This window comes from Pseudomonas viciae, assembly GCF_004786035.1.
Classification (GTDB): domain Bacteria; phylum Pseudomonadota; class Gammaproteobacteria; order Pseudomonadales; family Pseudomonadaceae; genus Aquipseudomonas; species Aquipseudomonas viciae.
In genome coordinates, this window is the sequence record NZ_CP035088.1 from 380687 (window position 1) to 496029 (window position 115343).

The following is a 115343-nucleotide window of genomic DNA, read 5'->3' on the forward strand; positions in this document are numbered from 1 at the left end:
TTGCTGGCGGCACGCGATGACATGGTGCGCAACGACGTCCGATTGCTGCGCGGGTTGTCAGTGGTGTTGCTGGCCGGGTTGGTGCTGATCAACCTCGCTGTGCTGTTCGTCCTGCCTTGGCAAACAGCGAGCGGTGTGTGGGCGGCCAGCGGTCTGCTGATCATCTGGTTGAGCCTGTACCTGAAGCAGCGCGTGAGCTTTGTCTTCGGCCTGCTGTTGCAACTGTTGGGCGGTGCGGCGTTCCTCACGGCGGGGCCGGCGCTGCTGGGGCCGCTCAATGCCGAGGATCTGCGGCCCCTGGCCCACAGCGGGTTCTGGACGCCGCTGGTGCTGGGGCTGGCGGCGTTGGTGGGCGCATGGCGATTGCAGCGCGGCCATTCGGCGGCGGTATTTGAAGCCATGAGCTTGCAGCGCCTGTCCGAGATGTTGTTGATCTGGGGAGCCGGTTGGTGGGCGTTGGCGTGGGTCAGCGAAGTGCTGCGCTTTGCCCCGGTGAACCTGCAGGGCAGCTTGCTGCTGCTCGTCGCGGCGATCAGTGTGGCGCTGTGGACTGTCTTGGCACTGCGTTTGAACTGGCCGGCGCTGGGGCTGCTGTGCACCTTGTTGATTCCGGCGGCGGGTTGCGTGCTGGTGGCGACGGGGCACAGCTACTATCACCCGGCCGCGGATTTCGGCTGGCTGGCCTGGCTGGCGGTATTTGGCGTGCACTTCCTCTCCCTCAAGCGCCTGGCACCGATGCTGCCGGCCCAGGCGCGCAGTACCGCCCATGTGCTCGGTTGCTGGTTGCTGATGGCGGTGTTGATGCTGGAGTTGCGTTACGGCCTGCTGTTGTTGTCCGAGCAGTACAACGCCTGGCGCTGGTTGGGCTGGGCGATTCTGCCGAGCCTGTACCTGGTGTTGATGGCCGCGCCGCGTGCCTGGCCATGGCCGATCTCGGCCCAGTCGCGCGAATACCGAGTCTATGCGGCGGCGCCCATGGCGCTGTTGATGCTCGGCTGGTTCTGGCTGACCAACACCTTCAGCGATGGCACCGCGGAGCCACTGCCCTATGTGCCGCTGCTCAATCCCTTGGAGCTGGGCCTGCTGTTCGCCTTGTTCGGTGTCTATGTGTGGGCCCGCAACGCCGTGGCGCAATCGACGAACCGTTGGAGTCGCGTCGGACACATCGCCCAGTTGGTCGCCGGCGTGTCGCTGTTCGCGTTCTTCACCGCCCTGGTGATGCGCAGCGCCCACCAGTGGATGGGGGTGCCGTTCGAGCTGGATGCGTTGCTTGAGTCCATGTTCGTGCAGGCCGGGTTGTCCATCGTCTGGACCCTGATCGCCCTGGGCCTGATGATTGGTGGTCATCTTCGCCATCGCCGTGAAGTGTGGCTGATCGGCGCGGCGTTGATTGCGCTGGTCGTGGCCAAGCTGTTCTTTGTTGAATTGAGTAACCGTGGCGGTCTGGCGCGGATCGTGTCGTTTATCGGCGTGGGTGTACTGTTGCTGGTGGTGGGCTACTTCGCGCCGCTGCCGCCAAAACGCCCGGAAACGGTCGCGCAGCCCGAACCGCCAATGCCTGTCAGTGAGGGAGTGTCATCTTGAGTCGCACGTTGAATCGGATCGGGCTGGGTGTGGTCGGGCTGTGGGTGGCATTGTCGGCAACGGCCCAGGAGCAACCGGCGGACTTTGCCCATCAGGTGCCACTGGCCTTGAGCGGCGAGGGACCGTGGTATCGCCTGCCGTTACCTCTGGACGTACAGCTGCAAGCGCGGCAAACCGACTTGAGCGACCTGCGGGTCTTTAACGCGGCCGGTCAGGCCCAAGCCTACGCGCTGGTTCGTGAGTCGGCGCAGAGCCGGGAAAACCGCACCCTCACCGACGTGAAGTGGTTCCCGCTGTACAACGCCGCCGACGACAGCGAGCGCGCGCCCAGCGTGCGCGTGCAATCGAACGCCAATGGCACGCTGGTGGAAGTCCAGCCGTCCAGTCGGCTTGAGGCGGGAGAGGAGGAACTGCGTGGCTGGTTGCTCGATGCCAGCGCGATCAAGGCGCCGTTGCAGCAGTTGATTCTTGACTGGACCAGCGAACGTGACGGCTTCCAGCGCTTTACCATCGAGGCCAGTGACGACTTACAGCAATGGCAGTCATGGGGCGAAGGCCAGGTGGCGCGCCTGACCTTTGCCGACGAGCGGGTCGAGCAGCATGAAGTGAGCCTGCCGGGGCAACCGGCGCGCTATCTGCGGTTATTGTGGGATTCGCCGTCCTCTGCGCCGGTGCTGACCTCGGCCCAGCTGCAAAGCGCCAGCCGCGAAAGCTTGCCGTTGCCGTTGGTCTGGTCAAAGCCTTTGGCTGGCAGCACCACGAAGGCCGGGGAATACACCTGGCAGCTGCCCATGGGGCTGAATATCGAGCAGGTGCAGGTGGACCTGAGCCAAGCCAACAGCCTGGCGCCGGTGACCTTGGCTGGGCGGCGGGAAAGCAGCCAGCCGTGGCAGCCGCTGGGCAGTGGCTTGTTGTATCGCCTGACCCAGAACGGCCAGGATGTGTTGCAAAACCAACTGCAGCTGTCCGGCCAAACCATTCAGCAATTGAAGCTGACGGTGGACGAGCGGGGCGGCGGCCTGGGTCCAGAAGCCCCGGCCCTGCGCTTTGCCGTGCGCGCGACTCAGGTGGTGTTCCTCGCACGTGGCGACGGGCCCTACAGTCTGGCGCTGGGCAGCGCGACGGTGAAAACCGCCAGTTTGCCCTTGACGACGCTGGTGCCCGATTACAAACCGTCACGCCTGGCGGCGCTGGGTACGGCGACGGTGAATGGGGTGGCAACTGCGACACCGGTTACCGCAACCACACCTGCGACCGTCGAGACCAACTGGAAAAAAATCGGTTTGTGGGCGGTGCTGCTGCTCAGTGTGCTGTTCCTCGCGGCGATGGCGTTCAGCTTGTTGCGCAAGCCGCCAGTCAAATCCTGAAAGTGGGGCACACCGATAAACCGAGTTGCCTATTTCGCGAGCAAGCCCGCTCCCACATTGGAATGCGTACTCCTGTGGGAGCGGGCTTGCTCGCGAAAGCGATCTCCCTGGCGCCCAAAATCCACAAGCAACCACCACTGCGTGAACTCAATCCCCTATATCCCGTCTCATAGGAGGAATTAAGTCCCGACTCGCGCTAAACTGCGCTGGTTTTTCCGCCCCCTATTCTTCGGAGCCGTCCATGTCCCGCGTTACCTTGAGTCGCTATTTGATTGAGCAGACCCGTAGCAACAACACCCCTGCCGATCTGCGCTTTTTGATCGAAGTGGTGGCGCGTGCGTGCAAGGAGATCAGCCACGCCGTCTCCAAAGGCGCACTGGGTGGTGTCCTGGGCAGCATGGGCACTGAAAACGTGCAGGGCGAAGTGCAGAAGAAGCTCGACGTGCTTTCCAACGAAATCCTGCTCGAAGCCAACGAGTGGGGCGGTCACCTGGCCGGCATGGCCTCCGAGGAAATGGACAACGCCTACCAGATCCCGGGCAAATACCCCAAGGGTGCCTACCTGCTGGTGTTCGATCCACTGGACGGTTCGTCGAACATCGATATCAACGCGCCGGTCGGCACCATCTTCTCGGTACTGCGTTGCCCGAACGAATACCTGAGCCAGAACGAAGCCTTGAATGAAAAGGCTTTCCTGCAGCCAGGCACCGAGCAGGTAGCCGCCGGTTATGCCATCTACGGTCCTCAGACCATGCTGGTGCTGACCCTGGGCGACGGCGTCAAAGGCTTCACCCTGGACCGTGAGATGGGCAGCTTCGTACTGACCCACGAAGACATCACCATTCCTGAAACCACCCAGGAATTCGCCATCAACATGTCCAACCAGCGGCACTGGGAAGCTCCGGTACAGCGCTACGTCGCCGAGCTGCTGGCAGGTGAAGAAGGCCCGCTGAAAAAGAACTACAACATGCGTTGGGTCGCCGCGATGGTCGCGGACGTGCACCGCATCCTGACCCGTGGCGGTTTGTTCATGTACCCGCGCGATAGCCGCGAACCGTCCAAGCCGGGCAAGCTGCGCCTGATGTACGAAGCCAACCCGATGTCGTTCCTGGTGGAGCAGGCGGGTGGCGCGTCCACTGACGGTCACCAGCGCATTCTCGACATCCAGCCTGAAGGCCTGCATCAGCGCGTGGCCGTGTTCCTCGGTTCGAAGGAAGAAGTCGCCCGCGCGACGGCCTATCACAAGGAATAAACCATGGCGCAGCCTTGGCAGCCGTTGCTCGATTGGTGGTTTGGTTCAGCCGACACGCCAGACGAAATAGCCGCTGACAAGGGCAAGCTGTGGTTTGGCAAACGCCATGATCGCCAGGCGCAGGAGCGCTTCGGCGATCAGGTTGAGCAAGCACGGGCCGGCGGATTGACCGACTGGGCGCAACGCCCAGAAGGTTGGCTGGCCCTGGTGCTGCTGCTTGATCAACTCCCGCGAATGATCTTTCGCGACACGCCCAAGGCCTTTTCCGGTGACCTGCGAGCGCAAGCGCTGGTGGCCCAGGGCATGGCGGCGGGTTTCGACCGGCAACTCAAACCGATCCAGCGTGTATTCATCTACCTGGTGCTCGAGCACTGCGAAAACCTGGCGGTGCAGAACGAGGCCGTGTCGCGGTTCATCGACTTGGTTCGCGAGCAGCCTGAAGCGGATCGAGCGGTGTTTGAAGACAACCTGGATTATGCCGAGCGGCATCAGAAGATCATTGCGCGGTTTGGGCGCTTTCCCCACCGCAATGCGGTGTTGGGGCGCGAGTCTACGGCTGAGGAAATCGAGTTCTTGAACAGGCCTGGGTCCAGGTTCTGAATTTTCTGCGAGGCTGATGCCGTCTTCGCGAGCAAGCCCGCTCCCACAGTCGATCGTGTTTCCCTGACGGGGCTCGGTCAACTGTGGGAGCGGGCTTGCTCGCGAAAGGGCCCTTGAGAGCGTTAGATCCGGAAGCTACCCACCAACTGCTTCAAGCGCGCCGCCTGCTGTTCAAGGTCGGCACAGGCGCGCAATGTCGCTTGCAGGTTTTCCACGCCTTCCTGGTTCAGGGTATTGATCTCGGTGATGTCGACGTTGATCGATTCCACCACGGCGGTCTGCTCTTCGGTGGCGGTGGCCACGGACTGGTTCATGCCGTCGATTTCGCCGATGCGCTGGGTCACGCTGCCCAGGCGTTCGCCGGCCTGGTTGGCGATGCCGACGCTGCTTTCGCTCTGGCGCTGGCTGTCGGTCATGGTCAGCACCGCTTCCCGGGCACCGACTTGCAGCTCTTCGATCATCTTCTGCACTTGCTGCGCCGAATCCTGGGTGCGGTGGGCGAGGTTGCGCACTTCATCGGCTACCACCGCGAAGCCGCGTCCGGCTTCACCGGCCCGGGCGGCCTCGATGGCGGCGTTCAGGGCGAGGAGGTTGGTCTGCTGGGAAATGCTGGTGATCACCTCCAGGATCTGACCGATGTTCACCGTGTTGCTGTTCAGGGTTTCGACGTTGCCGCACGAATCGCTGATCTTGGCCGACAGCTGCTGCATGGCGGCGATGGTTTTATCCACCACTTGCTGACCGTCTTCGGCCAGGCTGCGGGCATCGCTGGAGTGCTGGGAGGCAAGGGCGGCGTTCTGGGCGATTTCCTGGGCGGCGGCGCCGAGTTGGTTGATGGCCGCGGCCACGCTGCTGGTGCGCGACGCTTGCTGGTCGGAGTTGTACATCGACGAGTTGGACGCACTGACCACGCGCAGGGCAACTTCGTTGACCTGGCCGGTGGCCGAGGCCACTTCACGAATCGAGGTATGGATACGCTCGACAAAGCGGTTGAAGGAAGTGCCCAGGGCACCGAATTCGTCGTGGCCGTGAATGACCAGGCGCCGGGTCAGGTCGCCTTCGCCTTCGGCGATGTCATGCATGGCGCGACCCATGGTCAGCAGCGGTTGCATCAGCACGCGGATCAGCATGCCCAGCAGGGCAATGATGAACACCACGGCAATGGTCATGGCGATCAGTGCCGAGGTACGGAACTCGCTGAGCATCGCCAGGGCGGTGTCCTTGTCGAGCACCAGCGCCACGTACCAATCGGCGCCCGGCACGCCGTTGACGCGGGTGAAGGAGATGAATTGGGTCTTGCCGTCGAGATCGACTTCCTTCACGCCCGGGCTGATTTGCGGTGCGCCGTTGGGGTAGGCCTCGGCCAGGGTTTTGAGCACGCGCTTGCTGTCAGGGTGGATCAGGATCTTGCCGTCGGCGCTGACGATGAACGCATGGCCGTGGCCACCGAAGTTCAGCGAGTTGATGATGGCGCTGACGCTCGACAGGTCGATGTCCGCACCGGCCACGCCGATCATTTGGTTCTGGTGTTGTACCGGCGTGGCGACGGTGATCACCAGTTTGCCCGACGAGGCGGCAATGTAGGGTTCGGTCACGATGGCTTGCTGTGCGCTGTTGGCGGCCTTGTACCAGCCACGGGCACGCGGGTCGTAATCGGCGGCGCGATTGCCGGCTGGTACCGAGAACATCACGCCATCGGTGCCACCGAAATAGCTGAGCTGAAAGTTGCTGGTGTACACCGGCAGGCCCACGGCGCGTTTGAGGCTGTCGGCACTGCTACCGTCTACGGCGATCTGCTGGGCCAGCGATTGCAGCAGTTGGATACGGCCTTCGACCCACGTCTGAATGTTACGGCTGGTCAGGCTGCCGAGCTCCTGCATGGAGGTCTCGGTGCTGGCGTGCAGGCTCTGGCGCTGACGGTAGTCGTTGAACAGGATGAAACAGGCGAATGCAACGGCCACCACAAGAGCGGCAGCCAGGAGGATTTTGTGGCTGAATTTCATGTTTCTGGTCATTAAGAGCGCTACCGCACAGGAGCTGGTCAGGAAGGGGGGGCAATTTGCCATAACGCAGGGCTTTGCGCTGTTCTTTTTATCGGCCTGGAAGTGCCAGAGATCAGCGATCGGCGGGGTAATCCCGACGAAATGCACGACGCCGTCACAAACTGATTGATTTACCGACGAAAGACCGTCCTGGGGCCCAATAAATACTAGGGCTGTCGGGGAACCAGATAGGGGTTTTCTCTTCTAAGCTTCTGGTTGGCACCCAGCCACCCCCTTCCGTTCCAGGAGTTACACCATGTCGCTGCGATCTATTGCCTTGTTGTGTGTGTGCGTCGTGTTGACTGCATGCAGCAAGGTTAACCAGGAAAACTATTCGAAGCTGTCAGCCGGGATGCCCAAGGCAGAAGTCGAAACGTTACTGGGTAAACCGACCGATTGTTCGGGCGCGCTCGGCATGTCCAGTTGCACCTGGGGCGACCAGAAAAGCTTTATCAGCGTGCAGTACGCCGGTGACAAAGTGTTGATGTTTTCCGGCCAAGGCCTGAAGTAAACCGGGGCCAAGCGCCCGCGGGAGAAAAATAATGATGCGGTTAGTGTTAGTGCTTTTAGCTGGCCTGGTTTTGGCTGGCTGTGCCACTTCTGGCGAAGATCCGTTGGCACCCAAGACGGTCAGCAGCGTCAACCTCAAGCGTTACCAAGGGACCTGGTACGAGTTGGCCCGCCTGCCCATGTATTTCCAGCGCAACTGCGCGCAATCCGAAGCTCATTACACCCTCAAGCCTGACGGCGACGTGGGTGTCCTCAATCGCTGCCTGACTTCGGACTGGCAGTGGGAAGAGGCCCGCGGTACCGCTACGCCACAAGTACCGGGCAAGACCGACAAGCTCTGGGTCGAGTTCGACAACTGGTTTTCGCGGATCGTGCCGGGTGTGGCAAAAGGGCAATACTGGGTGCTGTACGTCAGCGACGACTACAAGACCGCCATTGTCGGCGACCCGAGCCGCCGCTACATGTGGTTGCTGTCCCGCACACCGACCGTCAATAGCGTCGTGCGCGAAGAACTGCTGAGCATGGCGCGTCAGCAGGGCTATGACACGACACGCTTGATCTGGCGAGCGTCGGATCGGCAGATGGCCAAGACTTCGGACTGACTGTCTGCAAATACTCAATGTGGGAGCGGGATTGCTCGCGAAGGCGGTGTATCAGCCGACATAATCGTTAGCTGAAAAACCGCCTTCGCGAGCAAGCCCGCTCCCACACTTTTTTATCTGCGTCAGCCTAAGAGCTCGCGCAAGACCTGGGTAAACGCTCGGGCGCTTTCTTCTTCCCCGGCATGGCGTCCATCGCGCACCACCCACCGTCCGCCGACCATCACGTCGCGCACCTGGCGATCCCCGCCGGCAAACAGCCAGCGATTGAGGATCCCGTCGCCCTGGGCCGTGGCCAGGTACGGATCGTTGCCATCGAGCACCAGCCAGTCGGCGCGCTTGCCGATCTCGAGGGCGCCGACCGGTTGCCCCAGAGCTTGGGCGCCACCCTCCAAAGCAGCATCAAACAAGGTGCGACCGACCATCGGCTGATCCGCCCGATACATGCGGTTGCGCCGTTGATCCCGCAGGCGCTGGCCGTACTCCAACCAGCGCAACTCTTCGACCACGCTCAACGACACATGACTGTCGGAGCCGATCCCCAGGCGCCCGCCCTGGGCGAGGAAATCCACGGCCGGGAAAATCCCGTCGCCCAGGTTGGCTTCGGTGGTCAGGCACAGGCCGGCGATTGCCCGGCTCTTGGCCATGAGGCTGACTTCCTGGGCGTTGGCGTGGGTGGCGTGGACCAGGCACCAGCGCTGATCCACTTCGGTGTTTTCGTACAGCCATTGCAGCGGACGAGCGCCGCTCCAGCTCAGGCAGTCGTCGACTTCCTTCTGCTGCTCGGCAATGTGGATGTGCACCGGGCAGTGACGGTCGCTCGCGGCCAGCACTTCCTGGATCTGGCCAGGTGTCACGGCGCGCAGCGAGTGAAAACACAAACCCAGTGCCTGAGCCGGTTGTTTGGCCAGGATCGGCTGCAGGCGCGCTTGAAGTTTCAGGTAGTTTTCGCTGCTGTTGATGAAGCGACGCTGCCCGTCATTGGGCGCCTGGCCGCCAAAACCGGAATGACTGTAGAGCACCGGCAGCAGCGTCAGGCCGATGCCGGCGGCGCTGGCGGCGTGGCTGATGCGCAAGGCCAGTTCCGCCGGGTCGGCATAAGGCGCGCCGTCGATGTCATGGTGCACATAGTGGAATTCGGCAACCGAGGTGTAACCGGTCTTGAGCATTTCAATGTAGAGCTGTCGGGCGATGATGCCGAGTTGATCGGGGCTGATTTTTCCGACGAGGCGATACATCAAGTCGCGCCAGGTCCAGAAACTGTCGTTGGGATTTCCCGCCACTTCCGCCAACCCGGCCATGGCCCGTTGGAAGGCGTGGGAGTGCAGGTTCGGCATGCCCGGCAGCAGCGGACCGCCCAGCCGTTCGGCGCCGTCTGCGTGAGCGTCGGCCTGGAGATGGGTCAGGACGCCCTCGGCGTTGACCTCAAGACGTACATCATTGGCCCATCCACTAGGCAGCAGCGCGCGTTCGGCAAAGAAGGCGGACATGGTTCAACCTCATCGTGCGTAATTTGTATATACATATACAGACGTTTGCCTGGCCGGTAAACTCCGGCAAGCTAGCACCTTCATTTGCAGAACAAGGAACCGCCGTGCCGACTCCGCCTGCCAAACCGCCGCTGGCCGCAAACATGGGTGACAGTCCGGCGCCCTTGTACGCCCGCGTCAAACAGATGATTACCCAGCAGATCGACAGTGGAAACTGGCCGCCGCATTACCGCGTGCCGTCGGAAAGCGAGCTGGTCAGCCAACTGGGCTTCAGCCGCATGACCATCAACCGTGCCCTGCGGGAAATGACCGCTGATGGCCTGTTGGTGCGCATGCAGGGCGTCGGCACGTTCGTGGCCGAACCCAAGAGCCAGTCGGCATTGTTCGAAGTGCATAACATCGCCGACGAGATCGCCTCCCGTGGCCATCGCCACACTTGCCAGGTCATTACCCTGGAAGAAGAGGCCGCCGGTTCCGAGCGCGCCCTGGCCCTGGACATGCGCGAAGGGCAGAAGGTGTTCCACTCGTTGATCGTGCATTTTGAAAACGATATCCCCGTGCAAATCGAGGACCGTTTTGTCAACGCAATGGTGGCGCCTGAATACCTCAAGCAAGATTTCACCCTGCAAACCCCCTACGCCTATTTGAACCAGGTCGCGCCGCTGACCGAAGGCGAGCATGTGGTCGAAGCGATCCTTGCCGAACCGAGCGAGTGCAAGCTGCTGCAGATCGAACGGGGCGAGCCGTGCCTGTTGATCCGTCGCCGCACCTGGTCCGGGCGCCAGCCGGTGACTGCCGCGCGCCTGATTCACCCGGGTTCGCGTCATAGTCTGGAAGGGCGGTTTCATAAATGATGAGTCAGATCAAAGTCCTCCGTGCCGCAGACTATCCCCGCATGCCTTGGAAGAATGGCGGCGGCAGCACCGAGGAAATCACCCGTGATGCCGGCACTGGCCTGGAAGGTTTCGGCTGGCGCCTGTCGATTGCCGATATCGCTGAGTCGGGTGGATTTTCCACCTTCGCCGGTTACGAGCGGATCATCAGCGTCCTGCAAGGTGATGGCATGACGTTGAGCGTCGATGGCCAGGCCACGCGACCTTTGCATCCGCTGGACCCCTTTGCGTTCAGCGGTGAGAGCCATGTCCATTGCACGCTGCTGGGCGGGCCGATTCGCGACTTCAATCTGATCTATGCGCCGCAGCGTTACCGCGCGCGGTTGCAATGGATGACTGGCGAGCAGCGGTTTTTCAGCGAGGCGGGGACGGTGCTGGTGTTCAGCGCGGACCCAGGATTGGCGATCAAGATTGGCGAGTCCATCGCCGACTTGGGTCTCTACGACTGTTTGCAACTGAGCGGTAACACCGGGTTGCTGGACGTCTCTATCCACGGGCAATGCTGTGTGATCGAGCTGACTGCCCGCTAAGGCGCCCTGCGATAGCGCTTTTTGTGGCGAGGGAGCTTGCTCCCTCGCCACAACAAGCGTGTTCATTGTTCCTTCGATGTGCACCAACTTGTTACCGAATGCCCCAGCGTGGCGCAATACCACGCTTTTGTGCCCTCCGATTTTCCCCTGAAAAACCCTCTTCAAAAATTTCATGCAGCTCGGCAGCCCTTAAATCACAAGGCGTTCAGCCAAATCCCCAACCGTTCCTAAACATCGATTTCAATAAGTTGGCCGCTTGATTGCATATGCTTGTACATACAAGTAAAGACGTATGCGTATGAGTCACCGATATTCAACGCAACGTTCGCTGAATCGCTGCCCACTGCCCGGGCTGGTCTGGATTGATCGCTGAGGAGTTTTTGCTGTGACCGACGCTACCCGCAAACCTGAAAAGTACCGTGACGTTGAAATCCGCGCCCCCCGCGGTAACACGCTGACCGCCAAGAGCTGGCTGACCGAAGCGCCGCTGCGCATGTTGATGAACAATCTCGACCCGGAAGTGGCGGAGAACCCAAAGGAGCTGGTGGTCTACGGCGGCATCGGTCGCGCGGCGCGTAACTGGGAGTGCTACGACAAGATCGTCGAAGGCCTGACCAATCTGAATGACGACGAAACCTTGCTGGTGCAATCCGGCAAGCCGGTAGGCGTGTTCAAGACCCACAGCAACGCGCCTCGCGTACTGATCGCCAACTCCAACCTGGTGCCGCACTGGGCCACTTGGGAACACTTCAACGAACTCGACGCCAAGGGTCTGGCCATGTACGGCCAGATGACCGCCGGCAGCTGGATCTACATCGGCAGCCAGGGCATCGTGCAAGGCACTTATGAAACCTTCGTCGAGGCCGGTCGCCAGCACTACAACGATGACCTGAAAGGCAAGTGGGTCCTGACCGCCGGCCTGGGTGGCATGGGCGGTGCGCAACCGTTGGCCGCGACCCTGGCCGGTGCTTGCTCGCTGAACATCGAGTGCCAGCAGGTGAGTATCGATTTCCGTCTCAAGACCCGCTACGTCGATGAGCAGGCCACTGACCTGGACGATGCCCTGGTCCGTATTGCGAAATACACCGCAGAAGGCAAGGCGATTTCCATCGCGCTGTGTGGGAACGCTGCCGAAATCCTGCCGGAAATGGTCCGTCGCGGTGTGCGTCCAGACATGGTCACCGACCAGACCAGCGCCCACGATCCCCTCAACGGTTACCTGCCGGCCGGTTGGACCTGGGACCAATACCGTGCCCGCGCCAAGACCGAGCCGGCTGCCGTGGTCAAGGCCGCCAAGCAATCAATGGCCGTCCACGTGAAGGCCATGTTGGACTTCCAGAAAATGGGCGTGCCGACTTTTGACTATGGCAACAACATCCGCCAGATGGCCCAGGAAGAGGGTGTCGAAAATGCCTTCGATTTCCCTGGCTTCGTTCCAGCCTACATCCGTCCGCTGTTCTGCCGTGGTATCGGCCCGTTCCGCTGGGCCGCGCTGTCGGGTGATCCGCAGGACATCTACAAGACCGACGCCAAGGTCAAGGAACTGATCCCCGACGACGCCCACCTGCACAACTGGCTGGACATGGCGCGCGAGCGCATCAGCTTCCAGGGCCTGCCGGCACGTATCTGCTGGGTCGGCCTGGGCCAGCGCGCCAAGCTGGGCTTGGCGTTCAACGAAATGGTGCGCAGCGGCGAATTGTCCGCCCCGATCGTGATCGGCCGCGACCACTTGGATTCCGGTTCCGTGGCCAGCCCCAACCGTGAAACCGAATCCATGCAGGACGGTTCCGATGCGGTCTCTGACTGGCCGCTGCTCAACGCCTTGCTCAATACCGCCAGCGGCGCGACCTGGGTGTCGCTGCACCACGGTGGCGGCGTCGGCATGGGCTTCTCCCAGCACTCGGGCATGGTGATTGTCTGCGACGGCACCGATGAAGCGGCTGAGCGTATCGCCCGCGTGCTGCACAACGACCCAGGCACTGGCGTGATGCGCCATGCCGATGCGGGTTACCAGATCGCGATTGATTGCGCCAAGGAGCAGGGGCTGAATCTGCCGATGATCACCGGCAAGTAACCCCGGAGCCCATGTGGGAGCGAGCTTGCTCGCGATGAGGGCGTGTCAGTCGACGGAACGGGTGCTGACCCTCCGCCATCGCGAGCAAGCTCGCTCCCACAGGGAAGCGGCGCAAATAAATTCCAGGACAATCCACAGAGGTTGAACCATGGCTGTCAGTAGCACACGCGCAAGCAGCAAGCCGTTGATCGAGAAACGTTCGATCGACTACATCCCGGAAGCGGAGAGGCACGGCCGATTGTTGAGCCAGTTCACCCTCTGGATGGGGGCCAACCTGCAAATCACGGCAATTGTCACGGGTGCATTGGCGGTGGTGCTTGGCGGTGATGTGTTCTGGTCGTTGATCGGCTTGCTGATCGGCCAACTGCTCGGCGGTGGCGTCATGGCGTTGCATGCCGCGCAAGGACCCAAGCTCGGCCTGCCGCAGATGATCTCCAGCCGGGTGCAGTTTGGTGTGTATGGCGCGGCCATTCCGATCGTGCTGGTGTGCCTGATGTACCTGGGTTTCACCGCAACAGGCACCGTGCTTTCCGGCCAGGCGCTGGGCCAGCTGTTTGGCGTCAGTGACAGTGTCGGCATCCTCATTTTCGCCAGTGTCATCGTGCTGGTCACGGTGCTCGGCTATCGGGTGATTCACTTCATTGGCCGTGTCGCCAGCATCATTGGTGTGATTGCCTTTGTTTACCTGTTCGCTCGCCTGATGAGCCAGACGGACGTCGGCGCACTCCTGCAAATCCGCCATTTCAGCTGGAGCAGCTTCCTGCTGGCGGTGTCGCTCGCGGCATCCTGGCAGATCGCTTTCGGCCCCTACGTGGCTGACTATTCGCGTTACCTGCCGAGCAAGACTTCCTCGGTGAAAACCTTTTTTGCCGCAGGCGCCGGTTCAGTCATCGGCGCACAAGTGGCGATGATCCTCGGCGTGTTTGCCGCCGCCTCGGCCAACGGGCAATTCGCAGGTCACGAAGTGGCCTACATCGTTGGCCTGGGAGGGACCGGCGCCACCGCCGCGCTGCTGTACTTCAGCATCGCGTTTGGCAAGGTGACCATTTCCACGCTGAACTCCTACGGCAGCTTCATGTGCATTGCCACCATCATCAGCGGCTTCCGTGGGCACCTGAACGTAACGCGCTTGCAGCGCCTGGTCTTCGTGCTGGTCATCGTCGGTGCCGCGACCCTGATCGCGCTGCTCGGCCAGCACTCGTTTCTCGGTGCATTCAAGTCCTTCATCCTGTTCTTGCTGGCGTTCTTTACGCCTTGGAGCGCGATCAACCTGGTGGACTACTACTGCATCACTCGCGAGCGCTATGACGTGCCGGCACTGGCTGACCCGAACGGTCGCTACGGGCGTTGGAACGCCCTGGGTATCAGCGTCTATGTATTGGGTGTACTGGTTCAATTGCCGTTCATCGCCACCAAGTTCTATACCGGTCCGCTGGTGGAAGCGATGGGGGGCGTGGATATCTCCTGGATCATCGGCCTGGTGGTGCCGGCGGGGCTGTATTACGTCGCCGCCAGAAAGTGGCATAGCGCCGTACCCGACCAATTGATCCTGCCGGTCGAGCAGGACGCGGTTGACGCACAACCGAGTAGGGCGGGCCGCCTCCAAGCGGCCTGATGGGACGTTGACAGGGCTGGATGCCTCTTGACTGCCGTAAGCCAATTCAATGATTAGGAGCGTCACACAATGAAATCGAACAAGACCCTGCTGACCACATTGCTTTCCATGGGCCTGCTGGCCAGCGCCGGCGCCACGCAAGCGGCGGGTTGGTGCGAGTCGGGCAAACCGGTGAAGTTCGCCGGCCTGAACTGGGAAAGCGGCATGCTGCTGACCGACGTCCTGCAAGTGGTGCTGGAAAAAGGCTACGGCTGCAAGACCGACAGCCTGCCAGGCAACTCCATCACCATGGAGAACGCCCTGAGCAGCAACGACATCCAGGTATTTGCCGAAGAGTGGGTCGGCCGCAGTGAAGTCTGGAACAAGGCCGAGAAGGCCGGCAAAGTGGTCGGCGTCGGTGCGCCGGTGGTGGGTGCCATTGAAGGCTGGTACGTGCCGCGCTACGTGATCGAAGGTGACGCCAAACGCAAGCTCGAGCCTAAGGCTCCGGGCCTGAAGAACATCGCTGACCTGGGCCAGTACGCCGCCGTGTTCAAGGATCAGGAGGAGCCGTCCAAAGGCCGTTTCTATAACTGCCCGGCCGGTTGGACCTGCGAGCTGGACAACAGCGAAATGCTGAAAAGTTATGGCCTGGAAAAAACCTACACCAACTTCCGTCCAGGCACCGGCCCGGCCTTGGATGCGGCGGTGCTGTCGAGCTACAAGCGTGGCGAGCCGATCCTGTTCTACTACTGGTCGCCAACACCGCTGATGGGCCAGGTGGACCTGGTGAAACTGGAAGAAAAACCGGGCGTGGATAAAAGCGTGAGTATCAAGGTCGGCCTGTCCAAGACCTTCCACGACGAAGCCCCGGAACTGGTGGCGGTGCTGGAAAAGGTCAACCTGCCCATCGATATCCTGAACCAGAACCTCGGCCGTATGGCCAAGGAGCGGATCGAGTCGCCGAAACTGGCGAAGATCTTCCTGAAGGAACATCCTGAAGTCTGGCACGCCTGGGTCAGTGAAGACGCGGCCAAGAAAATCGACGCGGCTCTGTAGGTCGAATACCCCCGGCCAACCCTAGGGCTGGCCGGGACGTTCACTGCATCCATTTGATCGAGAGTCTCTTATGTTTCCCGAAAGCTTTACCTTCTCTATTGCCGACTGGGTCAACGGTTGGGTCGACTCCCTGGTGACCAACTATGGCGATGTGTTCCGGCACATCTCCGACACCTTGCTGTGGGCCATCGTCAACCTCGAAGGCCTGCTGCGCATGGCGCCCTGGTGGCTGATGCTGGCCATCGTCGGCGGCGTTGCCTGGCACGCCACCCGCAAAGTCGTGGCCACGGCAGTGATCGTCGGGCTGCTGTTTCTGGTGGGCGCGGTGGGCCTGTGGGACAAACTGATGCAGACCCTCGCCCTGATGCTGGTGGCGACGCTGATCTCGGTGTTGATCGGCATTCCGCTGGGCATCCTCTCGGCGCGCAGCAATCGCCTGCGTTCGGTGCTGATGCCGTTGCTGGACATCATGCAGACCATGCCGAGCTTCGTGTACCTGATTCCGGTGTTGATGCTGTTTGGCCTGGGCAAGGTCCCGGCGATTTTCGCCACGGTGATCTACGCCGCGCCGCCACTGATTCGCCTGACCGACCTGGGCATTCGCCAGGTAGACGGCGAAGTGATGGAAGCCATCAACGCCTTCGGCGCCAACCGCTGGCAGCAGCTGTTCGGCGTGCAACTGCCCCTGGCCCTGCCGAGCATCATGGCCGGGATCAACCAGACCACCATGATGGCCTTGTCGATGGTCGTCATCGCTTCGATGATCGGCGCCCGAGGCCTGGGTGAAGACGTACTGGTGGGCATCCAGACCCTCAACGTCGGACGCGGCCTGGAAGCCGGGCTGGCGATCGTGATTCTCGCCGTGGTCATCGACCGCATTACCCAGGCCTATGGTCGTCCTCGGCATGAGGTGAGCAAATGAACAACGCAACCGTCAGCAAAATCGAAGTCAAAAACGTCTTCAAGATTTTCGGCAATCGCTCCAAGGAAGCCCTGGAACTGATCCGCCAGAACAAGACCAAGGATCAGGTGCTGGCCGATACCGGTTGCGTCGTCGGTGTGAACGACCTGTCATTGAGCATCGGCACGGGGGAGATCTTCGTGATCATGGGCCTGTCGGGTTCCGGCAAGTCCACCCTGGTGCGGCACTTCAATCGACTGATCGATCCTACCAGCGGCGCGATCCTGGTGGACGGCGAAGACATCCTGCAACTGGACATGGACGCCCTGCGCGAATTTCGTCGGCACAAGATCAGCATGGTGTTCCAGAGCTTCGGCCTGTTGCCCCACAAGAGCGTGCTGGACAACGTCGCCTACGGTTTGAAAGTGCGCGGCGAGAGCAAACAAGTGTGCGCCGAACGGGCGCTGCACTGGATCAACACCGTGGGCCTGAAGGGCTACGAGAACAAATACCCGCACCAGCTCTCCGGCGGCATGCGCCAGCGCGTGGGCCTGGCCCGAGCCTTGGCGGCGGACACCGACATCATCCTGATGGACGAAGCCTTCAGCGCCCTCGACCCGCTGATCCGTGCGGAAATGCAGGACCAGTTGCTGGAACTGCAAAAGACCCTGCACAAGACCATCGTGTTCATCACCCACGACCTCGACGAGGCCGTGCGCATCGGCAACCGCATCGCGATCCTCAAGGACGGCAAGCTGATCCAGGTCGGCACGCCCCGGGAGATCCTGCACTCGCCGGCGGATGAGTATGTCGATCGGTTTGTGCAGCGGCGTGCGGCGGTGGTTTGAGGAATTTGTGGTGGCTGGGCTGGCCCCATCGCGAGCAAGCTCGCTCCCACATCGGAATGCGTACCCCTGTGGGAGCGAGCTTGCTCGCGATAGGGCCGGCAAAGCTGGATCAATGTTCAAGTTGTAAGCACGAGGTTGAAGATGTCCCAGGCTGAAAAAATCGTAATCGCCGACGCTCCGTTGCGTTGGCAGGATGTGGTCGCCGTCGCCCGTTTCGGCGCGCCCCTGGAACTGTCGACCCAGGCTTGGGCACGGATCGACAATGCCCAGGCCATCGTCCAGCGCATCGTCGAAAGCGGCGAGCGCGCCTATGGCGTCAACACTGGCCTGGGAGCCTTGTGCAACGTTTCGCTCAAGGACGAACAACTCAGCCAACTGTCACGCAACACCTTGCTCAGCCATGCCTGTGGCGTGGGCGCGCCGCTTTCCGATGAGCAGACCCGGGCGATTCTCTGTGCCGCCATTCTCAACTACAGCCACGGCAAATCCGGCATTCACCGCCGGGTGGTCGAAGCGTTGCTGGCGCTGCTCAATCGCGGCATCACGCCCCAGGTGCCGTCCCAGGGGTCGGTGGGCTACCTGACCCACATGGCCCACATCAGCATCGCGCTGCTGGGCGTTGGCAATGTCAGCTATCGCGGGCAAATCGTTTCGGCGCAACAGGCCCTGGCTGCAGAAGGCTTGCAACCGGTGCAACTGGGGGCCAAGGACGGTTTGTGCCTGGTCAACGGCACGCCGTGCATGACCGGTCTGAGCTGCCTGGCCCTGGCCGATGCGACGCGGTTGGTGCAATGGGCCGACGTGATCGGTGCCATGAGCTTCGAAGCCTTGCGCGGACAGATCGCGGCGTTCGATGCAGAGATCATCGCGCTCAAGCCGCACCCGGGTATGCAGCAGGTCGGGGTCAACTTGCGTACCCTGCTCGATGGCAGCGAAGTCATCGCCTCGAGCCTGGGCATTCGCACCCAGGACGCCTTGAGCATCCGTTCGATTCCCCAAGTACACGGTGCCGCTCGCGATCAGTTGGAGCATGCTCGCAAACAGATCGAAACCGAACTCAACGCCACCACCGATAACCCGTTGTTGCTGGGCACGCCGGAAAACTTCCGAGTGATGTCCCAGGCCAATCCCCATGGTCAGTCGGTGGCGCTGGCGGCTGATCTGCTGGCGATCGCCATGGCTGAGATCGGCTCCATCGCCGAGCGCCGTCTCGATCGTCTGATCAACCCCCACGTCAGTGGCCTGCCGGCTTTTTTGGTGGCCAATCCCGGGGTGAATTCGGGGATGATGATCGTGCAGTATGTCGCCGCTTCGCTGTGCGCGGAAAATCGCCAACTGGCGCAACCGGCGGTGCTCGACAACTTCGTCACTTCAGGGCTGCAAGAGGACCACTTGAGCATGGGCACCAACGCTGCCCTGAAGCTGCATCGAGCGTTGGAAAACTGCACACAGATCCTCGCCATCGAATACCTGCTGGCGGCCCAAGCCTTTGAATTTCTCAAGACACAACGCTTCGGTGCCGGCACCGGCGTTGCCTGGAAACTGCTGCGCGAGCATGTCCCGGCCTACGACCAGGACCGCTGGCTGGCGCCGGACATCGCCAGCGCCGCCGCGCTGCTTAAAACCCCGAGCGTGCTGCACGACGCTTTACCGAATTTGAATTGATCAAAAAACCGCCAGCGTGCCAAGGCACCTATTGCCCATAAAGCATCGCCCAAAAAGCGAAGGTGACGGATAACGGAACATTCCGGAGCGATTGGCGGGTGAATAAAAAACTCTCAAAAGGAGCATGAAATGAAAGCTTTGAACCTGATCCCCGGCCAACTGAGCCTGGCTCAATTGCGTGATATCTATCAGCAGCCTGTGACCCTGAGTCTCGACGCCAGCGCCTCGGCGCAGATCGAGGCCAGCGTCGCCTGCGTGGAACAGATCCTCGCCGAGAATCGCACCGCCTACGGTATCAACACCGGTTTCGGCCTGCTGGCCTCGACCCGCATCGCCAGTGAAGACCTGGAAAACCTGCAGCGCTCCCTGGTGCTGTCCCATGCCGCCGGTGTGGGCGAGCCGATCAGCGACGCGCTGGTTCGGCTGGTCATGGTGCTCAAGGTCAACAGCCTGAGCCGGGGTTTTTCCGGTATCCGCCGGCAAGTGATCGATGCGCTGATCGCGCTGATCAATGCCGAGGTCTATCCGCACATTCCGCTTAAAGGTTCGGTCGGCGCCTCTGGTGACCTGGCGCCGCTGGCCCACATGTCCCTGGTGTTGCTGGGCGAAGGCAAGGCTCGTTACAAAGGCGAATGGCTGCCGGCCGTCGAGGCATTGAAAGTGGCCGGTCTCGCGCCGCTGACCCTGGCCGCGAAGGAAGGCCTGGCGCTGCTCAATGGCACCCAGGTGTCCACCGCGTTTGCCCTGCGTGGCCTGTTTGAAGGTGAAGACCTGTTCGCCGGCGCCCTGGCTCTGGGCAGCCTCACCGTAGAAGCCGTGCTCGGTTCGCGTTCGCCGTTCGATGCGCGCATCCATGCCGCTCGCGGCCAGAAAGGCCAGATCGATGCCGCCGCCGCTTACCGTGATCTGCTGGGCGAGCGCAGCGAAGTCTCCGATTCGCACCAGAACTGCGACAAGGTTCAGGACCCGTACTCCCTGCGTTGCCAACCGCAAGTGATGGGTGCCTGCCTGACCCAGTTCCGCCAGGCCGCCGAGGTGTTGGTGATCGAGGCCAACGCGGTGTCGGATAACCCGTTGGTATTCGCCGCCGAGGGCGACGTGATTTCCGGTGGCAACTTCCACGCTGAACCGGTGGCAATGGCTGCCGACAACATGGCCCTGGCGATTGCCGAGATCGGCTCCCTGAGCGAGCGCCGTATTTCGTTGATGATGGACAAGCACATGTCGCAATTGCCGCCGTTCCTGGTGGCCAATGGCGGGGTGAACTCCGGCTTCATGATCGCCCAGGTCACCGCGGCCGCCCTGGCCAGCGAAAACAAGGCGCTGTCCCATCCCCATTCGGTGGACAGCCTGCCGACTTCGGCCAACCAGGAAGACCATGTGTCCATGGCCCCGGCGGCTGGCAAGCGCCTGTGGGAAATGGCTGAGAACACCCGCGGAATCCTCGCGGTGGAGTGGCTGGCGGCTTGCCAGGGGTTGGACCTGCGCGGTGGCTTGAAGACCTCCGCGAAGCTGGAACAGGCCCGTGCGCTCTTGCGTGCAGACGTACCGTTTTATGAGAAGGATCGGTTCTTTGCGCCGGACATCAATGCGGCGAGCGAGTTGTTGGCGAGCCGTTGCCTGAATGAGCTGGTGATGGCGCAGTTGTTGCCGAGCCTGTAAGGGCCTTACCGCAGGCAGGCACACATGATGTTTGATCAGCCTCGATACCTGTGGGAGCGGGCTTGCTCGCGAAAGCGGAGGGTCAGCTTGTATCAATGTCGAATGTGCCGCCGTCTTCGCGAGCAAGCCCGCTCCCACAGGTTCTGCGCGGTCCTTGTGGGAGCGAGCTTGCTCGCGATCCGATTTTGAATGAGACGAGGAGACTCGGGATGAAAACCCTCTGGCAAAACTGCCACGCCGCCACCATGGCCCAGGGCGTCTACTCGATCATCGAAGACGCCGCCATCGTTACCTTGGGCGAGCACATTCATTGGATCGGCCCGCGGGCCGAACTGCCGGCCGGTGACTATCCGGCGGTCAACGATCTCAGGGGCGCGTGGGTTACGCCGGGGCTGATCGACTGTCACACCCACACGGTGTTCGGCGGCAACCGCAGCGGTGAATTCGAGCAGCGCCTGCAAGGCGTCAGCTACGCCGAGATCGCCGCGGCTGGCGGTGGCATCGCCAGCACCGTGCGCGCCACCCGGGCCGCCAGTGAAGACGAGCTGTTCGCCAGCGCTGCCAAGCGCCTGCAAAGCCTGATGCGCGACGGCGTGACCACGGTGGAAATCAAGTCTGGCTACGGCCTGGACCTGGCGAGCGAACGCAAGATCCTGCGCGTCATCCGTCGCCTTGGCGCCGAACTGCCGGTCAGCGTACGCAGCACCTGTCTGGCGGCCCACGCCTTGCCACCGGAATACAAAGATCGCGCCGATGACTACATCGAGCATATCTGTAGCGAGATGCTGCCGGCCTTGGCGGCCGAGGGGCTGGTGGATGCGGTGGATGCCTTTTGCGAATACCTGGCGTTTTCCCCGGCGCAAGTCGAGCGGGTGTTTATCACTGCGCAACGGCTGGGGCTGCCGGTGAAGCTGCACGCCGAGCAATTGTCGTCCCTGCACGGCTCAAGCCTGGCGGCCCGTTACCAGGCGCTGTCGGCCGATCACCTGGAGTTCATGACCGAGGACGATGCCAAGGCCATGGCCGAGTCCGGGACGGTGGCCGTGTTGCTGCCAGGGGCGTTTTATTTCCTGCGCGAAACCCAGCTGCCGCCCATGGATGCCCTGCGCAAGCACGGCGTGAAGATCGCCGTGGCCAGCGACCTCAACCCCGGTACCTCGCCGGCGCTGTCGCTGCGCTTGATGTTGAACATGGCCTGCACGTGCTTTCGGATGACCCCGGAAGAAGCCTTGGCCGGGGCGACTATACATGCGGCCCAGGCCTTGGGCATGGCTGACACCCACGGTTCGCTGGAGGCCGGCAAAGTGGCGGATTTTGTCGCCTGGCACATCGACCGGCCGGCTGACCTGGCGTACTGGCTCGGTGGCGAACTGGAAAAACGCGTCGTGCGTCACGGCGTTGAAATCGATTGAGGAGAGCGGTTGTGGAGAAGGTCCTGAATTTCACGCAAGGGCGCGTGCCGCTGTTGATCAGCATGCCCCACGCCGGCCTGCGTCTCACCCCGGCAGTACAGGCCGGGTTGATCCCTGAGGCCCAAAGCCTGCCGGACACCGACTGGCACATTCCCCGGCTCTACGAGTTCGCCGCTGAGTTGGGCGCCAGTACCTTGGCCGCTGAGTATTCTCGGTTCGTCATCGACCTGAACCGTCCTTCCGACGACAAGCCGATGTACGTCGGTGCCACCACCGGCTTGTACCCGGCGACGCTGTTTGATGGTGTACCGTTGTTTCGCGAAGGGCTGGAGCCATCCGCCGCAGAGCGGGCGACTTATCTGCAGCAGGTCTGGATGCCGTACCACCAGGCGTTGCAACAGGAATTGGCGCGGCTCAAGGCCGAATATGGCTATGCCTTGCTGTTCGACGCCCACTCGATCCGCTCGGTGATCCCGCATCTGTTCGACGGTAAGCTGCCGGACTTCAACCTCGGCACTTTCAACGGCGCCAGCTGCGATCCGACGTTGGCCAGCCAGCTCGAAGCTATCTGCGCCCGCCATGGCGAGTTCACCCATGTGCTCAACGGGCGCTTCAAGGGTGGACACATTACCCGGCACTACGGCAATCCGGCCGAGCACATCCACGCGGTGCAACTGGAACTGTGCCAGAGCACGTACATGGAAGAGTTCGAGCCGTTCAACTACCGTGCTGACCTGGCGGAGCCGACCCAGGTGGTGCTCAAGCAATTGCTTGAAGGCTTCCTGGCGTGGGGGCGGCAGACGTACAAGAAATAAAGGCTTACGCGACTCTTCTGTGGCGAGGGGAGTCATCTGTGGGAGCAAAGCTTGCTCGCGATACAGGCGCCTCGGTTTCAGGGGGACTGCGGTGTCTTCATCGCGGGCAAGCCTTGCTCCCACAGATCCTCTCGCTACAGGTTTGTTTTGTTCTTGAGCCTCGGGCGGGAACGGTCGCCACCGTGCAAAACCGAGTCGCCACAGTTCACTTTCAGCTCCTCGGCGCTGCGTAATGTTCCGGTCACGGTGCAACAAGACACCGACCTACAATAATCCGCTGCCGCACGAGACCTTCCCGATGAAAAGACTGTTCAAACGCTGTCTGTCGATCCTCTGCGGTACCGCCCTCTTGAGCACCGGGGCGATAGCCGCCGAGCCGGCGTCCTGCCAGACCGTGCGCATGGGCGTGGTCAACTGGACCGACGTGATTGCCACCAGCGGCATGGCCGACGTATTGCTTACGGGCTTGGGTTACGACAGCAAGCAGACCAGCGCTGTACAGCAGATCATCTTCGCCGGTATCCGCGACAAGCGGCTCGATATCTTCCTGGGCTACTGGAAGCCGGCGATGGACAAGAACATCGCCCCGTTCCTGGCGGCCAATCAGGTGACGGTGTTGGACAAGCCGAGCCTGGCCGACGCCCAAGCCACGCTGGCGGTGCCGGACTACGTGGCGGCGGCGGGGCTCAAGACGTTTGCCGACATCGCCCGGTTCAAGGACCAGCTCGGCGGCAAGATCTACGGCATCGAGCCGGGCAGTGGGGCCAACACCACCATCAAGACCATGATTGAAACCAATCACTTCGGCCTCAAGGACTTCAAACTGATCGAGTCCGGCGAGGCGGGGATGCTGGCCGCGGTACAGCGGGCGGTGAATCGCAAGGAGTTCGTGGTGTTCGTTGGCTGGACCCCGCACCCGATGAACATCAACATGAACATCACCTACCTGACCGGCAGCGAAGACGTCTACGGCCCGAACGAAGGCGCCGCAACTGTTTCCACCGTGACCGCGCCGGACTATGCCCAGCGTTGCCCGAACGTGAATCGGCTGCTGGAAAACCTCACCTTCACCGCCGCCCAGGAAAGCCAGTTGATGGTGCCGATCATGGAGCGCAAGACGCCTCAGGACGTCGCCCGCCAATGGCTGCGTGATCATCCTGAAGATCTTCAGCGCTGGCTGGCCGGGGTGACCAGTTTTGATGGCAAGGATGGCGTGGCGGCGGTGCAGGCCAGTCTGAAAAATTGACCTGCCTATTTTTGTGGCGGGTGATTTATCTGTGGGAGCAAGGCTTGCCCGCGATGGCGATGCGTCAGTCGACATAAATATTGGATGTGCCACCGCTATCGCGGGCAAGCCTTGCTCCCACATAGATTCTGAGCACCAATGGTCAGTGTTTGTCCTGCTTTTTTATCGGGTGGTGTTCTTCATGGCCTCATATCCACTCTCTGAGCAGATGTCAGCCTTCATCGACAAAACCCTGAGCTTCAACACCCCGGACGCCAGCCTCGTCGGCTCGCGCCAGGCCTACAGCCAAATGTGCCGGGCGTTCACGCCGCCGTGCCCGGAGGTGCTGGCGGTCGAGGATTTCCAGTTGGCCGGCGTGGCCGTACGCGCCTATCACTCCCGGATCACAGCGCCGCCCGAAGGCTGGCCGTGCATCCTCTACCTGCATGGAGGCGGTTGGGTGGTGGGGGATCTGGACTCCCACGATTTCATCTGCATGGAGCTGGCCGCCACCCTCGGCGCGTTGGTGGTGGCGGTGGATTATCGGCTGGCCCCGGAACATCCGTTTCCGGCGGCTTTCAAAGATTGCCTCGCGGTGTGGCGTCATCTGGCGGCAGCCCCTTTTGCCATTGATCCTCACCGCCGACTGGTCGTGGGCGACAGCGCCGGGGGTAACCTCGCGGCTGCGTTATGCCTGGCCTTGCGCGACGCCGGGCAAGTGTTGCCCCGGGCTCAGGTGCTGATTTATCCCGCCCTCGGTGGCCCGGCGCATCTGCCTTCGCGGCACGAATGTGCCGATGCACCGCTGCTGAGCAGCAGCGATCTGGAGCGTTATCAGGCGCTCTATCTGAGCGGCGCTCAACCGTCTTCCCTCGCCATGCCGTTGCTCGCCGATGACCTGAGCGGCTTGCCGCCGGCGCTGATCATCGTGGCGCAATGGGACCCGCTGCGCGACGATGGCGTCCTTTATAGCGAGCGGCTGAACGCCGCAGGCGTGGACGCTGTGCTGTATGTCGGGGGAGGGTTGGTCCATGGCTGTTTGCGTGGCCGGGGCCAGGTGCCAGAGGTCGATCAGATGTATCGCACGCTGCTGGCGTACCTGACTGACACGCTTTGACTGCGCAGGGGACATGCTCATTAAGGTAATTCGGGTTTATGATGCCGGACGGCAGACTAAATAGAAGTCCCTACAGGGATGACTCGACCCCTTACGGAGCGCTCAATGCAGACTTTGTACCCGCAGATCAAACCCCATGCCCGGCACGATCTGGCTGTCGATGACACCCACACGCTCTATGTCGATGAAAGCGGTTCCCCCGAAGGTCTGCCAGTGGTGTTCATCCACGGCGGCCCGGGTGCGGGTTGCGATGCGCAGAGCCGCCGCTACTTCGATCCGAACCTCTATCGCATTGTTACCTTCGATCAGCGCGGCTGCGGTCGTTCTACGCCCCATGCCAGCCTGGAAAACAACACCACCTGGGATCTGGTCGAAGACCTGGAGCGCATCCGTAAGCACCTGGGCATCGAAAAATGGGTGCTGTTTGGCGGTTCCTGGGGCTCGACCCTGGCCCTGGCCTACGCCCAGACCCATCCGGAGCGGGTGCACGGTCTGATTCTGCGTGGGATCTTTCTCTGCCGTCCGCAGGAAATCGAGTGGTTCTATCAGGCTGGCGCCAGTCGTCTGTTTCCCGATTACTGGCAGGACTACATCGCACCGATCCCGCTGGACGAGCGCGAAGACTTGCTCAGCGCCTTCCACAAGCGCCTGACCGGCAACGACCAGATCGCCCAGATGCACGCGGCCAAGGCCTGGTCCACCTGGGAAGGTCGTACCGCGACCCTGCGCCCGAATCCGCTGGTGGTCGATCGCTTCTCCGAACCGCAGCGCGCGCTGTCGATTGCCCGGATCGAATGCCACTACTTCACCAACAACGCTTTCCTGGAGCCCAACCAGCTGATTCGCGACATGGGCAAGATCGCCCATTTGCCGGGTGTCATCGTGCACGGCCGCTACGACGTGATCTGCCCGCTGGACAATGCCTGGGAGTTGCATCAGAACTGGCCTAACAGCGAATTGCAGGTGATTCGCGACGCCGGCCACGCCGCTTCGGAGCCGGGCATCACCGATGCGCTGGTGCGCGCCGCAGCGCAAATGGCCCGGCGCCTGCTGGATCTGCCGCCCGAAGAAGCATGAAAGGTTTGTTGCAACGGGTTCGCGGCGCCCGGGTCGAAGTCGCCGGCGAGATCGTTGGCGCCGTGGACCAGGGCTTGCTGGTGCTGGTAGCGGTCGAGCCCGAGGACACCCGGGCCAGCGCTGACAGACTCCTGCATAAGCTGCTTAACTATCGGGTATTCAGTGACGCCGACGGCAAGATGAACCTGTCCCTGGCAGACGTCGGCGGCGGTTTGCTGCTGGTGTCGCAGTTCACCCTGGCGGCGGACACCAAAAGCGGTTTGCGCCCGAGCTTTTCGACGGCCGCTCCTGCGGCGCTGGGAGAAGAGTTGTTCAACTATCTGCTCAGCCAAGCGAAACAGGTGCATGGCACTGTGGCATCAGGTAGATTCGGCGCCGACATGCAGGTGCATCTGGTCAACGACGGCCCGGTAACCTTTCTGTTACAGGCCTGAAAGCGTTTGAAACACCTTTTCGGTCCTGTTTCGAGGCTAAACAGGGAGTTTTCTCGATAAATACTTTGCTATCCCTGATGCGTTGTCACGCGGCCTACTAGATAATCGCGCGCTACGGGGGATCAGCGTTCGCTGGTCCATTTGACTTAGGTAGAGACTTGTCCTGATCCATTTGGGGAATCATTTTGCCCCATAGGAGTCGGAACAATGCTCGCCAACTTGGCAAGAGTGGTCCGCAGGGTCGGTTTTTCAATGCCGATACCAGGCAGATACTTTATCTGGCCGTTGGTTTTTTGATCTGTTTTCGGCGAGGGTTGCTCGTGATTGTTAGTCCCTGTAATGCACAAAAAATGTCTGCCAAACGGTTTAGAAACGCTCTGGTAGCGGGCTCGGCCCTGTTGTGCCTGTTCGGCGCGGGCCAACTGTGGGCATTCAGCCTGGATGATGTATCGGCGAAGGCTCAAGAACTGGCCGGGCAAAAATTTGAAGCCCCGCGCAGCAATCTGCCGAACGAATTCCGCGAAATGAAATTCGCTGACTATCAAAAAATCCGTTTCCGCACCGAAAAAGCCGAATGGGCCGACCAGAAGACGCCCTTCAGGCTGTCCTTCTATCACCAGGGCATGCATTTCGACACCCCGGTGAAAATCAACGAAATCACCGCGACGACCGTCGAAGAGATCAAGTACGACCCGTCGCGCTTCGATTTCGGTGACGTGAAGTTCGATCCCAAGGCCACCGAGCAGTTGGGTTACGCGGGTTTCCGCGTGTTGTACCCGATCAACAAGGCTGACAAGCAAGACGAAATCATGACCATGCTGGGCGCGAGCTACTTCCGCGTCATCGGCAAGGGGCAGACTTACGGTTTGTCCGCTCGCGGGATGGCCATAGACACCGCGCTGCCGTCTGGCGAGGAGTTCCCGCGTTTTCGCGAGTTCTGGATCCAACGTCCGAAACCGACCGACAAGCACCTGGTGATCTTCGCCTTGCTGGATTCGCCACGGGCCACTGGCGCCTATCGCCTGACCGTGCGTCCGGGTACCGATACCATCGTTGACGTGAAGTCGCGCATGTTCCTGCGTGATCGCGTGACCAAGCTGGGCGTTGCCCCGCTGACCAGCATGTTCCTGTTCGGCGCCAACCAGCCGTCCAAAGTGCTGAACTACCGTCGCGAACTGCACGACTCCAGCGGCCTGTCGATCCATGCTGGCAACGGCGAGTGGATCTGGCGTCCGTTGAACAACCCGAAACACCTGGCCGTGAGCAACTTCTCGGTAGAAAACCCACGTGGTTTCGGCCTGCTGCAACGTGGTCGTGACTTCAGCCACTACGAAGACCTCGACGACCGCTACGAAAAACGCCCAAGCGCCTGGATCGAACCGAAAGGCGATTGGGGCAAGGGCTCTGTCGATCTGGTGGAAATTCCGACCGCCGACGAGACCAACGACAACATCGTAGCGTTCTGGAGCCCGGAAAAACTGCCGGAGCCAGGCCAGCCGCTGGACTTCTCCTACCGTCTGCACTGGACCCTCGACGAAGCCAACCTGCATTCGCCGGACAGCGCCTGGGTCAAGCAGACCCTGCGTTCCACCGGTGACGTGAAGCAATCCAACCTGATCCGCCAGCCGGACGGCAGCGTGGCCTACCTGGTGGATTTCGAAGGTCCTTCCCTGCAAGCCCTGCCTGAAAACGCCGATGTGCGCAGCCAGGTGAGCGTCGGCGACAACGCCGAGATCGTCGAGAACAGTGTGCGCTACAACCCTGAAACCAAGGGCTGGCGCCTGACGCTGCGGATGAAGATCAAAGACCCGAGCAAGGCGACCGAAATGCGCGCTGCGCTGGTCCGTCCGCTTGTTCCGGTCGAGGAGCCTGGCGCGTCGCATTCGGTGACCACCCTGGCCAAGGCCGACAAGATCGCCAAGCAGCAGAACGAGAAAGCGAAAGAAAAAGAGCAAGCAATAGAGAACGAAAAAGAAGCCAAGGCCGTCAAGGCGGCGTCCGCCGCTGTGGACGCGACCCCAACCCCGCAGGAACCGGAACAGACTGAACAAGTCCTGACCGAGACCTGGAGCTATCAGTTGCCTGCCGATGAGTAATACTCCCGTACAGCCAGAGTCTCTCAGCGAGTATCTGGCACATTTGCCAATGACCGACGAGCAGCGCGCCGAACTGGCGGGCTGCAAGTCCTTCAGCGAACTGCACGCACGCCTGTCGTCTTCGACCTTTGACGCACCTGCCGAGGCGGCACAAGCCTCGGTAGGCCGTCGCCTGACCCTGAGCACCGCTGAGGAACTCCAGGACGCCGAGATGCTGGCAGTCGATGCCAGCGGTCGCGTGTGCCTGAAGGCGACACCGCCGATTCGTCGGACCAAAGTCGTGCCGGAGCCGTGGCGTACCAATATCCTGGTGCGTGGCTGGCGGCGCCTGACCGGTCGCACCAATCCGCCGAAGCCGCCCAAGGATGAGCGGGTATTGCCCCATGCGCGCTGGCGCACCGTGGGTTCGACCCGCCGCTATATCCTGCTGATATTGATGCTCGGCCAGACCATCGTCGCCGGCTGGTACATGAAAGGCATCATGCCGTACCAGGGTTGGTCGTTCGTGGACCTGGAAGAAGTCCTGCACCAACCGCTGTTGCAGACCGCCACGCAGGTGCTGCCCTATGCGCTGCAAACCAGCATCCTGATTCTGTTCGGGATTCTGTTCTGCTGGGTGTCGGCCGGTTTCTGGACGGCGCTGATGGGCTTCCTCGAGTTGCTCACCGGCCACGACAAATACCGGATCTCCGGTGCCAGTGCCGGCAACGAGCCGATTCCCAAGGACGCCCGCACCGCGCTGGTGATGCCGATCTGTAACGAAGACGTGCCGCGGGTGTTTGCCGGTTTGCGCGCGACCTTCGAGTCGGTGGCCGCCACCGGTGACCTGGATCGCTTCGACTTCTTCGTGCTCAGCGACAGTAACGAAAGCGATATCTGCGTGGCCGAGCAACAGGCCTGGCTGGATGTCTGTCGTGAAGCCGGGGGCTTCGGCAAGATCTTCTATCGCCGCCGTCGCCGTCGCGTGAAGCGCAAGAGCGGCAACCTCGACGACTTCTGCCGTCGCTGGGGCAGCGAATACAAGTACATGGTCGTGCTCGACGCCGACAGCGTCATGAGCGGTACGTGCCTGACCAGTCTGGTGCGCCTGATGGAAGCCACGCCGGACGCTGGCATCATCCAGACCGCTCCACGTGCCTCGGGCATGGACACGCTGTATGCACGCATGCAGCAGTTCGCCACGCGGGTGTACGGTCCGTTGTTCACCGCTGGCCTGCACTTCTGGCAGTTGGGTGAGTCCCACTACTGGGGCCACAACGCGATCATCCGCATGAAGCCGTTCATCGAGCACTGCGCCCTGGCGCCGTTGCCCGGCAAAGGCGCGTTCGCCGGTGCGATCCTGTCCCACGATTTCGTCGAAGCTGCGCTGATGCGTCGTGCCGGCTGGGGCGTGTGGATTGCCTATGACCTGCCGGGCAGCTACGAAGAACTGCCGCCGAACCTGTTGGACGAGCTCAAGCGCGACCGTCGCTGGTGCCACGGCAACCTGATGAACTTCCGGCTGTTCCTGGTCAAGGGCATGCACCCGGTGCATCGTGCGGTGTTCCTGACCGGCGTGATGTCCTACCTGTCGGCACCCCTGTGGTTCTTCTTCCTGGTGCTGTCCACTGCGCTGCTGGCGGTGAACACGCTGATGGAGCCGCAGTACTTCCTCGAGCCGCGTCAGCTCTATCCGTTGTGGCCACAATGGCACCCGGAAAAAGCCATCGCCCTGTTCTCGACCACTATCGTGCTGCTGTTCCTGCCCAAGTTGCTGAGTATCGTGCTGATCTGGGCCAAGGGTGCGAAGGAGTTCGGTGGCAAGTTCAAGGTGACGCTGTCGATGCTGCTGGAGATGCTGTTCTCCATGCTGCTGGCGCCGGTGCGGATGATTTTCCACACCCGTTTCGTGCTCGCCGCTTTCCTGGGCTGGGCGGCAACCTGGAACTCGCCGCAACGTGACGACGACTCCACGCCGTGGAGCGAAGCGCTCAAGCGCCACGGTCCGCAGACTCTGCTGGGCTTCTTCTGGGCCTTGCTGGTGATCTGGCTGAACCCGAGCTTCTTGTGGTGGCTGGTGCCGATCGTTGGTTCCTTGATGCTGTCGATCCCGGTATCGGTGATTTCCAGCCGCGTGGGCCTGGGCTTGAAGTCCCGTGATGAAAGCCTGTTCCTGATCCCCGAGGAATACGCACCGCCGCAGGAACTGCTGTCGACGGACCAGTACACCCATGAAAATCGTTGGCACGCGCTGAACGACGGTTTCATCCGGGCGGTGGTCGATCCACAACAGAACGCCTTGGCGTATGCGCTGGCAACCTCACGGCACGGCCAGGCCGAGCCGATTGAATGGCTGCGGGTCGAGCGCGTTCGTCACGCGCTGAAGGCCGGTCCGGCCGGGTTGAGCAACAGCGAGCGATTGGCGCTGCTGAGCGACCCGGTGGCCTTGTCCCGCCTGCATGAGCAAGTCTGGAGCGAGGCTCATCCCGAGTGGTTGGCGGCGTGGCGCGAATCGGTCAAGGCCGATCCCCATGCACCGCTGCTACCGCTTCAGCCGGTGAGCGCACAGCCTCAAGTGGCCTGATACGCAAAAAGCCCCGCTTCTGAAAGGAAGCGGGGCTTTTTGTTGGGTGCATTTTATCTGTGGCACCGCATTGACTGTGGACCCCCGCGACACAATCACTTGGCTTTAGTCACGTATAACCGCCAGGACATAAATGTGCAGACGCCCCAGGCATGAGCATTCCGTCGACGTGGCGTAAAGGAATGAAGGGGGATCGGATGAAAATATCCAGGCGCTGACTTTCGCTCTCGTTGCTCAGGGGCATGTCCGCTGAGAAGCATTAGCTTCGTCGTATATCAATGGCCTCTGGTACCCGCGATTCGGGGGCAACCTCTCTAGCACTATACCCGTTCAAACTCCTCACTGAGAGAGGCACAGGTTCAACGGCTAAGCTAGAAACGCTTGGTCTAGGTCGGAATGACACGTCGGTGATGGGGGGAGCAGACGGCCGCCCCTTTCGAGCTACTTTATGTAGGGTCGAAGCCGCAGCGCTGAGAGTGCTAAAGGTAGAAATCGCCAGGAAACCGGTGAAGAGTTTGTCATAGAGTGATGCTTCGAAAGCGTAGGCATCATAGCGGTTCAAAGCCACATAAGCCCCTGCCGCAATAAAACCGGAAATTCTGCTAGCTATTTTAGTCACACGTCCGAATGTACGATTTCCGACTCCGGGGATCCACGTTACTGCTCGTTGGGGGATGAAAGGAACCGCGTAGGCGCCGATAATCTCCAAGAGCGCGTTAGCAAACCATCCATGTACATTCCATTTTCCTGTGGGATCCCTACGATTGACGGGATCCCCCCCACAATATGCATAGCTATTCAGGCCGCCTTCTCCAAATGGGCTCAAGCTATCGGGCCGGTTGAAACGCATGAGCACTGGGTTGAAGGCCCGGTGTCCGTTTCCCAGCAAATAGTGGCCGGTAGTCGAGTCAGCACGTTCTCCGTTGAAGCCCGTAAGGCTGGCAAAGCTCCCTGCCACAGAACGATGGCCATACGGGGTATAGACCGATCTCGCATCGAATGCCTGCAGCACCGAGCGTTGTTTATCGGTGATCAATAAGGCCGTACGTGGGATACGCCCGTTATGGCGTTCTGCAAGCAATTCGTCCTGGTATTGAAAAATCCGGTAACTAACGCCGCCTTCGATCTCCGTCACCAGAACGTCCTTTTGATAGAAGCGTCTCTGATGGGGTTGCCCTGCAGGCGTGCGGCCAACCAGGCGGTCAAGTGCATCGTAGCGATAGGCTATTAAGGCGCGATCAGATGAGCTGGGCATCACCACTTCCCCGCAGTTGGAGCATTGATCCCACATTTACCGTACTGAAAGCGGATGTCAACCTAGCAGAACTGTTAGGTTTGAGCGTTATCTCCCGGTACGGAAACTATCAAGTATTAATACATCGTAATGTTACGGAGTAGGTGGCGGGAGAAAGTTATGGCACTAAATAAACATATCAAGTGTCATGTTTGAAGTGGTAAACATCTGAAAGATAAAGAAACAATAAACTTAAAGTATCGACTTTATGGGTTGTCAGGAATGGGTTAGCCGTATTAAAGATAGACAATGGCGTTGGAGTGAAAGCGAGGGGGGTAGAAATATTCAGATAGACTAAGTCCTGCTTGTGAGCTTTACAGAGCGAATTCGGGTCGCTAAAGTTCGGCCGGCAAGTTTGGGTGTTGTCTCTTGAAAGGGTTGTAGCGCTGAATGAAATTTTTACCTGGCCATAAAAATAATAACCTGACAGAGCTGGAAGTTTTTGGCTTGTCTGCAAAGTACAATCTTGCAGATGGACATAGTTATATTTCGGCGAAGGAACATTTTGGTTCGGTGTTGTCCGAGTTACCCGAGTTATGGGGCTCTGCGGTTGAGATGCCGATTCCGGAGATGGAGGTTTTATTTAAGAACAAGTTTGCCGAGTACTTTGCCCTGGACGGGTTGAGAAGACACTCGCACTTCTCCGTTTGTCCCACTGCGTCTAACAGTATCGACATCGTCGGAGCGTGGGCAAGATCAAAGAATTACAAGGTTGGGCTCGTGGAGCCGACGTTTGATAACCTAGCCCAGTTACTACGGCGCAGAGAAGTCGCCCTCGAGGCCATTCCCGAAAAAGTCGTTGTCGATCCGGCGCTGCTGGAGGATCTTGTTCGGGATAGGCGCCTTGATGCGCTATTCCTGGTTAACCCGAATAATCCAACAGGGGTCGCACTTGATGCGATCGCGATGTCGAATGTTATCGACTTGTGTCATCGACACGATGTGATCTTGATCCTCGATACTTCTTTCCGGTTCTGCCACCAGACCAACATAGACGAATATGCGCTCCTCAGCGATAAGGGGGTGTCATTTATAGTCTTGGAGGATACCGGTAAGCAATGGCCGACACTCGACACCAAGGCCAGCCTGCTTTCCTACAGCGAGGATCTGGCGGCTGACATACGGAACATCTACGAAGAGATTTACTTGTGCTGCTCTAATTTTTCATTAAGAGTGATTGTTGCATTTATCGACGAGACCCTGAAGAAAGGGGGGCTTTCGTATATGCATTCCATCGTCATGAAAAATATCGAAATCGCCCGCTCGGAATTAGAAAACGCCCTGGTTGCCATTGAAACAGTCGGGCCAAGTTCAATAATGACTGTCATGTGGCTCAATATTGAAAAAACAGGTCTGTCGGATCTTGAACTGACTGATTATCTCGCTAAATGTGACGTGGCGGTCTTGCCGGGGAGATATTTTTATTGGAACAGTCATCAGGTTGCGGGACACAACCGTATCAGGATCGCCCTAATGAAACCTGATGGACAGTTCCTTTCTTCAATTTTGCGATTAAAACAAGCGTTAATAGAGCTTGCTTTAATTTCCGCGTGCAAAAACAAATGCCTGGCGGAGGTGCTCTAATGAGAAAGGTTCTGGTGACAGGTGACTTTGATGTTGGAGGACATTTATTTCCAGATGATGTGGAAGTTGTTCATATTCGATGCCCCGTTGATGAACAGCAGATCATGGATGTCTTGCCCTACGTGCATGACTATATTTTGGGAGGGCCGGAGTATCTATCCTCTCATCTAATGGAGGTCGCCGTTCGGCTAGAGAACGTGGTTGTGATGGGAACCAGTATCTCCAGCTTCGTGGACATGGAGTGCGCTACGAAAAAAGGTATTAAATTAGCCAATACACCCAGTATGAACGTTCAGGCAGTGACAGAGTTTACGTTGGCAATGATCACTGTTTCCTTGGCAAAAGTATTTGAGAGTGTTGAGAATGTCAAAGAGGGGGCCGGCTGGATACAGACACCTAGGCTATCATTGTCGAAATTGAGAGTAGGTTTTGTTGGAATGGGGGCGATTGCCAGTGAGATGGCACATCAACTCCATCTACGCGAATGTACAACCATGTACTACTGGTCTAGAAGCAGGAGGGTCGGGCTGGAGACGTCGTTGGGGTTACGATATGCAACCTTGGTCGAGATGGTTAACACCGTTGATATTTTATGTATTCATCTCAAAGGTTGCGCTGAAACGTACAATCTTATCGATGAATTTATATTGGCGGGCGCGTCAACAAAACTGAAAATACTGAATATGTCCAATCCGAAGATAATCTGTCCGGCTGCACTTAAAAAATATCTTCAGAATAATGCAGATGCGTTTTGTTTTATAGACGGCTATTACAATGAATGGGTGGATAATAAAGGCCAGCATAGTGATCCGTATGGCTTACTCTCCTTGCCCGCCAAAAATCTAGTAGTAACATCACATTTGGCAGGGCAGGAACAAGAGGTCGTAAACAGTATTTTTATGCAGGCCAAGCGAACTCTTGAACTTACTATTGAACGCTGAGAGACCGTCGAATGTCGGGGGCAACTCTTCATGTCTAACTTATTATTTAGCCACTAACAGTGTAAACATTAGCAGGGTGTGCGCAATTATTTAATAATTTGTCTGCTGTTTGTTTGTAAAACTCGTCCCAGTGAGTTTTATCGCGTCAGTTCTCAAAGGCCAAACCACGTCAGTTTTCGTAACGGCACCGCTAAGGGGTGCCGTACACAAAGTAAATATATTGAAACGTTTGAATCTCAAGGGATTACAGCATGCGGAGAGTAGTGCGAATGAATAAAATTCCAGAATCAATATTATTGCGAGAGCCTATTTCCAAAGGCGTTGATAGAACGTGGGAAATATATAAAATCCACTTCCAGGGTAAAACAAAATTTCAGGATATGCTGATAGCCGACACGGCCCATGGCGTTACTTTATTTTGTAATAATGAGCGACAAAGCTCTGAGTTAAGTCAATTGGCCTACCATGAAGGGCAAGTGATGCCGGCTCTCTTGAGTATGCCGACTCTGCCGAAAACTGCTCTGGTCATTGGCTCCTCCGAAGGCGTGGCTGTAAAAATACTGCAAGACGCCGGCGTGGAGCATGTAACACATGTTGATATTGATGAAGAGTGTATGGTGGCCTGCGGCGAATTTTTACCATACGGCTATACAAGCGAAGAAATAATAAAATACACGAGCGCCGGTAGCGACGATGCTTTGAAAATTATATTTGCGGATGGTAAAGAATACATAAGAAGCTTGCTCGATAAAACCACGCGGTATGATCTCATCGTAATGGATATTCCGGATGAGGGGCCTGAAACGGAGTCTCTTTATAACGAGCCGTTTTGGCATGAAGTGAAGTCGCTACTTACGCCCAGTGGCGCCTTTATTACGCAAGCAGGAAACTCAAGTTTGTGGCGATATAAGACCCTTAAAAAATCCTATGACAGAATGAAGAAAGTATTCCACCATGTGACGTATTTCGAAGTGGATGAGCAGGATTGGGTTTGGCTGGTAGGGCATGTAGGGGATGTGGAGCTATCCATCGAACAGATGCAAACGAAGTTGATCGAAAGTAAATATAATCCTCAGCACATTGATGCGGTATCACTTTCAAGATCGGTAATTGCTCCTAAGGTAATACGTACGCCGTGTTGAACGTATGGATGTGATCTGAGCAAACACAGCGATGGCGTTAATTCGCATCAGTGATCCCATTGTGAACGCCCCAAAGTAATGATTACTCACCCATTTTATAATCGATGTCGAAACTTAAAAAAGGTGAGTAATCAATAAGTGGTCTGATGTATCAGAGTTCGTTGCGATTATCAGGTTTTGAACCTAAATCCTGAGCGAAGCGGAGTAGGTAACCGTCGGGGTCTAAAACAAGAAAATTACTCTCGCCATGCAGTTGCTTGTTTTCCTTGTACCAAGCTTCTTCTACTGGTTTACGTAGTTCATGTCCCGAGGTTACTAAGGCCTTTGCCAGCGCTTTGACATCCGGACAATCAATTGAGAGATTCATCCCTCGCCCGTAGGGTTGTTGTAGAGGTTCTACTCGCCAAGGTGATTTGTGGAAATAATCTTGCTCCAGCATGAGTTGGCTCCCATGATACGAAATGAATGCAAAGCCATTTTTCGGCCTTTCGTACTCAATTTGGAATCCAATAATTTTGCAATAAAATTTTAAACTTACCTTAATGTCAGATACGATCATCTCGGGTACAAGCTTATTAAAATCAACCATGGAATTCTCTTCCTCCTTGAAGATGTTATGTGTGCTAAAGCATCATCAGTATGACGCCTTGTTCTGAGAAAACCAATTTATTTTTCAGATGCTTTAACTCGTTCTTGGTCTTGTTTGTATTTAGTTAGTGATGTTTTTGTATCTAATTATGAAGGAGGCATCTGTTGGCTTTTTTTCATGAGTCGATGTGGGTTAGAATTTTAAATTGCGTATGTCGAGAGTTAACAAATAAACGTAACTTTAAATGACAGGGGACATCCAATGAACAAATTTCATTCCTCAGAAATCATCCAAGGTTCGCAGTTGGAAAGTGTCCGCTTGACGGCGATAAAAAAGCTGGCGCAACAAGCATTTAAACCAAGAACCGATAATTATAACCTTCAAGGTGACGCTCTCGAGTCATGGTCAAAAAACGCAGACTCAATGGGGCGATTTTTAAGCCAGGAACGCGCTGAGATAAAAAAATTCCAACTCGCGAAAATTCGAAGCTTGGTTGACAACGCGTACAAAAACGTCCCGTTTTATCGGGAACTGTATGGTGCCTGCGGTTATGAGGAGGGCGGGATCTCCAGCTTTTCGGATTTTGAGCAGCTCCCGATAGTCAACAAAGGCCTCCTTAGCAGTTTTGATGCTCGTATGATTGTAAATGATCCGGAGGCTCTTGAACTCGCTAATACCTCTCGAACATCCGGCTCAAGCGGAAAGCCCTTCACCATTTATAGTGATGACGACGATATCGTTCTAGATCATTTACAAGTGATGCGTTTTTACAATTCGTGCTTGCAGCGCCCACTCCAAAAGCATGACTGGATTTATATGCTTCATCACTCCGGATTGGCGTTTTCGTCGCTTCATGGAATGTATAGAACCTTTCAGCTTCCTGATCTGCTTCCCAGCACACCCTTGGGTGAACACTTGATGCTCCTGCGCCCCAAGCTGCTTGTGACACTGCCAAGCTACTTGCCGTTAATACTTAAGCATAAGGCTGAAGTAAAAATGAGTGGCGTTGAAGCCATTTTAACTAATTCAGAAAGCAGTACACAGTTGGAGCGAAGCTACTACTCACAAGCCCTGGGCCTTCCTGTATTTGACGAATACAGTTCTGAAGAGGTCGGTTTGATAGCGACACAATGTGCTCATGGTCAATATCACGCTATTGAAGACGGCGTTTACTTGGAAATTGTGAACGCTGATGTACGGGGTTACGGTAACGTTGTCTGCACAGATCTAAATAATGAATTGATGCCGTTGATTCGATTTGATCACGGAGATGTCGCCAGGCAGAAATTAGAGCCTGAGCGGTGTGCGTGCGGTAGTGATTGTACGACGTTATACGAAATAAATGGGAGGCGTGATGATGCCTTTCGTACGCGTGAATATCACTTGGTGCCTAGCGCATCTATTCTCGCCGCGGTGGATGATATTTTGGTCACACCTGACAGAACGTTGGAAGCATTTCGGTTAACCCAAAAAAGCGCGGAAACAATAGAACTGATGACTCGTTACGTTGGCGCGCCACACAAAAAAATGGAAGAAATTTTATTGCAGTTGAAAGAGCGACTCTCTTGTTTGTTTGGTTATTCAATCGAGCTCTTACACCGGGAAGTTGATGCTCTGCCAGAGCAGAAATCGTATAAGCGGAGAAGTATTGTCAGAGAGTGGGAGTTGAATTAGTCATGTCCTTGGTGAAGCTGGAAGGCGTTTCTTTGTCTTTGAGCGGGAAAGTGCTTTTTAAGGACGTTAATTTCTCCATCCAGGCGGGAGACAAAATAGGCGTTATCGGTAATAACGGCTCTGGGAAAACTTCGTTGCTACGCAGTATTGCAAAGCATATAAATGAGCATGAAGGTATCATCGCCCATTCCAAGGGGTTGCGATGTCAATATGTAGAGCAGGGCTTTCCAGAACAATGGGATGAGTTATCTGCTTCTGGAATATTGGAAAGTTATCTATGCGATTCTGTTGATGATAGATGGAGAGTAGACTATGTGCTTGAACTATGTGGCTTTCCGAAAGACCATCGGTCGCTGCCGTTCAATCAGCTGAATGGTGGCTGGAAAAAAACGCTAATGATTGCCAAGGCAATTCTAGTAGAACCTGATCTCTTGCTGTTAGATGAGCCGACAAATCATTTGGATCAGGACCACATTGCGAACATTATACGCCTGCTTAGAGACAGTAATATCGTCCCTACATTTGTTGTGATCAGTCACAATCGTAGTTTTCTGGATTCAGTCACACAAAGTACATTAATTCTCCAGGATAGAACCATTTCCTACTTTGGTTTTTCCTTTACGCAGGCCCGGAAGCTGTTCCTGGAGCAAGAGCATGCCTCGGCGTGTTCTAGAACAGAAGTCATGAATGAGATTCAACGATTAAAGAAAAGCGCTCAGTTTCAACGTCAATTAGGGGTTAATAACTATAGTGACAAGGCGTTGCAGAAGGCTAAAAAAATAGAGAAAAGAATCAAGATTATTGAGGCTTCAGTACCCGAAAAACAAACCTCGCGTAAAGCCGGGATTACATTGGAAGTGGACGAATTCAAAGCCAGACACATTTTGCGGATCGAGGGTTTGAGGTTGTATTCAACTCCAGAGCATATGCTATTCGCCATAGAGTCCTTGGTGGTCAACAGGGGAGACCGATTGGTGATTTCTGGCGCCAATGGTTGTGGTAAGAGTACTTTGCTAAAGGCCATCATCAATGAATCGAGCCTGTCAATAAAAATGGGTCCATCGGTCAAAATTGCGGTGCTTGATCAGGAGCTTTCGTTATTACCACCCGGTGCTGAGGTGTTGGAGTTTTTTATGAATAGTTTTGAACTCGACCGACAACAGGCCATTAATAAGCTCGCGGCCTCAGGTTTTTCATATATTGAGTCTCAAAAGAAAATTGAGCAACTCAGTTACGGTGAGCGAGCACGCCTTGCGATGTTGATGCTTCGCTTAACCAACCCAAATTTTTTGATTTTAGACGAGCCAACCAATCATTTGGATATCAGCTCCCAAGAAATGCTTGAGGGTGAGATACAGCGTCTTAATGCGGCCGCATTAATAGTTTCGCATGATATTAGATTTATTGAAAATGTCGGAACTCGCTTTTTTGAGATTGCAGACGGGCGGTGTAGAGAACGTCTTTAAGACGGATCTTGGAAGGCCGCTTAAGAGTTGCGCCAGTAAGTGTCGAATTTCCGGCAGATATTCTTGGAAGAATTTTTTAACGGGTTTAGTAAGTTTGGCGAGTGTTGTTGCGATATTAACGGCATCTACAAAAAGCGATGCTACGGTATTAGGCTATAGAAGCTATGGACACCTATGGAAGCGTTGATTGATTTGCAATCAGTCTGTAAAGATTATTATTTGGCCGGTGAAACGGAAGGAATTGCTCAATGGTGTAAGCAGTTAATAAAGCCAACGTATGTGCCGTTTCAGGCTTTAAGCTCTATCGATTTCCGGGTCAAGGCCGGTGCCGCGGTAGGATTTATTGGACCTAATGGGGCGGGTAAGTCCAGTTTAATAAAAATCCTGTGTGGAATTCAAAAACCTTCCTCGGGGACTGTTAGAGTTCTCGGCTTTGATCCCAGTCGCCGCGAAAGAGCGTTTCTCAAGCAAATTGGTGTTGTGTTTGGACACAAAACTTCATTGTGGTGGGATCTGCCGGTGAAGATTAGCTTGAATACCTACAAAGAGATTTACAATATTAACGATGATGATTATCGCACGCGCCTTGTTGAACTGACCGAGGCGCTAAACCTTAGTAAGGTCCTGCATAAACCTGTGCGCAACCTCAGCCTGGGGGAGCGTGTCAAATGCGAGCTGACGTTAAATCTCCTGCATGCACCGAAGTTGATTTTTTTGGATGAGCCGACGGTTGGGCTGGATGTTACGTCTAAATATGAGATTCGTAGATATCTGAATTATAAAAGAAAGGAAGATGATCTATCAGTCTTTCTTACAAGTCACGATTTGGGCGATATCGAATCCTGCTGCGACGATGCGATTATTATTGATAAAGGGAGAATACGTTTTGATGGTTCCATGCGCGAATTAAGTGCGAATTTTAAAGCGAATATAAAGTTGACTGTCAGTACACAAGACCCCGCTTGGAGCGAGCGGGGGCTGTTGGAATTTAAGGAGATCATCGGCAGATTTTCGAATATAAGTGTTCTTAACGATGGCGCCCATCAGGCGACTTACCTTGTCCCCAAGGCCTCTTTGAGTTCGATTTTTGAGATGTTTCGAGAGGGGGTTTACGATTTGGAGGTCTCCCCTGTGGATTTTGAAAATAATGTAGTTAATCTTTTCAAGACCTGGTCGGGTGAGTGAGTTGTGAACAGTGCTGCTTATTTAAAGCTTATGCAGGCCGGTTTGCTTTCGGTGTATAGGGACCGGTCCATGTTAATTACCGACTTGGTAATCGCCACCGGGGTGCCTTTCTTTATACAGTTTGCTATCTGGCGCTTTGTTTATACAGGCGAGCGCGCCGGTGCATTGCCTGAATATACCTTGGAAGAAACCTACCTCTATTATGTTGCGGTGTTGGCTCTCAATCGATTGAACAATGCCTACGATCTGATTGTAAGAGTCTCAACCCATGTGCATGAAGGCCGGCTAGAGGGGGTGTTTATAAAGCCGATTAGTTATTTTACGTACAATTTATTTGTCTTCTTTGGTGAGAGTGTTCTCTACTATATTCCTGTTCTGATTATTTCAGTTTTTGTAATGGTTACGGGAGGGGAGTGGACAGGTGTTCTTGGATTTGTCGTGCTGAGCTTGGTTAATTTGCTCTTTTGTTTCTTGCTGGGCTTTTTGATGTCATTGTCGACGTTTTGGTTAACTCGACCCGATATGACGCTTGCTTTTCAGGTTATCTTGGCCAGCGTGATCGGTGGCACGCTATTGCCTATCGCTTATTGGCCGGATTATCTGCAGCCTTTAATGAAATATAATCCTTTTCGGCTGATAATCAGTGGTCCAGCGGAGTTTTTGTTACGCCCAAGCAATGCCTTGCTTGTGGAACTTCTGTGTCTTTATGTTTTCTGGTCGGTCGTGGTGTGGCTGGCTTGCAAAGTTACATTTAGGTACGCCACTAACAGATACTCGGGAGCCGGAGGTTAAATGCATATTCTGGCGTTGCTTGGAAATGCTGTAAAAGAAGAGGCTCGCTATAAAGTTAATTTGTTAGGTGGGGTCTTGGCGCTGCTCATGCTATACGGTTTGCAGTTCGTTTTTTTTGACGTAATAAGTTCGTTTGTGATCACTGAAGAGGTCGGTATTAACTGGTTTCTTATTTTTTTCATGACGTACGCATTAGGAGGCTTGTTGGTGAGTTTTTTCAGCTCAGCCATCGCCGGTTTTTTTCGACAGCTTACTCAGGGAAGGGTCGATGTACTTTTGGTGCGGCCTGTTAACTTGTTTGTGCTGATATTGTTTAGATGGTGTCAGGTGTATTACTTATGGGTGGCTTTGTTGTTGATCGTTTTCTTTGTTCTCTCGGGGAAAATCAACTTTGAACCTTTTTTGATGAGCGCTGTTAATACGCTTGTGTATATTGTTTGTCTGGTTGTTGGCGTGCTGGCAAGTATTGCTTTTATTTTGACCTTGAACTCGTTTTCCTTTATCACGCAGCGAGACTTGCCGGTTGATTATATACATTCATCCATTTTTACATTTGCGTTGTTACCAGCGGCTTTTTATTCGAAAGTGGTCCTGTACTTTTTTGTTGCGACTTTGCCTATGATTGTATTCGCATCCGTTGCATTGGATGGGTTATATAACGGGTTGACTCCATTTGTTTTGATTTATTTTTTTGCAGTGATAATTGCCCTGTGTTTGGCTATTAAAGTCGTCTACGGGTTATTTAATCGTTTCGATAGTGTGGGGGGATGAAATAAAGAACCAGCGACGAGATCAATAGGCCTCCTTCAAGGAGGGCGGTACTGTTCATTTAAAGGGAGGGGGATAAACTCATGGCGAGGGAGCAAGCTCCCTCGCCAGAACGTCTTCGGCTTCAGAGGCTCGGGATGCAGGTTAAACCCTGAACCGCCCCACCAACGTCTGCAAATGAACCCCCAACCGCGCCAGTTCAGCGCTCGAAGCGGCAGTCTCTTCACTGGACGACGCCGTTTGCTCCGACACATCACGTACATTCAGCACACTGCGGTTGATCTCTTCGGCCACGGCACTCTGCTGCTCGGCGGCGGCGGCGATCTGTTGGTTCATCGACTGGATCGCCGAGACGGTACGGGTGATGTTTTCCAACGAGCCTCCGGCGCGACGGGTCAGTTCGACGCTGCTGTCGGTCAAGTTGCGGCTGTTGTCCAGCGTGGTCGCGACCTGTTCGGTGCCTGATTGCAGGCCGACGATCAGTTGCTCGATTTCTTCAGTGGACTTCTGAGTGCGCTGGGCCAGGCTGCGAACCTCGTCGGCCACCACGGCGAAACCACGACCGGCTTCACCGGCCCGGGCCGCCTCGATGGCGGCGTTGAGGGCCAGCAGGTTGGTTTGCTGGGCGACGGATTTGATCACATCCAGCACACTGCCGATCTTGTCGCTTTCTCGCTTCAGATCGCCCATGGCGGTGGTGGAGTTACCGACTTCGAGTGCCAGGCGTTCGATCTGGGCAATCGCTTCTCCGACCACCTTGTCGCCTTCGCGCGCCTGGGCATCGGCAGCGGCTGCGGCCTCGGAGGCTTCTTCGGCATTGCGGGCCACTTCCTGCACCGTGGCGGTCATTTCGTGCATGGCGGTGGCGACCTGGTCGGTTTCCACTTTCTGGCTGTTGACCCCGGCGCTGGTCTGTTCGGTGACTGCAGAGAGTTGCTCGGCGGCGCTGGCGATTTGCGTGACGCCCTCGCTGATGCCGCCGATCAATTGCCGCAGGCCCACGGTCATGCTCTGCATGGCGCGCTGTAGCTGGCCCAGTTCGTCGCGGCGGTCGGAGTTGAGGTTGTGGGTCAAGTCGCCCGCCGCCACACGTTCGGCGATCTTGAGGGTCTGGCCCAGGGGGCCGACGATCTGCCGGGTGATGACCAAGGCCGCGATGACACCGAACAGCAACGCGAGCACGGCAGCCGATGCCAGGAAGGTCTTGGCCTTGGCTGCGTCGTGGTCGCGAACGGCCGTCTGGGACACTGTCAGCTTTTGGCTGGCGTCGAGCAACACGTCGCCTTGTTCTGTCATGCGCTTGAGTGCAGCGGCATTGTCGATCTGGGAGTCACGGAATTGACTGACCGCTGCGCGGTAGGCGTTGATCGAGTCGTTGGCCTGTTGCAGGTTGGCGGCGTGCTCCTCGGGTACCTGCTCCGGCAAGCGGGCGAGCAGTTTGAGGACCGTGTCGATGGCCTCGAGAGCCGGTTGCTGGGCTTCGCTTTTGCCACTGTAGGTGTAGCCGCGAACTTGATAGCGCGCTTGCTGGACCGCCTTGCTCAGGGTCACAACGCTGTTGAACTGGGCGACGCTGTCGCCTTGCAGTAGCGATTTCTCCACTTCAGCGACGCGGGCCACGGCGTTGTCGGCACTGGCGCCAAGTTTGCTGCGGGCATCTTCACGGCTCACGGTGGCGCGGGTCATCTCGGCGAAGGCGCTTTTGTACTCGGCGACGGCGGCCAATTGCTTGTCGATCAGCGCTACATCGGCTGGTTGCTCGATCAGTTGGCGAGCGGTCTGGAGCCCAGCTTCGAGTTTGCCGAGCAGGTCGTTGACTTGCTGCGGGCCGTTCTCGCCCCGTGTGGTGTAGTAGTCCATGCGGGCGAGGCGCAAGTCCTTGGTCAAATCGTTCAGGCTGGCAATGAACCCCAGTTTGTCGCCACGGCTGATCACGTTACCCAAGCCGCTCCAGCCGGTGAAGGCGATCATCACGGTCAGGAACAGCACCAGGCCGAAGCCGAAACCAAGTTTTCGATTGACGCCTACGTTACCTAGCCATCGGAACATGCCGTTACTCCCTGCAGCGTTGAGTTTATATGCTGGGAGCTATATCGACCGGTTGGAAGGGATCTGTAGTGAATAGGCGTCAGTTGCTTTGCGTCGCGAGCAAGCTGCCTCGCCACGTGTTGCCGCTTTTTCGGTGCTTAGACTTTGAAACGTCCTACCAGCGTCTGCAGATGAATCCCCAGCCGCGCCAGTTCGGCGCTGGAGGCGGCGGTTTCTTCACTGGATGCCGCGGTCTGTTCGGACACATCGCGAACATTCACGACACTGCGGTTGATCTCTTCGGCCACGGCGCTCTGTTGCTCGGCCGCGGCGGCGATCTGTTGGTTCATCGACTGGATGGCCGAGACCGTGCGGGTGATGTTTTCCAGTGACCCGCCGGCGCGGCGGGTCAGTTCGACACTGCTGTCGGTCAGGTTGCGGCTGTTGTCCAGGGTGGTCGCGACTTGTTCGGTGCCCGATTGCAGGCTGCCGATCAGCGCTTCGATTTCTTCGGTGGACTTCTGGGTACGCTGGGCCAGGCTGCGCACCTCGTCAGCCACCACCGCAAAACCACGCCCGGCTTCACCGGCACGAGCCGCCTCGATGGCCGCGTTGAGAGCCAGCAGGTTGGTTTGTTGGGCCACGGACTTGATCACGTCCAGCACGCTGCCGATCTTGTCGCTTTCGCGTTTGAGATGACCCATCGCTTCGGTGGAGTTGCCCACTTCCTTGGACAGGCGTTCGATCTGGGCGATGGCTTCGCCCACCACTTTTTCGCCTTCGCGAGCTTGTTGGTCAGCTGCGACGGCCGCTTCGGAGGCTTCCTCGGCATTACGTGCCACTTCCTGCACTGTGGCGGTCATTTCGTGCATGGCAGTGGCGACCTGGTCGGTTTCCACTTTCTGGCTGTTGACCCCGGCGCTGGTCTGTTCGGTGACGGCCGAGAGCTGTTCGGCGGCGCTGGCGATTTGCGTGACGCTTTCGCTGATGCCGCCGATCAATTGGCGCAGGCCCACGGTCATGCTCTGCATGGCACGTTGCAGTTGGCCCAGTTCGTCGCGGCGCTCGGAACTGAGGTTGTGGGTCAAGTCACCTGCCGCCACGCGTTCGGCGACCTTGAGGGTCTGCTCCAGCGGGTTGACGATCTGTCGGGTGATCGCCATGGCTGCGATCACCCCGAACAGCAGGGCCAGCGCGGCGGCCGAGATGAGGAAAATGTTGGCTTGGGTTGCATCATGGTCGCGCACGGCCGTCTGGGACAGGGTGAGGTTTCCGCTGGCCTCGCGTAGCACAACCCCCAGGTCGGACATGCGCTTGATGGCGGCAGCGTTGGCGGTCTGGGCGTCATGGAACTGGCTGACCGCAGCACGATAGGTCTTGAACGATTCGCTGGCCTGTTGCAGGTTGGCGGCGTGCTCATCGGGCAGTTGGGCCGGCAGGCTGCCGAGGGTTTTCAACGCGTTATCGATGGCATCCAGGGCCGGTTGCTCGGCCTCGGCCTTGCCGCTGTAGGTATAGCCGCGAACCTGATAGCGGGCTTGCTGGATTGCCTTGCTCAGGTTTACCACGCTGTCGAACTGAGCAACGTTGTCGCTTTGCCGAATGGCGTTTTCAACGTTGGCGACGCGGGCCACGGCGTTATCGGCGTTGGCGCCCAATTTGCTGCGCGCATCCTCACGACTGGCGGTGGCGCGGATCAATTCGGCGACGGCAACTCTGTACTCGGCGACCGCCGCCAGTTGCTTGTCGATGATCGCCACGTCGGCCGGTTGCTCGATCAATTGGCGGGCGGTCTGTAGCCCAGGCTCCAATTTACCGAGGAGATCGTTGATGTCACCTGGGCCCTTTTCGCCGCGGGTCGCGTCATAATCCATGCGCGCCGAGCGCAGGTCTTTGGTCAGGTCGTTCAGGCTGGCGATGAACCCCAGCGTGTCGCCGCGTGCAATTACATTGCTCAGGCCGGTCCATCCGGTGAAAGCGATCATCAAGGTTAGGAACAGCACCAGACCGAAGCCGAAGCCGAGTTTGCGATTAACGCCTACGTTATCTAGCCATCGGAACATGCTGATACTCCCTTGAAGGGCGGAACTGCTTTGTATAAGCACTATCGGCCCATCAGGGGGTAACTGGAGAAATGAGTTAGATGAGTTTGGAATACCGTGGCAAGCCACTGGATCAGAACAGTCGTGCGAGCAGTGCTGTAACCGCGGTCTCGACCCGCAGGATCCGATCGCCCAGTTGCACCGGCTGCAGGCCTGCCTTGGCCAGCAGGTCGATCTCGTAGGGAATCCAGCCACCCTCCGGGCCGATCGCCAAGGTGACTGGCTCCGCCAGTGCTCGGGGACAGGGCGGGTAGTTGCCGGGATGACCCACCAGGCCCAAGGTGCCATCGACGATGGCGGGGAGGCGGTCTTCGACGAAGGGTTTGAAGCGCTTCTCAATGACGATTTCCGGTAACACACTGTCCCTGGCCTGTTCCAGGCCCAGAATCAGTTGCTCGCGAATGGCTTCGGGTTCCAGGAAGGGGGTCTGCCAGAAGCTCTTTTCCACGCGGTAGCTATTGACCAGCACCACGCGGGGCACGCCCATGGTGGCGATGGTCTGGAACACCCGGCGAAGCATTTTCGGGCGAGGCAGCGCCAGCACCAGTGTGAGCGGCAGTTTGGCCGGCGGTGGCTGGTCGAGGGTCACTTGCAGTTCGGCTTCGCGGGCTTCCAGGCGCAGCACCTGGGCCGTGCCCATCAAGCCGCCAATGCGTCCGACCCGCAGGCTGTCGCCGACAGCGCTGCGATGGACTTCCTGCATGTGGGTCAATCGACGATCGCTCAGCACGACCCGGTCAGGCCCAATGAAGTCGGCCTCTTCGAGCAGCAGCAGGTTCACGCTTGGGTCGCTGGCGGCTGGTCGTTGTGATCGTCGGCCGCTGGCTCTTGCGGGTCTTCGCTGCGCTTGCGGATCAGGCCACCGAACAGGATGCCAATCTCGAACAGCAGCCACATCGGCACGGCCAGCAGGGTCTGGGAAAAGATGTCCGGCGGGGTCAGGATCATGCCGACCACGAAGCAGCCGATGATCACGTACGGACGGATTTTCTTCAGGTACGCAACGTTGACCACGCCGATCCACACTAGCAGTACCACCGCTACGGGAATTTCGAACGCCACGCCGAAGGCGAAGAACAGCGTCATGACGAAATCCAGGTAGCTGGTGATGTCGGTCATCATCTCCACGCCCGCAGGGGTGGCGGCGGCGAAGAACTTGAAGATCAGCGGAAACACGAAGAAATAGGCGAAGGCCATGCCGGTATAGAACAAAAGGATGCTGGACACCAGCAGTGGCACGGCGATGCGTTTTTCATGTTTGTACAGGCCGGGTGCGATGAACCCCCAGATCTGGTGCAGGATCACCGGGATCGCCAGGAACAGCGAGACCATCATCGTCAGCTTCAGCGGCGTCAGGAACGGCGACGACACATCGGTGGCGATCATCGTCGCGCCGACCGGCAAATACTCACGCAGAGGCGTGGAGACGAAGGTGTAGATCTGCTGGGTGAAGGCAAACAGCCCGGCGAAGATGACGAAAACCGCCGCGACACAACGCAGCAGGCGGGTGCGCAACTCGGTGAGGTGCGATACCAGCGGCATTGGCTGGTCGTTCTCTGGGATATTGCTCATGGGGCTCGCGGCGGCAATGTAGGGTCGTTAGGAACGGCTGGCGTTGCCACCGTCGGGGCTGGCTCCAGCGGTTTCGCGGGCTCGGTTGTCGCGGGTTCGGCCACCACCGGTGCCGTGGTATTCACCGGCGCCTGGGGAGCAATCGTCGGCTGCGCCGCAGGCTGGACCGGGGTCGGTTCCTCCTGGGCCGGCGTGAAGATTTTCCGCGCTTCCTGCTCCAGGGACAGGATGTGTTCGTTGTGAAGCTGCCGACGGATGTCGTCGGCACCGATTTCACGTTCAACTTCCTGTTTGATCGCATTGAAGCTGCGCTTCAGACGCCCGATCCATAGACCAGCAGTGCGCGCAGCACCCGGCAGGCGCTCGGGGCCCAGCACCAGCAAGGCGACGAGGCCGACGAGCAGCAGTTCAGTGAAGCTGATCCCAAACATTAGTCAGTGCTCACGAGTCTTTGCGGACGGGCTCTTCGACTTTTTGTGCCTGCACGTCGATGGTGTGCGGCGCATTTACAGGCTGGGCGGCCTGAGGGGGGACCGGTTGGGTCGGCTGCGCCGATTGAGCAGGAGCGGCTGTCGGATCGGTCGGTTTTTCGTCATCGTTCATGGCTTTGCGAAAGCCCTTGATCGACTCACCGACGTCGGTGCCGAGGTTTTTCAGTTTCTTGGTGCCGAACACCAGGACCACGACAACCAGAATGACGACCCAGTGTTTCCAGTCAAAAATACCCATGTGGCTATTCCTCTTGTAAGTTGATCAGGCGGACGGACGCGAGGCTTTCTCGACGTGTCCGGATAGACCGAAACGACGGTCCAGTTCATCCAGTACGGCCTGCGGGTGCTGCCCCAGTTGGGCGAGCATGACCAGGCTGTGGAACCACAGGTCGGCGGTCTCGTAGATCACGTCGCTGCAATCGCCGCTTATGGCGGCGTCCTTGGCGGCGATGATGGTCTCCACGGACTCTTCGCCGACTTTCTCCAGAATCTTGTTCAAACCCTTATGGTACAGGCTGGCGACATAGGAACTGTCGGCCGCGGCGCCCTTGCGCTCTTCCAGCACCTGGGCCAGGCGGATAAGGGTGTCACTCATGGGTATGTCCTGAATAAATGGCATGCGGGTCCTTGAGCACCGGGTCGACGGTTTTCCAGTCGCCGTTCTCGAAGACGCGATAAAAGCAGCTTTGACGGCCAGTGTGGCAGGCAATTTCACCGACTTGTTCGACCATCAGGATGATGACGTCGCCGTCGCAATCCAGGCGCATCTCGTGCAGATGCTGCACATGCCCGGACTCTTCACCTTTGCGCCACAGCTTGCCACGGGAACGTGACCAATAGATGGCGCGGTTCTCGGCGGCGGTCAGGGACAGCGCTTCGCGGTTCATCCAGGCCATCATCAGCACGCGCCCGGTCTTGTGATCCTGGGCGATGGCCGGCACCAGGCCGTCAGCGTCCCATTTGATCTCGTCCTGCCAGTTTTTCATCTTCGACTCCGACAATGGGCCGCGCACTTCAAGTCGGCGGGCCCAGCGTTGAAACAGTGTGCCAGCGCGAACCGGTGCTGGCTATCGGCGAACGACCAGATACAAACCGACGATTATCATGATACCGGCCGGCCAGTGCCCCAGTTGGCTCAACGGTCCACCAGTCGCCAATACCGCCCCGCCCCCCAGGTGAGCCGCACCCAGCAGGCGCAGGAGCCAGTCGTCCCGGCGCTTATGCCAGGGTGGCGCAGGATCGTGGGCATGCGGCTGGGACATGCGTTCGAGCAGGTCGCGGGTCATGTTGGCCAGGTGCGGGATCTGCTCGAACTGGCTCTGCACGTTGCCCAGTAAGGTGCGCGGGCTGACGCGCTCACGCATCCAGCGTTCGAGGAACGGCTGGGCGGTGTTCCACAGGTCCAGGTCCGGGTACAGCTGGCGCCCGAGGCCCTCGATGTTCAGCAGGGTTTTCTGCAGCAGCACCAGCTGTGGCTGAACCTCCATGTTGAAGCGCCGTGCGGTCTGGAATAGGCGCATCAGCACTTGGCCGAAGGAAATATCCTTTAACGGTTTTTCGAAAATCGGTTCGCATACGGTGCGGATCGCCGCTTCGAATTCGTTGAGCTTGGTCTCGGCCGGCACCCAGCCGGAGTCGATGTGCAGTTGTGCGACACGCCGGTAGTCGCGCTTGAAAAAGGCGAACAGGTTGCGCGCCAGGTAATCCTGGTCTTCGGGGGTCAGGCTGCCGACGATGCCGCAGTCAATCGCAATGTATTGCGGGCTCCACGGCTGCACGGTGCTGACGAAGATGTTGCCGGGGTGCATGTCGGCGTGAAAGAAGCTGTCGCGAAACACCTGGGTGAAAAAGATTTCCACGCCGCGCTCGGCCAGCAGTTTCATGTCGGTGCGCTGGTCGGCCAGGGTCGCCAGGTCGGTGACCTGGATGCCGTAGATGCGCTCCATCACCAACACTTTCGGGCGGCACCAGTCCCAGTAGACTTGCGGCACATAGAGCAGCGGGGAGCCTTCGAAGTTGCGGCGCAACTGGCTGGCGTTGGCGGCTTCGCGCAGCAGGTCGAGCTCGTCGTAGATGGTCTTTTCGTAATCCTGGACCACGTCCACCGGATGCAGCAACCGTGCGTCGGCCGACAGCCGCTCGGCGGCGCGGGCGAGGATGAACAGCCACGCCAGGTCCTGGGCGATGATCGGCTTGAGGCCCGGGCGGATGACCTTGACTACCACTTCTTCGCCGCTCTTGAGCTGCGCCGCGTGAACCTGGGCCACGGAGGCCGAGGCCAGGGGCTCGACGTCGAAACGGCTGAAGACCTCGCTGATCTTCTTGCCCAGTTGCTCTTCGATCAACGCCACCGATACCTTGGAATCGAACGGTGGCACGCGGTCTTGCAACTTCATCAGCTCATCGGCGATGTCTTCAGGCAACAGATCGCGCCGGGTCGAGAGGATCTGTCCGAACTTGATGAAGATCGGGCCCAGGTCCTGCAGGGCCAGGCGCAGGCGCGCGCCGCGGCTCAGCTCCAGCGTTCGGCGGGGAAACCAGCGCCACGGCAGCACGAAGCGCAGTGCCAGGAGAAACCAGGGCAGCGGCAGGGCGAACAGCAGGTCATCGAGGCGGTAGCGAATCACGACGCGCTGGATGCGCAACAAACGGCGGACGGCAAGCAGCTTCATGCGTTATCGCTTGGTTTCAAGGGTTCGGGAAAGGCGCTCGAAACGCGCCTCGAGACGTTCCAGGTCAAGTTTGATCTGGTCCAGTTCATTAAAACGGGCTTGCGCTTCGCGTTGACCTACGAGAGTACGCGATTCTTCGGCCAGGTATTCACTCAGATTCTGCCCCAGGCTGGCGAAGCCCTGGCGATACCAGCGGCTGCGGCTGCGCAGATGACCGCTTAGCAATTGTGTGGCCACCGGACCGATCCAGCGGGACACTTCGTATTCCCAATCCAGCTCCAGGTCCTGGAGAATCGCCGCCAGTTCCAGCAGCACGCCGCTGTCGCCGTCGAGCTCCACGTCGGGGCTGTGCAGCACCGCGGTCTTGTCCTTGCTCAGGGCCAGGCTCAGCAGGCTCGACGCCGGGGCGCGCAAGGTGCAGTCCGCTTCGGCTGCCCAATGCGCGGCGAGCAACAGGCCTTCGTCGCTGGGCAGGATGAACAACTGCAACGCCGGACTACGGCAGTCGAGGGCAATCACTTTGCCGCTCAAGTGCGCCAGGCGCGCTAGCGCCGTGCTGTCCAGGCGCAGCACGCGGTTGATACCGAGTTCGACGCTGGCGAGCAGGCCGGTGAGCAGCATCAGGGTTTGATACCGCGGTGCAGGGCCACGATGCCTGCGGTCATGTTGTGGTAGGTCACGCGGTCGAAACCGGCCTCGACCATCATCGATTTCAGGGTTTCCTGATTCGGGTGCATGCGGATCGATTCGGCCAGGTAACGATAGCTTTCCGAGTCGTTGGTGATCAGCTTGCCCATCAGCGGCATGAACGCGAATGAGTAGGCGTCGTAGGCCTTGGACATCAGCGCGTTGGTCGGTTTGGAGAATTCCAGCACCAACAGGCGGCCACCGGGCTTGAGCACCCGCAACATCGAACGCAGGGCGTCTTCCTTGTGGGTGACGTTGCGCAGGCCGAAAGCGATGGTCACGCAGTCGAAATGGTTGTCGGGGAACGGCAGTTTTTCAGCGTCCGCCTGGACGAACTCGACATTGCCGGCCACACCCAGGTCCAGCAGGCGGTCGCGACCGACCTTGAGCATGGACTCGTTGATGTCGGCGAGCACCACCTGGCCGGTCGGCCCGACGATGTGGGAAAACTTCTTCGTCAGGTCGCCCGTACCGCCGGCGATATCCAGCACACGATTGCCGCTGCGCACGCCCGACAGTTCAATCGCGAAACGCTTCCACAGACGGTGCATGCCGCCCGAGAGCAGGTCGTTCATCAAGTCATACTTGGCGGCTACCGAGTGGAAAACCTCAGCGACTTTTTCCGCCTTCTGGCTTTCCGGCACGTTCTTGAAGCCGAAGTGAGTGGTGGGTTCGGCATCGCTGCCTTTGCGCTGATCAGTCATATCGCGGTCACCAAAAAAGAATGCGGGACATTCTAATCCCGGTGGAGGGCTTTGTCTTGGCAAGGCTGCAGGTAAGATGAGCCATCGCCGGGACGTTTTGACGCAGCCTTGGTCTGAAACGTACAGGCAAGTCTCGATAAAACAGGAGTCATCAGATGGCCCGTATAACGGTTGAGCGTGCCCATGAGTTGGGCAAGGAAGCGGCACGTGAGAAAGCCGACAAGTTGGCGCAGAAGCTGTCCGACAGCTATGGCCTGGAGCCGCAGTGGGTGGGCGATACCTTGAAACTCAAGCGTTCCGGGGTCAAGGGCGAAGTGCATGTGGGCGAGGATTCGATCCGCGTCGATGTAGAGCTGGGCATGTTGATGTCGGCCATGAGCGGCACGATCAAGGCGGAAATCGAAAAGGCGTTGGATAAGGCGTTGGCCTGATTGGATGGAAGAGTGGGTGGATACAACGCTTAATTTCACCACCTACTCTGTGGGAGCGGGCTTGCTCGCTCCCACAGAGAAGTCATCGCCAATAGGATGTCTGTCAGTTGTTAGGGTGCCCTTTCTAAATATTCTCACTACTTTGTGCCTGAGCCCGTCCGTGTGCGGGCAGTTCCTCAAACCTGTTTTCGAGTGAGGTGCACCATGGCCAAAGTTATTCTGAAGAAAAAAACCGACGTTGAATCTTCCACGCTCAGCGACGTGAAAACGTACGCGCGCAAGATCTGGCTGGCGGGCCTGGGCGCCTACACCAAGGTCGGGCAGGAAGGTACCGAGTACTTTCAGGAGCTGGTAAAAGCTGGCGAAGTTATTGAAAAAAAAGGCAAAAAGAACATTGCCGGAAAACTTGAAGCAGCCAACAGCGAGTTGAGTGAAGTCAAGACAGACGTCAATACTTTCAAGGCCCGGGTTGAAGTGCAGCTCGATAAAGTCGAGAAGGTATTTGATGCCCGTGTTGCAAGTGCCTTGAATCGTATCGGCATTCCGTCTAAACATGACGTTGAGACACTCTCTGCTAAGCTCGATGAGCTGACAGCATTGCTCGAACGTGTCGCGCGTAAACATTAAGGAGAACGGGATGGCTGGTAAAAAAATCACCGAAAAAGAAGGCAGCTCGTGGGCTGGGAAGATTGAAAAATACTCCCGCAAAATCTGGCTTGCTGGTTTAGGCGTGTACTCGAAGATCGACACTGACGGCAGCAAGCTCTTCGAGGCCCTGGTTAAGGACGGCGAGAAGGCCGAAAAACTCACCAAGACGGCGGTCGGCAAACAAGTCGATGCGGCCAAGGACTCTGCCGAGTCCGCCAAGTCGCGAATTGGCGGCGTGAAGGATCGGGCACTGGGCAAGTGGGACGAATTGGAAGGGGCTTTCGACAAGCGCCTGAACAGTGCGATCTCGCGTCTGGGCGTGCCGAGCCGCAATGAAGTCAAGGCGCTGCACAGCAAGGTCGATACCCTGACCAAGCAGATCGAAAAACTCACTGGGGCCAAGGTCGCACCGGTAGCGACCAAGACAGCAGCAGCCAAGCCGGCCACCAAAGCGGCGGCCAAGCCACTGGTCAAGGCCGCGGCAAAAGCCGTCGCCAAACCGGCGGCAAAAGCAGTGGCCAAGCCAGCGGCTAAAACCGCTGCTGCCAAGCCTGCCGCGAAAGCTGCTGCCAAACCGGTAGCGGCCAAGCCCGCGGTCAAAGCGGCAGCCAAGCCAGCCGCTAAAACTGTGGCGGCCAAACCTGCTGCGGCCAAACCTGCAGCGAAACCAGCCGCCAAGCCTGCGGCAAAAGCGGCTGCCAAACCTGCCGTGGCGAAAAAACCGGCGGTGAAAAAACCGACCGCGCCAAAAGTAGCTGCACCGAAGGCGCCGACCGCGGCCGCCAAGCCGGTGACCCCGACGAGCACAGCGAACTCCGCCGCAGCTCCGACCCCAGTCGCCACTCCGACTACCGCGCCGGCTCCATCGACGCCTCCCACCCAGTCCTGATTTTTAAGGACACGCAAAAACGCCCGGCCTGTGAAGGTCGGGCGTTTTTATTTGAGTGTGCGTTTGAATGTACAGCAGATCCAAATGTGGGAGCGGGCTTGCTCGCGAATGCCGAGTATCAGCTACATCACTGCTGACTGACACTGCGCATTCGCGAGCAAGCTCGCTCCCACAGGTTACTTATTCGTGCTCTTCCAAGTACCGCAATGCCAGTCGCTCGGTCGCCACCTTGGTCGCTGGCGGGAGGTGCGGGGCCACCAGCATCATGATCTGGTAGACCACCAGCCGGACTTCGCCCTCGCGATCGAGGATCCGCTGATAGTCCAGCGAGAACAGCAAGGTCATGGTGATCTGTTCGACCAACTGTCCCAGCGCCTGGGTGTCGCTGACCAGCATGCCCTGGGCCTTGAGCTGCGCCAGCAGCGATGCCAGGGTGCGCTTCAGGGCATTGAGCAACTGACGGATGCCCTTGGCCAGTTTCGGCAGGCGCCCGGCCAGGTTCGACAGGTCCTGGAACAGAAACCGGTACTGCGCCAGGCGCTCGACGATCAGGTGCAGGAATAGCCAGTAGTCTTCCGGCGCCAATTGCACATCGGCGGGTGGGTCCAGCAGTGGTGCCAGCTCGGCCTGGAATCGCTCGAACAGCCCGAGGATCAGCGGTTCCTTTCCATGAAAGTGGTAGTAGAGGTTGCCGGGGCTGATGCCCATTTCGTTGGCAACTTCCATGGTGGAAACATTCGGTTCGCCCTTGTCATTGAATAACTGCAGGGCGCATTCAAGGATGCGGTCGCGGGTTTTCATCCGGTCTTCTTAGTGATGGAGTCGTGCCACGACCGCCAACCCGGTCGTGGAGTGAGGCGTTCAGCGCACGCGCACATAGGTTCCGGGAGCCGCTTCCTGGGGTGGGTAGTTGGCGTTGCCCAGGGTCATCAGGGTTTCATGCTGGGCACCGGAGCGTTCCTGGATCCAGCTCAGCCATGGGGTCCACCAACTGCCGTCGACGTGCTTGGCGTCGTAGTACCAGGCCCGTGGATCGCTGCTCAGTTTCGGGCTTTCAACGTAATTGGCCTTGGGGTTGTTCGGCGGGTTGAGGATGCTCTGGACGTGACCGCTGTTGGACAGCACGAAGCGCCGTTCGCCACCGAGTAGCAGCGTCGAGCGATATACCGCATCCCACGGCGTGATGTGGTCGTTGATACCGGCCACGCTGAAACTGTCCACCGTCACTTTCTGCAGGTCTATCGGCGTGCCGCAGACCTCCAGGCCGCCAGGGTGGGTAAGGGGGTTGTGCTTGAAGAAGTCCAGCAGGTCGCCGTGCAGGGCTGCTGGCAGCCGGGTGCAGTCGTTGTTCCAGTAGAGGATGTCGAAGGCTGGCGGTTCCTTGCCCAGCAGATAGTTATTGATGAAGTACGTCCAGATCAGGTCGTTGGGGCGCATCCAGGCGAATACCCGGGCCAGATCGCGGCCATCGAGGATGCCTTTCTGGTAGGAGCGCCGTTTGGCGGCTTCGAGGGTCTGCTCATCGATGAACAGCGTGGCGGGGCTGTCGATCTGGCTGTCCAGCAGGCTCACCAGGTAGGTGGCGCTCGCCACCCGGCGTAGCTGACGTTTGGCTTGCAGGTGGCCTTGCAGGGCTGCAATGGTCATTCCGCCGGCGCAGGCACCCATCAGGTTGACCTCGCGGGCCCCCGTGATCGCCCGGCAGACGTTCATGGCCTCTTCCGTGGCCTCGACGTAGCTGGACAGGCCCCATTCGCGGTGGCGCACGTCAGGGTTGCGCCAGCTGATGATGAACACCTGCAAGCCGTTTTTCAGGGCGTACTGGACGAAGCTGTTGGAGGGGCTCAGGTCGAAGATGTAGAACTTGTTGATCTGCGGCGGCACGATCAGCAGTGGTTTGGCGTACTGCTTTTCGCTCATGGACTTGTACTGGATCAGCTCCAGCATCTCATTGCGAAACACCACCGCGCCGGGGGTGGTGGCCAGACTCTTGCCGACTTCGAAGGCATGGGGCGTGGTTTGTCGCGGCAAGCCGTCGTTGTGCAGCAGGTCGTCCACCATGTGGCTGATGCCACGCACCAGGCTGCTGCCGCCGGAGTTGAACAGTTCCTTGAGTGCCAGCGGGTTGAGCAAGGTGTTGGAGGGCGATACGGCGTCATTGAGCAGGGCGAAGGCAAAATGCGCGCGGGCACGGTCATCCGGGTTCATGTCGCTTTCGTCGATCCAGCTGCAGACCTGTTTCTGCCAGCTCAGGTATGCCTGCAGGCTGCGGCTGTAGAACGGATTGAGCTGCCAGGTGGGATCGGCGAAGCGCTGGTCGTTGGGGTTGGTAGGGTGCAGGGTTTCTCCCAGCAGCACACGGCCCAACTGGCTGCCCAACCGCAATGCATGCCGGGCGCTGTGAATTGGGTTGCGCAAGCCGTGTGCGGCTACGCTGCGCAAAGTAGACAGCAGGTCCCTGCCGCGCAGGCCAGTGATTGCACTTTGTGCATTGATGAAGTTGGCAGGGGTGGGCATGGAGCCCTTCGCCGGTTTGTCGCGCATGAGTCAACTCCTTCGTCATCAAGCTAAAAACAAACACACCGAACCAGACAACATAGTCGCTGTTTCGGGTTGTTGCGCGATCCGGCGTCCTGCCAGGCGCTATGGGTGGTGTCAGCCACCACCCTGTGGCGCGGGATGCGGGTGCATGACCGCGCGCTGACGTTCTTCCTCCAGAAACTTCATGATGATCGGTGCCACGGCCTCGGCCCGGGTAATCAGGAACAGATGGCCATCATCGATAATGTGCAGCTGGGCGTTGGGAATGCGCCAGGCCAGCATGCGCATGTTGATCAGCGGGATCAGCGGGTCATCGTCGCCGGCCAGCACCAGGGTCGGCTGGTGGATCTTGTGCAGCCAGTGGATGCTGGTCCAGCCCAGGCCGGCGAACAGTTGCCAGTAATAACCGAGCTTGCCCGCCGAACGGACCTTGGCCGCGTGACTGGCCGCCAGGCTCGGGTCGCGACGGAACGAGCCGCCGTAGATCAGCGGGGCGATACGCATCACATGGGATGGCTGAACATAGCGCCGGGGGCTGGCCATCATCCACAGCACTTTCGGCTTGCCCGGGACCATCACCGCTCCGGCGGCGGTGGCCGCCAGTACCAGTTTCTTGCAGCGCTCAGGGTAGTCATAGGCGAACTGCTGGGCCAGGGCACCACCCCAGGACACACCGATCACGTTGACCTGCCCATAGTCGAGGTAATCGAGCATGCGCGCGGTGAGTTTCGCCAGGCCTGGAAAGCGATACGGCCGGTTGGGCGTCGACGAACCGCCGACACCGGGCACATCGAAGGCGATGACTTCCAGGTCCGGGTCCAGAGCCTCGATGAACGGGAATACCAGTTCCAGGTTGGCGCCGATGCCATTGAAAATCAGCAGGGGCGTCAAGTGAGGCTTGCCGGGACGTACCGCGGTGCGCAAGGTCTGGCCATCCAGATCGACGGTACGGAAAATGTACGGTTGCGGCATGCTTCAAGCCCTGTGGGTCATGTCTCGGTTTACCTGTGTTCGATCTGTCAGACCGAGTCGCTGCCTTCGCGAGCAAGCCCGCTCCCACATGGGGTTCGGTGTGAACATGAGTTTCAGGTTCGCGGTCGATCCAAATGTGGGAGCGGGCTTGCTCGCGAAGACGGCCCTGCATTCAACATCAATGTCGGCTGCCGGAATGCTTTCGTGAGCAAACCCACCCCTATACCAAACAACTTGCATCCGTTACCGCTCATGCACATAAGTGCCGGGCGCCGCTTCACCGGCCGGATAAGCCTTGTTGCCCAACACGGTGGGGGCTTTCTTCAGTTTGCCCGAGCGCTCGGCCTGCCAGGCCTGCCAGTGCAGCCACCAGGAGTCAGTGTGCTTGGTGGAGTTCTCCTGCCAATCCTCGGCCTTGGCTGGCATGTCTTCGCTGGTCATGTAGCGTGACTTGGGATTGCCCGGCGGGTTGAGGATGCTCTGGATATGACCGCTGCTCGACAGCACGAATTCCACTTTTCCACCAAACAGCTGCGCCGACTTATAGCAGGACTTCCACGGTGTGATGTGGTCGTTGGTGCCCGCCAGGGAAAAGATGTCGGCAGTGACCTGCTTGAGGTCGATCGGCGTGCCGCACACTTCCAGTGCATTGGGTCGGATCAACGGGTTGTTTTTGAACATCTCGATGAGGTCGCCGTGGAACGCTGCCGGCAGCCGCGTGGTGTCGTTGTTCCAGAACAGGATGTCGAATACCGGCGGCTCGTTGCCCAGCAGGTAGTTATTGACCCAGTAGTTCCAGATCAGGTCGTTGGGGCGCATCCAGGCGAAAACCTTGGCCATGTCGCGGCCCTCGAGCACGCCGGCCTGGTAAGAGTGACGCTTGGCCGCTTCCAGGGTCTGTTCGTCGACGAACAGCGCAACGTCGGTGTCCAGGGTGGTGTCGAGCACGCTGACCAGCAGGGTCAGGGCGTTGACCTTCTTTTCGCCGAGGGCGGCGTAGTGACCCAGCAACGCGGTGCAGGTGATACCGCCCGAGCAGGCGCCCAGCATGTTCACGTCCTTGCTGCCGGTGATGGCCGTGACCACGTCCACCGCTTCCTTGAGCGCCTCGATGTAGGTCGACAGGCCCCACTCACGCTGTTCCTTGGTGGGGTTGCGCCAGCTGACGATGAAGGTCTGTACGTTGCTGCGCAGGCAGAACCGCGCCAGGCTCTTGTCCGGGCTGAGGTCGAAGACGTAGAACTTGTTGATCTGCGGCGGTACCACCAGCAGCGGGCGCTCGTGGACCTGCTCGGTGATGGGGCGGTACTGGATCAGTTCCAGCACATCGTTGCGAAACACCACGGCGCCTTCGGTCACGCCCAGGCTCTTGCCGACTTCGAATGCGCCCATGTCGACCTGGCTCGGCATGCCGCCGTTGTGCACCAGGTCCTTGGCCAAGTGGGACAGACCGTCCAGCAGGCTCTTGCCACCGGTTTCGAAGAAACGCTTGACCGCCGCCGGGTTGGCTGCCGAGTTGGTCGGGGCCATGGCTTCGGTCATCAGGTTGATCACGAAATGCCCGCGGCTGATGTCCGCCGGCGAGAGGTTGCTGTCGTCGATCCAGGCGTGCAGCTCCTTGCGCCACGCCAGGTAGGTTTGCAGATAACGTTTGTAGAGCGGGTTCTGGCTCCACGCCGGGTCGGCGAAACGACGGTCATCGCTCGAGGGTTGCAGTGCGGATTTGCCGAACAGGACGTTCTTGAGTTCTACGCCGAAATGGGCGACGTGCTTGACGCTGTGCAGCGGTTGCTTGATGGCCTGGGTCAGCACCATTCGGGCAGAGGCCAGCAGATCTTTTCTGCGCAAGCCGACGACAGGATTCAACCCCAGGGTATTTTCCGAGGCCTGGTACTTCAGGTCATCGTTGTTCTTGTTGCTCATCTACGACGCTCCATTGTCCTTCAGACGAGTACCCGGACTGTGCCGTAAAGCCACACAGCCAATTCCAGGTACGCTGCTCGGGTGACCGTTAATTCCGCATCGAGGCCAATGAGGAAACTTGTGCAAGGAACTCGACGGTTCCTTTGCAGGGAACTTGCCAGCTCCATTGGTTACCCGAGTTTAATTTTTTTCGCAAGCAGGCCAGTCATTGACGTTGCCGCGCGGGCATTCAAGCAGATGAGTCTAGAAAATTCGCCCTAAAGCGCCAGCCCTTGAGTTAGAGCATTAGCTTGACGACAGATTCGTTCGGGTCACGGGTTTTTCCGGCTGCCTTGAGCTCCGCAAGATAATCGTTCCACAAGTCTTGCTGGCGTACCGCCAACTGATAGAGATAGTCCCAGGTGAACAGTCCGCTGTCGTGGCCGTCGTCGAAGGTCAGTTTCAGTGCGTACTGGCCGGCCGGTTCAACCTTGCTCAGGCCGACGTTGAGCTTGCCGTATTGCAGGATGGGTTTGCCATGGCCCTGGACCTCGGCGGAAGGCGAATGCACCCGCAGGAATTCGGCGGGCAGGTGATACTCCTCGTCCGGCGCGTATTTCAGCGTCAGGGTTTTGGAGGCTTTGTGCAGGTTGATGGCGGTGGGGAGTTTGGTCATGGCTTCTGATCCGTCTCTGAAGGGAGCCTTGATCTATAAAACGACACAGTCAAATGTGGGAGCGGGCTTGCTCGCGAATGCGCAGTGTCAGTCACAGCAATGTTGACTGTTACACCGCATTCGCGAGCAAGCCCGCTCCCACAGGTCTGCGTTCGCCTGTAATTGCTCCTTACAGGATATACCGCGACAGATCTTCGTTCTGTGCCAATTCACCCAGGTGGCTGTTGACGTACTCGGCGTCGATCAGGATCGGCGCTTCGTTGTGAGTGCTGGCCAGGTCGCCAGCGCTGAACGACACTTCCTCGAGCAGGCGTTCGAGCAGCGTGTGCAGGCGACGGGCACCGATGTTCTCGGTCTTCTCGTTGACCTGCCAGGCGATCTGCGCCAGGCGCTTGATACCTTCCGGGGTGAACTCGATGTTCAGGCCCTCGGTCTTGAGCAGCGCGCAATACTGTTCGGTGAGGGAGGCATGGGGTTCGCTCAGGATGCGTTCGAAGTCTTCCGGCGTCAGCGCCTTGAGTTCGACACGAATCGGCAGGCGGCCTTGCAGCTCCGGCACCAGGTCGCTCGGCTTGCTCAGGTGGAACGCGCCGGAAGCGATGAACAGGATGTGGTCGGTCTTGACCATGCCCAGCTTGGTGTTGACCGTGCAGCCTTCGATCAGCGGCAGCAGGTCGCGTTGCACACCTTCACGGGAGACATCGGCGCCGCCGACATTGCCGCGTTTGGCGACCTTGTCGATTTCGTCGATGAACACGATGCCGTGCTGCTCGACCGCCTCCAGCGCCTTGGCCTTCAACTCTTCTTCGTTGACCAGGCGGCCGGCTTCTTCATCGCGCACCAGTTTCAGCGCGTCCTTGACCTTGAGCTTGCGGCTTTTCTTCTTGCCCTTGCCCATGTTGGCGAACAGGCTTTGCAACTGGTTGGTCATTTCTTCCATGCCCGGCGGCGCGGAAATATCGACGCCGGCCATTTCGGCCACTTCGATCTCGATCTCCTTGTCGTCCAGCTGACCTTCGCGCAGGCGCTTGCGGAACAGCTGGCGGGTGTTGGAGTCCTGGGTCGCGGCGGAGTCGGCGTTGAAGCCCATGCGCGCCGGCGGTAGCAGGGCATCGAGGATGCGCTCTTCGGCGGCGTCTTCGGCGCGGTGGCGAACCTTGGTGATTTCCTGTTCGCGCAGCAGCTTGATGGCGGCATCGGCCAGGTCACGGATGATCGATTCGACGTCGCGACCGACATAACCGACTTCGGTGAACTTGGTGGCTTCGACTTTGATGAACGGTGCGTTGGCGAGTTTGGCCAGGCGCCGGGCGATCTCGGTTTTACCGACACCGGTCGGGCCGATCATCAGGATGTTCTTGGGGGTTACTTCGACGCGCAGTTCTTCGGGCAGTTGCATCCGACGCCAGCGGTTACGCAGGGCGATGGCGACGGCGCGCTTGGCATCGTCCTGGCCGATGATATGGCGGTTGAGTTCGTGGACGATTTCGCGGGGAGTCATGGACATAATAATTGGCGGTCCTCAAGCAAGAATGAGCCGTGGCGTTGAGCCGAAACAGGCTTATTCCGCGAGATCCTGCTCCTCAATGGTTTGGGTGTGGTTGGTGAAGACACAGATGTCGCCAGCAATGCCCAGGGCAGTCTCGACGATTTCACGGGCTGACAGGTCAGTCTTTTTCAACAGGGCGCTGGCCGCGGCCTGGGCGTAGGCGCCGCCGGAGCCCATGGCGATCAGGCCATCCTCGGGCTCAACGACGTCGCCGTTGCCGGTGATGATCAGCGAGGCGTCTTTGTTGGCGACTGCGAGCATGGCTTCGAGGCGGCTCAGGGAGCGGTCGGTGCGCCACTCCTTGGCCAGTTCCACGGCGGCACGGACCAGATGACCCTGGTGTTTCTCCAGCTGGCCTTCGAAACGTTCGAACAGGGTGAAAGCGTCGGCGGTGGCCCCGGCGAACCCGGCGATGACCTCGCCGTGATATAGGCGGCGGACTTTCTTCGCGTTGCCTTTCATCACGGTGTTGCCCAGTGAAACCTGGCCGTCGCCGCCCATGACGACTTTGCCATGACGGCGGACTGAAACGATGGTGGTCAAGGGAGAGTCTCCACGCAGCGGGGCGAAAATGCCCGGATGGAACTCATATGGGGGTGGCGCGGGTTTTTTCAACTGTGGGGCGGGGGAGGGGACGAGTGGTGCGAGTCACGTAGGAGCTGCCGAGCGGAGCGAGGCTGCGATCTTTTGATCTTAATCTTCCGCTCGAGACTCAAGCTAAAAGGGAAAGATCGCAGCCTCGCTCCGCTCGACAGCTCCTACAGGCCCAGCGGGAGCAAGCTCCCTCGCCACAAAAAAACCATAACCACAGGTGTTCTCGGCAGAGATCAGCGACTCTGGCGTTGTTGTAACAACAGGTTACTGAAGCCGCTGCCGGCCAGTTGTTTCTGGGCCTTGGTCAGCTCTTCGCGGTTGCTGAACGGACCGACCAGTACCCGGTACCAGGTTTCGTCCTTCACAGTCCCGGACTCCACCGCCACCGACTGACCCAGCAAAATGATCTGCGCCCGAACCTTGTCCGCATCGGCTTCCTTGCGGAACGAACCGGCCTGGAGGAAGAACTTCGTTACCGGCGCGGCCTTCTGCACCGGTGGGGCCGGTGGCGGCGTAATGCCGGCCAGTGCCGCCTGGGCGCGGGCGGTGTCGATTTTCGCCGCTTCCGCCGGGGTCACTGGGGTGGTGGGCACTTGCGGTGTCGGCAGGGTTTTCTCCGGCACTGCGTCGGGCGGCACGATGACTTCCGATTCCGGCAGCAGGGTGTAGAAGTCGTATTTCGGCTTCACCGGTTGCGTCGGGCTCGGCGGGGTCTTGTTGGCCTCGGCGATGCGCGTGGCTTTCTGCTGCTCTTGCCGGACGCGCTTGACGTCATCGCCCTGGCCTGGGTCCAGTTTCATCAGGAACACAATGAAAGCGCCAACGGTCAGGCCGATGGCCATCCACAACCAGCCCGGAATCGGCTTTTTGGCCGGGGCCTGGTAACGACTGGCGCCGCGCTTGGGTGCAGGTTTTTTCTTGGCAGCCAACTTACATGCGCTCCAGGGTTTCCAGGCCCAGCAGTTCCAGGCCTTGCTTGAGCGTACGCCCGGTCAGCGCGGCGAGGCGCAGGCGGCTCTGCATTTGCTCTGGGGTTTGGGCGCTGAGGATCGGGCAGTTCTCGTAGAAGCTGGAGAACAGGCCGGCGACATCGTACAGGTATGCGCACAGCGTGTGCGGCGTGCCCTTGTCGGCGACGTTGTTCAGCACTTCACCGAACTGTGCCAGTTTCGCGGCCAGCTCCTGCTCGTGAGCGGCCTCAAGTACGATCTGGCCGTCCACTTCACTGAAACTCTTGCCGAGCTTGCGGAACACCCCTGCCACGCGGGTGTAGGCGTACAGCAGGTACGGCGCGGTGTTGCCTTCGAAATTGAGCATCTGGTCGAAGTTGAAGCTGTAGTCGCTGGTGCGGTGTTTGGACAGGTCGGCGTATTTCACCGCGTCGATGCCCACCACCTTGGCGATCTTGCGCAGTTCGTCCTCGGCCAGCTCCGGGTTCTTGCCCTTGACCAGGGTGTAGGCGCGGTCCTGGGCTTCGGTCAGCAGGTCGATCAGCTTCACCGTGCCGCCGTCACGGGTCTTGAACGGACGACCGTCGGCACCGTTCATGGTGCCGAAGCCCATGTGTTCCATTTCCATCGGATGGGTCACGAAGCCGGCCAGGCGCGCCACTTCGAACACTTGCTGGAAGTGCAGGGCCTGACGCTGGTCGACGAAGTACAGAACCCGATCGGCCTTGAGCACGCGGTTGCGATAGCGCACGGCCGCCAGGTCAGTGGTGGCATACAGGTAGCCGCCGTCGGCCTTGACGATGATCACCGGCAGTGGCTCGTCGTCGGCGGTCTTGAACTGGTCGAGGAACACGCATTGGGCGCCGTTGCTTTCCACCAGCATGCCCTTGGCCTTGAGGTCGTTGACCACGTTGATCAGGTCATCGTTGTAGGCGCTTTCGCCCATCACGTCGGCCATGGTCAATTTGACGTTCAGCAGCTCGTAGATTTTCTGGCAGTGAGACAGGGAGATGTCCTTGAACTTGCTCCACAGCGCCAGGCACTCGGCGTCGCCGGCCTGCAGCTTGACCACCAGGCCACGGGCACGGTCGGCGAACTCGGGCGACTCGTCGAAGCGTTGCTTGGCGGCGCGGTAGAAGTTCTCCAGGTCCGACAGCTCATCGCTGGTAATCGGGTTTTCCTGCAGGTAGGCCATCAGCATGCCGAACTGGGTGCCCCAGTCGCCAACGTGGTTCTGGCGGATCACCGTGTCGCCGAGAAACTCCAGGACCCGGGCCACGCCGTCGCCGATGATGGTCGAACGCAGATGACCGACGTGCATTTCCTTGGCGAGGTTGGGCGCCGAGAGATCGACCACGGTGCGCTGCAACGGGCCGGCCTTGCGCACGCCGATGCGCGCGTCGGCCAGGGCCGCGTCCAGGCGCGAGGCCAGGGCCTGGGTGTTCTGGAAGAAATTGATGAAGCCTGGGCCGGCAATGTCTGCCTTGCTGACGTTATCGTCGGCGGGCAGCGCGGCGATGATTTTCTCCGCCAGGTCCCGCGGTTTCATGCCGGCCGGTTTGGCGAGCATCATCGCGATGTTGCTGGCAAAGTCGCCGTGGGTCTTGTCGCGAGTGTTTTCGACCTGAATCGCCGGCGACAGGCCTTCTGGCAGCACACCTTCAGCGACGAGTTGGGTGATGGCTTGCTGGATGAGCTGGCGAATGGTGTCTTTCATGGTCTTCTCTTTCAACCGCAGGCGCGGCGGCGCTTCGATGCGCTGGTGGAAAAACTGGGCATTATCCGTGGCGAAGGCGGGCTTGCCAACTGTAGCGGGTCGGGTGGGGATATGTGGTGACTATTCTTGGTGGCCTGGATGCACTCGGTCCACAGGGGGCAAAGCTTGCGCTCTGCTCAATCAATACAAATCCACCGGATCCACATCCAGCGACCAGCGCACCGCCCGCCCGCTGGGCATCTGTTCCAACAGTAGCAGCCAGGCACTCAATAGCCGATGCAGCGGCGCCCGGGCATTGGCCTGTAATAAAAGTTGTGCCCGATAACGTCCGGCCCGCCGTTCCATCGGAGCTGGCACCGGGCCCAATAGTTCGATGCCGGTGAGATTCTGTTGCGCGAGCAAACGCTCGGCCTCGCTGCAGGCCTCGTCGAGGAACGCTTCCGCTTGCCCCGGCTTGTGGGCTTCGGCCCGCAACAACGCCAAGTGCGCAAACGGCGGCAAGCCGGCGCCGCGCCGTTCGCTCAAGGCCTGCTCGGCGAAGGCGAAGTAGCCTTGCTCGGTCAGTTGGATCAGCAGTGGGTGGTCCGCCAGATGGGTCTGGATAATCACTTTGCCCGGCTCCTCGGCCCGCCCGGCGCGCCCGGCGACCTGGACGATCAACTGGGCCATGCGCTCGCTGGCGCGGAAGTCACCGGAGAACAGGCCGCCGTCGGCGTCGAGGATCGACACCAGCGTGACCCGGGGGAAGTGATGCCCTTTGGCGAGCATCTGCGTGCCCACCAGGATGCACGGCTGGCCCTTCTGGATCGTGGCGAACAGCTGGTTCATCGCATCCTTGCGCGACGTACTGTCGCGGTCCACCCGCAGTACCGGGTAATCGGGAAACAGGATGCCCAACCGCTCTTCGGCGCGCTCGGTGCCGGCGCCGACCGGGCGCAAGTCGACTTTGCCGCATTGCGGGCAGTGCCTGGGCACCCGCTCGGCGTGGCCGCAATGGTGACAGCGCAGTTCGCCATGACGCTGATGCACGGTCATCCGCGCATCGCAGCGCTCGCAGCCGGACATCCAGCCGCAGTCATGGCACAGCAGGGTTGGGGCGAAACCCCGGCGGTTGAGAAACACCAGGACCTGTTGCCCGGCCGCCAGGGTCTGCCCGATGGCCTGTTGCATCGGCCCGGAAATGCCGCTGTCCAGCGGACGGCTTTTCACATCCAGGCGCAGGAAGCGCGGCTGCTTGGCACCGCCGGCCCGTTCGTTGAGGCGCAGCAGCCCGTAGCGGCCGGTGTAGGCGTTATGCAGGCTTTCCAGGGACGGTGTCGCCGAACCGAGGACGATGGGGATGTTTTCCTGGCGGGCGCGCACCAGCGCCAGGTCGCGGGCGTGGTAGCGCAGGCCTTCCTGCTGTTTATAGGAGCCGTCGTGTTCTTCGTCGATGATGATCAGACCGGGGTTTTTCATCGGTGTGAACAGTGCCGAGCGGGTGCCGATGATGATGTCGGCCTCGCCGTCCCGGGCGGCGAGCCAGGCTTCCAGGCGTTCGCGGTCGTTGACCGCCGAGTGCACCAGGGCGATCCGGGCGTTGAAGCGTTGCTCGAAGCGCGCCAGGGTTTGCGGGCCGAGGTTGATTTCCGGAATCAGTACCAGGGCTTGCTTGCCGGCTTCCAGGGTCTGGCGGATCAGCTGCAGATAGACTTCGGTCTTACCGCTGCCGGTGACGCCCGCCAGCAGAAAGGCGTGATAACTGTCGAAACCTGCGCGAATTGCCTCGCAAGCGGCCCGCTGCTCAGCGTTGAGCGGCAGTTCCGGCTGGGCCAGCCAATGTTCATGGCGCAGGCCCGGGGCATGCCTGCGCACTTCTACCTGGACCAGGTCCTTGGCCAGCAGCAGATCGAGGCTGTCCTTGCTGAGCATCAGTTTGCTCAGCAACTGATGGGCCACGCCGTGGGGGTGCTGGGCCAGAGTCGCCAAGGCCTCGCGCTGGCGCGGGGCGCGGGCGATGCGCGGGTCGTCCATCGAAGCGCCCGGCGCCACTGACCAGAACCGCTCCTGGCGCGCCTCGGCCGGTTCGCCCTGGCGCAGCAGCACCGGCAGCGCCCAGCTCAGCGTGTCGCCGAGGCTGTGCTGATAATACTGGGAGGTCCACAGGCACAGCTTGAACAGCGCCGCGGGCAGCGGTGGCGTGGCATCGAGCAGGGCCAGGGCCGGTTTGAGCTTGTCGGCCGGCACTTCGCTGTGGTCGGTGACCTCCACCAGAATTCCGATCATTTCCCGTCGGCCGAATGGCACCCGCAGACGCATGCCCGGGTGCAACTGGGCGCGCAGGACCCCGGCCGGGGCGCGGTAGTCGAACAGGCGGCGCAGGGGCGAAGGCAGGGCGAGGCGCAGGATGGCGTCGGGCACGCGGGGGATCTCGGTAGGCGGACAAATTCGCAGGGCTGAGCGCGATTCAATGTGGGAGCGAGCTTGCTCGCGATTAGCGGTGGGTCAGTCACGGTGATGTCGATTGTACCGTCGCTATCGCGAGCAAGCTCGCTCCCACAGGGATTGTGCTTGAGGGCGCGAGCCTAGCAGACGGTTGGTATAAGCGACAGCTTGCGCGAATGACGATGTCTGGTAGAATCCGCGGCCTAATTACGTGCGGTATTCAACAATAGTGTTGGGTGGCGGCACGCTAGCCTGAGGAAAACAGCATGAAAACCGATATCCATCCAGAATACCCGGCCATTGCCGTAACTTGCAGCTGCGGCAACAAGTTCGAAACTCGTTCGACCTACGGCAAAGCCCTGGCGATCGACGTTTGCAACGAATGCCACCCGTTCTACACCGGTAAGCAAAAGACTCTGGATACCGGCGGCCGCGTTCAGAAGTTCGCCGATCGTTTCGGTGCTTTCGGCAAAGCTGCTCCAAAAGCCTGAGGCTGATCATTTTGGAAAGTCGTTCCGGCTTCTCCAGACTGATGAAGAAGGCGCCCCTTGTGGGCGCCTTTTTTGTGTCTGTGATTTGGTTGTCCAGTGCCCAGGCCTTCTGTCCGACACCGGGCAGCCTGACGTCCGTCGCGGTACAGCGGGTCGTGGATGGCGATACCTTGCGCCTGGCCGATGGGCGCAATGTGCGCATGATTGGCTTGAACACGCCTGAGCTGGGTAAGCGGGGTCGTTCCGACGAGCCGTTCGCCGTGGTTGCTCGCAAGCGCCTGGAAGCGTTGGTAGGCGCCAGCAACGGGCGCGTCGGTTTGTTGCTGGGTAAAGAGCGCAAGGATCGCTACGGTCGCACGCTGGCCCATGTCTATGGCGCCGATGGCACTAACTTCGAAGCGCAGCTGCTCGCCGAAGGCCTCGGTTTCCAGGTGGCGGTCGCGCCGAACGTTGATTTGGTCAGTTGCCAGCACGCCGCCGAACGCGTTGCTCGTCAGGCCAGGCTTGGGGTGTGGCGGCAATCACCTGTACTCAAAGCTGCGCAGATAAGCGCCTCCGGTTTCGTCTTGCTCAGTGGCCGTGTGAGCAAGGTTCAGCGCAATCGTGGTGGCGTTTGGATCGAGTTGCAGGACTCGGTTGTATTGCGCGTTGCACCCACTTTGCTCGCGCAGTTCGACGTCGCAGTTCTTGAAACGCTCAAGGGCAAACACGTCGAGGCGCGTGGTTGGGTGCTCGATCGTTCACGCCAAGGTGGTTTGAAATCCGGACAGGCGCGCTGGTTGCTGCCTTTGACCGATCCCGCCATGTTAAGCGTGATATCTCAATAAAAATTGTAGACATTTTCATGCTTGATTGTATGCATGTAGCCCCTGTGTTTAGCGGCCCTTGGCCCAAAGTCGTAGGGCTGGGCGCTTGACAGGGGTGACTGGTCAGTCTTGTCGGGACTTTGCGAGGCGCGTATCCTCGGCGGTCCGTCTGTCCAACACAGTAAAAAGCGGAATGCCCACATGTCTGATCTGAAAACTGCCGCTCTCGAATATCACGCTAATCCTCGTCCAGGGAAGCTGAGTGTCGAGCTCACCAAGGCCACCGCTACTGCCCGCGATCTGTCGCTGGCCTACAGCCCCGGCGTAGCCGAACCGGTACGCGAAATTGCTCGCGACCCTGAACTGGCCTACAGATACACCGGCAAGGGCAACCTGGTGGCAGTCATTTCCGATGGCACCGCGATCCTCGGCCTGGGTAACCTTGGCCCACTGGCTTCCAAGCCAGTCATGGAAGGCAAGGGCGTGCTGTTCAAGCGCTTCGCCGGTATCGACGTGTTCGACATCGAAGTTGACTCCGAAAGCCCGCAAGCCTTCATCGACACCGTCAAGCGTATCTCCATTACTTTCGGCGGCATCAACCTGGAAGACATCAAGGCCCCTGAGTGCTTCGAGATCGAGCGCGCCCTGATCGAGCAATGCGACATTCCGGTGTTCCATGATGACCAGCACGGTACCGCGATCGTGACCGCGGCCGGCATGATCAACGCCCTGGAAATTGCTGGCAAAACCCTGCCTGAAGCCAAGATCGTCTGCCTCGGCGCCGGCGCTGCGGCCATCTCCTGCATGAAGTTGCTGGTGAGCATGGGCGCCAAGATCGAAAACATCTTCATGGTCGACCGTACCGGCGTGATCCACTCCGGCCGTGACGACCTGAACCAGTACAAGGCCGTGTTTGCCCACGCGACCGACAAGCGCTCCCTGGCGGACGCGCTGGACGGTGCCGATGTGTTCGTCGGCCTGTCGGGTCCGAACCTGCTGAGCGCGGAAAACCTGCTGCGCATGGCGCCGAACCCAATCGTGTTCGCATGCTCGAACCCGGACCCGGAGATCTCTCCGGAACTGGCTCACGCTACCCGCAACGACGTGATCATGGCCACCGGCCGTTCGGACTACCCGAACCAGGTCAACAACGTACTGGGCTTCCCGTTCATCTTCCGCGGTGCCCTGGACGTTCGCGCCAAGCGCATCAACGAAGAAATGAAAGTCGCGGCAGCCAACGCCCTGCGCGAACTGGCCAAGCTGCCGGTGCCTCAGGAAGTGTGCGACGCCTACGGCGGCATCAAGTTGGAATTCGGTCGTGAGTACATCATTCCGAAACCAATGGACGCCCGCCTGATCACCCTGATCTCCGACGCCGTGGCCAAGGCCGCGATCGAGACTGGCGTGGCCACCCTGCCGTATCCGAAGAACTACCCGCTCAAGAGCGTGGATGACGTGTTCAACGGCTAAACCGTTGTAGCGCTTCAACGAAAAACCCCGGCTCGTGTGAGTCGGGGTTTTTTATTGGCCACCGGTTGTGTATGACCACCACAAACCCCTGTGGGAGCGAGCAAGCTCGGCTCCCACAGGGATAGTGCGGTTCAAAAAAGCCCCGCACTTCTTGCGAAGGCGGGGCTTTCAAGATTGTCGCTGATCAGAACAAATCCATCGGCGCCGCTTCGTCCGCCGGCAGCGGGCTGCCTGGCGCAACGCCGTTGCCCAGCTCGTTGACCGATGGCGGGGTGTCTTCGCTCTTGAACAGTTCGAAGTACGCCCCTGGGGTGCCTGGCGTGGCCGCACGGCCGCTGACCGGGTCGACCCGCAGGCTGAGGATGCCTTCCGGCTCCGGCTGGGTGTGAGGCGGCTTGTCCTTGAGGGCCGCGCCCATGTAACTCATCCAGATCGGCAGTGCGACCGTGCCACCGAACTCGCGACGGCCCAGGCTTTCGGGCTGGTCGAAACCGGTCCAGACGGTGGTCACGTAATCAGCGTTATAGCCCGAGAACCAGGCGTCCTTGGATTCGTTGGTGGTGCCGGTCTTGCCCGCCAGGTCGGTGCGGCCCAGGGCCAGGGCGCGGCGACCGGTGCCGAGCTTGATCACGTCCTGCAGCATGCTGTTGAGGATGTAGGTGGTACGGCCATCGACAATGCGCTCGGCGATGGCCGGCGCTTGCGGTAGCGCCGGGGCCGTCGTGGCTTCGCCCGGGGTCGCATTGACCGTGAACGTCTCGGCGGCCGGCGCGGCAACACCATCGCTGGCCTGCTCGCCGGTAGGCACGCGAGGCGGGTTGGCGACGAACAGCGTCTCACCGTTACGACTTTCGATCTTGTCGATGATGTAGGGGGTGATTTTGTATCCGCCGTTGGCGAAGCTGCTCCAGCCCGTGGCGATTTCCATCGGTGTCAGGGTCGCGGTGCCCAGGGCCAGGGACAGGTTGCGCGGCAGGTCCTGCTTGTTGAAGCCGAACTTGCTGATGTAGTCGATGGTGCGATCCACGCCCAGCGCCTGCAACAGGCGGATCGATACCAGGTTGCGGGATTTGTACAACGCTTCGCGCAGGCGGATCGGGCCCAGGAACGTGTTGGTGTCGTTCTTCGGTCGCCAGACCTTGTCCAGGTATTCATCGACGAACACGATCGGCGCATCGTTCACCAGGCTGGCGGCGGTGTAACCATTGTCCAGGGCGGCGCTGTAGACGAATGGCTTGAAGCTCGAACCTGGCTGGCGCTTAGCCTGCAGTGCGCGGTTGTAGTTGCTCTGCTCGAAGGCGAAGCCACCCACCAACGAGCGGATGGCGCCGTTCTGCGGGTCAAGGGACACCAGTGCACCTTGGGCGGCGGGAATCTGATTGAACTTGAGGGTATTGTCCGCCTGGCGTTGCACCCGGATCAGATCGCCAACCTGGGCAACGTCAGACGGCTGCCGGGGGTTGGGCCCCATGCTGTTGGTATTGAGGAACGGGCGCGCCCATTTCATGGTGTCCCAGGCCACGTGTTCTTCCAGCTCGCCGTTGCGGGTCAGGACCTTGAGGCCGTCCTTGTCCACCGAAGTGACAATGGCAGGTTCCAGGCCGCTGATGGCGCGCTGCTTGGTCAGCTCCAGGGCCCAGGCTTCCTTGGTCTTGCCCGGCAGGCGCGACTCAGGTCCACGATAGCCATGGCGCTGGTCGTAGCTCATCAGGCCCTCGTGCAGGGCGGTGTTGGCCATTTCCTGCAAATTGCTCGGTACTGTGGTGGTTACGCGAAAACCTTCGGTGTAGGCGTCGCTGCCATAGCGGCCGACCATCTCGGCACGGGCCATCTCGGCGATGTACGGCGCGTTCACTTCCGGGGTCGGTACGTGATAGCTGGCGTTCAATGGCTCGTTGATCGCCATGGTGTAGTCGGCTTCGCTGATCTTGCCGAGCTTGTACATGCGCCCCAGGATCCAGTCGCGACGTTCCTTGCTGCGTGTCGGGTTGGCCAGTGGGTTGAAGCGCGACGGTGCCTTGGGCAGGCCGGCGATCATCGCCATCTGCGCCAGGCTCACATCACGGATCGACTTGCCGTAATACACCTGCGCCGCCGCCTCGATGCCGTAGGCGCGGTTACCCAGGTAAATCTTGTTTACGTACAGCTCGAGGATTTCATCCTTGGTCAGCTGCCGCTCGATTTGCAGGGCCAGGAGGATTTCGGTGGTCTTGCGCGAGAAGCTGCGCTCACTGGTCAGGAAGAAGTTCTTGGCGACCTGCATGGTGATGGTGCTGCCGCCGGACTGGATGTGACCGCTCTTGATCAACTGGCTGGCGGCTCGCATGAGGCTGCCCGGGTCGACGCCATAGTGATTGGCGAAGTTGTCGTCTTCAGCACTTAGTAACGCATTGATGAAATTGGGGGGAATGTCGGCGAAACGGATCGGCGTGCGGCGCATCTCGCCAAATTCGGCGATCAACTTGTTGTCGCTGCTGTACACCCGCAGGGGAATCTGCAACTGAATACTTCTCAGCGCCTCCACGGACGGTAAACCCGGACTAAGGTAAAGAAACGCACCGCTCAGACCCAAGAGCAGTCCGCAGAAAACGGCGACGATGGACCATCCGAAAAATTTCAGCAGACGAATCAAGGCTTTTGGATATCCAGGCAAAGAATGAAAAAGGCGCCAGGTGCAGGGAAGGACCCGTGCGAGCAACAAAGCGAAAAAAAACGCTGGGCATTATAAGCATTTTTTTTCGTCGAAAACGCCATCCGGACGTCCGTCGGGCCGGGGTGATTGAACGCAATGCATATTAGAGAGTCCGTAACTCACGGATAGTCATAGGGAATTGGTAGTGCTACGACTCTTCAATAAAAAAGCCCATACGCTTCTGGGGATAGACATCAGCTCCACGTCGGTGAAGCTGCTTGAGTTGAGCCGCCAGGGTGACCGATACCGCGTCGAGTCTTACGCGGTCGAACCGTTGCCGGCCAACGCCGTGGTCGAAAAGAACATCGCCGAGCTCGAAGGGGTGGGCCAGGCATTGTCGCGTGTGCTGGCCAAGGCCAAAACGACCTCGCGCAGCGTGGCGGTGGCCGTGGCGGGTTCGGCGGTGATCACCAAGACCATCGAGATGGACGCCGGCCTCTCCGACGACGACATGGAAAACCAGCTCAAGATCGAGGCCGACCAATACATTCCCTATCCATTGGATGAGGTGGCCATCGATTTCGAGGTCCTCGGCCCGTCACCGCGCAGCGCCGAGCGGGTCGAGGTGCTGCTGGCGGCCTGCCGCAAGGAAAACGTCGAGGTTCGCGAGGCTGCGCTGGCGCTGGCCGGGCTGACGGCCCGGGTGGTCGATGTTGAAGCCTACGCGCTGGAGCGCGCCTTTGGTCTGCTCGCCACGCAACTGGCCGCGTCCCAGGAGCGGCTGACCGTGGCGGTCATCGACATCGGTGCCACCATGACCACCCTCAGCGTGCTGCACAACGGGCGGATCATCTATACCCGCGAGCAATTGTTCGGCGGCCGCCAACTTACCGAGGAAATCCAGCGCCGCTATGGCCTGACGGCCGAGCAGGCTGGTCAGGCAAAGAAGCAGGGTGGACTGCCGGACGATTACCTCAGCGAGGTGCTGCAGCCCTTTCGCGAGGCCCTGGTGCAGCAGGTCTCGCGGTCCTTGCAGTTTTTCTTCGCTTCGGGCCAGTACAGCACGGTGGACCACATTTTATTGGCCGGCGGCTCAGCGTCGGTGGCCGGCCTTGATCGGCTGATCGAACAGCGCCTGGGCACACCGACCCAGGTGGCCAACCCGTTTACCAATATGGCCCTGAGCAGCAAGGTCAATGCCGGTGCCCTGGCCAGTGATGCTCCGGCGCTGATGATTGCCTGCGGGCTGGCCCTCAGGAGTTTCGACTGATGGCGCGGATCAACCTTCTCCCCTGGCGCGAAGAGTTGCGCGAAGAGCGTCGCAAACGCTTTTTGCTGGCATTGGTGGGCGCGCTGGTGGGGGCGGTGGGCTTGATGCTGATCGCGGTCCAGTACCTCAATAGTGCCATTGGCCATCAAGTGGCGCGTAACAGTCATCTCTCCGAGCAGATCGCCGTGCTCGACGAGCGCATCAAGCAGATTAGCGAACTGAAAGCCCGTCGCCAGCAACTGTTGGAGCGCATGCGCATCATCCAGGACCTGCAGGGGAACCGGCCGGTCAGCGGGCGCATCTTCGACCAACTGGCGCGGACTCTACCGGACGGGGTGTATTTCACCGAAGTGAAAATGGAAGACAAGACACTCTCTATCAAAGGTGCTGCGGAATCGAACAACCGGGTCTCGGACCTCATGCGCAATCTGGACGCATCGGACCTGTTCGATGCGCCCAGCTTGACGGAGGTCAAGGCCACCACGGCTGGTCAGCTCGACCAGGCCAATGTTTTCCAACTGACGGTTCGCCAGACCCGCCCGGCCGATGAGGAGGACGCCCAATGAAGCCGGGGGAGTGGTTCGACGCGCTGCGCAAGATCGACATCAGTGACCTGGACACCAACAACATCGGTGCCTGGCCGAGCCCGGTCAAGTGGCTGGCCGGCGTCCTGCTGGTGCTCCTGGTGCTTGGGCTGGGCTATAACTTTGCCTTGAGTGACCTGGAGAGCCAGTTACAGCAAGTGCGCGAGCAAGAGAGCACGCTCAAGGCGCAATTTGCGGGCAAGGCCCACATGGCGGCAAACCTGGAGCGCTACACCGAGCAGATGAAGCAGATGGAAACGTCTTTCGGTGTGCTGTTGCGCCAATTGCCCAGTGACACCGAGGTTCCGGGCCTGCTGGAAGACATTACCCGCACCGGCCTGGGTAGCGGCCTGGAGTTTGAAGAAATCAAACTGCTGCCGGAGGTCACCCAGCCGTTCTACATCGAGCTGCCGATCCAGATCACTGTGACCGGCGGCTACCATGATCTGGCGACGTTCGTCAGTGGTGTGGCCGGGTTGCCCCGGATCGTCACGTTGCACGATTTCGAGATCGCGCCAATGGAGCCCGAGGCGGGCGCGAAGCTGCACATGAGTATCCAGGCCAAGACCTACCGGTACAACGAGCAGGAGGCTCAGCCATGAGGCCGGTCTGCCGCATTTGCCTGCTGGCAGCGCTGGTCGCGCTGGCGGGCTGTGACAACAACAGCGGTTTTGGCGACCTGGACGCCTACATGAACGAAGTGCGCCTGCGTCCGCCCGGCAAGATCGAGCCGACGCCGACGTTCAGGCCCTACGAAACCTTTACCTACAGCGCCGCCAACCTGCGCAGCCCTTTTACCAGGCAGGTCCGGGTGGACCAGGCCAGTCGGCAACAGGGTTCGCGCAACGTGCGGCCCGACCCCAGCCGTGTCAAGCAATACCTGGAAGGCTTCAACATCGAGCAATTTGAAATGGTCGGTACGATCTCCAATGCCAGCGGCTCCTTCGCGCTGTTACGCGGCGCGGGCGGGGTGCATCGGCTCAAGGTCGGTGACTATCTGGGGCGCAACGATGGGCGAATTGTCGCGATCAGCGCCACTCAGGTCGATGTGGTCGAAATCGTTCCCGATGGCGAGGGTGCCTGGCTGGAACGACCACGGACCATTCCTTTGAAAGAGCACTCATAGTGGAAGTCGAACAATGAACAGGATTTTTTCAGTCCTCGGTATTTCGCTATGGATAGCGCTGTTGTCGCCGATGGTTCATGCGGCCAGCCTGAAGACGCTGGATGTCGCGGCGTTGCCGGGTGATCGCGTCGAGTTGAAACTCACCTTCGACGGGCCACCGCCGACGCCCCGGGGCTACACCACCGATCAACCGGCCCGGATCGCGCTGGACCTGCCTGGCGTGACCAATCAACTGGCCAGCAAGCGCCGTGATCTGGGCGGTGGCAATGCGCGTAGCGCCACCGTGGTCGAGGCGGGCGACCGGACGCGGCTGATCATCGGCCTTACCCAACTGGCGCCATATGACACCCGGATCGAAGGCAACAACCTGTTCGTGGTGGTTGGCAAAGGCGTCGCGCCCAAGACCCAGGCTGCGCGTCCGGCGGTCGCCAGTGCCGCACCTGCCAGGGCCAGTGCGCCGGTGGGCAAGGCTATCCGTGGCGTGGATTTCCAGCGCGGAACCCAGGGTGAAGGCAATGTTGTGATCGATCTGTCGGACCCTTCCATCGCTCCGGACATCCAGGAGCGTGAAGGCAAGATCATCCTCAATTTCGCCAGGACCCAGTTGCCCGAGCCGCTGCGGGTGCGCCTGGACGTCAAGGACTTCGCCACCCCGGTGCAGTTCGTCAATGCCATTGCCGGCGGCGACCGGGCGACCATCAGCATCGAACCCAGCGGCACCTTCGATTATTCCACCTACCAGACCGACAACAAGCTGACCGTCAGCGTCCGGCCGATGACGGTCGAGGACCTGCAAAAACGCAATTCCGATCGCGCCGCCTACAGCGGTGAGAAACTCTCCCTCAACTTTCAGGACATCGAAGTGCGTTCGGTCCTGCAACTGATCGCCGATTTCACCAACCTGAACCTGGTGGCCAGCGATACGGTGCAGGGCGGTATCACCCTGCGCTTGCAGAATGTGCCTTGGGACCAGGCGCTGGATCTGGTGCTCAAGACCAAAGGGCTGGACAAGCGCAAGGTCGGTAACGTGTTGCTGGTGGCGCCGGCCGATGAAATTGCGGCCCGCGAACGCCAGGAGCTGGAGTCCCAGAAGCAGATCGCCGACCTGGCGCCGCTGCGGCGTGAGCTGTTGCAGGTCAACTATGCGAAGGCGGCGGACATCGCCAAGCTGTTCCAGTCGGTGACCAGTGCCGAGGCGAAAGCCGATGAGCGCGGCACGATCACGGTCGATGAGCGCACCAACAACATCATTGCCTACCAGACCCAGGACCGACTCGACGAGCTACGCCGGATCGTGGCGCAGCTGGATATTCCGGTGCGTCAAGTGATGATCGAGGCGCGGATCGTCGAGGCCAATGTCGATTACGACAAAAGCCTGGGTGTGCGTTGGGGCGGCTCGATCCAGAACAAGGGCAACTGGAGCTCCTCCGGGGTCACCACCGGCGACTCCACCACCATTGGCACGCCGGGCAGCACCAGCACCAACCAGCCGTTTGTCGATCTGGGCGCGTCGGGCAACACCTCCGGAATCGGCATTGCGTTCATCACCGACAACGTGTTGCTGGATCTGGAACTGACGGCCATGGAGAAAACCGGCAACGGCGAAATCGTCTCCCAGCCCAAGGTGGTGACGTCCGACAAGGAGACGGCCAAAATCCTCAAGGGCACGGAAATCCCCTATCAGGAAGCCAGCTCCAGCGGTGCCACCTCGGTGTCGTTCAAGGAGGCCTCGCTGTCGCTGGAAGTGACGCCGCAGATCACCCCGGACAACCGCATCATCATGGAGGTCAAGGTCACCAAGGATGAGCCGGACTACCTCAACAAAGTGCAGGATGTGCCGCCGATCAAGAAAAACGAGGTCAACGCCAAGGTCCTGGTCAATGATGGCGAGACCATTGTGATTGGCGGGGTTTTCTCAAATACTCAGAGCAAGGTTGTAGATAAGGTGCCATTTCTTGGCGATGTGCCGTATCTTGGCCGCCTTTTCCGGCGTGATGTGGTTTCGGAGACAAAATCCGAGCTGCTGGTGTTCCTCACTCCGCGTATCATGAATAACCAGGCGATTGCTGTGAGTCGTTGATTCTGTGCGAAATTTGATTCTTGTTGGGCCGATGGGCGCTGGAAAAAGCACCATCGGCCGTTTGCTGGCCAAAGAGCTGCGCCTGCCATTCAAAGATTCCGACAAGGAAATTGAATTGCGCACGGGCGCCAATATCCCATGGATTTTCGACAAGGAAGGCGAGCCGGGCTTTCGTGATCGTGAGCAGGCGATGATCGCCGAGCTGTGCGCGTTCGATGGCGTGGTGCTTGCCACTGGTGGCGGCGCGGTCATGCGCGAAGCCAATCGTCGGGCATTGCATGCCGGCGGACGAGTGGTCTATCTGCACGCCTCCGTCGAACAGCAGGTCGGTCGCACCGCCCGGGATCGCAACCGGCCGCTGTTGCGCACCGCCGACCCGGCCAAGACCCTGCGGGACCTGCTCGCGCTGCGTGATCCGCTGTACCGGGAAATCGCCGATCTGGTGGTGGAGACCGACGAACGGCCGCCGCGGATGGTGGTGCTGGACATTCTCGAACGTCTGCAGCAACTGCCTCCCCGTTAATGCGCCTCGCGAAATGCGCTATCCTCGACGTCCCGTCGGAGCCCGCTCGGAGCGTGGCGGATAGCCATATATGGCGCCAGGGCAAGCACCCGGGACTTTCGTTAATTGCAGGCAGGACGCCTGATTCCATCTTCACTGTGGGGACACATGCAGACACTTAAGGTCGACCTGGGCGAGCGCAGCTACCCGATTCACATTGGCGAAGGTTTGCTGGACCAGCCTGAACTGCTGGCACCGCATATTGCCGGGCGGCAAGTGGCGATCATCTCCAACGAAACCGTCGCACCTTTGTATCTGGAACGTCTGACCCGTAGCCTGTCGGCTTTCTCGGTCATTTCCGTGGTGTTGCCCGATGGAGAAGCGTTCAAGACCTGGGAAACCCTGCAGTTGATTTTCGACGGCCTGCTGACCGCACGGCATGATCGCCGCACCACGGTGGTCGCCCTGGGTGGCGGAGTGATCGGCGACATGGCCGGTTTTGCCGCGGCCTGCTATCAGCGCGGCGTCGATTTCATCCAGATCCCCACCACGCTGCTGTCCCAGGTCGATTCGTCGGTGGGCGGCAAGACCGGGATCAACCATCCGCTGGGCAAGAACATGGTAGGCGCTTTCTACCAGCCCAACGTGGTGCTGATCGACACCGCCACCCTCAACACCCTGCCGGCTCGCGAACTGTCTGCGGGGCTGGCGGAAGTCATCAAGTATGGGTTGATCTGCGACGAGCCGTTCCTGGGCTGGCTCGAAGAAAATGTCGACCGCCTGCGTGCGCTGGATCAAACGGCCCTGACCTACGCCATCGAGCGCTCCTGCGCCGCCAAGGCCGCCGTGGTGGGTGCCGATGAGCGTGAGTCGGGGGTGCGTGCCACGCTCAACCTGGGCCACACCTTTGGCCATGCCATCGAAACCCACATGGGCTATGGTGTCTGGCTGCATGGCGAGGCGGTTGCCGCCGGTACGGTCATGGCCCTGGAGATGTCTGCGCGCCTGGGCTGGATCAGCGAACAGGAACGCGATCGCGGTATTCGCCTGTTCCAGCGCGCCGGGCTGCCGGTGATTCCGCCCGAGGAAATGAGCGAGGCGGATTTTCTTGAACACATGGCAATCGACAAAAAAGTGATCGACGGTCGTCTGCGTCTGGTGCTGCTGCGCCACATGGGCGAAGCGGTGGTGACCGACGATTATCCGAAAGAGGTTCTACAGGCCACGCTGGGAGCGGACTACCGCGCCTTGGCTCAGCTTAAAGGTTAATAAGATTCCGATGACTAGTTTGCATGCCGACGAGGCTTTCCTCGGCCATTTCCAGTTAAGTCATGACCCTTTTGCTCCACGGGTCCCGGGCTTCAAATTCTTCCCTGCCCAGCGCAAGCCGGTCCTGGGCCAGTTGCATCATTTGGCGCGCTACAGCCAACTGCTCCTGGTGGTCACCGGCCCCCAGGGCAGCGGCAAGACCTTGCTGCGCCAGGCCCTGGTGGCCAGCACCAACAAGCAGTCGGTGCAAAGCGTGGTGGTCTCGGCCCGTGGTGCCGGTGACGCCGCCGGTATATTGCGCCAGGTGGCCCAGGCGCTGAACGTCGCCCAGGCCGAGATCGGCGCGATTCTCGATCAGATCGTGCAGTTGGCACTGACCGGGCAGGAAGTCTATCTGCTGGTGGACGATGCCGAGCAGCTCGACGAATCGGCCCTGGAAGCCCTGCTGGCCCTGGCTGCCGGTGCACCGGAAGGTCGCCCCCATGTGTTCCTGTTTGGCGAGTCTTCGCTGATCGCTGATCTGGATCAGCTGAGCCTTGAGGAAGAGCGTTTCCACGTCATCGAACTGGCGCCCTACACCGAAGAGGAAACCCGTGAATACCTGGCCCAGCGTCTTGAGGGTGCAGGCCGGGGTATCGAACTTTTCTCCGCCGATCAGATCTCTGAGATTCACGAGAGCTCCGACGGCTGGCCTGGCACCATCAACCAGGTTGCCCGCGATGCTCTGATCGAAGTCATGATTGCCAGCCGCTCTGCGGTGAAGCGTCCAAGTATGGGGTTTAACATGCCGAAGAAACACGTATTGGCGATTTCCGCCGTGGTCGTGGTCGCGGTCGCCGCCGCCTGGCTGATGCCGGGTCGCAACAAAGCGCCGACCACCGGCGCACCTGCCAACGAACAGGCACAACTGCCCCTCGGTCAGGGCACGCCGCAACCCAACGCTGGTGCGCCGGCCGTTGAATTCGCCGGGAACACCCAGCCGATGCCATTGCCGCTGGTCGGCCAGTCGCAACCGGTCATGCGCGGTCCCCTGGCTGAAGCCGCGGGCGGAATCACTGAAGGCGACGACGGCGCAGCGCCGCCGATCGACGACAGCAGCGATGTGCCACCGACCGTGACCACCACTGCACCGCCTGCGGGCGTGCCGGCCGGTCCGGCGCCGACACCTTCGCCTGCGCCTGCTCCTGCGGCCAAGCCGACTCCGGCCCCTACGCAAGTGGCTACCGCCAAGCCTACCCCGACCCCGCACCAGCGGCCAAGCCTGCGGCCCCGGCCAAGGCCACGGGCGGTAGCTGGTACGCCGGCCAGGCGCCGGGCAACTACGTGGTGCAGATCCTTGGCACCAGCTCCGAAGCCTCGGCACAGAACTTCGTCAAGGAGCAGGGCGGCGAGTACCGTTATTTCAAGAAAGTGCTCAACGGCAAGCCGCTGTATGTCATCACCTACGGCAGCTTTGCCAACCGTGATGCAGCCGTTTCCGCCATCAAGGCCTTGCCAGCGAAGGTTCAGGCTGGTAAACCTTGGCCTCGCACTGTCGCCAGCGTCCAACAGGAACTGGCTGCAACTCGCTGAAGATTCGGCGGCCTTACCCAGGCCGCCTCTCCCGGCAACCTCAAAATTTCCGCAGGGGCGAGCGACCTTTCAGGCCGCGCGCCTTGTGGTGTCTGCGTCACAGTAGTGTTTGAGTCGTAGCGGTCGAACCCAAAAAAGTTTTGACTAGCACAGCATATAGCTTTAAACCTTTCACAAATGCGACATGGATTTGCGACAGTTCGTCGTCAAATTTGTGAGCCTCTGTGTCGGTGTGTACAATGACCTCCCTTTTGCCCCCGCAAAGCTGGCGTACGTTCGGCGTGGCATGCAACTGGTTGAATTGAAAAGAAATTTGCCTCGATAAGGGGCAGCCTGGTGAGAAAGTGTCTATGAAAGCAGGTCTGTACCAACCAGATGAATTCAAGGATAACTGTGGTTTCGGCCTGATAGCCCATATGCAGGGCGAGCCCAGTCACACCCTTTTGCAAACGGCCATTGAGGCCCTGACCTGCATGACCCACCGCGGTGGGATCAACGCCGACGGCAAGACCGGTGACGGTTGTGGCTTGCTGATTCAAAAGCCTGACGAGTTCCTGCGTGCCGTTGCCCAGGAAACGTTCGGCGTGACCCTGCCCAAGCAGTACGCCGTGGGCATGGTGTTCTTCAACCAGGACCCGGTGAAGGCTGAGGCGGCTCGCGAGAACATGAACCGCGAGATCCTGGCCGCCGGCCTGCAACTGGTGGGCTGGCGCAAAGTGCCGATCGACACCAGCGTCCTCGGCCGCCTGGCCCTCGAGCGCCTGCCGCAGATCGAGCAGGTGTTCATTGCTGGCGATGGCCTGAGCGACCAGGAGATGTCGATCAAGCTGTTCAGCTCCCGTCGTCGCTCGTCCGTGGCCAACGCCGCCGACACCGACCACTACATCTGCAGCTTTTCCCACAAGACCATCATCTACAAAGGCCTGATGATGCCGGCGGACCTCACCGCCTTCTATCCGGACCTGAGCGACGAGCGCCTGAAAACCGCGATCTGCGTGTTCCACCAGCGCTTCTCCACCAATACCCTGCCGAAATGGCCGCTGGCCCAGCCATTCCGCTTCCTCGCCCACAACGGCGAGATCAACACCATCACCGGCAACCGCAACTGGGCCGTGGCCCGTCGCACCAAGTTCGCCAACGACCTGATGCCGGACCTCGAAGAGCTCGGCCCGCTGGTCAACCGCGTGGGCTCGGACTCCTCGAGCATGGACAACATGCTGGAGCTGATGGTGACCGGTGGCATCGACCTGTTCCGTGGCGTGCGCATGCTGGTGCCGCCAGCGTGGCAGAACGTCGAGACCATGGACCCGGACCTGCGGGCCTTCTACGAATACAACTCCATGCACATGGAGCCGTGGGACGGCCCGGCCGGTATCGTCATGACCGACGGTCGCTACGCTGTGTGCCTGCTCGACCGTAATGGTCTGCGTCCGGCGCGCTGGGTCACCACAACCAACGGTTTCATCACCCTGGCGTCGGAGATCGGTGTCTGGAACTACCAGCCCGAAGACGTCATCGCCAAGGGCCGCGTAGGTCCGGGTCAGATTTTTGCCGTGGACACCGAAACCGGCCAGATCCTCGACACCGATGCGATCGACAACCGCCTCAAGTCCCGTCATCCGTACAAGCAATGGCTGCGCAAGAATGCCCTGCGCATCCAGGCGACCATGGAAGACAACGACCACGGTTCGGCTTTCTACGACGTCGATCAGCTCAAGCAGTACATGAAGATGTACCAGGTGACGTTCGAAGAGCGTGATCAGGTGCTGCGTCCGCTCGGCGAACAGGGCTACGAAGCGGTCGGCTCCATGGGCGACGACACGCCGATGGCCGTGCTGTCCCAGCGCGTGCGCACGCCGTACGACTATTTCCGCCAGCAATTCGCCCAGGTGACCAACCCGCCGATCGACCCGCTGCGCGAAGCGATCGTCATGTCCCTGGAAATCTGCCTCGGTGCCGAGCGCAACATTTTCCAGGAGTCGCCGGAGCACGCCTCGCGCGTGATCCTCAGCTCGCCGGTCATTTCCCCGGCCAAGTGGCGCTCGCTGACCAACCTCGACCGTCCGGGCTTCGCCCGCCAGGTCATCGACCTGAACTACGACGAAAGCGTCGGCCTGGAAGCGGCGATCCGCAACGTCGCCGATCAGGCTGAAGAAGCCGCGCGCGCCGGGCGTACCCAGATCGTGCTGACTGACCGGCATATCGCGCCGGGCAAGTTGCCGATCCACGCCTCGCTGGCCACCGGTGCGGTGCACCATCGCCTGACCGAAAAGGGCCTGCGCTGCGACTCCAACATCCTGGTGGAAACCGCCACCGCCCGCGACCCGCATCACTTTGCGGTGCTGATCGGTTTCGGCGCCTCGGCGGTGTATCCGTTCCTGGCCTACGAAGTGCTGGGCGACCTGATCCGCACCGGTGAAGTGCTGGGCGACCTCTATGAGGTGTTCAAGAACTACCGCAAGGGCATCACCAAGGGCCTGCTCAAGATCCTCTCGAAGATGGGTATCTCGACCATCGCCTCGTACCGCGGCGCGCAATTGTTCGAGGCCATCGGCCTGTCCGAAGAAGTCTGCGAGCTGAGTTTCCGTGGCGTGCCGAGCCGTATCAAGGGTGCGCGTTTCGTCGACATCGAAGCCGAACAGAAAGCCCTGGCGGCCGAAGCCTGGAGCCCGCGCAAGCCGATCCAGCAAGGCGGCCTGCTGAAGTTCGTCCACGGTGGCGAATACCACGCCTACAACCCGGACGTGGTCAACACTTTGCAAGCGGCCGTGCAACAAGGCGACTACAGCAAGTTCAAGGAATACACCTCGCTGGTGGACAACCGTCCGGTGTCGATGATCCGTGACCTGCTCAAGGTCAAGACCCTGGAGACGCCGCTGGACATCAGCGAAGTGGAGCCGCTGGAGTCGGTGCTCAAGCGCTTCGATTCCGCCGGTATCTCCCTGGGTGCCCTGTCCCCGGAAGCCCACGAAGCCCTGGCCGAAGCCATGAACCGCCTTGGTGCGCGTTCCAACTCCGGTGAAGGCGGCGAAGACCCGGCGCGCTACGGCACCATCAAGAGTTCGAAAATCAAGCAGGTGGCGACCGGCCGCTTCGGTGTGACGCCGGAATACCTGGTCAACGCTGAAGTGCTGCAAATCAAGGTGGCCCAAGGCGCCAAGCCCGGCGAAGGCGGCCAGCTGCCCGGTGGCAAGGTCAACGGTCTGATCGCCAAGCTGCGTTATGCCGTGCCTGGCGTGACCTTGATCTCGCCGCCGCCGCATCACGACATCTATTCGATCGAAGATTTGTCGCAACTGATCTTCGACCTCAAGCAGGTGAACCCGAAGGCGCTGGTCTCGGTGAAACTGGTGGCGGAAGCGGGCGTCGGCACCATCGCCGCCGGTGTGGCCAAGGCCTATGCCGACCTGATCACCATCTCCGGTTACGACGGCGGCACTGGTGCATCGCCACTGACCTCGATCAAGTACGCTGGTGCGCCGTGGGAACTGGGCCTGGCTGAAACCCACCAGACCCTGCGTGGCAACGATTTGCGCGGCAAGGTCCGGGTGCAGACCGACGGCGGCCTGAAAACCGGCCTGGACGTGATCAAGGCGGCCATTCTCGGCGCCGAGAGCTTCGGCTTCGGCACCGCGCCGATGATCGCCCTGGGCTGCAAATACCTGCGCATCTGTCACCTGAACAACTGCGCCACCGGCGTGGCGACCCAGAACGACAAGCTGCGCAAGGACCACTACATCGGCACCGTCGACATGGTGGTGAATTTCTTCACCTACGTGGCTGAAGAAACCCGTGAGTGGCTGGCGAAGTTGGGTGTGCGCTCGCTCGAAGAGCTGATCGGTCGTACCGATCTGCTGGAAGTGCTCGAGGGCCAGACCGCCAAGCAGCATCACCTGGACCTGACCCCGTTGCTGGGCAGCGATCACATTCCGGCAGACAAACCACAGTTCTGCCAGGTAGAGCGCAACCCGCCGTTCGACAAGGGTGAGCTGGCCGAGAAGATGGTCGACATGGCCGCTTCGGCGATCAACGACCTGAGCGGTGCCGAGTTCGAGCTGGATATCTGCAACTGCGACCGCTCCATCGGTGCGCGGATCTCCGGCGAAATCGCGCGTAAGCACGGCAACCAGGGCATGGCCAAGGCGCCGATCACCTTCCGTTTCAAGGGCACGGCAGGCCAGAGCTTCGGTGTCTGGAACGCCGGCGGCCTGAACATGTACCTCGAAGGCGACGCGAACGACTATGTGGGCAAGGGCATGACCGGCGGCAAGCTGGTCATCGTTCCGCCCAAGGGCAGTGTCTACAAGACTCAGGACAGTGCCATCATCGGCAACACCTGCCTTTACGGCGCTACCGGCGGCAAGCTGTTCGCCGCCGGCACCGCAGGCGAGCGTTTTGCCGTGCGTAACTCCGGGGCCCACACTGTGGTGGAAGGCACCGGCGATCACTGCTGTGAGTACATGACCGGTGGTTTTGTCTGCGTGTTGGGCAAGACCGGTTACAACTTCGGCTCTGGCATGACCGGCGGTTTCGCCTACGTGCTCGACCAGGACAACACCTTCGTTGACCGGGTCAACCACGAACTGGTGGAAATCCAGCGGATCAGCGGCGAGGCGATGGAAGCCTACCGCAGCCACCTGCAACGCGTACTGGATGAATACGTCGAGGAAACCAACAGTGAATGGGGGCGTAACCTCGCCGAAAACCTCGATGACTATCTGCGTCGTTTCTGGCTGGTCAAGCCCAAGGCTGCCAACCTGAAGTCGTTGCTTTCCAGCACTCGTGCCAACCCGCAGTGATATGCGCCTGAAGAGTTTGATGAGGTTTTAACAATGGCTGAACGTCTGAATAACGACTTCCAGTTCATCGATGTCGGGCGCAAGGATCCGAAGAAGAAACTGTTGCGTCAACGCAAGAAGGAGTTCGTGGAAATCTACGAGCCCTTCAAACCCCAGCAGTCGGCCGACCAGGCCCACCGCTGCCTGGGTTGTGGTAACCCGTATTGCGAATGGAAGTGCCCGGTGCACAACTTCATTCCCAACTGGCTGAAGCTGGTGGCCGAGGGCAACATCCTCCAGGCCGCCGAGTTGTCCCACCAGACCAACACCCTGCCGGAAGTCTGCGGCCGGGTGTGCCCGCAGGATCGCCTGTGCGAAGGTGCGTGCACCCTCAACGACGGTTTTGGCGCGGTGACCATCGGTTCGGTGGAGAAGTACATCACCGACACCGCGTTCGCCATGGGTTGGCGCCCGGACATGTCCAAGGTCAAGCCGACCGGCAAGCGTGTCGCTATCATCGGTGCCGGCCCGGCGGGCCTGGGCTGTGCCGACGTGTTGGTGCGTGGCGGCGTGACCCCGGTGGTGTTCGACAAGAACCCGGAAATCGGCGGCTTGCTGACCTTCGGCATCCCCGAGTTCAAGCTGGAAAAGACCGTGCTGAGCAATCGCCGCGAAGTCTTCACCGGTATGGGTATTGAGTTCCGCCTGAACACTGAAGTGGGCAAGGACGTGACCATGGAGCAACTGCTCGAAGAGTACGATGCGGTATTCATGGGCATGGGCACCTACACCTACATGAAGGGCGGCTTTGCCGGTGAGGACCTGCCAGGCGTCTACGACGCACTGGATTTCCTGATCGCCAACGTCAACCGCAACCTGGGCTTTGAAAAGTCGCCGGAAGATTTCGTCGATATGAAAGGCAAGAAGGTCGTGGTACTGGGCGGCGGCGACACGGCGATGGACTGCAACCGCACCTCGATTCGCCAGGGCGCCAAGTCGGTGACCTGCGCCTACCGTCGTGACGAAGCCAACATGCCTGGCTCGCGCAAAGAGGTGAAGAACGCCAAGGAAGAAGGCGTGAAGTTCCTCTACAACCGCCAGCCGATCGCCATTGTCGGTGAAGACAAGGTCGAAGGCGTGAAGGTGGTCGAGACTCGTCTCGGCGAGCCGGACGCCCGTGGCCGCCGCAGCCCTGAGCCGATCCCCGGTTCCGAAGAGATCATCCCGGCCGATGCCGTGGTCATCGCTTTCGGCTTCCGCCCAAGCCCGGCGCCGTGGTTCGAGCAGTTCAGCATCCAGACCGACAGCCAGGGCCGCGTCGTGGCCCCGGAGCAAGGCCAGTACAAGCACCAGACCAGCAACCCGAAGATCTTCGCCGGTGGCGACATGGTCCGCGGTTCCGACCTGGTGGTGACAGCGATCTTCGAAGGCCGTAATGCGGCGGAAGGGATTCTGGATTATCTGGGGGTCTGATCGCTTTCCGTCCTTGGAATGCGATCAAATAGTGGGAGCGGGCTTGCCCGCGAAGAGGGAGTGTCAGTCGACGGATTTGTTGCCTGACACACCGCATTCGCGAGCAAGCCCGCTCCCACATTGGTTTCAAGGTGTTGTTGAAACCAGCGTACCTACCGCGACAAATTGCCCCGATAGATAAAAGGCACGGCTCTTGCCGTGCCTTTTGCCTCGCGCTCTGAGAAAATGCCCGCACTTTTTTTCCGGATGCCGACATGACTGCCCTGAAGAACGACCGTTTCCTTCGCGCCCTGCTCAAGCAACCCGTAGACGTCACCCCGGTGTGGATGATGCGCCAGGCCGGTCGCTACCTGCCGGAGTACCGCGCCAGTCGCGCCAAGGCCGGTGACTTCATGAGCCTGTGCATGAACCCCCAATTCGCTTGCGAAGTGACCATGCAGCCGCTGGATCGTTATCCGCAGCTGGATGCGGCGATCCTGTTCTCCGACATCCTCACCATCCCCGACGCCATGGGCCAGGGCCTGTACTTCGAGACCGGCGAAGGCCCGCGCTTCAAGAAAGTCGTCAGCACCCTGGCCGACATCGAAGCCCTGCCGATTCCCGATCCGCAGAAGGACCTGGGCTACGTCATGGACGCGGTCAGCACCATCCGCCGCGAGCTCAACGGTCGCGTGCCGCTGATTGGGTTCTCCGGCAGCCCGTGGACCCTGGCGACCTACATGGTCGAAGGCGGCTCGTCGAAGGATTTTCGCAAGACCAAGGCGATGCTCTACGACAACCCGCAAGCCATGCACCTGTTGCTGGACAAGTTGGCGCAGTCGGTCACCTCTTACCTCAACGGCCAGATCCTGGCCGGTGCGCAAGCGGTGCAGATCTTCGATACCTGGGGCGGCAACCTGTCGGCGGCGGCGTACCAGGAGTTTTCCCTGGCCTACATGCGCAAGATCGTCAGCGGCCTGATCCGCGAGCATGAAGGTCGTAAAGTGCCGGTGATCCTGTTCACCAAGAACGGCGGCCTATGGCTGGAAAGTATCGCCGATGCCGGCGCCGACGCCCTGGGCCTGGACTGGACCTGCGACATCGGCAACGCCCGCGAGCGCGTTGGTCATAAAGTTGCCTTGCAGGGCAACATGGACCCGACCGTGCTTTACGCCAAGCCTGAAGCCATCCGCGCTGAAGTAGGACGTATCCTCGCCAGCTACGGCAGTGGCAGCGGCCACGTGTTCAACCTCGGCCACGGCATCACCCCGGAAGTCGATCCGGAACACGCCGGTGCTTTCCTGCGGGCGGTGCATGAGTTGTCGGCGCAATACCACCAGTAATCGCTTTCCAGCGTCACCCAGCCTGTTCGGACCCGTGCCGGACAGGCTTTTTTTTGCCTGTTTTTTTATTTATTAAATGTAAAGCGTCAGTTGTTTTATCTGATGTGTCTGTTTGGTTTTGTTTGATAGTTATTTCCGCTCGTAAGAAGTTTCTCAAGCTATGTAAGAGAAATAGCTTCAGAGATCATTCCTTCTATTTTGAGAGATTTTTCCTACATAGGAACTGTTCAACTTTCTATAAGGTTTCGGCGCTTGTGAGGTCTGGCGCTGAACGATCCGGCGGGCCTTTCAAGATGACGGTGATTCGTCTTTTAATCTCGATGAGTAGTCTGGAACTTATATGAAAAATAACTTCAATAAGGGCAATGTATTAACGGGGTGTGCTTCGTCGTTAGTTCTGTTGTCGGCCATCGTGGCGTCCCAAGGTGTGCATGCACATGGTTTCGTCGACGTGCCACCTTCTCGCGCACTGTTGTGCCAGAAAGGTGTCAACCTGAACTGCGGTGGCGCGCAATACGAGCCGCATAGTACCGGCGAGACCTTCAAGGGCTTCCCGAATGGAGCAGGTGGCGGGCCGCTGCAAGGCCCTATCGACGGCAAAATCGCCAGCGGCGGCAACGCCAACTTTTCTGCCCTTGATGCGCAATCGGCTTCGCGCTGGCACCTGACCGAAATCAGGGACCGCAACATTACCTTTCAATGGCAATATATCGCGCCGCACCGGACGAGCAAACACGAATACTTCATTACCCGCGACGGTTGGAAGCCGAACCAAGCGCTCAAGCGTTCCTCGTTCGACAGCACGCCGTTCTGTACGGTGGATGGCGGTCATCAAGTTCCGGTAGGCGGTGCCCCGCACAACTGCGTCATTCCTGACGGTAAATCGGGTCATCACGTCATCCTGGCCGTCTGGACAGTGGGCGACACGGATAACGCATTCTACAACCCGGTGGATGTGAACATTCTCGCCGAAGCCGCATTACCGGGCGGTTGGTTGCCGGTGGGCAGCATTACGCCATCGACCCCGTTGCTGGCGGGTGACAAGGTCAAGGCCCGGGCCTTCTCCGCCACCGGCGAAAATGCTGAGTACAGCGTAGAAATCAGTATCGACAACGCTGAAGAAGGCAAGCCTGAGAATTGGTCGTTCAAACTGGCCGAAGCCATCAACAACGCCCATGCCCTGATTCGTGCCGGTATTCGTGACGAAGACGGCAATATCGCGCCGGTCAAAGGTACCAACAGGCTGTACGCCCAGAAAGAAAGCGGTGTGGCCGGCTATCAAGTGCAACTGGATATGCAGGAAGACGCCAACGCCAGCATGGAACTGTCCCCCCTGCAGCCAGAGTACGTACTCGACAAAGGTCGGGTCAGCATGGCGCTCACCGCCCAGACAAACCGCAGGATGAACCTTGAAGCCACGTTGTTCGATGAGAAGAACAAGCAGGTGGGTATCGTGCAGACCGTAGGTGAAGGCAATACAGGCCTGAGCCTGGACTTGCGCGGCGCCGCCCCTGGCACGCACACCCTGACGTTGGTGGGCACCACCGAAGACGGCCGCACCACGCGCCAGGAGACCCAGACGGTCATCCTGACCGGTGAGGGCGCCGGCATCGAATACGATTTCGTGTTCCCTGACGGCCTCGGCGACTACACCGCCGGCACGAAAGTGCTGCAGTCCAAGACTGACGAAGTCTTCGAGTGCAAGCCGTTCCCTGCGTCCGGCTTCTGCAACCAGTACAGCCAGTCGGCGAACGGTTTCGAACCGGGTGTCGGTGCGTCCTGGCAAAGCGCCTGGGACAAGCTGTAAGTCCTGACAGGCATGGCTTCAGGCGGCCCCCACGGGTTGCCTGAAGCCTTCAGACGAGAACGCGCTGATGCATTCCCATTCCAATTATTCCCGGCGGCGGGTCCTGCTGCACTGGCTGTCGGCCGGCATTATTTTATGGGCGTTGGTGTCCGGGTTTTATATCGCTTACAACCCGGTATCAGCCGCCACCGAACACTGGGTCGGGTCACTCAATGTGTCGCTGACGACCGTGTTCATTCCGCTGTTTGTGTGGCGATCCTGGCTGTTTATCTGCGCGTCGAAAACCTGTGGAACGGTGTTGTCACTGACCAAAAGGCTGGCCTTGGCGGTACACACGCTGATCTACCTGAGCATCGGCGTCGTGCTGGTGACGGGCGTGCTGATGATGAAAAGCGCCATCAGTGTTTTCGGGCTCGTCCGAATCCCCCGGCCGCTGGACGATCCATCGCTGATCCAACTGGCCAACACCGTCCATACCCAGTCTTGCGTGGTGCTTTCGACACTCATCGCGCTGCATTTGTGCGCCGTGCTCTGGCATGAGTTATCCGGACGCCGGGTGGTGCGGCGAATGTCGTTCGCCAAGCGTGCAGGCGCGACTCTTGAGCGAGCGCAAAGGTGAGTGTTTCCGTTTGGATTGGCAGCCGTCTGCCGAAGGCGTTGCTGGTGCTCGTGCCGCTGCTGTACGGCTTATTGCTGGCCGGACAGGAGTGGCGTTTTCGCCAGGCATTGGCGCGTGATGTGCCAGTGGTGGATGAGTCACAGGTCGTTCCGGTTCGTGCACTCCCCAACGTGCAAGCCGTGGCGACGGTGCTCGGCCTGACACCTGAAGGTGCCCACTCACCCAGCGCCGAACCGATGACGTTGCAGGCCAGTTTTGTCGCTGGCCAGGGTTTGTCGCGGGCATTGCTGGCCGACGCCACAGGCCCGCGCATCTATCAGGTGGGGGAGCGTTTGCCTGGCGGCAGTGTGTTGCGCCGGGTCGAGGCCAGCCATGTGATGTTGTGGCGCAACGGACGTGAAGAGCGACTGGCCCTGCAACAAGAAACAAAACCCTTGCTGCGCCGATTGGACCGCGAAGGCCGGGGGCCTGCACCGCTTCAGGCCGCGCAATACCTACGCCCGGTGGCCGGGCAATCAGAGTGATCGAATTCATGAACAGTTTCATCCGGGGCCACGCATCGCGTGTCCTGTTCTGTCTTGCCGTGCTTGGCCCACTGACGCTCCCCGGTTCGCTGCGGGCCGAAGAGGCCCAATGGCAACTGGCGATGAACAATGCGGAACTGCGCGACGTGGTCGAGGAAATCTCAGGGATTCTGGGCAAGACCGTGGTGCTCGATCCCAAAGTGTCGGGACGCATTAGCGTCATGTCCCGCCAGGCGCTGGACCGCGAAGGTGTGCGTCGGTTGTTCTATTCGGTACTCGATGCGCACAACTTCACCGTGATCGACGAAGGCGAGCGGATCCTGATCACCCCGGTCAGCGAGGCCAAGACACGCGCCGCTACCAGCGACGCGAAAAGCGCCACGCCGTCGCAGTTCGTCACCCAGGTCATCGACTTGCAATCGAGCATCGCTGCCGATATCGCCGGGCTGGTCCGGCCCCTGGTGTCGACCCATGGTTACGTCGGCCCCTCGGTGTCATCCAACGCGGTGGTGGTCACCGATACGGCCGCCAATGTGCAGCGCCTCACTAAAGTGGTGCGGCAGTTGGACTCGGGACGCAACCGCAATCATGTGGTGGTGCGCCTGCGCCATGCCCAGGCCGGGGATATCGCGCCGCTCATGGAAGCCTCTGGCGGTAAGCGCGAGGGTGACACCGCGGGCCTGGTGATCGCCGACGCCCGCAGCAATCGCCTGGTGATCATCGGCGCGCCGACGGTGCGCCAACGCCTGGTCGACCTGGCCCGGACCCTCGACGTCCCGGCCACCGCCTCCCAGGACAACGCGCGGGTCATCCGCCTGCGCCACAGCGATGCCAAGCAACTGGCCGAGGTCCTGGAAGCCGTCGGCCAGGATAAAAAAACCACACCGGCACTGACCGGCCTGCGGGAAAGTACCCCGGCCAGTTCGTTCATGATCAAGGCCGATGAAAGCCAGAATGCCCTGGTGCTGATCGCTGAACCGGCCCAGGTACGCACCATCGAAAACATCGTTCGCGAATTGGACCAGCCCCGCGCCCAAGTGCTTATCCACGCGGCCATCGTCGAGATTTCCGGGGACACTGCCGAAGCGCTGGGGGTGCAGTGGGGTCTCAACCGTGGCAGCGCGACAGGTTTTATCAATTTCCCGGGAACCGACATCCCGATCATCGGCGGGATGGACGCCGCCAAACTGGATAAATCGACGGAAGGCGCGCTCCTGCGCCTGGGTGGCGACCGCTTCAGTGCGCTGGTGTCGGCGCTGGCGAGCAATACCCGCAGCAACCTGCTTTCCACGCCCAGCTTGCTGACCCTGGATAACCAGGAAGCGGAAATCATCGTTGGCCAGAACGTCCCGTTCAAGACCGGTTCCTACGCCACCAACAGCAGCGGTGCGGACAATCCATTCACCACCGTGGAGCGCAAGGACGTCGGCATCAGCCTCAAGATCAAGCCCTACATCAACGAGGGCTCCACCTTGCGCCTTGAAGTCCAGCAGGAAGTCTCGGACATCGCGCCGTCGGTCTCCGGCGTGGACTCCTCGGACCTGATCACCAACAAGCGGGCCTTGAAGAGCACGATCCTGGCGGACGATGGCGAAATCATTGTGATCGGCGGCCTGATCCGCGACAGCGTCCGGACCCAGGAAAGCGGCGTGCCGCTGCTGCGCAGTATTCCGTACCTCGGCGCGCTGTTTCGCTGGAACCGAGACACCCAGACCAAAAGCAATTTGATGGTGTTCCTGCGCCCGACCATCGTACGCAGCAGGGAAGACCTGGCCGATGTGAGTCGCCAGCGCTACGACGCACTACGGGAGCTGAGCAAGCCGGGCTCGCGAAAGAACAATTCGCTGTTGTTGCCTCGGGAGGCGCGCCAGTTGTTCGAGCCGTCTGCGGATGCGCCGATGACCGATTTGGACCAACAGCATTCGGGTGACTTGTGAGTGACCCGCAGGCGCCGCTGCCCTTTGGTTTCGCCAGACGCTTTGGCGTGCTGCTGGAAGGCGAAGGGGCGGCCTTGAGTCTGGTGATGCGTCGTGATGCGCCGCTGACAGCACTGGCTGAGGTTCGGCGCCTGTGTGGTCGCGAACTGCCGATCCAGGTCTTGGAACCGGCCCCGTTCGCCGCGCGTCTGGCCAGCGTATACCGCCAGGGCCAGAGCGCCGCCGAGCAGGTTGCCCAAGGGCTGGACGAGGAACTGGACCTGCTCAGCCTGGCCGATCAGGTGCCGCAAACCACTGACCTGCTGGAGCAGCAGGGCGATGCGCCGATCATCCGGCTGATCAATGCCTTGCTCAGCGAAGCGGTTCGTGAACACGCTTCGGATGTGCACCTGGAAACGTTCGAGCACTACCTGTCGGTGCGCATGCGCATCGACGGTCAGTTGCAGGAAATGCTCCGTCCACGCCGGGAACTGGCGAGCCTGCTGGTGTCGCGGATCAAGGTCATGGCCCGTTTGGACATCGCCGAAAAGCGCGTGCCCCAGGACGGGCGAATGGCCTTGCGATTGGCCGGGCACGAAGTCGATGTGCGGGTCTCGACCCTGCCGTCGGCCCATGGCGAGCGCGTGGTGTTGCGCCTGCTCGACAAGCAGGCCGGACGCCTGGAGCTGCAACGCCTGGGCTTGCCCGACGACACCCTGGCAGGGCTGCGCCAATTGCTTGGCAAACCCCACGGCATTGTGTTGGTGACCGGTCCCACGGGTTCCGGGAAAACCACCAGCCTGTACGCGGCGCTGAGCAGCATCAACGACCAGAGCCGCAACATCCTCACCGTCGAAGACCCGATCGAATATCACTTGCCGGGCATCGGCCAGATGCCGGTCAACTCGAAAGTCGATATGACTTTTGCCCGTGGCTTGCGGGCCATTCTGCGCCAGGACCCGGACGTGGTGATGGTCGGTGAAATCCGCGACCGCGAGACCGCCGAAATCGCGGTCCAGGCGTCCCTGACCGGGCATCTGGTGCTTTCGACCTTGCACACCAACACCGCCGTCGGCGCGGTCACGCGGCTGGTGGACATGGGCGTGGACGCCTATCTGCTGGCGTCGTCCCTGGCCGGCATCGTGGCCCAGCGTTTGCTGCGGACCTTGTGCCCGTCCTGCAAGACCCCCTACGTGGCCGACGCCGCCACCTGCCGGCGCCTGGGACTCGACGCCGCCACTGCGCCACGGCTGTTCAAGGCCCAGGGTTGCGATCAATGCCAGAAAGGTTATCGCGGGCGCTTCGGCATCTATGAGCTGGTGAGTGTCAGCGCCGCGTTCTCGCAGCTGATCCATCAGGGGGCCACCGAGCAGGCGCTGGCTCTTGAGGCACGCAAGACCTCCCGGAGCCTGTTTCAGGATGGACGCCAGCGGGTGCTGGAAGGCCTGACCAGCGTCGATGAACTGCTGCGCATCACCCAGGAGGATTAGCACCATGGCGACCTTCGACTACCGGGCCGAAGATGCCCAGGGCCGGCGCTGCAAGGGCCGCGTGGAAGGCGACAGCCCCCGCCATGCCCGTCAGTTGTTGCGCGAGCGTGGCTTGCTGCCCAGTGAGCTGCACGAAACCAGGGAGCCGCGAATCATAGGAGCTCGGCCTGCCGGAGGGCGGTTGAGCCCCGCTGACCTGGCGTTGCTGACGTTACAGCTGTCCACCTTGATCCAGGCCGGCCTGCCCCTCGAGGAGGCGCTGGGGGCGGTGGCGCAACAGAGCCAGAAGCGCCGTGTCGCCCATCTACTGTCGGCGGTGCGCGGTCGTGTGATGGAAGGCCACGCGTTGGCGACCGCCCTGGGGGTATTTCCCCAGGCGTTTCCCGAGCTGTTCTGCGCCACCGTTGCGGCCGGCGAGCAATCCGGCCACTTGGGCCAGGTTCTGGAGCAACTGGCGACCTACACCCAGGCGCGCCAGGCGTCGCGCCAGCGCATCCAACTGGCCTTGGTGTATCCGCTGATTCTGCTGCTGGCCTGCGTGACGATTGTCGCTTTTCTGTTGGGCTACGTGGTGCCGGACGTGGTGAAGATTTTCATCGACAGCGGCCAACCTTTGCCTTGGCTGACCCAGGCGCTGATCGCGGTGAGCGACGGCTTGCGCCGCTACGGTCTGCTGCTGCTCGGCGCGTTGGCCGGGCTGCTCGGGCTGTGGCGCTGGAGCCTGCGCCAATCGGCGTGGCGCCTGCGCTGGCATCGCTTGTTGCTCAGGCTGCCGTTTTTGGGCGAGGGGCTGCGGGCAATGGAAGCGGCGCGCTTTGCCAGCACCCTGGCGATCCTGAGTAAAAGCGCAGTGCCGTTGGTGGACGCCCTGCACATCGCCGCGCAGGTGATCGGCAACCTGACCATTCGCGCGCGCATGGCCGACGTCGCCCGTTCGGTCCGCGAGGGCGGGACCCTGACCCGTGGCCTGGAGCTTGGCGGTGATATCCCGCCCCTGATGTTGCACATGATCGCCAGCGGCGAGCGTGTCGGCGAACTCGACCGCATGCTGGCCCGGGCCGCCGAACAACAGGAGGCCAGCCTCGCGGCGCGCATCGCGCTGGTGGTGAGTCTTTTCGAACCGGCCATGTTGGTGTTGATGGGCGGCGTGGTGCTGCTGATCGTCATGGCCATTCTGCTTCCTATCTTGAGCCTCAACCAATTGGTGAATTGACCCATGAAACTTCAAAGCAACCGACCTGCACGCCTTCAGCGCGGCTTCACCCTGATCGAAATCATGGTGGTGGTGGTCATCATCGGCGTCCTCGGCGCCATTGTCGTACCGCAGTTCATGAGCCGGCCCGATCAAGCCAAGGTCACGGCCGCCCGCACCGACATCCAGGCGATTGCCACGGCCCTGGAAATGTACCGTCTCGACAACGCTCATTACCCTTCGACCCAGCAAGGCTTGGAGGCGCTGAGCAAGCGGCCGTCCGGTACGCCCGTGGCAAAAAGCTGGAACCCCCAGGGTTATCTGAAAAGCCTGCCGATCGATCCTTGGGGCACGCCCTACCAGTTCATCAACCCTGGCCTCAAATCCCCCGATGGCAGCTATGACCTGTACTCGCTGGGCGCCGATGGCGTACCAGGCGGCGATGGGTTTGCCGCCGATATCGGCAATTGGGCCGAGTGAGCATGGGCCGTTATTGCCGGGGTTTTACCTTGCTGGAACTGATGGTCGTCATTGTGTTGATCGGGGTATTGGCGGGCATGGTCAGCTTCGCCATGGGGCCGAACCCGGCGCGTGAAGCCCGGCAGCAAGCCGAGGACTTCGTCCGTGTAGTGCAGCAGTTGCGCGAACGGGCGGTATTGGATGGCCAGGAATACGGTGTGCGCGTTCAGCCTCGCGGTTATCAGGCGTTGCGCCTGGAGTCCTTGGGTTGGACCGCGGTGTCGGCGTTGCAGCGGTTGCCTGAAAACCTGACGCTTGGGCTGGAGCAGGACGGTCATGTGCTGACGCTCGATGATGCCCAAGGCCCGCCACAGTTGCTGATGCTCAGCAGTGACGAGATCAGTCCGTTCAGGCTGTTCATCAAAGTCGCTGGCCAGACTATTTCCCAGGTCGTGAGTGATGGCATCGCGGGACCGCTGATCGATGGGTAACGCTCGCAGGCTGGCCGCCGATTGCCAGGGATTCACGCTGTTGGAGGTGATGATCGCCCTGGCGATTTTCGCGACGTTGGCGGCCGCAGTGCTGTCGGCCAGCCAGTTCGTACTCAAACAAAGTGCCGGGCTCGAGGACCGTCTGTTGGGCGTCTGGCTGGCGGATAACCAACTGAGTGAGCTGCGTCTGCAAGCCGCTACGCCGCTTGGTCAACAGCGCCTGACGCGGCGCCTGGATCAGCGCGATTGGATCTTGCAACAGCGTATCGCCCAGGCCCGTGACCCGCGCCTGCTCCAGGTGGAGATCCAGGTCAGCCGCGCCGGTGGCCCATCTGTCGTACACCGCACCACTGGGTGGCTCCGCAACCGTCATGAGTAGACAGTCGGGCTTTACCTTGTTGGAACTGGTCATCGCCATCGCCATTTTTGCCCTGCTCGGCCTGGCCAGTTGGCGCCTGTTCGACAGTGTCGTGCGTACCCAGCAGGGCGCCGGTCAACATGAGCGAGAAATCCGGGCCTTGCAGCGCGCCGTGGGAGTGATCGAACGGGATGCGTGGCAGGCCGTTGCCGGTTCCATTGAGCTTGCGCCAGGGCGCCTGCAATTGCAGCGTAGCCATTGGTCCAATCCACTGGACCAGCCACGCAGCGAGCGGCAAACGGTGAACTATCGACTCGAGGGGACGGTGTTGTGGCGCGATAGTCGCGGTGAAGGGCCGGTCATTGTGCAGCAGCAGAAACTGCTCGAGGAGGTACGCAGCCTGAGCTGGCGGGTGTTCGACCCGGAACGGGGCTGGCACGGCGAAACCGTGCGCGGCAACGCGCCACTGGCGTTGGAATTGGTGGTTTCTGCGGGGCGTTTCCAGCAGATCCGACGAGTGCTGCTGTTGCCTGGATCGTTGCCATGAACCGACAACAAGGCGTGGCGCTGATCAGCGTGTTGTTGGTCCTGAGCCTGGCGCTGCTGCTCACCGGCGGCATGCTGCGCAGTCACCGCTTGTTGGTGCAGAGCAGCGCGCAGCAGCTGCAGCACGTCCAGCTGCGTCAATTGGCGCTGGCCGCTGAAGCCTGGGCGCAGACGGTGTTGGAACGCAGCGCGATAACCTCATCCGGGCCGGTTGACCTGAGCCAGGATTGGGCCCGGCTCAAACCTGCATTCGAGAGGGAAGACGCCGAGATTCACATCGATATCCAGGATTTGTCCGGGCGTCTGAACCTCAACGCGTTACTGGTCCAGGGCCAAACCGATCAAATCACGCTCGGCCGTTGGACGCGATTGTTGGCGTTGCTGGATTTGCCCGCGCTGTCATTGCCCCAGGTCGGAGTGGTGCAGGAGTTGAGTCAGCTGCGCCTGTTGCCGGGCTTCGACGGCCAGACGCTGCGGCGCCTGGAGCCTTGGGTGGCGTTGCTGCCCAAGGAGGCTCTGCTGAATATCAACACCGCCCCGCGGCTCGTGCTGATGACCCTGGACGGCATGGAGGAAGGGCCGGCCAAAGCGTTGATCAGCCAGCGTCGCCACGCGCCCTACGCCAGCGTGCCGGCCTTTACCAATGACCCGCTGTTGTCCGGGTTGGGCCTTGGCAGCCATGGTCTGGGCGTGAGCAGCCGCTGGTTCCGAATCACTGTGAGCGTGAGCCGCGCCGGCAGCCGTCTGCGCCTGGCCTCGGATGTCGAGCGTGACCCGGTTAGCGGACGCTGGACTGTTGCTCAGCGTCGTTTTTTACCCATCAGCCCCAGCGAGCGCCCTTGATGAAAACCTGGCTTTACCTGACGGCCGACGGCTTGGATGCGCCTTGCGCCAACTGGCCGTGCTGCGTGTGGTCACCCACGGGCGAACGGCGTTACCTGCCCTTGCATGAGGCCGCCCGCGAGTTGCACGGGCGAGTCGTCGACGTGTTGTTGCCGATGGAAATGTGCAGCTGGCTGCGCAGCGATCCATGGCCCTCTCGACGCCAGCCGCGGCCTCAGGCCCTGGCGTTCGCCATCGAAGAGCGACTGAGTGAAAACCTGGAGGCATTGCACATCAGCGCCGGCGCACGAGACCGTCAGCAGCGTTATCCGCTGATGGTGACCGGGCGAAGCCGTTTCCAGGCCCTGCTGGCGCTGCTGGCCGCGCAAGGCATTGATGTCCGTGCGATGCATGTCGATGCCGATCTGCTTCCCGAAGACAAGATCTTTGCTGTGCGCTGGTTCGGTCGCTGGCTACTGGGCGGAGCGTTGTCGGCGCGACTGTCGTTGTCGGCCCAGGTCTTGGCAACGCTCAAGCCGGACTTGCCCGAGGACATTCACTGGCTGGACGAAGGCCGCGATCGCGAAGGCATCGATGCATGGCTGCTCAACGCTGGTGGACATCCCATCGACCTGTTGCAGGGTGAGTTTCGTCGCCGCCGCCGCCAGCCTCTGCCATGGCGCGGTGCGGCGGCTTCCGCGCTGGGCGTGTTATTGCTCATCTGGGCGTCCAGCGAAGTGCGTGTTCGGTTTCTTGAAAGCGAAACCCGGCGTTTGTACGCCCAGGGCGAGCAGCGATTCAGGTCGCTGTATCCCGAGCAGAACCGGATCGTCGACTTGGCGGCGCAGTTCCAGGCGTTGCAGAGTCGTCGTGGGCAAAGCCAGGACACCCAGGTCGCGCGCCTGGTCCATCTGACGGAGCGGGTCATTGGCGCGAGCAACGTCGAAGTGCAGCGCATCGATTTCCGTGAAGACGAAGGTTGGAAAATCCAGCTGACTGCCAACAGCTTCGTCGAGCTTGAACAACTGCGCGAACGCGGGCAGCAAAACGGATTGCCCCTTACCCTGGGCAGCGCCAGCAAACAGAACAACCGAGTGCAGGCCACCCTCACGCTGGAGAACCGTTGATGACCTTCAATAGCTTGATACAGGCCTGGGGGAGGGTGTCACGCCGTGAGCAACAATTGTTGCTGGGCCTTGTCGGGCTGTTGCTGACAGTCGTGGCCTACACCTCGATCTGGCAACCTGTCCGGCAACGGCTGGAGGTTGCCGAGCGACAGTATCGCCAACAGGCTGAGCTGCACGCCCGAATCCAGCGCGCCGAGCCCATCCGAGATCTGACCACCGCCACACAGCCCTTGTCGGTGCGCGTCAATGACAGTGCGACCGCAGCGGGGTTGGACATCGCAGAGATGGAGATCGACGGCGATTCGTTGCGACTGGCCGTCAGTGGCGATGCCAATCAGTTGCTCCAGTGGCTGGATCAACAAGAGCGGGAGGGCGCGGCGCTGCAGTCGTTGACCCTGGAAGCGCGTAGTAGTGTGTTGGAGGCGCGGGTGGTCTTGCGTCAATGATCGACCGAACACCGGTACCTAAACCTGCACATTCCCCGGCAACAACGGTAACTTCGCCAGTTTCACCGCCACCAGCAACGCCACCACCAGCAACGCGCCGATGAACAGACCAACACCGTTCCACCCGCCCAAGTGCCAGGCCACGCCGCCGGCTGTACCCGCGACACTCGAGCCGGCGTAATAGCTGAACAGGTAAAGCGACGACGCCTGGCCCTTGGCTTTGAGGGCGCGGCGGCCGATCCAGCTGCTGGCGACCGAGTGGGCGCCGAAGAAGCCGAAGGTGAACACCAGCATGCCCAGGACCACCAGCCACAACGGCGTGGCCATGGTCAGCGCGAGGCCGGCCAGCATCAGCGCGATGGTTGCCCAGAGCATTTTGCGCCGGCCGAGTTTGTCCGCCAGTGCGCCGATTTTTGCCGAGCTGTAGATGCCCGACAGGTACACCACCGACAGCAACCCGACAAAGGCCTGATCCAGGTGATAAGGCTCGGCCAGCAGGCGGTAGCCGATGTAGTTGAACAGCGTCACGAACGCGCCCATCAACACGAAAGCTTCAAGAAACAGCAGCGGCAAGCCAGCGTCGCGAAAGTGCATGGTGAAACCGTCCAGCAGGCTGCGCGGGTGCAGCGAGCGAGGGCGGAAGTTGCGCGACTCGGGAAGAATCCTCCAGAACACCGCCGCCGCGATCAAGGCCAGGCCACCGATCACCAGCATCGCGGTGTGCCAGCTGACAAAGTCGATCAAGACCCCGGTGATCAGGCGCCCACACATTCCGCCAATGGCGTTGCCGGCGATATACAGTCCCATCGCCAGGCCGATGTGCTTGGGGTGGATCTCCTCGCTCAAGTAGGTCATTGCGACCGCTGCCAACCCGCTCAACGACAGGCCCACCAAGGCGCGCAGCACCAATACGCCTTGCCAGGTCGGCATCATGGCACTGGCAATCGTACACGCCGAGGCCGCGAACAGTGCCGCGACCATCACCGGCTTGCGGCCGATGCGATCGGAAATCGGGCCGGTGATCAACAGGCCGATGGCGAGCATGCCGGTCGCCACCGACAGGATCAGGCTGCTCTGCGCCGCGTTGATGGAAAACTCCCGGGACAACAGCGGCATCATCGGTTGCACGCAATACAGCAGGGCGAAGGTCGCAAAGCCAGCGCTGAACAGCGCCAGCACCGTGCGCATGAACATCGGCGTGCCTTTCTCAATGTAAATGTCTTTGAGTTCGGCAACGGCATCGTCCTGCACACGTGGCGGGATTTCATGGGCCAATGGAGCGAGAGCAGTTTTCACGGTGGACCTCAATGGAGCACGGCCAGGCAGGCAATGGAAAAAGCATATAGCCGGCTAATGTTTCTATCCAATATATTGTTCGACCTGTTTAAGACGTTTTACGACCTATTGGATCGCCCCATGGAATTGCGTCACCTGCGTTACTTCATTGCTGTGGCCGAAGAACTGCACTTTGGCCGCGCCGCGCTGGCCTTGGGCATCTCCCAGCCGCCGCTGAGCCAACAGATCCAGGCGTTGGAGCAGGAGATCGGTGCGCGGTTGTTCGAGCGCACCAATCGTCGGGTCGAATTGAGCGAGGCCGGGCGGCTGTTCCTTGAAGAGGCGCGGCAGGTTCTGGTCCAGGTCGACAAGGCCGCCGACGTGGCCCGCCGTGCCCAGTTGGGCGAATTGGGCGAGCTGAAAATCGGCTTCACCTCCTCGGCGCCTTTCAACTCGACCATTCCCCAAGCGATTTTCACGTTCCGCCAACGTTTTCCAGCCGTGCACCTGAACCTGCGGGAAATGAGCAGCACCCAGGTGTCCGATGCCTTGCTGGACGACGCGATCGAGGTGGGCATCATGCGTCCGTTGCCATTGCCCGACGCCTTGCAGGAAATTGAGCTCAGCCGCGAGCCACTCGTCGCCGTGCTCAGCTCCAAACATCCCTTGGCCCAGGGCCACGAAAAAGGCCTTTTTCTCTCGGCATTGGCCCAGGAGCCGTTCGTGTTTTTCCCCCGCAGCTACGGCAGCGGCCTCTATGCGCAGCTCCTGAGCCTGGCCCGCGACGCCGGCTTCAGCCCGAACTTTGCCCAGGAAGCCGGCGAAGCCATGACCATCATCGGCCTAGTCGCGGCGGGGCTGGGCGTCTCGGTCCTGCCGGCGTCTTACCAGCGCATGCGTATTGATGGCGTGGTCTATCGACCGCTGCTTGACCCGGCGGCGGTGTCGGCGGTGTGGCTGGTGCAGCGCAAGGATCAGCGTTCGCCGATGGCGAAGGCGTTTGTGGAGTTGCTGACTAAAAATACGGCTGATGTTTGAGCTGATGTCGAGTCAATTGGACATGATGGGTGACAAGTCAGCCTGTTTGTGAAGGGCGCCGTGAGGCGCCCTTCTTCGAACTATTTACCGTATTCCTTAGCCCTCCCAAACCGTCGCAGGCTTATTGGCGTGATAGTCATAAAACCCTTGGAGGGTCCAGGTATCGCCCTTGCGTTCAAACGCGGCGCGCCATGCGCCTCTGCCGCTGCCTGGGGATAGCTGGGCCATGTCGTACCAGTAATATTTGTTGATTCGTTTTGTCGTGGCTCTGCCGGCTCGAATGTCATCCATGATTTCTGTCACCTTGGCTCTGGCTGCTTCGGGAAAGTTGTCATATGACATCTGGGTTTCTGCCAGTGTGCTGAGACTCATCGTAAATTTTTCTGTTGCGGTGGATGCTTCTGCCAGTACCGGCGCAGTGCTGGTGGTCGGTGACTTGCCAGGAACCTTTTTCGTCGGGACCTGGGTCACGACTTCGATATCGAACGTGTCGTAGTTCGAGAGGTTTTTCGTGAAGTTGGTGATGTCCTCACTGGTGACCAATAAGGTCTTTCGCTGCGACTTGCCCTTGTTGGCGATGACATAAGGAATCTTATTGTTCCGGATTTCCGTCAGGAGCCCGGGCACGCGTCTTTTTTTCATCTCGTCCCTGAAGGCGCTGTACTTTTTATTCTTATATTCCAGGAGGTTTTCCGGATTTTCTTTGTATTTTTCCCTGGCGGCTTCTACTTCGGGCCCCTCCCCTGAGTACAGGTCGCCCAGCTCGGCCCAGAAGCGTTTTTCCGCGGCTTCGATCACGTCATGAATATCGCCCTGGATCTTATCCATGGCGGCTTTCTTTCGCCCCTGTTGAGGGGTGATGGTGATGAATAAGGCGCCGGTGAGGTTGTCTGTCAAGGAGGACATCATCATCTTGAAGTCGCCTTCACTGTCGAAAAGCTCTTTCTTGAGCGGCAGGGTCATGTCGAATATTTTTATTTTTTGCGGGGGCGTAAGCACGATCCCCCTTTCCTCTGCGCTGATGTCCCGGGTGCAGTAGTCGACGGCCTGCCATACGTTGAATTTGTACAGCAGGCTTTCGTGGGGGTTTTTATGTTGCGCGAGGCCGTGGAGTCTTTTGTTTATCTTTATCTGGTTTATTCGGGAGCGATAAGTGTCGATGTCGCGAACGTGGATGTCATTCATGCTCTCACGCAGGATGCGCTCGGCCAGCTCTTCGGGCATTGAGTGGATGATCTTCTTTACCTGATTCACCACTTCCCGGGGCGGCCAGCGATGGTCCACCAGTACGCCTTCTACCAATGCGTTGTAGGTCTTCTGTTGCGGGGTTTCCGGAGTCCGGCCGAATAGACTTTGTATGATTCCGCCACCGAGCAGCCGTTTTGGCTCTTCGATCTGCCATCGGCCATTTTTCCAAGTCACTGGCAGTTGATGAGTACGGTTGTTCGACGCATAGATAATCCGTTCACCCGCTTGTATCGCTGTTTTACTGTAGCCACTCCCCAGCTTTAAATAGCCTTGTCCACCCGCGTCCCTGAACAGGTTACGACCCTCGGGTATCAGTCCCTTGCCGTCAAAGCCTTTCAGGAGGAACGGTCCCAGCTCCGGGTCAGGCATGCGCGGCAGGGACGACAGTTCTGGACGGTCCTTGCTTCGGCGTCGGGCTGCGCGGGCCATAATCAGATCCTGCCCGGCCTCAGCCATGACCTCTCCCAACCCGCTGATGAAGTCACTGGTCCACTGGCTGAAGCTGCCACCCTCGTCCTTTATTGCCGACACTGCGGCGCCTCCAGCCATCACCGGCAGAATCGCGCGGCCCAATACCCCGCCCAGGCGGCCCGCGTAGAACATGGCCATCGCCCCCGTCAGCAACGTGATGCCATTGCTGCGTCCCTCCTGGGCCGCTGCGCTGTTGCGCTCGGCGTTTGTCACCGTTAGCGCGTCAGCCGTCTTGAGCGCGTGGGTGACCTGGGTTTCGTGCAGTGCCTTGAGCAAGTCGCCTTTCACCACGGGGGAGGCGACCTTCAACGCGAAATCATCCTGAACCCGATGCTTTATCCATGAGAAGGTGGACTGCGTGACTTTCTTTATCTTCTCGTTGAGCGTCAGGTTTTCCGCTGCCGGCACCAGGCTGGCGAGTTGATCGGCTTGTTCCATCAGCGGCAGTTGTGAAATCAGCCAGCGGGTCATTTCCAGGGTGCTGATGAGTGTCTGGACCAGGACCGCTTCCAACGCCCTTTCGCTTTCTGCGTGGATGTCCCTGAACACTTTTGCGTCCGGCGCGCCCGGCGTGTACAGCGTCAATGAAGGCCGGCTGGAGAGTTTCCTGACGCCGAAGACCAGCAGCTCTTTCAGCACACTGTCGCCCCACTGGATCTGCCGGACCACCACCTCGTGCCCGTTGACCTTGCGGCGTGCCTCGGGCGTTGGGCTGTCCAACGCTGCCAGCACCAGGTTCAGGCCGGTGTTGTCCTTGTCGTGGGTAAAGTCGCCCGAGATATGGGCGGCCCACGCTTGCGCCCGCATTTGCTTGGCTTTCAGGGACAGCCATTCGGCCTGGCGCTCCCGGGCCGCAAGACGCAACGCGGGCGGGATACGGGTACCCACGTTTGCCCTTTCAATGACCTCTACGATCTGCGCAAAGCTCAGCGGCCCCTCTTCGGTGTGGTGGGCAGCATTGCGCTCGTCCGGCGTCAGGTTGGCCATCGCCCATTCCGTCATGGACCGGCAGTCATCGAATATCGCCTCCACGTGGCCTCGCGATACACCAGACCCGAACGGCGACTCGCCGGTCGGTGCGCGCGGGTCGAGGGTCTGCCTGCGGATACACAGGGATACCTGGTCAGGATCGACCGGGGCGTATTTGTCCTTGATGAACCCGGCGAGCAGCGTGCGGGTCCGGTCCCGGAGGGCGTCAAGGGAAGCCAGTGTCACGGGATCTGGCGGGGGAGGGGTATCCGCCAGGGATGTCTGCAAGTCCTGTAGCGCGTTCCACCAGGACACGCGGTCGCTGCCGATGACGTTCGGGTTGGCGTGCAGCCAGTCGTCCAGTTTTTTCTGGTACAGCCGTAACGCGCGCTCGTCCATGGCGCCCGCCAGGTCCAGCCTATCCTTGACGTTCGCCGCGGCATCGATCCTGTCTATCCAGGTATTGATCTTCTCATCTTCTCCCGGCCCGTTCAGCAGCGCATCGCTCACGGCGGTTTTTTGCGCCGCTCGCAGGTCCGTAACCAGGTGGGCAAGGAAATCCCCGGCGATGGGAGCGGTGGTCACTTCATACTGAACGTCATCGTCCGTCTCCAGACTGGCTTTCAGCGCCGCCAGGTCAGCGTATACCTCCAGCGGCTTACCCGGGCTGTACAACAGCGCGCTTCCCGGGTAGTCGACATTGTCACGCTGGGTCAACGCAACGGAGCCCGACACCGGCACGCTGAACCCCCATCCTTCGGGGGTGATACTCAGGCCATAGACCCCGGGCCGGTCACGCTCCGCCAGCCTGGCGCGATCCGTCGCGTCCGGTGCCGACAGCGCATGCTCCGTTACTGCCTTGTGCAGCGGCAGGCTGAGTGTTCCGTCCAGTTGGTGGAGATCGGCCTGTGCCTTGAGTTGCCTACCGAATTCATCGGCCAGCCATTCGCTGACGCTGCGGTCCTGGCTAGGGTCGGGCGGGTTGTCCCAGAAGTCGTCCAATGCCCGCGCCAGCAGTCGTTCATACGACGCGGGAGTGATGCTTATCAGCTGCTTGACTGCTTGCTTGGCGTCACGGCTATTCAGGGCTGCCGGCATATCCGTGACGCCGTTCAGATCGGTGACGATGTCGATATTGCCCAATTCGTCGAAGAACTCGTGCGCATTGATCTTTCCTGCCACCGCACGCCAGAAAAGCCTGCCGAGGGGGACCGTTTCCGCCACCTTGCGTTTAAATGCCAGCGTGTCGGTTGTGCCCTCAGCTTGGGGGACTGCTTCGTCTTGCAGCCGGCACACGAGTATTTCGTTGATTGCCAGCTTGTTCAACAGGGTGGGGAAGGCTTTGCTGAACCAGTCATTCACGTGCTGTGCAGCCACTTTCGAGGCGCGCGGAACAGCGTCGTTCAGACGGATCATCTGTTGCTGCGAGGCATTGAGTTGGTTCACCAGCAGGGCGCTAGCGGTCTGTAACGGGTTTTTCTCCAGCATGTTCTCTTCCTGAGAAATTTTCGGAAGGAACAACCTATTGAAGACGCGCGAAGAGGGGGCGGTATATAGATACCGCATGGAGCGGTGTCAGGCGGTGTACAGGGATTAAGGACACATCATTCAGGTGGGAGCGAGCTTGCTCGCGATGAACCCTGCCGGGTCATGCCGACGGTTATTTTTTATCACGCAAAAATGTCAGGATCGCCTCGCAGGTCGCCTGGGTTTTTTCTTCCAGTACCCAATGCCCGGTATTGTGCAATATGAAAGAGTACGGTTGCGTAGTGATGTATTTGACTTGTTCGGCCAAGGTCTTTCCTCTCGAATGATCCCCTCCAATGGTGAGCACAGGCAGCGTCAGTTTATGGTGGGCGAACGCTTGGTTGTCATTCACATCATTCTCTAGCCAGGCCGAATAAAGCTTGAAGGCCGCCTCCATGCGTCCAGGCCGGGAATAATCTTTCACCAGCGCAGTCCGCACGCTATCCGACACTGGATGGTTGCGGGAAAATACAAAGTTATCAAAAAACATGTTCAGGTAAGTTTCTTCCCGTCCTTGGACCATGTTCAAGGCTGCCTCGCCAAAGAAGCGAAAGTGCCATTTGCTTGCAATGCCACCTGCCGGGTCCCCGTTGTAAGCCGTTTCCCATCCCGGGATGCCAGGAATGAATCCGTCCATCAAGATAATACGTTTGGTTTCATCCGGATAAAGTGCCCCGTAGGCATAGGCAATAATCAAACCCATATCATGGCCGACAACATCGACCCGCTTGATGTTCAGGCTGCTGACCAGCTCGTGCAAATCGTGCGCCATGCTTTTTTTGTCATAGCCGCTTTCTGATACATCAGTTTCCCCCGCGCCGCGATAATCAGGAACGATAGGCGTATGACCGGCACGCACCAATTGCCCCATCAACGCCTCCCAATTACGCCAGCTTCCGGGAAACCCATGCACCAGCAACACCGGGTTTTCGCCATCACCGCTTATAAGATAGTGAAGGCGAATGCCATTCACATAGGCATAGGCACGTGTAAACGTTGCTCCGTCGACAACAATGGTGTTTTGTTCAATAGAAGATGATGTGGCCTGCTGTCGAGAAGACACGGGTGGGACGCCCGACCAAGCTATTGCATCCATCAGTTTCTTATCCATTTTGGAAACCGGATTTAATTTAGTTACAGCTCATAAGGCGAGCAGGGTTGTCGAGCGTTAACCTGCAAGGTATTTGAAAATGGAGAAGCCTTTTGGCAGATGTTTAAAGCCTGAAGCCATTCCCAATCTCACCGATACTGTCGAAGATGACAGTTCCGACAAGCGGTAAGACAGCTTGCATGGTTGCGCTTACATATAAGACATCCCGTTGCTGCCTCAGCGGTCGGTTAGGCCCTGCGCTACGCTGGGGGCTTCAGGTCTTTCTCCGGAGATAACAGTTGATCGTCAAAAGAGCACTTTCTGGGGGGCACTCATTTATTGAGTGTTATGGCTTCAGTTTGGTCTTTAAATATTTTCGGAAGTTGAGTGGTCTGCTTTCCGAGTTTTTGCCGGCGGGAGGCTGTGTCAATCCTTGGAACACGATCCTTTCGATACTGAAACTTTGTGGTGACGGGGCGCGAACACTCCAAAAAAGGGCTGCTGCGCAGCCCAGCGGGAGCAAGCTCCCTCGCCACAAGGGAAGCGTCGAGGGTTTCTTTAGCGCTTTACTGCACCTTCGCCAAATCCCCTTTCAACGCAACGCCCGCCATGATCGCGCCAGCGTGGCATTCGTAGGTGGTCGGGTCCTTGCGTTCGTTGCTCTTGTAGAAGCTGACGATGTTGGTGACGGCGTTGGCACCGGCATTCTTGGCGGCCTGGTGCAGGCTGATCAGGGCCGATTGCAGAACCCATTCGCAGGCGACTTCATCGGATTTGTTGAAGGCGTTGGTTTTCTTGTTGGTCACCGCGCCTGGGCTGACCACGGTGACGTTGCCGGCCGGTTTGTTGCCGGCCAGGTAGAACTTCACGCTGCCGTCGATCTTGCCGGTGCGGATGGCTTCCGCGACGACTTTGTCGAAAGGCAGGAACAGCGCGGTATCACGAGCCTGGCTGATGGCCGGCAGAGTGCTGAGCAACAGGGCGGCGGTAACGGCGATTTTCTTCAACGACATCATGGTCTCCTTGACGAGGGGTAGCAGCAGTTTGAATTCGGTTCAGTGCCAGCGACGGAAGATCAGCGAGGTGTTGACCCCTCCGAAGGCGAAGTTGTTGTTCATCACGTATTCGTTGCTCATCGACCGGAACTCGTTACGCAGGTAGTCGAGCTTGCCGCACTGGGGATCGACCTCGTCGAGGTTGAAGGTGTGCACGTACAGGTCGCGGTTCATCATCTCGATGCTGAACCAGGATTCCAGCGCCCCGCAGGCACCCAGGGTATGGCCGAGGAAGCTTTTCTGCGAGCTGATGGGCATGTGTTCGCCGAACAGGCTGCTGGTGGCCAGGGTTTCGGCGATGTCGCCCTGTTCGGTGGCGGTGCCGTGGCCGTTGACGTAGCCGATGGCGGACGGGGCGAGGTCGGCATCTTCCAGGGCCAGCTCCATGGCCCTGCGCATGGTGCTCAGTTCGGGACGGGTGGCATGCTGGCCGTCGGCGTTGCTGCCAAAACCGACGATTTCGGCATGAATCCGCGCGCCACGGGCCAGGGCATGTTCCAGTTCTTCGAGGACCAGCATGCCGGCGCCTTCACCGATCACCAGGCCATCGCGATCCTTGTCATACGGGCGTGGGCTGGTCTGTGGGGCATCGTTTTTCAGGCTGGTGGCGTAGAGCGCGTCGAAGACCATCGCTTCGGTCGGGCACAGCTCTTCCGCGCCACCGGCCAGCATCAGCGGCAGGCGGCCGAACTTGATCGCCTCGTAGGCATAGCCGATGCCGTGGCTGCCGCTGGTGCAGGCGCTGGAAGTGGGGATCAGGCGCCCGGTCAGCCCGAAGAAGATGCTGATGTTGGCCGCCGTGGTGTGGGGCATCATCCGTACATAGGAATTGGCGTTCAGCCCTTCGGCCACGCTGTTGAGCAGCATGTTGCCAAAGGCCTTGATCTCGTCGGTGCTGCCGGTGGACGAACCGCAGGACACACCCATGCGCCCGTCCTTGATCGACTCATCGCCCAAGAGACCGGCGTCGGCCAGGGCCTGTTCCGCCGCGCCCACGGCCAGGCGCGAGACCCGGCCCATGCTGCGCAGTTGCTTGCGCGTCCAGTGGGCCGGGACCTGGAAATCGTCGATAGGCCCTGCCAGGCGGGTGTTCAGTTCGCTGAAGCGATCCCACTCATCCATGCGACGGATGCCGCTGCGGTTGGCGGCGAAGTTGGCGGCGATGGTGTCCCAGTCGCTGCCCACGGAGGTGATGCCGGCCATGCCGGTGACGACGACGCGCTTCATCAGCACAGACCTCCGTTGACGGCCAGGACCTGGCGAGTGATGTAGCCGGCTTCGGCGGACATCAGGAAGTTCACCGCGCCCGCCACCTCTTCTGGAGTGCCCATGCGCTGGGCGGGGATCATTTTCATCAGTTCTTCCACGGGCACGTTTTCATCGAGCATGGCGGTATCGATCAGGCCAGGCGCGACGCAATTGACGGTGATCTTGCGCTTGCCCAACTCGATTGCCAATGCCTTGGCCGCGCCGATCAAGCCAGCCTTCGACGCACTGTAGTTGACCTGGCCGCGGTTGCCGATCAGCCCCGAAACCGAGGTGATGCAGACGATACGCCCGGCGGCGCGACGGCGGATCATCGGCATCATCACCGGATGCAGGACGTTGTAGAAACCGTCGAGGTTGGTGCGCATCACCACATCCCAGTCGTCCTCGCTCAGGGCCGGGAAGGCGCCATCGCGGGTCAGGCCAGCGTTGAGCACCACGCCGTAATAGGCACCGTGGGTTTCGACATCGGCTTCGAGAATGGCTTTGCACGCAGCGCGGTCGGACACGTCGAACTGCAGCACCCGGGCATTGCGGCCCAGGGCCTGGATTTGCGCCTGGACGGTTTCGGCCTCGGCGCGGCCACTGCGGCAATGCAGCACAATGTCGTGCCCGGCCTGGGCCAGGCGCAGGGCGATGGCGCGGCCGATGCCACGGCTGGAGCCGGTGACCAGTACGGATTCAGTCATGGCTGGTTTCCTGTTGCGGACGGTTCATTGAGGTATTGGGCGGCCTGGGGCGGGCGGAACACGTTCAGCCGGGCCGTGGCATGGATGCCAGGGGCGCGGATGTGGCATTCGAACACGCCCATGCCATTGTCGTCTTCCAGGGAGCGCACGCCATGGATGGTCAGTTCGGCGCCGACAGGGAAATATTCGACGTTGCATTCGAACTTGCGGGTGCCAAGCAGGAAACCCAGCTCCACGGCATCGCCGCGTCGGCGTGCATGGCAACCGGCAAACGCCGCGACACTCTGGGCCATCAGCTCGATGCCGACCCAGGCCGGCAGCCCGCCGTCGTCACGGCTGAACAACCCGCCGGGCCTGACGGTGGCGAGGGTATGGATCTGCTCGTCATCGAAGTCCAGGATCCGATCGATGAGGATCATGTCGCCTGCGTGGGGCAGCAGTTCGGCGAGCGGCCAGTCAGTCATGGGGCGTCTCCGATAATCAGGCTGACGTTGTTGCCGCCGAAGGCGAATGAATTGCTCATCAGGCGGCGCGGTGAGGTTGGGTTCAGGCGGGTGTTGGCGTTTACCCAGTCGAGCGCCGGCAACTGGGGATCGGCCTGGCCATCCCAGACATGCGGTGGCAGGGCCTGGGCGGTGTTTTGTGTGCTCAGGCTCAACCAGCAGAACGCTGCTTCAAGTGCCCCGGCTGCGCCGAGGGTGTGGCCGGTCATGGGCTTGGTTGATGAGCAGGGCACCCCCGCCGTAAATAGCCCGGCCACGGCCTGGCTTTCCATGGCGTCGTTGTGTTGCGTGGCGGTGCCGTGCAGGTTCAGGTAGTCGATCTGACTGGGCTCAAGACCTGCGCAATGCAGGGCTTTTTCCATGGCCTGGCGGGCGCCGCGACCACTGGGCTCCGGGGCGGAAATATGGTGCGCATCGGAACTGGCGCCGTCGCCGAGCAAGGCAATCGGTGTTCCTTCTCCCGGCGTCTTGCTCATGAGGAACAGCACGGCTGCTTCGCCAATGTTGATGCCGCTGCGGTTTACCGAAAACGGATTGCAGCGTTCGCTCGACACCGCTTCCAGCGCCGAAAAACCATTGAGGGTCAGTTTGCACAGGCTGTCCACGCCACCGCAGAGCACGGCATCGCACAGCCCCAGGTCCAGCAGGCGCCGGGCACTCATCAAGGCGCGGGCGCTGGAGGTGCAGGCGGTGGAAATCACGTAGGACGGGCCACTCAGGTCGAGCCAGTCGGCGAGAAAGTTGGCCGGCGCGCTGAGCTCCTGTTGCTGGTAGTCGTAGCCGTCGGGGAAGCGCTGTTCGCGCAGATAATGGGCGATACCGCTACTGGCTTCATCGATGCCCGAGGTACTGGTACCTAGCACGATGCCGATCCGCGCACGCCCATAGATCTTGATGGCCTGGTCGATCTCGGTGCGGATCTGCAAGCCCGCTTCCAGCAGTAACTGATTGTTGCGGCTGCCTTGCGCCGCCAGGGCGGCAGGGATGGGCGCGAGTGCGCCCGACACCGAGGCCACCGGCAATGCACGCTCGGCCACCCAGCCCGCCTCGACCCGCACACCCGAGCAGTCGCCGGCAAACAGGTTGCGCGCAACGGTATGTTTGTCGCGGCCCAGGGCGCAAATCACTCCAAGGGCATTCAAATAGGCAGTCATGGGGTGCTCTCGGTCAACGGTGTGATGCGGTAGTGCGGGCCTTGGGGCAGGCTTAGTTCAAAATCCAGCGGTCGCTCGTAGCGCACCTGCCAGCGGGAATCGAGGGTTCGTTGCGATGCCCGCTGGCGGGCGGCCGGGTAGTTGCCGGCAAGTTCGGCTTCGGGTGTGAGGGCGAACAGCAGCGCGGCGAACAACTCCCGGGCCTCGGCGTTGGGTGGCAGCAGACCGTCGGCCTGCCATTGGCCGTCGACCAGGCGTTGGCGGGCTACGGGAATGCCCAGCGGGTCCATCATTGACCAGCGCAGGCCGCTGTTTTCGCGCTGGACCACCAGCAACCAATCCTGACGTTGACCGGCCAGTTGCCGCTCGATGTGCAATTGCAGTGGCAGCGCCAGGGTCGGCGTGCGCTCGGGCAGCGGCGCGTGGCTGGCGCAGGCACTGAGCAGCAGCAGGCAGCCGATAAGCAGGAAACGAATCATCCGGCGGTCCCTTCAACGGGCTTGCGGGCCACCACATTGACCAGGGTTTCCTCCCGCTCGCCAAATGGCTTGGGACGGCGCAGGCCAAAACGCTCCAGCAGGCCGAAGTCTTTGGAACGGCTCCACCACAGGTACGGATAAGACACGTTTTTGGCTTCGAATTGGAAACCCTGGCTGCGGATCATTTCCAGGTACTGGGCGGCACTTTTCTGCACGTGCATCGGGTGGCGGAACAGCCAGCGGATCACCCAGGTATCGATGTAGGCCTCGGTGGACTCGGCGAACATCAGGTAGCCGCCGGGCTTGAGTACGCGATAGAACTCGGCGAGGGCTTTGTCCTGCTCCACCAGGTGATGGAAGGTCTGGTGGCAGAACAACAGGTCGACACTGGCATCCGGCACCGCCAACGTCGCGCAGTCGCTGCCGATCAATTCCACGGTCATGCCCTGGCGCGCCGCTTCCTCCACGCTAAGGTCAAGGCTATGGGGATCGGCGTCCACGCCGATCAGATGTTGCGGCGCAAATACCTGGCGCAGGTACTGGAACGACTTGCCCTGGCCGCAGCCAGCGTCCAGCAGCACCGGGTTGGCCGGCAGCGGGGTACTGAACAGGCTGCGCAGGTCGTTGATCGCTACCCGCAACACGTGGTGCTGCCAGGTGTGGCTGCGCAGGAACCAGAAACCGAAGCGGGTCTCTTCGACGTAGTTGTCGCTCAGGTAGCTCATGGTTGCTGACTCATGGTGCCGGGCTCGCACAGATTTCCGAGAGCATGCGCAGGCGCCGCTTGGGTTCGCTGACGAACGGGTTGCGCTGATCCCAGGCGTAGCCAGCCAGGATCGAGCTGATCATGCGACGAATGTCGGCCGAGCCTTCGGTGTAGAAAATCACGTCCTGGAAGGTGCCGGCGTACCAGCCCTCGACGTAGCAGCGGAAGGTGTCGACGCCGCGCTTGAGTGGTTCGGCGAACTCGCTTTGCCAGTCGACGCTCTCGCCTTGCAACTGCCGATGTAGCAC

General features: G+C 59.9%; 97 protein-coding genes and 3 pseudogenes (2 of these 100 running past the window's edge). 62 read left to right on the top strand and 38 right to left on the bottom strand.

All coding sequences use genetic code 11. From position 1 onward, the window contains the following. The 4 genes from EPZ47_RS01720 to EPZ47_RS01735 form a co-directional block, all read left to right on the top strand. Window positions 1-1584 carry the 3' portion of a DUF2339 domain-containing protein gene (locus EPZ47_RS01720; protein WP_135843252.1) on the top strand. It extends 2031 nt beyond the left edge of the window, so 1584 of the gene's 3615 nt are visible here — the last part of the coding sequence; its start codon lies beyond the left edge, outside the window; its stop codon occupies window positions 1582-1584. After that, window positions 1581-2951 carry a DUF3999 domain-containing protein gene (locus tag EPZ47_RS01725; RefSeq protein ID WP_135843253.1) on the top strand — a complete coding sequence of 457 codons (1371 nt, stop codon included), beginning with the start codon at window positions 1581-1583 and terminating at the stop codon, window positions 2949-2951. The genes EPZ47_RS01720 and EPZ47_RS01725 overlap by 4 nt, the downstream gene beginning before the upstream one ends. 241 nt (window positions 2952-3192) lie before the next feature. Beyond that, window positions 3193-4203: a class 1 fructose-bisphosphatase gene (locus tag EPZ47_RS01730; protein ID WP_135843254.1), complete on the top strand. Its 1011-nt coding sequence runs from the start codon at window positions 3193-3195 to the stop codon at window positions 4201-4203. 3 nt (window positions 4204-4206) lie between these two features. After that, a complete protein-coding gene (locus EPZ47_RS01735; RefSeq protein WP_135843255.1) occupies window positions 4207-4803 on the top strand; it encodes a DUF924 family protein in 597 nt (198 codons plus the stop codon). 122 nt (window positions 4804-4925) lie between these two features. Here the strand turns inward: EPZ47_RS01735 and EPZ47_RS01740 are convergent, their stop codons facing one another. Beyond that, window positions 4926-6818, bottom strand: a complete 1893-nt coding sequence (locus EPZ47_RS01740) for a methyl-accepting chemotaxis protein (protein ID WP_202879084.1) — start codon at window positions 6816-6818, stop codon at window positions 4926-4928. Between the two features lie 283 nt (window positions 6819-7101). On the opposite strand from EPZ47_RS01740, the gene EPZ47_RS01745 reads away from it, so the two are divergent. Continuing rightward, window positions 7102-7356 (top strand): outer membrane protein assembly factor BamE, encoded by a 255-nt coding sequence (locus EPZ47_RS01745; protein ID WP_135843257.1) that lies wholly within the window; start codon window positions 7102-7104, stop codon window positions 7354-7356. A 31-nt stretch (window positions 7357-7387) separates the two neighbouring features. Next, window positions 7388-7957, top strand: coding sequence for a lipocalin family protein (locus tag EPZ47_RS01750; protein WP_135843258.1), 570 nt, complete (start codon window positions 7388-7390; stop codon window positions 7955-7957). Window positions 7958-8079: 122 nt separating this feature from the next. On the opposite strand, the gene EPZ47_RS01755 is transcribed toward EPZ47_RS01750, so the two are convergent. After that, window positions 8080-9444, bottom strand: a complete 1365-nt coding sequence (locus tag EPZ47_RS01755; RefSeq protein WP_135843259.1) for a formimidoylglutamate deiminase — start codon at window positions 9442-9444, stop codon at window positions 8080-8082. 143 nt (window positions 9445-9587) lie between these two features. Between EPZ47_RS01755 and hutC the strand changes: the two genes are divergently transcribed. The 17 genes from hutC to mdoH all read left to right on the top strand — a co-directional run bounded on the left by hutC (window position 9588) and on the right by mdoH (window position 31409). After that, window positions 9588-10298: a histidine utilization repressor gene (gene hutC / locus EPZ47_RS01760; protein WP_178084291.1), complete on the top strand. Its 711-nt coding sequence runs from the start codon at window positions 9588-9590 to the stop codon at window positions 10296-10298. Beyond that, complete coding sequence (locus EPZ47_RS01765; RefSeq protein WP_135847934.1) at window positions 10298-10867, top strand: HutD/Ves family protein; 570 nt, start codon at window positions 10298-10300, stop codon at window positions 10865-10867. Before hutC ends, EPZ47_RS01765 begins: the two co-directional genes overlap by 1 nt. A 385-nt stretch (window positions 10868-11252) precedes the next feature. After that, window positions 11253-12941: a urocanate hydratase gene (gene hutU / locus EPZ47_RS01770; protein WP_135843261.1), complete on the top strand. Its 1689-nt coding sequence runs from the start codon at window positions 11253-11255 to the stop codon at window positions 12939-12941. A 148-nt stretch (window positions 12942-13089) separates the two neighbouring features. Beyond that, on the top strand, window positions 13090-14556 hold the full coding sequence (locus EPZ47_RS01775; RefSeq protein ID WP_135843262.1) for a purine-cytosine permease family protein: 1467 nt from the start codon (window positions 13090-13092) through the stop codon (window positions 14554-14556). A gap of 69 nt (window positions 14557-14625) precedes the next feature. Continuing rightward, entirely contained in the window at window positions 14626-15594 is a 969-nt protein-coding gene (locus EPZ47_RS01780) for an ABC transporter substrate-binding protein (protein WP_135843263.1), read from the top strand. A gap of 70 nt (window positions 15595-15664) precedes the next feature. Then, on the top strand, window positions 15665-16516 hold the full coding sequence (locus EPZ47_RS01785; RefSeq protein WP_109752006.1) for an ABC transporter permease: 852 nt from the start codon (window positions 15665-15667) through the stop codon (window positions 16514-16516). Then, window positions 16513-17343, top strand: a complete 831-nt coding sequence (locus EPZ47_RS01790) for a quaternary amine ABC transporter ATP-binding protein (RefSeq protein ID WP_135843264.1) — start codon at window positions 16513-16515, stop codon at window positions 17341-17343. Before EPZ47_RS01785 ends, EPZ47_RS01790 begins: the two co-directional genes overlap by 4 nt. A 141-nt stretch (window positions 17344-17484) precedes the next feature. Continuing rightward, on the top strand, window positions 17485-19008 hold the full coding sequence (hutH, locus tag EPZ47_RS01795; protein WP_135843265.1) for a histidine ammonia-lyase: 1524 nt from the start codon (window positions 17485-17487) through the stop codon (window positions 19006-19008). 129 nt (window positions 19009-19137) lie between these two features. Further along, window positions 19138-20670: a histidine ammonia-lyase gene (hutH, locus tag EPZ47_RS01800; RefSeq protein ID WP_135843266.1), complete on the top strand. Its 1533-nt coding sequence runs from the start codon at window positions 19138-19140 to the stop codon at window positions 20668-20670. A 209-nt stretch (window positions 20671-20879) separates the two neighbouring features. Beyond that, on the top strand, window positions 20880-22082 hold the full coding sequence (hutI, locus tag EPZ47_RS01805; RefSeq protein ID WP_135843267.1) for an imidazolonepropionase: 1203 nt from the start codon (window positions 20880-20882) through the stop codon (window positions 22080-22082). 11 nt (window positions 22083-22093) lie between these two features. Continuing rightward, complete coding sequence (gene hutG, locus EPZ47_RS01810; protein ID WP_135843268.1) at window positions 22094-22897, top strand: N-formylglutamate deformylase; 804 nt, start codon at window positions 22094-22096, stop codon at window positions 22895-22897. Window positions 22898-23195: 298 nt separating this feature from the next. Continuing rightward, the gene (locus EPZ47_RS01815; protein ID WP_135843269.1) at window positions 23196-24143 is read left to right on the top strand and encodes a choline ABC transporter substrate-binding protein; all 948 of its coding nucleotides are present in this window, start codon (window positions 23196-23198) and stop codon (window positions 24141-24143) included. A 181-nt stretch (window positions 24144-24324) separates the two neighbouring features. Next, complete coding sequence (locus EPZ47_RS01820; RefSeq protein ID WP_135843270.1) at window positions 24325-25239, top strand: alpha/beta hydrolase; 915 nt, start codon at window positions 24325-24327, stop codon at window positions 25237-25239. 105 nt (window positions 25240-25344) lie between these two features. Then, a complete protein-coding gene (pip, locus tag EPZ47_RS01825; protein WP_135843271.1) occupies window positions 25345-26316 on the top strand; it encodes a prolyl aminopeptidase in 972 nt (323 codons plus the stop codon). Beyond that, the gene (dtd, locus tag EPZ47_RS01830; protein WP_135843272.1) at window positions 26313-26750 is read left to right on the top strand and encodes a D-aminoacyl-tRNA deacylase; all 438 of its coding nucleotides are present in this window, start codon (window positions 26313-26315) and stop codon (window positions 26748-26750) included. The genes pip and dtd overlap by 4 nt, the downstream gene beginning before the upstream one ends. A 320-nt stretch (window positions 26751-27070) precedes the next feature. After that, window positions 27071-28846, top strand: coding sequence for a glucan biosynthesis protein G (locus tag EPZ47_RS01835; RefSeq protein ID WP_135843273.1), 1776 nt, complete (start codon window positions 27071-27073; stop codon window positions 28844-28846). Continuing rightward, window positions 28839-31409 (top strand): glucans biosynthesis glucosyltransferase MdoH, encoded by a 2571-nt coding sequence (mdoH, locus tag EPZ47_RS01840; RefSeq protein WP_135843274.1) that lies wholly within the window; start codon window positions 28839-28841, stop codon window positions 31407-31409. Before EPZ47_RS01835 ends, mdoH begins: the two co-directional genes overlap by 8 nt. Before the next feature lie 259 nt (window positions 31410-31668). Here the strand turns inward: mdoH and EPZ47_RS01845 are convergent, their stop codons facing one another. Continuing rightward, on the bottom strand, window positions 31669-32664 hold the full coding sequence (locus tag EPZ47_RS01845) for an RHS repeat-associated core domain-containing protein (protein ID WP_135843275.1): 996 nt from the start codon (window positions 32662-32664) through the stop codon (window positions 31669-31671). 429 nt (window positions 32665-33093) lie between these two features. Between EPZ47_RS01845 and EPZ47_RS01850 the strand changes: the two genes are divergently transcribed. The 3 genes from EPZ47_RS01850 (at window position 33094) to EPZ47_RS01860 (ending at window position 36370) form a co-directional block, all read left to right on the top strand. After that, entirely contained in the window at window positions 33094-34287 is a 1194-nt protein-coding gene (locus EPZ47_RS01850) for an aminotransferase class I/II-fold pyridoxal phosphate-dependent enzyme (RefSeq protein ID WP_135843276.1), read from the top strand. Beyond that, window positions 34287-35228, top strand: coding sequence for an NAD(P)-dependent oxidoreductase (locus tag EPZ47_RS01855; protein WP_158296344.1), 942 nt, complete (start codon window positions 34287-34289; stop codon window positions 35226-35228). Before EPZ47_RS01850 ends, EPZ47_RS01855 begins: the two co-directional genes overlap by 1 nt. A gap of 269 nt (window positions 35229-35497) precedes the next feature. Further along, the gene (locus EPZ47_RS01860) at window positions 35498-36370 is read left to right on the top strand and encodes a spermidine synthase (protein ID WP_135843278.1); all 873 of its coding nucleotides are present in this window, start codon (window positions 35498-35500) and stop codon (window positions 36368-36370) included. Window positions 36371-36521: 151 nt separating this feature from the next. Here the strand turns inward: EPZ47_RS01860 and EPZ47_RS01865 are convergent, their stop codons facing one another. Next, window positions 36522-36959, bottom strand: coding sequence for a bleomycin resistance protein (locus tag EPZ47_RS01865; protein WP_135843279.1), 438 nt, complete (start codon window positions 36957-36959; stop codon window positions 36522-36524). A 261-nt stretch (window positions 36960-37220) separates the two neighbouring features. Between EPZ47_RS01865 and EPZ47_RS01870 the strand changes: the two genes are divergently transcribed. The 5 genes from EPZ47_RS01870 to EPZ47_RS01890 all read left to right on the top strand — a co-directional run bounded on the left by EPZ47_RS01870 (window position 37221) and on the right by EPZ47_RS01890 (window position 42847). Beyond that, window positions 37221-38633, top strand: a complete 1413-nt coding sequence (locus EPZ47_RS01870; RefSeq protein WP_135843280.1) for a phenylacetate--CoA ligase family protein — start codon at window positions 37221-37223, stop codon at window positions 38631-38633. A 2-nt stretch (window positions 38634-38635) separates the two neighbouring features. Beyond that, on the top strand, window positions 38636-40099 hold the full coding sequence (locus EPZ47_RS01875) for an ABC-F family ATP-binding cassette domain-containing protein (RefSeq protein WP_135843281.1): 1464 nt from the start codon (window positions 38636-38638) through the stop codon (window positions 40097-40099). A 174-nt stretch (window positions 40100-40273) separates the two neighbouring features. After that, the gene (locus tag EPZ47_RS01880) at window positions 40274-41284 is read left to right on the top strand and encodes an ABC transporter ATP-binding protein (RefSeq protein ID WP_135843282.1); all 1011 of its coding nucleotides are present in this window, start codon (window positions 40274-40276) and stop codon (window positions 41282-41284) included. Window positions 41285-41353: 69 nt separating this feature from the next. Then, window positions 41354-42076: an ABC-2 family transporter protein gene (locus EPZ47_RS01885; protein ID WP_158296345.1), complete on the top strand. Its 723-nt coding sequence runs from the start codon at window positions 41354-41356 to the stop codon at window positions 42074-42076. Then, a complete protein-coding gene (locus EPZ47_RS01890; RefSeq protein ID WP_135843284.1) occupies window positions 42077-42847 on the top strand; it encodes an ABC-2 family transporter protein in 771 nt (256 codons plus the stop codon). 141 nt (window positions 42848-42988) lie between these two features. Here EPZ47_RS01890 and EPZ47_RS30690 read toward each other — a convergent pair whose 3' ends face one another. The 12 genes and pseudogenes from EPZ47_RS30690 to ubiE all read right to left on the bottom strand — a co-directional run bounded on the left by EPZ47_RS30690 (window position 42989) and on the right by ubiE (window position 53100). Continuing rightward, the gene (locus tag EPZ47_RS30690; protein ID WP_371103554.1) at window positions 42989-43861 is read right to left on the bottom strand and encodes a methyl-accepting chemotaxis protein; all 873 of its coding nucleotides are present in this window, start codon (window positions 43859-43861) and stop codon (window positions 42989-42991) included. Continuing rightward, window positions 43847-44893, bottom strand: a pseudogene (locus tag EPZ47_RS30695) (methyl-accepting chemotaxis protein); the annotation flags it as partial. The pseudogene EPZ47_RS30695 and the gene EPZ47_RS30690, both read right to left, overlap by 15 nt. Before the next feature lie 137 nt (window positions 44894-45030). Continuing rightward, on the bottom strand, window positions 45031-46935 hold the full coding sequence (locus EPZ47_RS01900) for a methyl-accepting chemotaxis protein (RefSeq protein WP_135843286.1): 1905 nt from the start codon (window positions 46933-46935) through the stop codon (window positions 45031-45033). A 112-nt stretch (window positions 46936-47047) separates the two neighbouring features. Then, window positions 47048-47755, bottom strand: a complete 708-nt coding sequence (locus EPZ47_RS01905) for a 16S rRNA (uracil(1498)-N(3))-methyltransferase (RefSeq protein ID WP_135843287.1) — start codon at window positions 47753-47755, stop codon at window positions 47048-47050. Beyond that, window positions 47752-48546 (bottom strand): twin-arginine translocase subunit TatC, encoded by a 795-nt coding sequence (gene tatC, locus EPZ47_RS01910; RefSeq protein WP_135843288.1) that lies wholly within the window; start codon window positions 48544-48546, stop codon window positions 47752-47754. Before tatC ends, EPZ47_RS01905 begins: the two co-directional genes overlap by 4 nt. After that, window positions 48543-48977, bottom strand: a complete 435-nt coding sequence (gene tatB / locus EPZ47_RS01915; protein ID WP_135843289.1) for a Sec-independent protein translocase protein TatB — start codon at window positions 48975-48977, stop codon at window positions 48543-48545. Before tatB ends, tatC begins: the two co-directional genes overlap by 4 nt. 10 nt (window positions 48978-48987) lie before the next feature. Next, window positions 48988-49275 carry a twin-arginine translocase TatA/TatE family subunit gene (locus EPZ47_RS01920; protein ID WP_135843290.1) on the bottom strand — a complete coding sequence of 96 codons (288 nt, stop codon included), beginning with the start codon at window positions 49273-49275 and terminating at the stop codon, window positions 48988-48990. Between the two features lie 24 nt (window positions 49276-49299). Then, window positions 49300-49632, bottom strand: coding sequence for a phosphoribosyl-ATP diphosphatase (locus EPZ47_RS01925; protein ID WP_134922501.1), 333 nt, complete (start codon window positions 49630-49632; stop codon window positions 49300-49302). Next, window positions 49625-50023, bottom strand: coding sequence for a phosphoribosyl-AMP cyclohydrolase (gene hisI, locus EPZ47_RS01930; protein WP_135843291.1), 399 nt, complete (start codon window positions 50021-50023; stop codon window positions 49625-49627). The genes EPZ47_RS01925 and hisI overlap by 8 nt, the downstream gene beginning before the upstream one ends. A gap of 81 nt (window positions 50024-50104) precedes the next feature. After that, entirely contained in the window at window positions 50105-51709 is a 1605-nt protein-coding gene (gene ubiB / locus EPZ47_RS01935; RefSeq protein WP_135843292.1) for a ubiquinone biosynthesis regulatory protein kinase UbiB, read from the bottom strand. After that, window positions 51706-52330: pseudogene (locus tag EPZ47_RS01940) on the bottom strand (ubiquinone biosynthesis accessory factor UbiJ). The gene ubiB and the pseudogene EPZ47_RS01940 overlap by 4 nt, the downstream one beginning before the upstream one ends. Then, window positions 52330-53100 (bottom strand): bifunctional demethylmenaquinone methyltransferase/2-methoxy-6-polyprenyl-1,4-benzoquinol methylase UbiE, encoded by a 771-nt coding sequence (gene ubiE / locus EPZ47_RS01945; protein WP_003196937.1) that lies wholly within the window; start codon window positions 53098-53100, stop codon window positions 52330-52332. Before ubiE ends, EPZ47_RS01940 begins: the two are co-directional and overlap by 1 nt. Window positions 53101-53255: 155 nt before the next feature. On the opposite strand from ubiE, the gene EPZ47_RS01950 reads away from it, so the two are divergent. From EPZ47_RS01950 to EPZ47_RS01960, 3 genes are all read left to right on the top strand, one after another. Continuing rightward, entirely contained in the window at window positions 53256-53531 is a 276-nt protein-coding gene (locus EPZ47_RS01950; RefSeq protein ID WP_135843294.1) for a polyhydroxyalkanoic acid system family protein, read from the top strand. 204 nt (window positions 53532-53735) lie between these two features. Continuing rightward, window positions 53736-54158, top strand: coding sequence for a phasin family protein (locus EPZ47_RS01955; RefSeq protein ID WP_135843295.1), 423 nt, complete (start codon window positions 53736-53738; stop codon window positions 54156-54158). Between the two features lie 10 nt (window positions 54159-54168). After that, entirely contained in the window at window positions 54169-55068 is a 900-nt protein-coding gene (locus EPZ47_RS01960; protein ID WP_135843296.1) for a phasin family protein, read from the top strand. A gap of 180 nt (window positions 55069-55248) precedes the next feature. Here EPZ47_RS01960 and EPZ47_RS01965 read toward each other — a convergent pair whose 3' ends face one another. The 10 genes from EPZ47_RS01965 to EPZ47_RS02010 form a co-directional block, all read right to left on the bottom strand. Beyond that, window positions 55249-55869: a TetR/AcrR family transcriptional regulator gene (locus tag EPZ47_RS01965; RefSeq protein WP_135843297.1), complete on the bottom strand. Its 621-nt coding sequence runs from the start codon at window positions 55867-55869 to the stop codon at window positions 55249-55251. Window positions 55870-55929: 60 nt separating this feature from the next. After that, window positions 55930-57612 carry a class II poly(R)-hydroxyalkanoic acid synthase gene (gene phaC / locus EPZ47_RS01970; RefSeq protein WP_135843298.1) on the bottom strand — a complete coding sequence of 561 codons (1683 nt, stop codon included), beginning with the start codon at window positions 57610-57612 and terminating at the stop codon, window positions 55930-55932. A gap of 111 nt (window positions 57613-57723) precedes the next feature. Beyond that, a complete protein-coding gene (gene phaZ / locus EPZ47_RS01975; protein WP_135843299.1) occupies window positions 57724-58581 on the bottom strand; it encodes a poly(3-hydroxyalkanoate) depolymerase in 858 nt (285 codons plus the stop codon). 243 nt (window positions 58582-58824) lie between these two features. After that, window positions 58825-60504 carry a class II poly(R)-hydroxyalkanoic acid synthase gene (gene phaC, locus EPZ47_RS01980; RefSeq protein WP_135843300.1) on the bottom strand — a complete coding sequence of 560 codons (1680 nt, stop codon included), beginning with the start codon at window positions 60502-60504 and terminating at the stop codon, window positions 58825-58827. A gap of 277 nt (window positions 60505-60781) precedes the next feature. After that, window positions 60782-61159: a gamma-butyrobetaine hydroxylase family protein gene (locus tag EPZ47_RS01985; protein WP_135843301.1), complete on the bottom strand. Its 378-nt coding sequence runs from the start codon at window positions 61157-61159 to the stop codon at window positions 60782-60784. A gap of 169 nt (window positions 61160-61328) precedes the next feature. After that, a complete protein-coding gene (hslU, locus tag EPZ47_RS01990) occupies window positions 61329-62666 on the bottom strand; it encodes an ATP-dependent protease ATPase subunit HslU (RefSeq protein ID WP_135843302.1) in 1338 nt (445 codons plus the stop codon). A gap of 54 nt (window positions 62667-62720) precedes the next feature. Further along, on the bottom strand, window positions 62721-63251 hold the full coding sequence (gene hslV / locus EPZ47_RS01995) for an ATP-dependent protease subunit HslV (RefSeq protein ID WP_003196958.1): 531 nt from the start codon (window positions 63249-63251) through the stop codon (window positions 62721-62723). A 284-nt stretch (window positions 63252-63535) separates the two neighbouring features. Further along, window positions 63536-64231, bottom strand: coding sequence for an SPOR domain-containing protein (locus tag EPZ47_RS02000; RefSeq protein WP_135843303.1), 696 nt, complete (start codon window positions 64229-64231; stop codon window positions 63536-63538). A gap of 1 nt (window position 64232) precedes the next feature. Beyond that, the gene (gene argS / locus EPZ47_RS02005; RefSeq protein WP_135843304.1) at window positions 64233-65969 is read right to left on the bottom strand and encodes an arginine--tRNA ligase; all 1737 of its coding nucleotides are present in this window, start codon (window positions 65967-65969) and stop codon (window positions 64233-64235) included. A gap of 180 nt (window positions 65970-66149) precedes the next feature. Beyond that, window positions 66150-68369, bottom strand: a complete 2220-nt coding sequence (locus tag EPZ47_RS02010) for a primosomal protein N' (RefSeq protein WP_135843305.1) — start codon at window positions 68367-68369, stop codon at window positions 66150-66152. 290 nt (window positions 68370-68659) lie between these two features. Between EPZ47_RS02010 and rpmE the strand changes: the two genes are divergently transcribed. From rpmE to EPZ47_RS02025, 3 genes are all read left to right on the top strand, one after another. Beyond that, the gene (gene rpmE, locus EPZ47_RS02015; protein WP_135843306.1) at window positions 68660-68884 is read left to right on the top strand and encodes a 50S ribosomal protein L31; all 225 of its coding nucleotides are present in this window, start codon (window positions 68660-68662) and stop codon (window positions 68882-68884) included. Window positions 68885-68925: 41 nt separating this feature from the next. Continuing rightward, window positions 68926-69711 carry a thermonuclease family protein gene (locus EPZ47_RS02020; protein ID WP_135843307.1) on the top strand — a complete coding sequence of 262 codons (786 nt, stop codon included), beginning with the start codon at window positions 68926-68928 and terminating at the stop codon, window positions 69709-69711. 180 nt (window positions 69712-69891) lie between these two features. After that, the gene (locus EPZ47_RS02025) at window positions 69892-71160 is read left to right on the top strand and encodes a malic enzyme-like NAD(P)-binding protein (protein WP_135843308.1); all 1269 of its coding nucleotides are present in this window, start codon (window positions 69892-69894) and stop codon (window positions 71158-71160) included. Between the two features lie 184 nt (window positions 71161-71344). On the opposite strand, the gene EPZ47_RS02030 is transcribed toward EPZ47_RS02025, so the two are convergent. Then, complete coding sequence (locus tag EPZ47_RS02030) at window positions 71345-73789, bottom strand: penicillin-binding protein 1A (protein WP_178084292.1); 2445 nt, start codon at window positions 73787-73789, stop codon at window positions 71345-71347. Between the two features lie 208 nt (window positions 73790-73997). On the opposite strand from EPZ47_RS02030, the gene EPZ47_RS02035 reads away from it, so the two are divergent. The 24 genes and pseudogenes from EPZ47_RS02035 to gspM all read left to right on the top strand — a co-directional run bounded on the left by EPZ47_RS02035 (window position 73998) and on the right by gspM (window position 101565). After that, the gene (locus EPZ47_RS02035; RefSeq protein ID WP_135843310.1) at window positions 73998-75062 is read left to right on the top strand and encodes a pilus assembly protein PilM; all 1065 of its coding nucleotides are present in this window, start codon (window positions 73998-74000) and stop codon (window positions 75060-75062) included. Next, entirely contained in the window at window positions 75062-75628 is a 567-nt protein-coding gene (locus tag EPZ47_RS02040; protein WP_135843311.1) for a PilN domain-containing protein, read from the top strand. Before EPZ47_RS02035 ends, EPZ47_RS02040 begins: the two co-directional genes overlap by 1 nt. After that, window positions 75625-76248 carry a type 4a pilus biogenesis protein PilO gene (pilO, locus tag EPZ47_RS02045; RefSeq protein WP_135843312.1) on the top strand — a complete coding sequence of 208 codons (624 nt, stop codon included), beginning with the start codon at window positions 75625-75627 and terminating at the stop codon, window positions 76246-76248. Before EPZ47_RS02040 ends, pilO begins: the two co-directional genes overlap by 4 nt. Next, a complete protein-coding gene (locus EPZ47_RS02050; protein ID WP_135843313.1) occupies window positions 76245-76772 on the top strand; it encodes a pilus assembly protein PilP in 528 nt (175 codons plus the stop codon). Before pilO ends, EPZ47_RS02050 begins: the two co-directional genes overlap by 4 nt. 13 nt (window positions 76773-76785) lie before the next feature. Further along, complete coding sequence (locus EPZ47_RS02055; RefSeq protein WP_135843314.1) at window positions 76786-78852, top strand: type IV pilus secretin PilQ; 2067 nt, start codon at window positions 76786-76788, stop codon at window positions 78850-78852. A gap of 4 nt (window positions 78853-78856) precedes the next feature. Next, entirely contained in the window at window positions 78857-79375 is a 519-nt protein-coding gene (gene aroK, locus EPZ47_RS02060; RefSeq protein WP_123345370.1) for a shikimate kinase AroK, read from the top strand. 147 nt (window positions 79376-79522) lie between these two features. Next, entirely contained in the window at window positions 79523-80623 is a 1101-nt protein-coding gene (aroB, locus tag EPZ47_RS02065) for a 3-dehydroquinate synthase (protein WP_135843315.1), read from the top strand. Window positions 80624-80633: 10 nt separating this feature from the next. Then, a pseudogene (locus tag EPZ47_RS02070) lies at window positions 80634-82195 on the top strand (AAA family ATPase). Window positions 82196-82545: 350 nt separating this feature from the next. Continuing rightward, window positions 82546-86994 carry a glutamate synthase large subunit gene (gene gltB, locus EPZ47_RS02080; protein WP_135843316.1) on the top strand — a complete coding sequence of 1483 codons (4449 nt, stop codon included), beginning with the start codon at window positions 82546-82548 and terminating at the stop codon, window positions 86992-86994. 33 nt (window positions 86995-87027) lie between these two features. Beyond that, window positions 87028-88446: an FAD-dependent oxidoreductase gene (locus EPZ47_RS02085; RefSeq protein ID WP_039592434.1), complete on the top strand. Its 1419-nt coding sequence runs from the start codon at window positions 87028-87030 to the stop codon at window positions 88444-88446. 254 nt (window positions 88447-88700) lie between these two features. Next, a complete protein-coding gene (gene hemE, locus EPZ47_RS02095) occupies window positions 88701-89768 on the top strand; it encodes a uroporphyrinogen decarboxylase (RefSeq protein ID WP_063323298.1) in 1068 nt (355 codons plus the stop codon). Window positions 89769-90108: 340 nt separating this feature from the next. Next, window positions 90109-91575, top strand: coding sequence for an N-acetylglucosamine-binding protein GbpA (gbpA, locus tag EPZ47_RS02100; protein ID WP_135843317.1), 1467 nt, complete (start codon window positions 90109-90111; stop codon window positions 91573-91575). A 67-nt stretch (window positions 91576-91642) separates the two neighbouring features. Then, a complete protein-coding gene (locus EPZ47_RS02105) occupies window positions 91643-92194 on the top strand; it encodes a cytochrome b (RefSeq protein ID WP_135843318.1) in 552 nt (183 codons plus the stop codon). After that, window positions 92191-92718, top strand: a complete 528-nt coding sequence (locus EPZ47_RS02110; protein WP_135843319.1) for a type II secretion system protein N — start codon at window positions 92191-92193, stop codon at window positions 92716-92718. Before EPZ47_RS02105 ends, EPZ47_RS02110 begins: the two co-directional genes overlap by 4 nt. Before the next feature lie 8 nt (window positions 92719-92726). After that, window positions 92727-94655 carry a type II secretion system secretin GspD gene (gspD, locus tag EPZ47_RS02115; protein WP_178084232.1) on the top strand — a complete coding sequence of 643 codons (1929 nt, stop codon included), beginning with the start codon at window positions 92727-92729 and terminating at the stop codon, window positions 94653-94655. After that, window positions 94652-96124, top strand: coding sequence for a type II secretion system ATPase GspE (gene gspE / locus EPZ47_RS02120; RefSeq protein WP_135843321.1), 1473 nt, complete (start codon window positions 94652-94654; stop codon window positions 96122-96124). The genes gspD and gspE overlap by 4 nt, the downstream gene beginning before the upstream one ends. 4 nt (window positions 96125-96128) lie before the next feature. Beyond that, window positions 96129-97337, top strand: coding sequence for a type II secretion system inner membrane protein GspF (gspF, locus tag EPZ47_RS02125; protein WP_135843322.1), 1209 nt, complete (start codon window positions 96129-96131; stop codon window positions 97335-97337). 3 nt (window positions 97338-97340) lie between these two features. Beyond that, a complete protein-coding gene (gspG, locus tag EPZ47_RS02130) occupies window positions 97341-97796 on the top strand; it encodes a type II secretion system major pseudopilin GspG (RefSeq protein WP_135843323.1) in 456 nt (151 codons plus the stop codon). A 2-nt stretch (window positions 97797-97798) separates the two neighbouring features. Next, window positions 97799-98266, top strand: coding sequence for a type II secretion system minor pseudopilin GspH (gene gspH, locus EPZ47_RS02135; protein WP_135843324.1), 468 nt, complete (start codon window positions 97799-97801; stop codon window positions 98264-98266). After that, window positions 98259-98645, top strand: coding sequence for a type II secretion system minor pseudopilin GspI (gene gspI, locus EPZ47_RS02140; protein ID WP_135843325.1), 387 nt, complete (start codon window positions 98259-98261; stop codon window positions 98643-98645). The genes gspH and gspI overlap by 8 nt, the downstream gene beginning before the upstream one ends. Further along, a complete protein-coding gene (gene gspJ, locus EPZ47_RS02145) occupies window positions 98638-99171 on the top strand; it encodes a type II secretion system minor pseudopilin GspJ (protein WP_135843326.1) in 534 nt (177 codons plus the stop codon). The genes gspI and gspJ overlap by 8 nt, the downstream gene beginning before the upstream one ends. Continuing rightward, window positions 99168-100013 (top strand): type II secretion system protein GspK, encoded by an 846-nt coding sequence (locus EPZ47_RS02150; RefSeq protein ID WP_135843327.1) that lies wholly within the window; start codon window positions 99168-99170, stop codon window positions 100011-100013. Before gspJ ends, EPZ47_RS02150 begins: the two co-directional genes overlap by 4 nt. Then, window positions 100013-101119 (top strand): type II secretion system protein GspL, encoded by a 1107-nt coding sequence (gene gspL, locus EPZ47_RS02155; RefSeq protein ID WP_135843328.1) that lies wholly within the window; start codon window positions 100013-100015, stop codon window positions 101117-101119. Before EPZ47_RS02150 ends, gspL begins: the two co-directional genes overlap by 1 nt. Then, the gene (gene gspM / locus EPZ47_RS02160) at window positions 101119-101565 is read left to right on the top strand and encodes a type II secretion system protein GspM (protein ID WP_135843329.1); all 447 of its coding nucleotides are present in this window, start codon (window positions 101119-101121) and stop codon (window positions 101563-101565) included. The genes gspL and gspM overlap by 1 nt, the downstream gene beginning before the upstream one ends. 18 nt (window positions 101566-101583) lie before the next feature. On the opposite strand, the gene EPZ47_RS02165 is transcribed toward gspM, so the two are convergent. Then, window positions 101584-102840, bottom strand: a complete 1257-nt coding sequence (locus EPZ47_RS02165) for an MFS transporter (RefSeq protein ID WP_420825046.1) — start codon at window positions 102838-102840, stop codon at window positions 101584-101586. A 141-nt stretch (window positions 102841-102981) separates the two neighbouring features. Here EPZ47_RS02165 and EPZ47_RS02170 point away from each other — a divergent pair, with 141 nt between their 5' ends. Beyond that, on the top strand, window positions 102982-103878 hold the full coding sequence (locus EPZ47_RS02170; RefSeq protein WP_135843331.1) for a LysR family transcriptional regulator: 897 nt from the start codon (window positions 102982-102984) through the stop codon (window positions 103876-103878). A 96-nt stretch (window positions 103879-103974) separates the two neighbouring features. Here EPZ47_RS02170 and EPZ47_RS02175 read toward each other — a convergent pair whose 3' ends face one another. The 10 genes from EPZ47_RS02175 to EPZ47_RS02220 all read right to left on the bottom strand — a co-directional run. After that, window positions 103975-108054 carry a dermonecrotic toxin domain-containing protein gene (locus tag EPZ47_RS02175; protein WP_135843332.1) on the bottom strand — a complete coding sequence of 1360 codons (4080 nt, stop codon included), beginning with the start codon at window positions 108052-108054 and terminating at the stop codon, window positions 103975-103977. Between the two features lie 172 nt (window positions 108055-108226). Further along, window positions 108227-109204 (bottom strand): alpha/beta fold hydrolase, encoded by a 978-nt coding sequence (locus EPZ47_RS02180; RefSeq protein ID WP_238346700.1) that lies wholly within the window; start codon window positions 109202-109204, stop codon window positions 108227-108229. 545 nt (window positions 109205-109749) lie between these two features. Beyond that, the gene (locus EPZ47_RS02185; protein ID WP_025211438.1) at window positions 109750-110196 is read right to left on the bottom strand and encodes an excinuclease; all 447 of its coding nucleotides are present in this window, start codon (window positions 110194-110196) and stop codon (window positions 109750-109752) included. A 42-nt stretch (window positions 110197-110238) separates the two neighbouring features. Beyond that, complete coding sequence (locus tag EPZ47_RS02190; RefSeq protein WP_135843333.1) at window positions 110239-111465, bottom strand: beta-ketoacyl-ACP synthase; 1227 nt, start codon at window positions 111463-111465, stop codon at window positions 110239-110241. Then, the gene (fabG, locus tag EPZ47_RS02195; protein WP_122565330.1) at window positions 111465-112193 is read right to left on the bottom strand and encodes a 3-oxoacyl-ACP reductase FabG; all 729 of its coding nucleotides are present in this window, start codon (window positions 112191-112193) and stop codon (window positions 111465-111467) included. The genes EPZ47_RS02190 and fabG overlap by 1 nt, the downstream gene beginning before the upstream one ends. After that, window positions 112190-112657 (bottom strand): hotdog family protein, encoded by a 468-nt coding sequence (locus EPZ47_RS02200; protein WP_135843334.1) that lies wholly within the window; start codon window positions 112655-112657, stop codon window positions 112190-112192. Before EPZ47_RS02200 ends, fabG begins: the two co-directional genes overlap by 4 nt. Continuing rightward, window positions 112654-113850 (bottom strand): beta-ketoacyl-[acyl-carrier-protein] synthase family protein, encoded by a 1197-nt coding sequence (locus tag EPZ47_RS02205; RefSeq protein ID WP_135843335.1) that lies wholly within the window; start codon window positions 113848-113850, stop codon window positions 112654-112656. The genes EPZ47_RS02200 and EPZ47_RS02205 overlap by 4 nt, the downstream gene beginning before the upstream one ends. Then, window positions 113847-114329 (bottom strand): DUF3261 domain-containing protein, encoded by a 483-nt coding sequence (locus EPZ47_RS02210; RefSeq protein ID WP_135843336.1) that lies wholly within the window; start codon window positions 114327-114329, stop codon window positions 113847-113849. Before EPZ47_RS02210 ends, EPZ47_RS02205 begins: the two co-directional genes overlap by 4 nt. Next, window positions 114326-115054: a class I SAM-dependent methyltransferase gene (locus EPZ47_RS02215; protein WP_135843337.1), complete on the bottom strand. Its 729-nt coding sequence runs from the start codon at window positions 115052-115054 to the stop codon at window positions 114326-114328. Before EPZ47_RS02215 ends, EPZ47_RS02210 begins: the two co-directional genes overlap by 4 nt. Window positions 115055-115064: 10 nt before the next feature. Next, window positions 115065-115343, bottom strand: the 3' portion of a protein-coding gene (locus EPZ47_RS02220) for an NAD(P)/FAD-dependent oxidoreductase (RefSeq protein WP_135843338.1). The gene runs 969 nt beyond the window's last position; the window shows 279 of its 1248 coding nt (coding positions 970-1248); the start codon falls outside the window, past its right edge; its stop codon occupies window positions 115065-115067.

What these genes read in the sequence shown, in the direction of transcription:
- EPZ47_RS02180 (WP_238346700.1), bottom strand. Translation starts at nt 109,204, where the DNA reads ATGGATAAGAAACTGATGGATGCAATAGCTTGGTCGGGCGTCCCACCC.
- ubiB (WP_135843292.1), bottom strand. Translation starts at nt 51,709, where the DNA reads ATGAAGCTGCTTGCCGTCCGCCGTTTGTTGCGCATCCAGCGCGTCGTG.
- EPZ47_RS01890 (WP_135843284.1), top strand. Translation starts at nt 42,077, where the DNA reads ATGCATATTCTGGCGTTGCTTGGAAATGCTGTAAAAGAAGAGGCTCGC.
- EPZ47_RS01955 (WP_135843295.1), top strand. Translation starts at nt 53,736, where the DNA reads ATGGCCAAAGTTATTCTGAAGAAAAAAACCGACGTTGAATCTTCCACG.
- EPZ47_RS01790 (WP_135843264.1), top strand. Translation starts at nt 16,513, where the DNA reads ATGAACAACGCAACCGTCAGCAAAATCGAAGTCAAAAACGTCTTCAAG.
- gspH (WP_135843324.1), top strand. Translation starts at nt 97,799, where the DNA reads ATGGGCCGTTATTGCCGGGGTTTTACCTTGCTGGAACTGATGGTCGTC.
- EPZ47_RS01845 (WP_135843275.1), bottom strand. Translation starts at nt 32,664, where the DNA reads ATGCCCAGCTCATCTGATCGCGCCTTAATAGCCTATCGCTACGATGCA.
- EPZ47_RS01865 (WP_135843279.1), bottom strand. Translation starts at nt 36,959, where the DNA reads ATGGTTGATTTTAATAAGCTTGTACCCGAGATGATCGTATCTGACATT.
- phaZ (WP_135843299.1), bottom strand. Translation starts at nt 58,581, where the DNA reads ATGCCGCAACCGTACATTTTCCGTACCGTCGATCTGGATGGCCAGACC.
- gspL (WP_135843328.1), top strand. Translation starts at nt 100,013, where the DNA reads ATGAAAACCTGGCTTTACCTGACGGCCGACGGCTTGGATGCGCCTTGC.
- pip (WP_135843271.1), top strand. Translation starts at nt 25,345, where the DNA reads ATGCAGACTTTGTACCCGCAGATCAAACCCCATGCCCGGCACGATCTG.
- hutH (WP_135843265.1), top strand. Translation starts at nt 17,485, where the DNA reads ATGTCCCAGGCTGAAAAAATCGTAATCGCCGACGCTCCGTTGCGTTGG.
- hslU (WP_135843302.1), bottom strand. Translation starts at nt 62,666, where the DNA reads ATGTCCATGACTCCCCGCGAAATCGTCCACGAACTCAACCGCCATATC.
- tatC (WP_135843288.1), bottom strand. Translation starts at nt 48,546, where the DNA reads ATGAGCAATATCCCAGAGAACGACCAGCCAATGCCGCTGGTATCGCAC.
- EPZ47_RS01815 (WP_135843269.1), top strand. Translation starts at nt 23,196, where the DNA reads ATGAAAAGACTGTTCAAACGCTGTCTGTCGATCCTCTGCGGTACCGCC.
- EPZ47_RS01855 (WP_158296344.1), top strand. Translation starts at nt 34,287, where the DNA reads ATGAGAAAGGTTCTGGTGACAGGTGACTTTGATGTTGGAGGACATTTA.
- phaC (WP_135843298.1), bottom strand. Translation starts at nt 57,612, where the DNA reads ATGCGCGACAAACCGGCGAAGGGCTCCATGCCCACCCCTGCCAACTTC.
- EPZ47_RS01740 (WP_202879084.1), bottom strand. Translation starts at nt 6,818, where the DNA reads ATGACCAGAAACATGAAATTCAGCCACAAAATCCTCCTGGCTGCCGCT.
- EPZ47_RS01765 (WP_135847934.1), top strand. Translation starts at nt 10,298, where the DNA reads ATGAGTCAGATCAAAGTCCTCCGTGCCGCAGACTATCCCCGCATGCCT.
- EPZ47_RS01925 (WP_134922501.1), bottom strand. Translation starts at nt 49,632, where the DNA reads ATGAGTGACACCCTTATCCGCCTGGCCCAGGTGCTGGAAGAGCGCAAG.
- EPZ47_RS02175 (WP_135843332.1), bottom strand. Translation starts at nt 108,054, where the DNA reads ATGCTGGAGAAAAACCCGTTACAGACCGCTAGCGCCCTGCTGGTGAAC.
- gspG (WP_135843323.1), top strand. Translation starts at nt 97,341, where the DNA reads ATGAAACTTCAAAGCAACCGACCTGCACGCCTTCAGCGCGGCTTCACC.
- EPZ47_RS01745 (WP_135843257.1), top strand. Translation starts at nt 7,102, where the DNA reads ATGTCGCTGCGATCTATTGCCTTGTTGTGTGTGTGCGTCGTGTTGACT.
- EPZ47_RS02215 (WP_135843337.1), bottom strand. Translation starts at nt 115,054, where the DNA reads ATGAGCTACCTGAGCGACAACTACGTCGAAGAGACCCGCTTCGGTTTC.
- EPZ47_RS02190 (WP_135843333.1), bottom strand. Translation starts at nt 111,465, where the DNA reads ATGAAGCGCGTCGTCGTCACCGGCATGGCCGGCATCACCTCCGTGGGC.
- gspI (WP_135843325.1), top strand. Translation starts at nt 98,259, where the DNA reads ATGGGTAACGCTCGCAGGCTGGCCGCCGATTGCCAGGGATTCACGCTG.
- EPZ47_RS01885 (WP_158296345.1), top strand. Translation starts at nt 41,354, where the DNA reads ATGTTAATTACCGACTTGGTAATCGCCACCGGGGTGCCTTTCTTTATA.
- tatB (WP_135843289.1), bottom strand. Translation starts at nt 48,977, where the DNA reads ATGTTTGGGATCAGCTTCACTGAACTGCTGCTCGTCGGCCTCGTCGCC.
- hutH (WP_135843266.1), top strand. Translation starts at nt 19,138, where the DNA reads ATGAAAGCTTTGAACCTGATCCCCGGCCAACTGAGCCTGGCTCAATTG.
- EPZ47_RS01730 (WP_135843254.1), top strand. Translation starts at nt 3,193, where the DNA reads ATGTCCCGCGTTACCTTGAGTCGCTATTTGATTGAGCAGACCCGTAGC.
- EPZ47_RS01880 (WP_135843282.1), top strand. Translation starts at nt 40,274, where the DNA reads ATGGAAGCGTTGATTGATTTGCAATCAGTCTGTAAAGATTATTATTTG.
- EPZ47_RS02055 (WP_135843314.1), top strand. Translation starts at nt 76,786, where the DNA reads ATGAACAGGATTTTTTCAGTCCTCGGTATTTCGCTATGGATAGCGCTG.
- gspD (WP_178084232.1), top strand. Translation starts at nt 92,727, where the DNA reads ATGAACAGTTTCATCCGGGGCCACGCATCGCGTGTCCTGTTCTGTCTT.
- EPZ47_RS01785 (WP_109752006.1), top strand. Translation starts at nt 15,665, where the DNA reads ATGTTTCCCGAAAGCTTTACCTTCTCTATTGCCGACTGGGTCAACGGT.
- EPZ47_RS01920 (WP_135843290.1), bottom strand. Translation starts at nt 49,275, where the DNA reads ATGGGTATTTTTGACTGGAAACACTGGGTCGTCATTCTGGTTGTCGTG.
- EPZ47_RS01860 (WP_135843278.1), top strand. Translation starts at nt 35,498, where the DNA reads ATGAATAAAATTCCAGAATCAATATTATTGCGAGAGCCTATTTCCAAA.
- gspM (WP_135843329.1), top strand. Translation starts at nt 101,119, where the DNA reads ATGACCTTCAATAGCTTGATACAGGCCTGGGGGAGGGTGTCACGCCGT.
- fabG (WP_122565330.1), bottom strand. Translation starts at nt 112,193, where the DNA reads ATGACTGAATCCGTACTGGTCACCGGCTCCAGCCGTGGCATCGGCCGC.
- EPZ47_RS01850 (WP_135843276.1), top strand. Translation starts at nt 33,094, where the DNA reads ATGAAATTTTTACCTGGCCATAAAAATAATAACCTGACAGAGCTGGAA.
- rpmE (WP_135843306.1), top strand. Translation starts at nt 68,660, where the DNA reads ATGAAAACCGATATCCATCCAGAATACCCGGCCATTGCCGTAACTTGC.
- EPZ47_RS02020 (WP_135843307.1), top strand. Translation starts at nt 68,926, where the DNA reads ATGAAGAAGGCGCCCCTTGTGGGCGCCTTTTTTGTGTCTGTGATTTGG.
- EPZ47_RS01985 (WP_135843301.1), bottom strand. Translation starts at nt 61,159, where the DNA reads ATGACCAAACTCCCCACCGCCATCAACCTGCACAAAGCCTCCAAAACC.
- EPZ47_RS02025 (WP_135843308.1), top strand. Translation starts at nt 69,892, where the DNA reads ATGTCTGATCTGAAAACTGCCGCTCTCGAATATCACGCTAATCCTCGT.
- EPZ47_RS01900 (WP_135843286.1), bottom strand. Translation starts at nt 46,935, where the DNA reads ATGTTCCGATGGCTAGATAACGTAGGCGTTAATCGCAAACTCGGCTTC.
- hemE (WP_063323298.1), top strand. Translation starts at nt 88,701, where the DNA reads ATGACTGCCCTGAAGAACGACCGTTTCCTTCGCGCCCTGCTCAAGCAA.
- gltB (WP_135843316.1), top strand. Translation starts at nt 82,546, where the DNA reads ATGAAAGCAGGTCTGTACCAACCAGATGAATTCAAGGATAACTGTGGT.
- EPZ47_RS01870 (WP_135843280.1), top strand. Translation starts at nt 37,221, where the DNA reads ATGAACAAATTTCATTCCTCAGAAATCATCCAAGGTTCGCAGTTGGAA.
- EPZ47_RS01820 (WP_135843270.1), top strand. Translation starts at nt 24,325, where the DNA reads ATGGCCTCATATCCACTCTCTGAGCAGATGTCAGCCTTCATCGACAAA.
- ubiE (WP_003196937.1), bottom strand. Translation starts at nt 53,100, where the DNA reads ATGACTGATCAGCGCAAAGGCAGCGATGCCGAACCCACCACTCACTTC.
- hisI (WP_135843291.1), bottom strand. Translation starts at nt 50,023, where the DNA reads ATGAAAAACTGGCAGGACGAGATCAAATGGGACGCTGACGGCCTGGTG.
- EPZ47_RS01775 (WP_135843262.1), top strand. Translation starts at nt 13,090, where the DNA reads ATGGCTGTCAGTAGCACACGCGCAAGCAGCAAGCCGTTGATCGAGAAA.
- phaC (WP_135843300.1), bottom strand. Translation starts at nt 60,504, where the DNA reads ATGAGCAACAAGAACAACGATGACCTGAAGTACCAGGCCTCGGAAAAT.
- EPZ47_RS02105 (WP_135843318.1), top strand. Translation starts at nt 91,643, where the DNA reads ATGCATTCCCATTCCAATTATTCCCGGCGGCGGGTCCTGCTGCACTGG.
- EPZ47_RS01755 (WP_135843259.1), bottom strand. Translation starts at nt 9,444, where the DNA reads ATGTCCGCCTTCTTTGCCGAACGCGCGCTGCTGCCTAGTGGATGGGCC.
- EPZ47_RS02040 (WP_135843311.1), top strand. Translation starts at nt 75,062, where the DNA reads ATGGCGCGGATCAACCTTCTCCCCTGGCGCGAAGAGTTGCGCGAAGAG.
- EPZ47_RS01735 (WP_135843255.1), top strand. Translation starts at nt 4,207, where the DNA reads ATGGCGCAGCCTTGGCAGCCGTTGCTCGATTGGTGGTTTGGTTCAGCC.
- gspF (WP_135843322.1), top strand. Translation starts at nt 96,129, where the DNA reads ATGGCGACCTTCGACTACCGGGCCGAAGATGCCCAGGGCCGGCGCTGC.
- EPZ47_RS01960 (WP_135843296.1), top strand. Translation starts at nt 54,169, where the DNA reads ATGGCTGGTAAAAAAATCACCGAAAAAGAAGGCAGCTCGTGGGCTGGG.
- hutI (WP_135843267.1), top strand. Translation starts at nt 20,880, where the DNA reads ATGAAAACCCTCTGGCAAAACTGCCACGCCGCCACCATGGCCCAGGGC.
- EPZ47_RS02170 (WP_135843331.1), top strand. Translation starts at nt 102,982, where the DNA reads ATGGAATTGCGTCACCTGCGTTACTTCATTGCTGTGGCCGAAGAACTG.
- EPZ47_RS02050 (WP_135843313.1), top strand. Translation starts at nt 76,245, where the DNA reads ATGAGGCCGGTCTGCCGCATTTGCCTGCTGGCAGCGCTGGTCGCGCTG.
- mdoH (WP_135843274.1), top strand. Translation starts at nt 28,839, where the DNA reads ATGAGTAATACTCCCGTACAGCCAGAGTCTCTCAGCGAGTATCTGGCA.
- EPZ47_RS02210 (WP_135843336.1), bottom strand. Translation starts at nt 114,329, where the DNA reads ATGATTCGTTTCCTGCTTATCGGCTGCCTGCTGCTGCTCAGTGCCTGC.
- EPZ47_RS01965 (WP_135843297.1), bottom strand. Translation starts at nt 55,869, where the DNA reads ATGAAAACCCGCGACCGCATCCTTGAATGCGCCCTGCAGTTATTCAAT.
- EPZ47_RS01950 (WP_135843294.1), top strand. Translation starts at nt 53,256, where the DNA reads ATGGCCCGTATAACGGTTGAGCGTGCCCATGAGTTGGGCAAGGAAGCG.
- EPZ47_RS01750 (WP_135843258.1), top strand. Translation starts at nt 7,388, where the DNA reads ATGATGCGGTTAGTGTTAGTGCTTTTAGCTGGCCTGGTTTTGGCTGGC.
- gbpA (WP_135843317.1), top strand. Translation starts at nt 90,109, where the DNA reads ATGAAAAATAACTTCAATAAGGGCAATGTATTAACGGGGTGTGCTTCG.
- hutC (WP_178084291.1), top strand. Translation starts at nt 9,588, where the DNA reads ATGGGTGACAGTCCGGCGCCCTTGTACGCCCGCGTCAAACAGATGATT.
- gspJ (WP_135843326.1), top strand. Translation starts at nt 98,638, where the DNA reads ATGAGTAGACAGTCGGGCTTTACCTTGTTGGAACTGGTCATCGCCATC.
- EPZ47_RS01875 (WP_135843281.1), top strand. Translation starts at nt 38,636, where the DNA reads ATGTCCTTGGTGAAGCTGGAAGGCGTTTCTTTGTCTTTGAGCGGGAAA.
- EPZ47_RS02205 (WP_135843335.1), bottom strand. Translation starts at nt 113,850, where the DNA reads ATGACTGCCTATTTGAATGCCCTTGGAGTGATTTGCGCCCTGGGCCGC.
- argS (WP_135843304.1), bottom strand. Translation starts at nt 65,969, where the DNA reads ATGAAAGACACCATTCGCCAGCTCATCCAGCAAGCCATCACCCAACTC.
- EPZ47_RS01780 (WP_135843263.1), top strand. Translation starts at nt 14,626, where the DNA reads ATGAAATCGAACAAGACCCTGCTGACCACATTGCTTTCCATGGGCCTG.
- EPZ47_RS02085 (WP_039592434.1), top strand. Translation starts at nt 87,028, where the DNA reads ATGGCTGAACGTCTGAATAACGACTTCCAGTTCATCGATGTCGGGCGC.
- aroB (WP_135843315.1), top strand. Translation starts at nt 79,523, where the DNA reads ATGCAGACACTTAAGGTCGACCTGGGCGAGCGCAGCTACCCGATTCAC.
- EPZ47_RS02150 (WP_135843327.1), top strand. Translation starts at nt 99,168, where the DNA reads ATGAACCGACAACAAGGCGTGGCGCTGATCAGCGTGTTGTTGGTCCTG.
- pilO (WP_135843312.1), top strand. Translation starts at nt 75,625, where the DNA reads ATGAAGCCGGGGGAGTGGTTCGACGCGCTGCGCAAGATCGACATCAGT.
- dtd (WP_135843272.1), top strand. Translation starts at nt 26,313, where the DNA reads ATGAAAGGTTTGTTGCAACGGGTTCGCGGCGCCCGGGTCGAAGTCGCC.
- EPZ47_RS02185 (WP_025211438.1), bottom strand. Translation starts at nt 110,196, where the DNA reads ATGTCGTTGAAGAAAATCGCCGTTACCGCCGCCCTGTTGCTCAGCACT.
- EPZ47_RS30690 (WP_371103554.1), bottom strand. Translation starts at nt 43,861, where the DNA reads ATGCAGAGCATGACCGTGGGCCTGCGGCAATTGATCGGCGGCATCAGC.
- EPZ47_RS02200 (WP_135843334.1), bottom strand. Translation starts at nt 112,657, where the DNA reads ATGACTGACTGGCCGCTCGCCGAACTGCTGCCCCACGCAGGCGACATG.